Raw genomic sequence first — 115,343 nt, forward strand, 5'->3', positions numbered from 1 at the left:
GTTCGAGATGGAGGTGCCCGAGATCTACGACGGCACCGTGGAGATCAAGTCCGTGGCCCGTGAGGCCGGCTCCCGCACCAAGCTGGCCGTGTGGTCTGCCGACCCCAACGTGGACCCCATCGGCGCCTGCGTGGGCCCCAAGGGCCAGCGGGTGAACACCATTGTGGAGGAGCTCAAGGGCGAGAAGATGGACATCATTCGCTTCTCCGAGGACCCTGCCCAGTACATCGCCGCCGCCCTGTCCCCCGCCGACGTTGTCAGCGTGGAGGAGCTGCCCGACGGCAAGAGCTGCCGGGTGGTGGTCCCCGACGACCAGCTGTCCCTGGCCATCGGCAAGGAGGGCCAGAACGCCCGTCTGGCCGCCAAGCTCACCGGCTATAAGATCGACATCAAGCCCGCCTCCGCCCCCGCTGAGGACCCCGCCGAGGCCGAGGACCTGTTCGCTGAGTCCGCCCCCGCCGAAGAGACCGCCGAGAGCGAGACTGCCAAGACCGAAGAATAACTTGTCATTCCGAGGAGCGCAGCACCCGCAAGGGGCTTCGCCCCTCCTGGCAATGACATTTCAAACAAGGCCCGGGCGGCCACCGGCCGCCCCCACCATATGAAAAGGGGTTGTGACGTTTGCCCAAAAAGATTCCCATGCGCCAGTGTGTCGGCTGCCGGGAGATGAAACCGAAAAAAGAGCTCATCCGGGTGGTGCGCTCCCCCGAGGGGGCCGTGAGCCTGGACTTTAAGGGCAAGCTGCCCGGACGGGGGGCCTATGTGTGCCCCGACCCGGCCTGTCTGGCCCGGGCCCGCAAATCCAAGGCCCTGGAGCGCGCCTTCTCCGCCGCCCTCCCCCCCGAGGTGTGGACGGCTTTAGAAGAGCAGATGAAGGAGGTGCCCGCCGATGGCTAACGACCCCATTCTTCACCTGCTGGGTCTGGCCAAAAAGGCCGGGCGGCTGGAGATCGGCGAGGAGCCCGTAGGGGCCCTGTGCCGCGCCCGCCACGCCCGGCTCATCCTGCTGGCCAGCGATGCCGCCCCCAACACCCGCCGCCGCTGCGCCCACTTCGGCGAGATCGGCAATGTGCTGTGGCTGGAGCTGCCCGCCACCAAGGCGGAGCTGGGCTTCTGCCTGGGCCGCACCTCCTGCGCCATGCTGGCCCTGAGCGACGCGGGCTTTGCCGCATCCATTGTAGAAAAGCTCTCCGCCCAAAACCCGGAGCGCTATGGCCCCGCCGCCCAGCAGCTGCGGACCAAAGCCGACCGGATGCTCCAGCGCCAGCGGGAAAAGCGTCAGCACGAAAAGAATCTGCGCCAGGGCAAGCACAAGCCCTGGGCTCCGCCCCCCCAGCCCAAGCAGGAGCAAACCGCGAAAGATTCCAAGTCTCAGGGCGGCCCGGACCGGAAAAAGTCCCGGCCTGCCCGTCCTACGAAGCCGCACCGCCCCGGGGATACGGCTTCCCACGCCAAGACCGGGTCCGCCCGGCCCAGCCGTTCCAGCAAGCCCGGCCCAGGCGGCCGACGTCTGACCGGCAAATTCCGGCACGATTCCTAAGAAACGAGGTGGCTTCCCCCTATGATGATAAAATATCCCATCCACAAGGTGGCCAAGGACTTTAAGAAAGGCAGCAAAGAGCTCCCCTCCAAAGAGGTCATGGACATCCTGACCCAGTATGGTCATCCCCCCAAGAACCACATGCAGCCCCTGACCGATCAGGAGCTGTCCATCGTGTTCGAGTATCTCACCCAGCACAACCAGATCGACTCCATCGAGTCGGTGTACGCCGATGTCTATCACGATGCCAAGCCCGCCGCCAAGCAGGCCGCCCCTGCCGCCGCTAAGCCCCAGCAGGCCAAGGCCGCTCCTGCCCAGCAGCACAGCCAGAGCGCTCAGAGCAATCACGCCCAGGCCCACAACAAGGGCCAGCAGCAGGCTCCCGCCGCCAAGCAGCCCCAGCAGACCGTCACCCAGCCCACCTCCCGCATCCCCGCCAAAAAGGTGGTGGACACCCGGGGCGGCGGCAGCGTGAATCTGGATAAGTATGACGAGCGGCTGGAGTCCTTCACCAGTGAGAAGACCCAGGACCGGGGCGGCAAGCAGAAGTTCCAGGGCCGCAACGCCCAGCGTCAGCGGGGCGGCAAGCAGGCCGGCAGCTTCGGCAACAAGCGCCGCCAGGAGGAGCAGGACCGTCTGCGCCGCCTCCAGCTGGAGATCGCCAAGAAGGCCCCCGTGAAGGTCATGATCCCCGACGAGATCAGCGTGGGCGAGCTGGCCAGCCGCATGAAGAAGACCGGCGCGGAAGTGGTCAAGTGCCTGATCAAAAACGGCGTGATGGCCTCCCTCAGCGACGTGATCGACTATGACACCGCCGCCATCATCGCCGAGGAGATGGGCTGCAAGGTGGAAAAAGAGGTGGTCGTCACCATCGAGGAGAAGCTGATCGACACCACCGAGGACAAAGAGGAGGACCTGGTCCCCCGCGCCCCCGTGGTGGTGGTCATGGGCCACGTGGACCACGGCAAGACCTCTCTGCTGGACTATATCCGCCACGCCAACGTGGTCTCCGGCGAGGCCGGCGGCATCACCCAGCACATCGGCGCCTATCAGGTGAACGTAAAGGGCAGCCCCGTCACCTTCCTGGACACCCCCGGCCACGAGGCCTTCACCGCCATGCGCGCCCGTGGCGCCATGATCACTGACGTGGCCATTCTGGTGGTGGCCGCCGACGACGGCATCATGCCCCAGACCGTGGAGTCCATCAACCACGCCAAGGCCGCCGAGATCCCCATCATCGTGGCCATCAACAAGATGGATAAACCCACCGCCAACCCCGACCGCATTATGCAGCAGCTCACCGAGTATGAGCTGGTGCCCGAGGAGTGGGGCGGCGACACCATCATCTGCCCCATCTCCGCCAAGACCGGCCAGGGCATCGACAACCTGCTGGACATGGTGGTCCTCACCGCCGAGATGCGGGAGCTGAAGGCCAACCCCAACCGTGCCGCCCACGGCGCTGTCATCGAGGCCCGGCTGGATAAGGGCCGCGGCCCCGTGGCCACCCTGCTGGTCCAGAACGGCACCCTGCATCAGGGCGACGTGATCATCGCCGGCACCGCTGTGGGCCGTGTCCGGGCCATGACCGATGCCCGGGGCAAGAAGCTGGCCGAGGCCGGCCCCTCCGTCCCCGTGGAGATCATCGGCATGGGCGAGGTGCCCGGCGCGGGCGACGAGTTCCACGCCGTGGCCGACGAGCGCATGGCCCGGGAACTGGTGGAGCAGCGCAAGCACGAGCAGAAGGCCGCCGCCGCCAACCCCGTGGGCAAGGTCTCTCTGGAGGATCTGTTCAGCCAGATCCAGGCCGGTGAGATGAAGAACCTGAACATCATCGTCAAGGCCGATGTCCAGGGCTCTGCCGAGGCCGTGAAGGCCAGCCTGGAAAAGCTGTCCAACGAGGAGGTCCGGGTGCGGGTCATCCACTGTGCCGTGGGTGCCATCAGCGAGAGCGACGTGATGCTGGCCTCCACCTCCGGTGCCATCATCGTGGGCTTCAATGTCCGCCCCGATGCCAACGCCAAGGAGTCCGCCGCCCGCATGAACGTGGATATGCGCATGTACCGGGTCATTTACGATGCCATCAACGAGGTGGAGACGGCCATGAAGGGCATGCTCACCCCCAAGTTCAAAGAGGTGGACCTGGGCCGGGCCGAGGTGCGCAGCGTGTTCAAGATCACCGGCGTGGGCATGGTGGCCGGCTGCTATGTGCTGGACGGCAAGATGCAGCGGGGTGCCCAGATGCGCCTGCTGCGGGACAACATCGTCATTTACGACGGTGCCATCGCCTCCCTCCAGCGCTTCAAGGACTCCGTCAAGGAGGTGGCCGCCGGTTACGAGTGCGGCATCACCTTCGAGAAGTTCCAGGACATCAAGGAGGGCGACATCATCGAGGCCTTCCTGATGGAGCAGATCCAGGTCTGAGCAATTTTCTAAACCAACCATTTTGTGGGGGCGGGCGTTTTCGCCCGCCCCCATTCGCATATCTCCCAGAAGCTAAAGGAGGAATTCTGTTATGGCAAGCAATCGGATCGGACGCATCAACGAGGAGATCCAGCGGGAGCTGGCCTCCCTTATCCCCAACGTGAAGGACCCCCGGGTATCCGGGCTCATCTCCGTCACCGCCGTGGACACCACCCCCGACCTGCGGTACGCCAAAATTTATATCAGCGTGCTGGATAAGAGCGACTGCGCCCAGGTGCTCAAGGGCCTGAAATCCGCCTCCGGCTATCTCCGCCGGGAGCTGGGCCACGCTCTGCAGCTGCGCTATACCCCGGAGCTCACCTTCGTCCGGGACGACTCCATCGACCAGGGCGCTCACATCCTAGATATGCTCCGCAACCCCAACGTGGTCAAGCCCGCCAATCCCGCCAACGAGCACATCCATCTGGACGAGGAGTGAATACCATGAGCGCTTCCATCTCCATTCAGGCCGCCGCCGACTTTCTCCGTGACCACGACGGCTATCTCATTCTGACCCACCTGCGCCCCGACGGGGACACGGTTGGCTGTGCCGCCGGGCTGTGCCGGGCCCTGCGCCAGCTGGGCAAAACGGCCTATATTCTGCCCAACCACCAGGCCTCCTCCCTCTTCACCCCCTATTTTCAGGGGCTGCTGGCCGGGGATGACTTTGTGCCGGACACGGTGGTGTCGGTGGACATCGCCGCCCGGGGGCTGTTTCCCGACAACGCCCGGGAATATCTCACCCGGGTGGACCTGGCCATCGACCACCACCCCTCCCAGGAGTTTTTCGCCGCCCGTACCTGTCTGGACGCAGAGCGGGCCGCCTGCGGCGAGCTGATGTACGACATTCTCCGCCTGCTAGGCCCCATCACTGCCGACATCGCCACGCCCCTGTATGTGGCCGTGTCCACCGACTGCGGCTGCTTTGTCTATGGCAACACCACCGCCGCCACCCACCGGGTGGCCGCCCACCTCATCGACTGCGGCATCCCCCTCGCCCAGCTGAACAAGCGGCACTTCCGCACCAAGAGCATCCGCCGTCTGCGGCTGGAGAGCGCCATCATCGCCGGGATGCAGCTCTATGACCAGGGGACCATCGCCGTGGCCGCCCTCACTCTGGACATGATGGCCGCCGTGGGAGCCGACGAGCGGGATGCGGAGGACATCGCCGCACTGGTGGGCCAGCTGGAGGGGGTCAGCACCAGTGTGACCATCCGGGAGCTTGCCCCCGGCAGGTGCAAGATCTCCCTGCGTACCGACCCCGACGACTTAAATGCCAGCACCGTATGCGCCCTGATGGGGGGCGGGGGACACGCCGCCGCCTCCGGGGCCACCCTGGACCTGCCGGTGGAGGAGACCCGGGCCGCCGTGCTGGATGCCATCCACCAGGTAAAGGGCTCCGCCCTTACCTGAGAGAACCAGACAGAAAAGGAGAGGACCTTTCCCATGCCAAGCGGGATCATCGTCATTGACAAGCCCTCTGACTGGACCAGCATGGACGTGTGCGCCAAGCTGCGGGGCCGGTTTCACGAGAAGCGGGTGGGCCATGCGGGGACATTGGACCCCATGGCCACCGGAGTTCTGCCCGTCTTTCTGGGTCGAGCCACCCGGGCCGTCACCTTTGCCAGCGAATCCGAAAAGGAATATCAGTTCGGCTTAAAACTAGGTGTTGTCACCAACACCCAGGATATCACCGGCCAGGTGGTGGAGCAGACCCCCTTCACCGGCTCAGTGGAGGATCTGCTGTCCGTCCTGCCCCGGTTCCGGGGGGACATCCGGCAGGTGCCCCCTATGTACTCCGCCATCAAGATCAACGGACAGAAGCTCTATGACCTGGCCCGGAAGGGCCGGGAGGTGGAGCGTGCCCCCCGCCCGGTGACCATCCACGCTCTGGAGCTGGAGGACCGGCTGGAGCCGGACGAATTTCTGCTGCGGGTGCGCTGCTCCAAGGGGACCTATGTGCGCACCCTGTGCCACGACATCGGCGCCGCCCTGGGCTGCGGCGGCTGCATGAGCAGTCTGCGCCGGACCATGGCCGCCGGGTTCACCCTGGCCCACAGCGTCACCCTGGACACCGTCCTCCAAGCCCAGGACCCTGCCGCCCTTCTGCTGCCGGTGGATACCTATTTTTCCGGCTATCCCGACCTGGTGGCAGACCCGGAGCAGGAGAAGCGCATCCGCAACGGCGCAGCCCTGCCCATGCCGACCTTGGCCGACGGGCGCTATCGGGTCTACAGTCAGGACGGAACTTTTCTGGCGCTGAGTCAGGGGGAGAACGGCATCCTGACCACGGTAAAAAGCTTTTACGAGGTCTGAGCATCGCTACTTCTCGCAATATAAAGGAGAGAAATTACTTTGAGTACACCGAAACGTGTTATTGCTCTGGGTTTTTTTGACGGAGTACACAAGGGTCACGGGGCCCTGCTCCGCACGGTGGCCCAGGCGGCCGACCGGCTGGGGTCCATGCCCTGCGCCTTCACTTTTGACCGCAGCCCCACCGCCGCCATCACCGGCCAGACCATCCCCCTGCTCAGCTCGGTGGAGGACCGGGTGTGGCTGATGCGCCGATATTACGGCATCGAAGAGGTCATCGTGGCCCCCTTTGATGGGATGCAGAAGATGGACTGGCAGGACTTTGTGTCGGAATATCTGCAAAAGGAGCTGGGCTGTGTCCATGTGGTGGCCGGACACGACTTCCACTTTGGCTACATGGGCAAGGGCAACCCCCAGCGCCTGCAGGAGAAGTGCCGGGAGCTGGGCATGGGCTGCGACATCATCCAGAAGGTGGAGCAGGACGGCATCACCATCTCCTCCACCTACATCCGCACCCTCATCGCCCAGGGGGAGATGGAGCGGGCCAACCAGTTTTTGGGTCACCCCCACACCCTGACCAACCGGGTGGCCCACGGGAAGAAGATCGGCACCACCACCCTGGGCTTTCCCACGGTGAACCTGCTTATCCCCCAGGGGGTCATCGTCCCCGCCTATGGGGTATACGCCACCCGGGTGTGGTTCGATGGGCAGTGCCGCTGCGCTGTGACCAACGTGGGGGTGCGCCCCACGGTGGAGGACAACGACGGCCATGTCACCGTGGAGGGCTTTATCCTGGATTTTGACGGCGACCTGTATGGCCACGAGATCCGCATGGAGTTTTACAAATATCTCCGGCCGGAGCAGAAGTTCGCCTCTATGCAGGCCCTGGCCGATGAGATCCGCCATAACGCCCAGCAGACCCGGGACTATTTCCGCCAGCTGACCTGATCCTGCCGCTTTCCGCCCGCCGCCCGCCCCGGTCCCTGGGGCCTGAGTTTCAGGAGGACGAGATACCATGACCACCCACATGCCCCTGCACCAGCACGACCGCTACCGCAGGATGCTCCGCTATTTCTGGCTGTTTGCCGCCCTCCAGCTGCTGGCCGCCTTTCTGCTGGACAGCCCGGGAAACATCCTGCGGGGTCTGCGCACCATCGTGTACACCGAGGACGCCCTGATCACCGACTATATCGCCGTGGCCGGACCGGGGGCCGCCCTGTGCAATGCCGCTCTGGTTACGGCTATTACCCTGTGTCTGCTCTATTTCTCCAACGAGACCTTTAACGGCACCACCCAGCTGGAGGTGGGGCTGATGTCCGGTTTTGCCCTGTTCGGCAAAAACTTTGTGAACATCTGGCCCATTCTGGCCGGGTCCTATCTCTATGCCCGCTTCCGGCGGGAGCCCTTGGGCAGCTATATCCACATCGGTCTGCTGTCCACCGCCCTATCCCCCTTGGTCAGCTACATCGCCCTGGACAACGGCTGGGGCAACCTGTATTCCGCTGTGATCGTGGGCGTACTCATCGGCTTTATCATGCCCCCCCTGTCCAGCTATACCTACCGCATCCAAAACGGCATGAACCTGTATAACGCCGGTTTTGCCTGCGGCCTGGTGGCCATGATCCTGGTGCCCCTGATGAGCTCTATGGGGGCCGACCCCACCGTCCACTATAACTGGGCCACGGGGTATAACCGGCTGTTTGCCGGGATGCTGTCTGTCCTGTGCCTGGTGCTGATCTTCTGCGGGCTGTTCTGCTGCCGCAAGCCGGTGTGGGCCGCCTGGGCGGGCTACCGCCGTCTGCTGCTCACCAGCGGCCGGTCCCCCAGCGACTTTCTGCGTATGTTCGGTCCCGCTCCGGTGCTCATCAACACGGGGGTAAACGGGCTCATCGGCATGGTCTTTGTCCTGGGCGGCGGCGGCGACTTAAACGGACCCACCATCGGCGGCATCCTGACCATTATGGGCTTTTCCGCCTTCGGCAAGCATGCGGCCAATATCATCCCGGTGATGGCCGGGGTGTTTCTGGGGGGACTGGTGATGCACTGGTCCCTCGACGACCCATCGGTGCAGCTGGCCTGCCTGTTCTGCACCACCCTGGCCCCCATCTCCGGCTATTTCGGCTGGCCCTACGGCCTGCTGGCCGGGTTTCTCCACTCCTCCGTGGTGCTGTATACCAGCTCCCCGGTGGCGGGGATGAACCTATATAACAACGGCTTCTCCGGTGGCCTTATCGCCATCGTCCTCTATCCCCTGATCATCGACGTGGCCCAGCACCGCAAGCCCGTGCTCCAGGACCGGGACTATTTTCAGCCCATGGCCCACGACGAGCCCATCGTCCCCCCGGCCCCCCATGCCATCTCCGAGGAGGAGAGCCGCTGAACACGAAAAAACGCCGGATGCAGTTTTTGAACTCTGCATCCGGCGTTTTTGTTGTCTCTTGATTTTCAGCCCCGGGCCATATGATCCCGGACCTCCTCCGGGGTGGGCATGACGCACAGCGCCCCCTTCCGGGTGGTGACCAGAGAGGCGGCGGCGTTGGCGAAGGTGAGCAGCTCCCGCAGCCGCTCCTCGTTCAGGCCGTCCAGGCCGTATTTCAATACGAAGTGCAATGCGCAGCCGCCGAAGGTGTCCCCCGCTCCGGTGGTCTCGATGGTCTTTTCCGTGAGCTTGGGGGGTGCAAACACCGTCTGTCCCCGGTAAAAGGCCTTGCTGCCCCCGGGGCCCATGGTGGCCAGCACCAGGGGGATGGGGCGGCGCCGAAGCAGCTTATTTACCCCTGCGTCGATGTCCGTCTCCCCGGTCGTAAACGCAAGCTCGTTGTCGGATATCTTCAGCACGTCGCACTGGGACAGGCCGAAGTCGATCTCCGCCCGCGCCCGGTCCAGGCTGTCCCACAGGGGCGGGCGCAGGTTTGGGTCAAAGGAGATGAGACAGCCATGGGCCTTGGCATATTTCAGGGCGGCCCGGGTGGCGCTGCGGGCCGGCTCCCCGGTGGAGGACAGGGTGCCGAAGTGAAATATCTTCGAGGCGGCAATTTTATCAAAGTCCACCTCGTCCTCCCGCAGCATCAGGTCGGCCCCGGGCTTGCGATAGAAGGAGAAGTCCCGCTCCCCTCCGGGCTGGGTGTGGACAAAGGCCAGGGTGGTGGGGATCTCCTCATCCACCCGCAGGCCGGACACATCCACCCCCACGCCGGCCACCCGCTGCCGGAGCATATCCCCAAAGGCATCCCGGCCCACCTTACCCAAAAAGGCGGTGGAATGTCCCAGCCGGGTCAGCATGGCCAACAGGTTGCAGGGGGCCCCGCCGGGGTTGGCCTCCAGCAGAGGGTTGCCCTGGGGACTCAGGCCGCTCTCGGTAAAGTCGATGAGCAGCTCCCCCAGGGCGGTCACGTCGATGGTTCGTTCCATATTACTTCTCCTTGTACGTCGGCAGCGTCACCACAGGGCAAGGGGCCGCAGCTCGGTCTGAGTTCTGTGTCGATGGATCATCTAATATCCTATCACACGGGGCTGTTCATTACAATGCTCAGAAAAATACCCGTAATGAAAACGGTGGGCAAACCGGCTTTATCGGTCTGAAATGGGACAGTTCCAACGTTCTGCATCCCACTTTCTATTGTAAAGCAGCGACCATTATGCTATTCTGAGTTTAGAAAGATACCCATTCAAGCCCGTTTTAAATATGCGCAGCAGGAAGGAGGCCGGGGCATATGACATCTTTGACCGTGACAATCGAGCTGGAGTGCTTTCTTCGTATTCTGATGGCCAGCCTGTGCGGCTGCATGATCGGCTATGAGCGCACCCGCCGCCTGAAGGAGGCCGGGGTACGCACCCACTGCGTGGTGGCCTGCGGGGCCGCTTTGATGATGGTCGTCTCCAAATACGGCTTTTCCGACATCATCCAAAACGGGGTCTATCTTTACGGCTCCGACGGGGTGGATGCCTCCCGCATCGCCGCCCAGGTGGTCACGGGGGTGGGCTTTCTGGGTGCCGGGGTCATCTTCCGCACCGGCACCTCCGTCAAGGGGCTGACCACCGCCGCCGGCATCTGGGCCACCTCCGCCGTGGGTCTGGCCTTTGGGGCGGGGCTCTACCTCATCGGCTGGCTGACCACCATCTTCATTGTGGCCATCCAGTTCCTGATGCACCGGCTGAACATCGGGGCAGATGCCTATACCAGCCAGGACATCTCCCTGCAGTTTCATGACTGCCCCCAGGTGCGGGAGCAGCTGTTCGCCATGCTGGAAGAGCGGGGAGCCCTGATCTCCGGCTGCTCCACCAAACGGCTGGACAACGGGGACATGAGCTATCACCTGTGCATCCATATCCGCCGCCCCATCCAGGCTGTGGAGCTCCAGGCCATGATGGACTCCTATCCCCAGATCACCGCGTTTTCTGTTTGATTTTTCAATACCAGCTGTACAACTTTCTTCCTTTCGTACAGCTGGTATTTATTTTTTCTCCGTCCACATACTGCCGCTTGACCTTTGTCCCCATTTATACTATAATGTGTGAACAGTTTCTTCTATCAGTTTCCGGCATCCCCCGCATGTCCCTTTGGTCTGCGGCAGCGGACCGGTCATTGCCCTGCCCAACCTCTTCTTGGGCAGGGTTTTTTCCCGGAAACTCTTTGAACGTAAGAAAGGATGCGCTTATGAAGATCATCATCGCGGGCAGCGGCAAGGTGGGCTTTACCCTGGCCGAGCAGCTGGTGCGGGAATCTCACGACGTAACTATTGTAGATTTAAAGGAGGCCGCCCTGCGCCGGGCCGCCGACATGCTGGACATTATGGCGGTACAGGGCAACGGCGTGTCCGCCAATGTGCTGCGGGAGGCCGGGGCGGACAGTGCCGACCTGGTGGTGGCCACCACCAATTCCGACGAGGTGAACATGGTCTGCTCCCTGGTAGCCAAAAATCTGGGGGCAAAATATACCATCGCCCGCATCCGCAACCCGGAGTATAACAGCACCCTGGCCGAGCTGCGCAAGGACCTGAAGATCGACATGGTGATCAACCCCGAGCGGGCCACCGCCCTGGAGATCTCCCGCCTGCTCCGCTTTCCCTCCGCCGCCAATATCGAGTCCTTCTGCCGCGGCCGGGTGGAGCTGATGGGCTTTCGCCTTCAGGAGGGGGACTTTCTGGTGGGCTCCCCCCTGCACACCCTGTCCAGCGGGGTCAAGCGGCTGTCCCTGCTGTTCTGCGCCGTAGAGCGGGAGGGCCGGGTGCTCATCCCCAACGGCTCCTTTGTGCCCCAGGTGGGGGACAAGCTCTATCTGGTGGGCCAGCCGGACAGTCTGGACAAGTTCTTCCGCCTGCTGGGCCGCTATGCTCCCAAGATCCGCCGGGTGTTCCTGGTGGGGGGCGGCAAGATCTCCAGCTATCTCATGTCCCTGCTGGAGAACACGGGCATTCAGGTGAAGGTGGTGGAGCGTCGGGAGGACCGGTGTCGGGCTCTCCAGCTCCAGCACCCTAAGGCCACCGTCCTCTGCGGCGACGGCACCGACCAGGAGCTGCTGGAATCGGAGAATCTGTCCGCCTGCGATGCCTTTGTGGCCCTTACCGACCAGGACGAGGACAACATCATCATCTCCCTCTATGCCAGGCAGATGGGCCTTTCCAAGATCATCGCCAAGTGCAACCGGCTCAACTATGCGGGCATCGTCCACTCCGTGGGGCTGGAGAGCGTTTTGTCCCCCAAGTTCATCACCGCCTCCCACATGCTGCGGCTGGTGCGGGGGCTGACCAACTCCCAGGGCAGCGTGATGAACGCCCTCTACCGCATCGCCGACGGCGGGGCGGAGGCCATGGAGTTTACCGTCAGCCCCAACACCCGGAACCTGGGCGTGGCCCTGAAGGATCTGCGGCTCAAGCCCAACATCCTCATCGCCGTGCTGGTGCGGGAGCAGGAGATCATCATTCCCGAGGGCTCCACCGCCATGCAGGCCGGGGACCGGGTCATCGTCATCTCTAAGGACAGCGGCATCCGGGATCTAAACGACATCTATCGGGACGAGGGCCCCGTGGGGGGCGCGCAATGAACGTAAAGCTGGTTTTCAAGGTCCTGGGCCATATCCTGCGCATCGAGTCCGTCTTTCTGCTTCTGCCGGCAATGGTGGCCCTGGTCTATGGGGAGAGCCCCCTGCCCTTTCTCGTCACCGCCCTGCTCCTGCTTTGTGTGGGCCAGGGGCTGTGCCGGTTAAAGACCAGCCCCCACTTTTTCACCCGGGAGGGCTTTGTGGCCGTGGGCCTGATCTGGTTTGCCACCTGCCTGTTCGGGGCCCTGCCCTTCTGGCTCAGCGGCAGCTTCCCCTCCTTTGTGGACTGCGTGTTTGAATCGGCCTCCGGCTTCACCACCACCGGGGCCTCCATCCTCACAAATATCGAGGCCATGCCCAGGGGCGTGCTGTTCTGGCGCTCCTTCACCCACTGGCTGGGGGGCATGGGCGTGCTGGTCCTTGCCACCGCCGTGCTGCCCTCCATGGGCATCCGCCCCCACTATCTCACCCAGGCGGAGACCCCCGGCCCCGTCTTTTCCAAGCTGGTGCCCAAGCAGTCCACCACCTCTAAGATCCTCTACAGCATCTACTTCGGCCTTACCGTGGTGGAGACGGTGCTGCTGAAGATCGCCGGCATGCCCTGGTACGATGCGGTCATCCACGCCCTGTCCTCCGCCGGCACCGGCGGCTTCTCCAACCGGAACGCCAGCGTGGGGGCCTATGGCAGCGTGGCCATCGACCTTATTATTACCGTGTTCATTCTGCTCTTCTCGGTGAACTTCGCCGTGTATTTTCTGCTGCTCACCCGCAAGTTCCGGGATATTCTGGCCAGCGACGAGCTGCGCTTTTTCCTGACGGTGGTGGCCGGGTCCACCCTGCTCATTGCCTGGAACATCCGGGGGCTGTACTCCTCCTTTGCCCAAGCTCTGCGCTATGCCGTGTTCCAGGTGGCCTCCATCATCTCCACCACCGGCTTTGCCACGGCGGACTTTACCCTGTGGCCCCAGCTGTCCCATCTCATCCTGATCCTGATCATGTTCTGCGGGGCCTGCGCCGGGTCCACCGGCGGCGGCATGAAGTGCTCCCGTATTCTGATCCTGGGCCGCTCTCTCCGGCGGGAGATCCACCGCATTGTCCACCCCCGCTCGGTGGAGGTGGTCACTCTGGACGGCAAGGTGGTGGAGGAGGAGACCATCCACTCGGCCCTCACCTTTGTAGGGAGCTATTTTCTGGTCATTCTGGCCGGGGCCCTGGTCATCTCCCTGGACAACTTCTCTTTCTCCGTCTCTTTTTCCGCCGCCCTCACCTGTGTGAGCAACGTGGGACCCGGGCTGGAGCTCATCGGCCCGGCGGGGAACTTCTCCATCTTCTCCCCCCTGTCCAAGCTGGTCATGTCCCTGTGCATGATCGTGGGACGGCTGGAGATCCTGCCCGTGCTGGTCTTGTTCAGCCGTAGCACCTGGCGGAAGGACTGAAGTTCTTACTTGTGCGGCCTCCGTTCCACTCAAGAGAACACTTACAAAAATTTTAAAAGTATTAGTGTGCAAGTAGTTTAAAATGTTCACTTGCATTTTGCGTGTTCTATGGTAAAATAACAACATAACATGGCGCTAGGGTCCTAGCGGCTTTTTTTAACCCCGGCCTAGCGCAGGAAAGAAACGAAAGAAGTAAAGAGGAGCGTGCAAGTTTTGGACAACTATTTCTGGATCGGACTTGTCGGTGCGGTGGCAGCTCTGCTGTTCGCCATCCTGCAGCGGCAGAAAGTCCTGGCCTTCTCCGAAGGCAACGACACCATGAAGAAGATCGCCTCCGCCATCCGTCAGGGCGCTAACGCCTATCTGCGTCACCAGTACACCACCGTCGCCAAGGTGTTCGTAGTGGTGTTCGTCATCCTGCTGGCTCTGGCCTATTTCGGGATGCTGGACAACTGGTTCATCCCCTTCGCCTTCCTGACCGGCGGCATCTACTCCGCCCTGGCCGGTTTCGTGGGCATGCGCATCGCCACCGCCGCCAACTCCCGTACCGCGCAGGCCGCCAGCGAGAGCCTGAACAAGGGCCTGAACGTGGCCTTCTCCTCCGGCTCCGTCATGGGCTTCACCGTGGTGGGCCTGGGCCTGCTGGACATCTCCGTGTGGTTCCACATTCTGAAGTACGTTGCCCACTTCGACGCCGCCAAGATCGCCCAGACCATGGTCATGTTCGGCATGGGCGCCTCCTTCATGGCTCTGTTTGCCCGTGTGGGCGGCGGCATCTTCACCAAGGCCGCCGACGTGGGCGCTGACCTGGTGGGTAAGGTCGAGGCCGGCATCCCCGAGGACGACCCCCGCAACCCCGCCACCATCGCCGACAACGTGGGCGATAACGTGGGCGACGTGGCCGGCATGGGCGCTGACCTGTACGAGTCCTATGTGGGCTCCATCCTGGCCACCTTTGCCCTGGGCGTGGCCGCCTATCCCGACAACAGCTGGTCCGCCATGCTGCTGCCCATCTCCCTGGCCGTTGTGGGCATCCTGTGCTCCATCGCCTGCTCCTTCCTGATCCGCACCAAGGAGGGCGCTTCTCAGCGCGAGCTGCTGGGCACCCTGCGCAAGGGTACTTACGGCGCTGCCATCCTGGCCGCCATCCTGGCCGCTCCTCTGACCTACTTCACCGTGGGCAACTGGGGCGTGTACGTCGCTATCCTGTGTGGTCTGATCGGCGGCTGCGCCATCGGCTACTTCACCGAGTATTACACCTCTGACACCTACAAGCCCACCCAGGTCCTGGCTGACGCCACCGAGACCGGCGCCGCCACCACCATCATCGGCGGTCTGTCCCTGGGCATGATGTCCACCATCGCCCCCATCCTGATCGTGGGCGCTGCCGTTATCATCTCCTTCCTGGCTGCCGGCGGCTCTCTGGCCACCGCTTCCGCCAACTACGCCGACCTGTTCTCTAAGGGTCTGTACGGCATCGGCATCGCCGCCGTGGGTATGCTGTCCACTCTGGGCATCACTCTGGCCACCGACGCCTATGGTCCCGTGGCCGACAACGCCGGCGGCATCGCCGAGATGTCCGGCCTGGGCGAGGAGGTCCGTGAGCGCACCGACGCCCTGGACTCCCTGGGCAACACCACCGCTGCCACCGGCAAGGGCTTCGCCATCGGCTCCGCCGCTTTGACCGCCCTGGCTCTGCTGGTCAGCTATGTGGACATCGTCAAGTCCAAGATGGACCACGCCCCCGATCTGTCCCTGACCAACCCCGCCGTTCTGGTGGGTCTGTTCGTGGGCGCTATGCTCACCTTCGTGTTCGCCGCCTTCACCATGAGCGCCGTGCAGCGCGCCGCCCAGTCCATCGTGGTCGAGGTCCGCCGCCAGTTCCGGGAGATCGCCGGCATCATGGAGGGCAAGTCCGATCCCGACTACGCCAGCTGCGTGGGTCTGTGCACCAAGGGTGCCCTGAAGGAGATGGTCAACCCCTCTCTGCTGGCCATCGTGGTCCCCATCGCCACCGGTCTGATCCTGTCCGTTGAGGGCGTTGTGGGCCTGCTGGGCGGCGTGTCCGTCACCGGCTTCGCCATGGCCGTGTTCATGTCCAACGCCGGCGGCGCTTGGGATAACGCCAAGAAGTACATCGAGGCCGGCCACCACGGCGGCAAGGGCAGCGACAACCACAAGGCCGCCGTCATCGGCGACACCGTGGGCGACCCCTTCAAGGACACCTCCGGCCCCTCTCTGAACATCCTGATCAAGCTGGTCTCCACCGTGTCCATCGTGTTCTCCGGCCTGATCGTAAACTTCCACCTGCTGTAAGCAGAACGCTCTGTCATTGCTAACGCGTCCGCCCCGTCTGTGTTACAGACGGGGCGGACGTTTTATTATCCTCTCTGCTTTGCCTTTGATCGCTTACTGGATATGCTCCTCCACGCAGTTGTCCACCACGGGAAAGCCCATGCCGCTGCGCACCCCTGTGGGATAGTCGGCCATGCTCATCCCGTCAAACCGGGCGCACAGCCGCCCCTGGGGACTCAGCCGCAGGTCGTTCAGCCGTCCGGGGCCGGACTTGTTGGGGCGCAATTTGTCTTTGTTTGGCATTTTGTTTCACCTCCCGGTTTTAAGATGCCCCGCCGGAGCGCTTTATACGCAGCACCTCGAAAGGACGGCAGGACAAAAGGCCCCCCGCAGCTTCTCACTGCGGGGGACCTGATATATCGGATTCAGCTTCTCTTATTCGCCCTCATAGGCCTGGCGGTAGATCTCCACGATCTGCTCGGTGGTGGCCGTTCTGGGATTGGTGACGCTGCACACGTCCTTTTGGGCGTTTTCGGCCATCATGATAAAGTCCTCCGGCTTCACGCCCAGCTCCTTCAAGCTCTTGGGGATGCCCAGGCGCTGGCTCATGCACTTCACGGCCTGGATGCCGGCCTCGGCGTCCCGGTCGCTGGATACGCCGGCGCCCTCCACACCCAGCGCATGGGCGATCTGCTTAAAGCGGTTCATATTGCCGATGAGGTTGAATTTCATCACATAGGGCAGCAGCACCGCGTTGCACACGCCGTGGGGCAGGTTGTACACGCCGCCCAGCTGGTGGGCCATGGCATGGACATAACCCAGGGAGGCATTGTTGAAGGCGATACCGGCCAGATACTGGGCATAGGCCATCTTGTCCCGGGCCTTCATGTAGTTTCCGTTGGCCACCGCCTTGGGCAGATAATGGGAGATCATCTGGATCGCCATAATGGCCGCCGCATCCGTCAGGGGGTTGGCATCGGTGGAGACATAGGCCTCGATGGCGTGGGTCAGGGCATCCATGCCGGTGGCCGCCGTGAGGGCCGGGGGCATCCCCTTCATCAGCTCCGGGTCGTTGATGGCGATCTGAGGGGTGACCCGCCAGTCCACGATGGCCATCTTCACCTTCCGCCGGGTGTCGGTGATGATGCAGAAGCGGGTGATCTCAGAGGCGGTGCCCGCCGTGGTGTTCACGGCCATCAGAGGCATCAGGGGTTTGGTGGACCGGTCTACGCCCTCGTAATCGTGGATGCTCCCGCCGCTGGCGGCCACCATGCCGATGCCCTTGGCGCAGTCGTGGGAGGAACCGCCGCCCAGAGACAGGATAGAGTCACAGCCGTGCTCCCGATAGGCGGTCACACCGGCGGCCACGTTCAGGTCGGTGGGGTTGGGCTCAGCCCCGGGGAATATCTCCGCCTGGATGCCCGCCTTGGACAGGATATCCGCCACCCGTCCGGCCATGCCGCACTGGGCCAGGAACTTGTCAGTGACGATCAGGGTCTTGCTGCCTCCCAGGCTCTTCATCAGGTCACCGGCCTCATTTACCGCGCCCATACCAAATACGTTCCGAGTAGGCAGAAAATAATAGGTAGACATAGTCCAGTTCCTCCTTGAATTTCATTCATCTTCCTTTTCAACGTCCCAAAACGAATGATGTGCTCAATTATCTTTCATTTTTGGGTTGGCCGCATTATAGCATAGCACAATTTAGAAATGCAATACCAAATTCAAAATCCTTAATTTTTTATTGCGTATCTCACTTTTCACTTAAATTATATCGGCTTTTTACAGGTGTTTCTCTGTGTATTCCTACTTTGTTTGCAGTTTAACAATGTTTCATCTTGCATTTTTGTCAATTGGACGCTGTGCATGTCCTTTTCTCACTTTTGAATTAAATCAATATCGCAAATTCATTTTATATAAGTTTTTGAACGGTGCACCGTCGTCACCGCTTCGGCAGGACTCCGCCTGTAAAAAATAATTTTCGTTTTTTTCAAAAAAGGCTTGACGAATGAAAAAAAGCTGGTATAATAATCGATGTTGCCGCAAGGCCGACCACAATTAAACACTTTTACAGAGTGTGACACACGGAGTAGTATCGAAGTGGTCATAACGAGCACGATTGGAAATCGTGTAGCCTTCACGGGCTCGAGGGTTCGAATCCCTCCTACTCCGCCAGAAAAAAACACCACCCCCTTGGGTGGTGTTTTTTTGTTGTTCTAGCCCTTCACCACAAACGTGGGGGTTCCCTCTGCCATGGGGGCTATCGTTCCCTGGGGGAAGGCCAGCTCGATCCCCTCTTCGGTGAGACAGGCATCCCGCCAGGGGAGATTTTTTCGTACTTTCTCCCGCCAGTCCTCGTCTGGGACCCAGGCTCCAGCGCTCCGGCGCTGCTCCCCCTGGTCGATAATTTGATCGGCCAGGCGCTTTTTCCGGCCCCGGCGGCGGCCTAACCACTCCTCCGGGGGACAGGGCGCGCCCTCCCGCACCTTCCACACGTCCCCCCACTGCACCCGGTTTACTTTGCCGTCCCCCCGACTCTCCCAGCCGTTCAGACGCAGACTGAGCACCCCGTCTTTCCACAGGACCTTCTCCCCCCGCAGCTCTCCTTTCCAGGGGGTAAAGGGCCGGGCGGCGGCCCGGCACTGAGCCAGCTGGATGCACGCCCTCCAATACACCTCTCGCCGCCACCGCCTGCGCCAGGACTCCGCCAGACGGGCGTAATACCGGCTGATCCACCTTCCGCCCAGCCCCGCTCCTTCCAATTCCGGCCAGACCAGGTGAAAGGTCAGCACCGCCTCCCCCTCCAGGGTCATGGTCTCCTCCGCCTCTCGCCAGACAAGCCGCGGCTCTCCCCGGTTTTTTCTCCATTTTTCTTCCATTTTTCCGCCCTCCCCGGTGTTTTTCTCGTCCCATCCTATGGCGAATTATTTTTTCTGTGAAAAAATCATATTTTCCTGTTTACTTTCATATTTTAATGTATTAAAATAGAGTTATCATTTACCACTACCACCATACCGGCCGTGGATCGAAAGGAGCTTCCTTATGTCTAAATTTCTGGACAAGCCCGCCAGTGATACCCTTTACCGTGCCATCGTTCTTCTGCAGACCGAGGAGGAATGCCGCAATTTTCTCCAGGACCTTTGCACAGTGTCTGAGTTGAAGGCCATGGAGCAGCGCATGGAGGTGGCCATGCTGCTGGACGACGGGCTGATCTATAGCGATATTCTGGAGCGCACCGGCGCCTCCAGCGCCACCATCAGCCGGGTCAACCGCTGTCTTCATTACGGCGCGGAGGGCTACCATACCGTCATCCCCCGTCTAAAGGGGGAGAAGGAAAAAGAGTCGTGAGCAGCTATGAATTTCTGGCCGGCTGCTATGACGAGCTGACCTATGACGTGGCCTATTCCGCCTGGGCCGACTACATCCAGCGGCACTTCCACCGGGGGATCCCGGGCAAGACCATCTTAGACCTGGCCTGCGGCACCGGCTCCCTCACCCGGGAGCTGGCCCTGCGGGGCTATGAGATGATCGGGGTGGACCTGTCCCCGGAGATGCTGGCTGAAGCGGCGGAAAAGAACCGGGACCTGGGGGAGGACATCATCCCCCCCATCTTCCTGTGCCAGCCCATGGAGAAGCTGGACCTGTACGGCACCATCGACGCCTGCGTATGCTGCCTGGACAGCGTGAACTATGTCACCGACCCCAAAAAGCTGAAGCAGGCCTTTGGGCGGGTCCACACCTTCCTCCTGCCCGGGGGGCTGTTTCTCTTCGACGTGAACTCGGTGGAAAAGCTCTCCGCCCTGGATGGCCAGGTTTTCCTGGACGAGACGGAGGACACCTATTGCGTGTGGCGGGCGGAGTATTCCAAGCGCAGCCGCATCTGCTCCTATTTCATGGACCTGTTCCGCCTGGACGAGGAATCCGGCCAGTGGGAGCGGGGCGAGGAGCTGCACCGGGAGCGGGCCTATACTGTGGAGGAGCTGACAGACTTCCTCCGCCAGGCCGGATTCCTGGATATCAAAGTTTATGGCGACAAAAAAATGCGCTCTCCCAAGCCGGGGGAACAGCGCATCTTCTTTGTGGCCAGAAAGGACAAAAGGTCAAAGATCAATGGCAGATGAAATCGTAAGAGCAATGACGGCGGACGGCTATGTAAAGGCCGTGGCCGTCACCGGACGGGACCTGGTAGAGCGGGCCCGGAACATCCACACCCTGCTGCCCATGGCCACCGCCGCCCTGGGCCGGGCCCTGCTGGGGGCCTCGATGCTGGGGGACATGCTGAAGGAGCAGAAGGGCTCCCTCACCCTCCAGATCAAGGGCGGCGGCCCCCTGGGCACGGTGCTGGCCGTGTCCGACTATGAGGGCAACGTGCGGGGCTATGTGCAGAACCCCCATGTGGAGCTGATGGAGAAGCACCAGGGCAAGCTGGACGTGGGGGCCGCCGTGGGCAGCACAGGCACCCTCACCGTCATCAAGGACATCGGCCTGAAAGAGCCCTATGTGGGCTCCATCGGCCTGTTCTCTGGGGAGATCGCCGATGACCTGGCCATGTACTTTGTGGAGAGCGAGCAGATCCCCACCGCCTGCGCCCTGGGAGTGCTGGTGGGCACGGACCAGAGCGTCACCTCCGCCGGGGGCTACCTCATCCAGCTGCTGCCCGGGGCCAGCGACGACATCATCGACAAGATCGAGGCGGGGGTCCACCGGGTGGGCTCCGTCAGCCACGCCCTGGAGGGCGGACTGGACGGCGATGGCCTGCTGCGGGCGGTCCTCAGCGACTTCCAGCTGGAAATTCTGGAGAAGCACCCGGTGGAGTATCGGTGCTATTGCTCCCGGGACCGGGTCACCCGCGCCCTCATCAGTATGGGCCGGGAGGAGCTGTCCTCCCTCATCCGGGACCAGGGCCAGGCCGACCTCACCTGCCAGTTCTGCGATAAGGTCTATCACTACTCCCAGGAGCAGCTGGAGCAGCTGCTGGCAGAGATGTAACAGCGCAAAAACCAGCCGGAGAAACGGACGTTCCGCTCCTCCGGCTGGTCTTCTGTTATAATGCAGGTTTTAGCAGGTCAGTCCCCTGCGCCGGTGGTGGTGGCTTCCAGCACACGGTAGCGCTCCATGTCGAACACCTTGGTCATGGCCAGGGCCTCCTCCATGTCCAGGTCCACCACCTTGCCGTCCTGGGTACAGATGATGCGGTTGCCCCGACCCTCGGCCAGGCTCTGCACCGCCTCATAGCCCATGCGGCTGGCGGTCTCCCGGTCCCGGGCGGAGGGGGAACCGCCCCGCTGGATGTGGCCCAGCACGGTGACCCGGGGGTCGATGCCCAGCTCCTCATGGATGCGCTTGCCGATGTCCACGGCACTGCCCGCGCCCTCGGCCACCACCACCATATAGTGGGTAGTGCCGGACAGGCGGGCCTGGCGGATCTTCTCCACCACGTCCCGGTCAAAGTCCACCGGCCGCTCGGGGATCAGCACCGCCGTGGCGCCCACAGAGATGCCCACATACAGGGCCAGATAGCCGGCGCGGCGGCCCATGACCTCCACCACCGAGCAGCGCTCGTGGGACTGCATGGTGTCCCGCAGCTTATCCACACACTCGATGGCCGTGTTGCAGGCGGTGTCAAAGCCGATGGTATAGTTGGAGCAGCCCACGTCGTTGTCGATGGTGGCGGGGACCCCCACCATCTGGAGCGTCTCCCCCTGCTGGGCCACCTGGCGGGACAGAGCCAGGGCTCCCCGGAAGGTGCCGTCGCCGCCGATGGCCACGATGCCGTCCAATCCCAGCAGCTTGCAGGTGGCGATGGCTTTCTCCCTGCCCTCCGGCGTCATAAACGCCTCGCTGCGGGCGGTATACAGCATAGTGCCGCCCTTGTCGATGATGTGACTAACGCTGTTGCTGTCCATGGGGACAAAGTCGTGGTTGATGAGGCCGTTCCAACCCCGGCGGATACCGATGCACTCAATGCCCCGGTTCACCGCCGTGCGCACCACAGCCCGCACCGCCGCATTCATGCCGGGGGCGTCACCTCCGCTGGTCAATACGCCGATCCGTTTCACCTGGTTGCCCATATTTGCAAGCCCTCCTTCTATATCCTAAAACAGGGATCAAAGCTTTTATTTTCATGTCCGCAAGCGGGAAAACTCCCGCCCAAGGTCAGGCTAATTATGTCACCGGGTAAAAAGATTGTCAAGCGCAAACCGTTGGGGTGCAATGGTTCGCGGGCTTTTCAAAAGTTTTTGAGAAAAATTTTGATTTTCCTGTTGACAAACTGCCGTATATTTAGTATACTAACGAAGCCGTCGCAAGTGCGGGGCACAAAAAAAACGAACGGGAGCATAGCTCAGCTGGTAGAGCACATGCCTTACAAGCATGGGGTCACAGGTTCGAGCCCTGTTGTTCCCACCACTCCTAACTTGTTAGGAACTACCTGGCTCGGTAGTTCAGTTGGTTAGAACGCCGGCCTGTCACGCCGGAGGTCGAGGGTTCAAGTCCCTTCCGAGTCGCCACTTTTTCATTTACTTTTGAGTGCTTCAAAAGTAAATATGCCTCTGTAGCTCAGTTGGTAGAGCAGGGGACTGAAAATCCCCGTGTCGCTGGTTCGATTCCGGCCGGAGGCACCATCTTCCCCAACAGTGACCCTGTTGGGGAAGCCAAATGCGAGTGTAGCTCATCTGGTAGAGCGCCACCTTGCCAAGGTGGAGGTAGCGAGTTCGAGCCTCGTCACTCGCTCCAAATTTTTTGGAGCACTCTGCGGCTCCATATGGTGCCATAGCCAAGTGGTAAGGCAGAGCTCTGCAAAAGCTCCACTCCCCAGTTCAAATCTGGGTGGCACCTCCAGAAAAAGACACGACTTTTGTCGTGTCTTTTTGCTTTTCGCTCCGGTTCTATCATAAAAGTTGGGGGCAGGTGATGAACCTGGCTCCTTCCTCATGCAGAAAAGTTGCTCCCGGAATGCTGTGCCTCGCTGCACCTCAATGAGGTGGAAGAAACAAAATCATAAAAATTTAGAAATCCCATGCAATAAATCGTCCTTTCCGTGCATTACACGGATGACAGGAGATGGAAGTCAATGCTCAGCTTGCTGATGACAACCGAATATGCTCCGGCAGAGGATCGGTACGAGCTGCAGCAGATGCTGATCCACATTGCCGGCGGAGAGCACGAAGCCCTGGCAGAGCTGTACCGGCGCACGCGGACGGCGGTGTACGGCCTTGCACTTTCCTACCTCAAAAATGCGCATGATGCACAGGATCTCACACAGGACGTGTATGTGCAGGTGTGGGACTGCGCAGGGCAGTACCGTCCCACCGGCTCGCCGATGGGCTGGCTGCTGACCGTGTGCCGCAACCTGTGCCTGATGCGTCTGCGGCGTGAGGAACATCATGCTGCGCTCAGCGAGGCGGAATGGGACGCCCTTCCCGCGCAGGAATGCGGTTTGGACGCCGACGAACGCCTTCTTTTGCAGCATGCGCTGGCAAGCCTCGCTGACGGGGAACGGCGCATTGTACTGCTCCACGCCGTTACGGGCCTGAAGCACAGGGAGATCGCGGCGCTGCTGGAGCTTTCACTTCCTACCGTCCTGTCGAAATATCACAGAGCATTGAAAAAGATGCGAGCTTACGTAGAAGGAGATGGCGCCAAATGACCAGCGAAAAGCTAGAGCAGCGTCTGGCCTCGGCGGTCGAAAAGACCGCACCGAACGACGTGAACGGCGTTCTCTCCCGCTGTGAAGAGCGGAAAGGAACGGTGATCCCCATGACGGCAAAGAAAACGACAAAGAGAAAATGGACCACGCTTGTGGCCGCCTGCCTTGCTGTGATGCTGCTTGGCGGCGGAGGGCTGTTCTACCAACAGGCGAATGCGGTCGCGTCCGTGGTATCTCTGGATGTGAATCCGAGCATCGAGCTGAAGGTGAATCGAAGCGAAAAGGTCCTTGTCTGCACGCCGCTCAACGAGGACGCGAAAGCTATCCTTGCGGATATGGGCAACGGCGCGGATCTCAAGGGCGCGAAGCTCGATGTGGCGGTGAATGCTATCGTGGGCAGCCTTGTGCGAAACGGCTACCTCAATAGCATTTCCTCCGCCATCATGATCTCGGTGGAGGACAAGGATACCGCTCGCGCAGAAAAACTCCAGCGCGAGCTGACCAGCACCGTGGATGGTGTTTTGCAGACAAGCGAATCGAGGGCGTCCGTCCTGACGCAGACGCTTACGCAGGACGCGGGACTTGCGCAGCAGGCGCGGGAAAACAGCATCTCCACCGGAAAGGCGGCGCTGGTGAACCGTGTGCTTGCACTCAACGCCACGCTGAAGTTTGACGCGCTGGCAAAGCTCTCGGTGGAAGAGCTCAAGGACCTCGCCGAAGCGGGCGCACCTGCCATGCCCATCGGTATGGATGCAGCCCGCAGTGCTGCGGAGGAGTATGCCGGAACGACGTCGGTGGACTCCGTCACGGCGGAGGTCGATCCCGAGCTCGACGAATCCCCTGCACACTATGAAGTGGAATTGCAAACGGCACGGGGCGAGTTCAAGTATCTGGTGGATGCCTACACAGGGAAGGTGCTCAGCGGGCAGAAAGATTTATTGGCTGCCGTTTCCGCATCGAATGAAACGACGAAGCCCTCTGGTCAAAAGCCCGCTTCCGCATCGAATGAAACGACGAAGCCCTCTGATCAAAAGCCCGCGCCGTCCGGAACGGTGCAGGATATCGGCTACGCCAAGGCAAAGTCCATCGCCCTGAACCATGCGGGCTTGCGTGAAAATCAGGCGTATGACATGGACATTGAGCTGGACGACGAGGACGGAACGCTCGTCTACGAAATCGAGTTCAAATCCGGCAATATGGAATATGACTACGAGATCGACGCGGCCTCCGGCGCGATTCTCAAGCATGAGACAGAGCTGGACGACTGATCTGATCATGCAGTAAGGGGACGGCTCCCATGATCCTGAGATCACGGGAGCCGTCCCCTTACACATTCTTCAAATCGATGACACGTATTCCCCGATGAACGAGATGGCCGCGCCTACGGCGGCGGATTCTACTTTGGCTTTGCACACAGAGACATAGTCGGCGTTTTGGATAAACGGGTCCATGGCGGCCAACTTGGCGCACAGGGTGTCCAGATAGCCGTCCAGGCGCTGGCCGATCTGGCCGCCCAGGACTACCCGACAGTCATAGAGCATATGGATATTGTGGATAAGCTGTGCCAGATAGTTCAGATATTTCTGCCACAGGTCCCGGGCCGCCGGGTCCTTTTCCTCCAGACGGCGGAAAAACTCCGCCAGGTCGCCGCCGGTGAGCTTTACCAGGGGCTTTGCCGAGCAGTAGCAGTCCGCACAGCCAAAGCGCCCACAGTAGCAGGGCTCTCCGTTTTGCACCAGCTGGGTGTGGCCCACCTCGCAGCTGCGGCAGTTGTCACCGTTGTACAGGTCGCCGTTGATGAACACCGCCCCGCCGATGCTGTTGCTGAGCATAAGATAGAAGAAGTCCCCGTGTTCGGGCCAGGCCCAGCTCTCGGCAAAGGCAGAGGTGTCTGTGTCGTGGCAAAGCCGCACAGGAAAGGAGATATACTCTGCGAAATCCCCGGCGAACAGTTCGTCCGTTCCCCCCAGCGCTTTGCAATAATAGCTGTGAGTTCCATCCTTTTCTGTGAGACAGGGTACACTGATGCCCACGCCCAGAACGTGGGCGGCGGCCAGTCCGGCGTTGAGGACCAGGTCGTCCACCAGCCGCCCCAGCTGCCGGTAATAATCCGCCGTGCGGACGAAGGGGACCTTCAGTCGCTTTCGGGCTAAGATGTGTCCGCATAGATCCACCGCCACGGCGGCCACCTCGTGGGGCGTCACATCTAGGCCGATGGCCGTTCTGAAATCGTTCACCGATGTATAGGTTTTGGCCCGGCGGCCCCCGGTCTTGGTCTGCTGCCCCGCCTCACAGATGAGGCCGTCCTCCGACAGCTCGTTCAGATTCTGCACCACTGTGGGAAGGCTGAGATTCAGCTGCATGACGATATCCCGGCGGGAACACGCCCTGCCGTTTCGCAGCAGATTGTAGATCCTGCGCCGGTTCAGCCGCTTTAAGTCCATGGCTACCGTTTTGACGGAATTGCTCTCTTCAGAATTCAAATTGATCCCATCCACTCTGTTGTTTTATAAAACCAATTATATTTTGTTTTATAAACCTGTCAACAAATGAAAGTAAAAGTCCGCTTTTTCTACGGACTGAACAAACAAGGCGTTCAATGTTTGGTAGTTTTAATTATATTGACAGATATAGTTATAAGGGGTATAGTAAATATGTAATGTAAAGTTAAATTATAAAATGATTTTATATCTAAAACGACGGACTGTGACAGCACAGCTTCCGGGCGGTGCGGTAATAACTGGAGTGTTTGTGATATGTATCTGATCGGACTGGATAACGGCGGCACCTCTACCAAGGCCGCGGTGTTCGACGTAAACGGCAACGAGGTGGCCACCGCCGGCCGCCACACCAAGCTCATCACCCCCAAGCCCGGCTATACCGAGCGGGACATGGAGGAGCTTTGGCTGGCCAACTGTGCCTGTGTGCGGGAGGCCCTGGAGAAGGCCGGCATCGACGGCAAAGATGTCTTAGGCATCGCGGTGTGCGGCCACGGCAAGGGGATGTACGCCTGGGGCAAGGACAACAAGCCCGCCTACAACGGCATCATTTCCACCGACAACCGGGCCTGGAAGTACACGAAAAAGTGGTATGAGGACGGCACCTATCAGGCGCTGCACCCCCAGCTGTGCCAGGAGTTCATGGCCTGCCAGCAGACCGCTCTGCTGGCCTGGTTCAAGGACCACCTGCCCCAGGTCTATCACAACATTCAGTACGTCTTCTCCGTAAAGGACTACATCCGCTTCCGTCTTACCGGCGAGGCCTTCTGCGAGGCCACCGATATCTCCGGCTCCGGTCTGATGGATGTGAAAAACGCCCGGTTTGACCGCTCCATTCTGGAGAAGCTGGGCATCGGCGAGGCCTTTGACATGCTGGCCCCCATCCGGTACTCCTATGACCTGTGCGGCAAGATCAACGCCCAGGCCGCCAAGCTCACCGGCCTGCCGGAGGGCACCCCCGTAGCAGGCGGCATGTTCGACATCGACGCCTGCGCCGTGGCCGCCGACATCACCACCCCCGAGGAGCTGGTGACCATCGCCGGCACCTGGAGCATCAACGAGTTTATCTCCGACCACCCCATTATGGATGGCAACATCTCCCGCAATTCCCTGTTCGCCATCCCCGGCTACTATCTGGCCGAGGAGAGCAGCGCCACCTCCTCGGGCAACCTGGAGTGGTTCCTGGATAACTGCATGAAGGACGTGAAGCTGCCCGAGGGCGAGGATCTGTACAGCTATGTGAACCGGCTGGTGGACCAGGTCCCCCCGGAGGACTGCAACGTCTATTATCTCCCCTTCCTGTACGGTTCAAACGCCCATCCCCTGGGCAAGGCGGCTTTTGTTGGCCTGACCAACTTCCACGGTACGGCCCACATGCTGCGCGCCGTCTACGAGGGCGTGGCCTTCTCCCACCGCCGCCACATCGAAAAGCTGCTGGCCTCCCGCCAGCCGCCTGAAGCCATCCGCATGGCGGGCGGTCCCGTGCAGTCCAAGGTCTGGGTGCAGCTGTTCGCCGACGTGCTTGGCTTCCCCATCGAGACGGTGGATGCCAAGGAGCTTGGCGCGCTGGGCTGCGCCATGGCCGCCGCCATCGCCGCCGGTGTCTACAAGGACTATAAAGACGCGGCCAAGCACATGGTCCGCATCAACAGCCGGGTGTATCCCAACCCCGACCGTGTGGAGATCTACAACAAGAAGTTCCAGCGCTACATGGCCGTCAGCAATGCCCTGGACACCGTGTGGGAGAAGTTCGAGGTCTGATATTTCAATGAAGTAACGCTCAAATTTACAGTGATAGATTTAGGAGGAAATGAATTATGGCAGTGAGAGGAAGCATCCCCAAGACTATGAAGGCCCTGGTGGCCTACAGCAAAGACGACTACCGTCTGGAGCTGGAGTATCCCACTCCCGAGTGCGGGCCCGACGACATCATCATCAAGACCGAGGCCTGCGGCGTGTGCGCCGGCGACCTGAAGTGCAAGCACGGCGCGGCCATGTTCTGGGGCGACGACGTGCAGCCCTCCTGGGTCAAGCCCCCCTTCATCCCCGGCCACGAGTTCTTTGGCCGCATCGTCCAGATGGGCGAGAACGTCACCGGCTATGAGCTGGGCGACCGCATCACCGCCGACCAGATCGTCCCCTGCGGCAAGTGCCGTTTCTGCAAGGACGGCCACTACTGGATGTGCCAGCCCCACGATATGCTGGGCTATCAGTACTACAACAACGGCGGCATGGCCGAGTATGTCCGCTATCCCAAGACCTGCGTCATCAGCCGCGTGCCCGATGAGATGAGCCTGGAGCAGGCCGCCCTGATCGAGCCCTATGGCTGCTCCAAGCACGCCGTGGACCGCGCCAACATCTCCAACGAGGATGTGGTGGTCATCTCCGGCGCGGGCACCCTGGGCCTGGGCATGATCACCTATGCCCGCATGAAGAACCCCAAGCTGCTCATCGTGCTGGACATGCAGCAGAACCGCCTGGACAAGGCCAAGGAGTTCGGCGCTGACCTGGTGTTCAACCCCGGCGAGTGCGACATCGACAAGGAGATTAAGGCCCTCACCGACGGCTACGGCTGCGACATCTACATCGAGGCCACCGGCAACCCCGCCAGCGTCATCCAGGGTCTGACCATCATCCGCAAGCTGGGCACCTTCGTGGAGTTCAGCGTCTTCGGCAAGGAGACCACCGCTGACTGGTCCATCATCGGCGACCGCAAGGAGCTGAACATCCTGGGCTCCCACCTGAGCCCCTATGCCTATCCCTTTGTCATTGAGAACATGCTCAAGGGCAACCTGAAGACCGACGGCGTGGTCTCTCACATCTTCAAGATCGAGGAGTGGGAGAAGGCCTTTGATTACGCCACCGGCAAGTACGGCGATTTCAAGGTCGCCTTCCAGTTCGACTAAACCTCGGACGCAAACCCATCAGCACTCCCCCGGCAACTTCCCCGGCACGTCCATTGCGTGAGACAATCGTCTTGCATTCTTACGTTCTCATGCGCGAAAGCGTGGAGATAAACAGAAATCAGATGATCGAAAGGAAGGAAAAAAATGAAAAAACTGCTTGCACTGGCCCTGGCCGCCTCCATGACTGTCTCTCTGGCGTCCTGCGGCAAGACCGGCGGCGACTCCGGCTCTGCCGGTTCCGCCTCCTCCACCCCCGCTGCGACCGGCGAGTTCAACTGGCGTGCCTATGAGGGCACCGAGCTGAACGTGCTGTTCAGCGAGCACACCTATGCTGACGCCGTGAAGGCCAAGCTGAACGACTTCCAGGACCTGACCGGCATCAAGGTCAATCTGACCACCATGCCCGAGTCCAACTACTACGAGAAGCTGAACGTAGAGCTGGCCAGCAAGTCCGGCTCCATCGACGTGTTCATGACCGGTGCCTATCAGGCCTGGGAGTATGCCACCGCCGGCTACATGGAGCCCCTGGAGGGTTACATTGAGAACAGCTCCCTCACCTCCGCTGACTACGACTACGACGACTTCATCGACGGCGTGATCGACGCCCTGAAGTGGGACTGCGTCCCCGGCCACGCTGTGGGCACCGGCTCTCAGTGGGCTCTGCCCATGGGCTGGGAGATCAACATCCTGACCTATAACAAGCAGATCCTGGCTGACCACAACATCACTCCCCCCAAGACCGCTGAGGAGCTGCTGGCCGCCGCCACCGCTCTGAAGGAGTTCGACGGCTCCGGCACCTATGGTCTGGCTCTGCGCGGCACCGCCGACTGGGGCACCATCCACCCCGCTTACATGTCCATGTACACCACCTGGGGCGCCAAGGACTTCGAGATCGAGGACGGCAAGCTGGTGTCCAAGGTCAACTCCCCTGAGGCCATTGCTATGACCGAGTACTGGGTCAACCTGGTCAAGAACGGCTCCGCTCCCCAGTGGGCCACCTATGGCTGGGAGATGGCCGGTGCTGACCTGGGTGCCGGCAAGGCCGCTATGATGTGGGATGCCGACCGCGGCGGCTATACCCAGAACGTGGCCGGTGCTTCCGCTCAGTCCGGAAACCTGGCCTTCGGCACCGTTCCCTATCCCACCGATGCCGGCAAGACCGAGGCCGACATGAAGTCCAACCTGTGGGTGTGGTCCATGGCTATGAACTCCGCCTCTCAGAACAAGGAAGCCGCCTGGTACTTCCTGCAGTACTTCACCAGCAAGGACTTCATGCAGTGGTCCGGCACCGAGGGCGCCTGCACCGATACTCCTCGTGAGTCCGTGCTGAGCAGCGACGAGTACGTCAAGTGCCTGTCCGATGCCGAGGGCTACTACGAGGCCTTCAACACCGTGAAGGACACCGCCAGCATCTACTTCACCGCTCAGCCCTACTTCACCGAGACCACCACCGAGTGGGCCAAGACCCTGCAGGAGCTGGTCACCACCAACAAGTACAGCTCCGTGGAGGAGGCTATGAACCAGCTGGCCGATACCATGACTCAGATGGTGTCTGATCTGGACGTTGGCTAAGACGGCTCATAACATCACCTTAAACCACAAGTTCCATTGACGCAAAGGGCGGGGGGAGAGCTCTCCCCCCGCCCTTTTCAAACAACCAACTCCCTGTGTGTGATTTCTGTTTCTCTGCGCCGGTGCGCTGTCCCTTCTGAAAAACTATTGTGTCCCGAGGTTATGTATTATGAGTAAAACGAACAAAGAAAAGCTCCCGGATCTAAACCGGGTGCCCTTTAAAACGCGGGTCAGACCTTATCTGATCGTGGCCCCCTCCCTCATCATCACCATCGGTATCATGGTCCCCTTCGTCATGGCCATCTGGTACTCCCTGACCAACTTCTCCTTCAAGCTGCCCACCCACAAGTTCATCGGTCTGACCAACTGGGTAAACGTACTCTCCTCCGGCAGCACCTGGAAAGCCATCTGGGTCACGCTGCTCTACGGCATCGCCTCCACCGCGGTGGAGATGGCCCTGGGCATGGGCGTTGCCATGCTGCTCAACAGCCTGAACAACCGCTTCTCCAAGATCATGCGGGTGGTGCTGATCTTCCCCCTGATGGTGGCCCCCGTCACCGCAACTATCGTTTGGCAACTGATGTTGAACAGCTCCGCCGGCATCGTGGAGAAGCTGTTGAACGTTTTCAATGTGTATAACTTCCCCTGGGCTTCCAGCCCCAAGACGGCCATGATGACCGTGGTCCTCATCGACGTGTGGGTGAACACCGCCTTCGTCATTCTGCTGGTGCTGGCCGGTCTGCAGTCCCTGCCCAAGTCCCCCTTCGAGTCCGCCAAGATCGACGGCGGCAGCAACTGGTTCAACTTCCGCAACCTGACCCTGCCCATGCTGCGGCCCAGCCTGTACATCGCCCTGCTGTTCCGTCTGATGGCGGCCCTGCAGGAGTACGCCGTCATCTACGCCCTGACCAAGGGCGGCCCCGGCGACGCACTGATGTCCCTGTCCCTGACCGCCTATCAGCAGGGCTTCAAATTCCAAAAGTTCGGCGCGGCCCTGCCCTATATCCTGATTTTGTGGCTTATCATCAACGTGGTGGCCAAGGAGATCGTAAAACGTCAGCGGGCCGCCCAGAAGCAGGCCGCCGGTCTGGACGAGTAAGGAGGGAATGTCAAAATGAAAACGCAGAAATTCCGTCTTTCGCGGATCGTGATGAACTTCCTGCTGCTGGTCTATGCGGTCTTCGCCATCTTCCCCCTGATCTGGATGCTGCTCATCTCCTTCAAGTCGGACACCGAGGTGTTCACCACCACCTTCCTGTTCCACCCCACCCTGAGCAACTACGCCGCGGTGCTGCTGGAGTCCAACTATGTGCAGTACATGAAGGACAGCCTGATCGTGGCCGGCGGCTCCGTGCTGGTGTCTGTGGTGGTGGGTATCCCCGCCGCCTATGCCCTGGCCCGGTATAACTTTAACCGCAAAGAGGACCTGGCCTTCCAGATCCTGTCCTTCAAGTTCGCCCCCGAGATCCTGGTGGTGCTGCCCCTGTTCATGATCTATCAGAAGATCGGCCTGTATGATACCTATCTGGGTCTTATCTGGGTGTATCAGCTCATCTGTATGCCCCTGCTCATCTGGGTGGTCCGGGGTTATTTCGAGGACATCTCCGTGGAGATCGAGTATGCCGCCCAGGTGGACGGCTATACCTGGTATCAGATCTTCTTCAAGATGCTGATGCCCCTGGTCAAGCCCGGCATCGTGGCCGCTGCCCTGCTGTCCTTCATCTTCGCCTGGAACAGCTTCACCTTCCCCCTGATCCTGGCCAGCTCCAAGGTGCAGCCCATCACCGTGGCCATCACCAAGTATCTGGGCACCGACACCGCCCACTATGGCCAGCTGGCCGTGGCGGCCACCGTGTCCGCAATACCCGCTATCGTGTTCGCGCTCTGCATCCAGAAGCATCTGGTGCGCGGCCTGAGCTTCGGCGCTGTGAAGGGATAAGGTGCGATTATGGCAAGAATTCAACTGGAAAATGTGAAGAAGAAGTTCGGCAAGGTGACCGCCCTGGACGGCGTGACCATCGACGTGAAGGACAACGAGTTCTTCGTGCTGTTCGGGCCCGCCGGTGCAGGCAAGACCACCATGCTCAACTGCATCGCCGGCATCACGCTGCCCGAGGAGGGCCTGATAAAGTTCGACGGGGAGATCATGAACCTGGTGGACCCCGCCCACCGGAACGTGGCCATGACCTTTGAGAACTACGCCCTGTACCCCCAGATGACCGTGTATGACAACATGGCCGCAGCCCTGCGCAGCAATCTCTATAAGACCGACGAGGCCACCATCAAAGAAAAGGTGTACAAGGCCGCCAAGATCATGAAGATGGAGAACCTGCTGGAGCGCCTGCCCAGCCAGCTGTCCAACGGTCAGAAGCAGCGTGTGGCCATGGGCCGCAGCCTGGTGCGCAACCCCAACGTGTTCCTGATGGACGAGCCCCTGGCCCACCTGGATGCCAAGCTGCGCAACTCCATGCGCACCGAGCTGAAGAAGATCCAGGCCGATCTGGGCTCCACCTGTATCTACGTGACCCACGACTTTTTGGAGGCCATGGCCCTGGGCGACCGCATCGCCATTGTCAAGGAGGGCCGCATCGTTCAGGTGGGCTCCGGCGACGAGATCTATTACCTGCCCTGCAACAAGTTCGTGGCCCAGCTGATGGGCGAGCCCCAGATCAACATCATCGCCGGTAAGATGATGGTAAACGGCAGTCAGCGCCAGTTCGTCATCAACGTCCTGGGCCAGGAGGTGGCCCTCCCCATGCCCGAGGATGCCCCCCTGTTCGCCAAGCTGGACCAGCTGGGCGAGGTCTCTCTGGAGATGGGTCTGCGGCCCCAGAACATCGCCTACCGCTTCGAGCCTGCCGAGGGCTATTTCAAGGCCACCGTCTACAGCTATGAGAGCATCGGCAACAAGTCGGTCATCGTGGCCGAGTGCGGCGGCTATCAGGTGCGGATGATCGCGCCCAACGGCCTGCATGTGGACATCGACCAGGCGGTCTATGTCAAGCCCGACGTGGGCCACGCCATGTTCTTTGACGGACAGAGCGAAAACTTTGTCGGGCGCTATGCCGAGGCGGATTACCGCGCCCTGGCCAACGAGGAGGCGTAAGTTATGGCTGGTTTGACGTTAAGCCATCTCTACAAGAGATATGAAAACAGCGGCAAGAAGAAAAAGACGGTGAATGATTTCGCCGTAAAGGACCTGAACCTGGAGTGTGAGCAGGGCGAGTTCGTGGCCTTTCTGGGCCCCTCCGGCTGCGGCAAGACCACTACCCTGCGGATGATCGCCGGTCTGGAGGACATCACCGACGGCGACATCTACATCGGGGACCGCCGGGTGAACGACCTGCACCCCAAGGACCGCCACATCGGCCTGGCCTTTGAGGACTACGCCATGTACCCCCCTCTGACCGTGTATGACAATGTGGCCTTCAACCTGCGGGCCAAGGGGGTGGACAAGGCAGAGATCGACCGCCGGGTGCGGGAGATCGCCCCTCTGATGCAGATCGACGACCTGCTGGACAAGATGCCCGTCAAGCTCTCCGGCGGCCAGAAGCAGCGGGTGAACATCGCCCGGGCCATCATCCGCGAGCCGGAGCTGCTGCTGATGGACGAGCCCCTGTCCCATCTGGACGGCAAGGCCCGCCAGGCCATGCGTACCGAGATCAAGCGCATGATCCACAAGATCAAGTGCACCACCGTCTATGTCACCCACGACCAGCTGGAGGCCATGTCCCTGGCCGACAAGATCGCCGTCATCAACTTCGGCGTGCTCCAGCAGTACGGCACCCCCGCCGAGGTGTATGACGACCCCGTGAACGAGTTTGTGGCCTCCTTCATCGGCGACCCCCCCATGAACATTCTGGAGACCACCACCGTGAAGATCGACAACGACTTCTTCTTCACCTTCCAGGACAGCGACCTGAAGATCGCCGTGCCCAAGCGGTATTACAGCGTGGTCAGCGACGGCTTCCGGTGCAAGATGGGCGTGCGTCCCATGGACGTGCTGGTGGGCGGTGCGGACTCCCAGGGTACGCCTGAGAAGATCACCACCTTCGAGAACCTGGGCGACGAGCGGCGCATCGGTATCAGCGTGGGCGAGTCTCTGCTGATGCTCATCACCGCAGACGAGACCCGCTACCGCGCCGGGGACATCATCAAGCTGGAGGTCCGGGGGGACAAGACCCACCTGTTCGACCTGGAGACCGGTGCCCGCATCAAAGAGAAGTAAGGAGCAAGTGTTATGACGACTTTTGCCACCGTTTTATCCGTAGTCATCCTGCTTGTCCTGGCCTGGCAGATCTGGGGCTCCATTTGGAACATCATTGCGATCTTCCTTGGCCTGTTCAAGGAGTAATACATCTGACAACGATCTGCAAGGGGTCCCGGTCTCCCGGACCTCTTGCAGATTTTGTCCCATTTCGGCCTGTTATGGGCTGAACCAGACCGATCACCCGGTTTAGAAAACAGCAAAGAGGGATTCTTTTGTATCAACATTTTGAATATCGGGCCGTCATTGACCTGATCCACTCCACCCGCCCCCTGGTGATGGACCGGCACAAGGCCGGGGATATCACCCAAAAGGGCCGGTCCGACTTTGCCACCGCCGTGGACTATGAAGTACAGACCTATCTGCAGGAAAAGCTCTGCCAGCTGTATCCCCACATCCAGTTCTTCGCCGAGGAGAACCACATGCAGAACGTGGACCCCGCCCGGCCCTATTGGATCTTAGACCCCATCGACGGCACCACCAACCTGATCCACGACTGCCACCAGAGCTGCGTGGCCCTGGCCCTGTGGGACGGGGAGAAGCTGGTGTTCGGCTGCTGCTATAACCCCTTCCGGGAGGAGACCTTCGTGGCCGAGCTGGGCAAGGGGGCCTATCTCAACGGCCGGCCCATCCACGTCAGCGACATGAGCGAAATGGAAAAGGCCCTGGTCATCGTGGGCACCTCCCCCTATGAGCGGGAGAAGACGGACCGGGTGTTCGACATGGTCAAGCGCATCTTCCAGCGCAGCGCCGACATCCGCCGCCTGGGTAGCGCAGAGCTGGACCTGTGCTGGGTGGCCTGCGGCCGGGCGGACTGCTATGTGGAGTATAATCTCAAGCCCTGGGACTATGCCGCCGGGAGCGTCATCCTGCACGAGGCCGGGGGCAAGCTGTCCGACTGCGCCGGGCAGGACCCAAAGCTGCCCTTCAACAGCGACATCTGCTGCTCCAACGGCCTGCTCCAGGCAGAGTTTCTGGACATCGTCCAGGACCCTGCTTAACATACGGGCTTAAAATCCCCAACAAGGGAGGAAACGACTGTGAAAAAATATTTAGGCGTGGAGCTGGGCTCCACCCGCATCAAGGGCGTGGTCATCGACGAGAGCTTTGCCCCCGTGGAGTCCGGGGACTTTGAGTGGGAGAGCACCTATGACCACGGCATCTGGACCTATGACCTGGCGGACGCCCGGGAGGGCCTGTGCCAGGTACTCAGCCAGCTGAAGGACCGGGAGGGCCTGTCCGCCGCCGGCATCTCCGGCATGATGCACGGCTATCTGGCCTTTGACAAGGACTGGAACCTGCTGGTGCCCTTCCGCACCTGGCAGAACACCATCACCGCCGATGCAGCGGAGCAGCTCACAGAGCTCTTTCAGTTCAACGTGCCCCAGCGGTGGAGCATCGCCCACCTGTATCAGGCTATCCTGAACGGCGAGGCCCATGTCAGCCAGATCGCCCACATCACCACCCTGTCCTCCTACGTCCACTATATGCTCACCGGAGAAAACGTGGTGGGCGTGGGCGAGGCCTCCGGTATGTTCCCCATCGACAGCGCCACCGGCAACTGGAATGAGGAGATGCTGAAAAAGTTCGAGCAGCTCACCCGGGATCAGCCCTGGAACATCCGGGACGTGCTGCCCCGGGTCCTGCTGGCCGGGCAGGACGCGGGACGGCTGACGGCAGAGGGCTCTGCCTGGATAAAGGGCCTGTTGCCTGTGGGCCTGCCCTTCGCCCCCCCGGAGGGCGACGCGGGCACCGGCATGGTGGCCACCAACGCCGTAGCCCCCCGCACCGGCAATGTATCCGCCGGTACCTCTATTTTTGCCATGGTGGTACTGGAAAAACCTTTGAGCAAGGTCTATACTGAGATCGACGTGGTCACCACCCCCTCGGGCAAGGACGTGGCCATGGTCCACTGCAACAACTGCACCTCCGACATCAACGCCTGGATCGGCCTGCTGCGGGAGACTTTGGGCCTGTTCGGCTGCGACGTGTCCGCCGGCGAGGTCTTCACCAAACTCTATCAGAAGAGCCTGGAGGGGGAGGCCGACTGCGGCGGCGTGCTGGTGTATAACTACATGGCCGGCGAGGGCATCACCCACCTGGACGCGGGCCGCCCCCTGGTGGTGCGCAAGCCGGACAGCCATTTCAGCCTGGCCAACTTCATGCGCAGCAGCGTCTATGCGGAGATCGCCACCATGCGCCTTGGCATGGACATCCTGGCCGAGGAGCAGGTGAAGATCGACAGCATGACCGGCCACGGCGGCATTTTCAAGACCCCCGGCGTGGCCCAGCGCTATCTGGCCGCCGCCTGCAACGCCTCCATCACCTGCATGGAGACCGCCGGAGAGGGCGGCCCCTATGGCATCGCCCTGCTGGCCGCCTTTATGGACGAGCATGAGCTGCCCCTGGAGGAGTTCCTGCGCCAGCGGGTCTTTGTCCACGCCAAGATCACCACGGCCCAGCCCGACCCCGCCGAGGTGGAGGGCTTTGCCCGCTATCTGGCCGCCTATGACAAGGGGCTGGACGTGGAGCGGACCGCGGTGGAAAAAATCTGACAGGGAGAGATCACCTTGGGAAACAAGAAATATCACATCGGCCTCTACGAAAAGGCCATGCCCTCCGCTCTGAACTGGGAGGAGAAGCTCCAGTGCGCCCGGGACTGCGGCTATGACTTTGTGGAGATCAGCATCGACGAGTCCGACGCCCGCCTGGCCCGGCTGGAGTGGACCGCCCAGGAGCGCGCCCAGCTGCGGGAGACCATGCAGAAGATCGGCGTGCCCATCCGCAGCATGTGCCTGTCCGGCCACCGGAAATATCCCTTCGGAGCCAGCGACCCCGCCGTGCGCCGGCGCAGCCTGGAGATCATGGAGAAGGCCATTCAGCTCTCCGACGACCTGGGCATCCGGGTCATCCAGCTGGCGGGCTATGACGTGTACTACGAGGAGGGATCTGAGCAGACCCGGAAGGACTTTGCCGACAACCTGAAAAAGGCGGTGGAGATGGCCGCCGTCCACGGGGTGGTCCTGGGCTTTGAGACCATGGAGACCGAGTTTATGAACACCGTGGCCAAGAGCATGAAGTATGTCGACCTCATCGACAACCCCTATCTGGGCGTCTATCCCGACGTGGGCAACCTGACCAACGCCGCCAAGACCTATGGCACCAGCGTACTGGACGACCTGGAGACGGGCCGGGGCCATCTGGTGGCCATCCACCTGAAGGAGACCGTCCCCGGAAAGTTCCGGGAGATCCCCTTCCTCACCGGCCATGTGGACTTCCCCGCCGTCATCCGCAAGGGCTGGCAGCTGGGGGTGCGCCGTTTCGTCACCGAGATGTGGGACACCGGCAAGCCGGAGTGGAAAGCGGACATCTGCTTCGCCCATGACAAGATGAGCGAGATTTTGGATACGATGGAGTGAGCGCTATGCTGGAAGAACTGAAAGAAAACGTATGCCAGGCCAACCTGCTGCTGCCCAAGTATGACCTGGTCACCTTCACCTGGGGCAACGTCTCCGGCATCGACCGGGAGAAGGGTCTGGTGGTCATCAAGCCCTCCGGCGTGGAGTATGACACCATGACCGCCGAGGACATGGTGGTGCTGGACCTGAAGACCGGCGAGCGGGTGGAGGGCCGCTATAAGCCCTCCTCCGACACCCCCACCCACCTGGCCCTGTACCGGGCCTTCCCCGATCTGGGGGGCGTGGTCCACACCCACAGCCGCTGGGCCACCAGCTTCGCCCAGGCGGGCGTGGGCATTGCGGCCATGGGCACCACCCACGGGGACTATTTCTACGGCGAGATCCCCTGCACCCGGAAGATGACCGAGGAGGAGATCCACGGGGAGTATGAGCTGGAGACGGGCAACGTGATCATCGAGACCTTCCAGGGCAAGGACCCCATGGCCATCCCCGGCGTGCTGGTCCACAGCCACGGCGTGTTCTCCTGGGGTACTGACCCGGAGAACGCCGTCCACAATGCGGTGGTCATGGAGGAGGTCGCCTTTATGAACTACCACGCCCTGATGCTCAACCCCGGCCACGGCCCCATGCAGCAGGTCCTGCTGGACAAGCACTATCTGCGCAAGCACGGCAAAAATGCCTATTACGGCCAGGGCTGAACTCTATAAAATTTGAAATGGCAGACACCGTGGCGCTCATGTCATAAAGGCTGACCAGTTCTGTCATTCCGAGGAGCGAAGCGACGTGGGGATACGTTCTCTTCTGGACGAAAGGACGGATTGCCACGTCGGGCGTTGCCCTCCTCGCAATGACAGTGACCTGGACCCAGTGGCATTGGTTGCGGTGTCTGTTTCTACTTTCACACCAAAGGAGCCTGCCCCTCATGTATCAGTTGAAAAAGGTCTATCTGGAGATCACCAACGTGTGCAACCTGCGCTGCGATTTCTGCCCCGGCACACGCCGCCCCCAGGGCTTTCTGTCCCCGGAGGACTTTTCTGTTCTGGCCCAAAAGCTGCGGCCCCACACGGAATATCTCTACCTCCATCTCATGGGGGAACCCCTGCTCCACCCCCAGCTGCCCCGGCTGTTGGACCTGGCCGCCGGGCTGGGCTTTCAGGTGAATCTCACCACCAACGGCACCCTGCTCCCCCAGCGGGCCGGCCTGCTGTGCCAAAGCCCCGCAGTGCGGAAGGTCAGCATCTCCCTCCACTCCTTCGAGGGGAACGAGGGTCAGGGGCAGCTGCTGCCCTATCTGGACAGCTGCATCGCCTTTGCCCGGCGGGCCGCCCAGGCGGGCAAGCGGTGCGCCCTGCGACTGTGGAATCTGGACGGTGAACACACCCAGGGGGCCAACTTCTGCAACGAACAGATCCTCCGCCGACTGGAGGAGGCCTTCCCCCGGCCCTGGAAGGAGGGCTGGCAGGGCACCACCCTGGCCCCCCAGGTCTATCTGGAGTGGGGTGAGCGGTTTGAATGGCCCGATCTGAACGCCGACGACCAGGGGCAGTCCGGCTTCTGTCAGGGGCTGCGGGACCACATCGGCGTGCTGTGGGACGGCACGGTGGTCCCCTGCTGCTTAGACCACGAGGGGGACATCCCCCTGGGCAGCCTGTATGAAAGCAGCCTGGAGGACATCCTGTCCTCTCCCCGGGCCCGGGCCATTTACAACGGCTTTTCCCAGGGCCAGGCCGCCGAGGAGCTGTGCCGCCGGTGCGGCTATCGCCGCCGCTTCTCCAAATGACTGCGGAGCTTTGGAAAAGCAGGATTTTCTACGTTTTTTCTATGGGCTGTCCCCTTGTCAGCCAATAGAAAACGCAGTATAATATATGCGTTGCGTTATGCGCCGGATAAGGCAAATCCGCTCAGGCGGTTGCGAATCCCGGCCTACGGAGGTAACATATGGTAAAAGCGATCGTGGGCGCCAACTGGGGCGACGAGGGCAAGGGCAAGATCACCGATATGCTGGCCGAGCAGTCCGACGTGGTCATCCGCTTTCAGGGCGGAGCCAACGCGGGCCACACCATCATCAATGATTATGGCCGCTTTGCTCTGCACATCCTCCCCTCCGGCGCTTTTTATCCCCACATCACCAACATCATCGGCAACGGCGTGGCCCTGGATGCCGCCAAGCTGGTGGCCGAACTGAAGTCCATCACCGACCAGGGCGTGCCCTCCCCCAACCTGATCGTGTCCGAGCGGGCTCAGCTGCTGATGCCCTATCACGTCCTGCAGGACGGCTATGAGGAGGAGCGCCTGGCCGGCAAGGCCTTCGGCTCCACCAAAAGCGGCATCGCCCCCTTCTATTCCGACAAATATGCCAAGATCGGCATCCAGGTGTGCGACCTGTTCCACGAGGACCGGCTGCGGGAGCGTCTCACCGCCGCCGTCACCCTGAAGAACGTGCTGTTCCAGCACCTGTACCACAAGCCCGCCCTGGATGTGGACCAGCTGATGGACCAGCTGCTGGCTCTGCGGGAGCAGCTGCGCCCCTATGTGGGCGACGTGGTCAGCTTTATCCACGAGGCCCTGGCCCAGAACAAGACCATCCTGCTGGAGGGCCAGCTGGGCTCTATGAAGGACCCCGACCTGGGCATCTTCCCCATGACCACCTCCTCCCACACCCTGGCCGGCTTCGGCTGCGTGGGCGCTCCCGTGCCCCCCACCGCCATGGAGGATGTGATCTGCGTCACCAAGGCCTATTCCTCCTCCGTGGGCTCCCACACCGAGCCCTTCGTCAGCGAGGTCCTGGGGGACGCCGGGGACGAGCTGCGCCGCCGGGGCGGCGACAAGGGCGAGTTCGGTGCCACCACTGGCCGTCCCCGCCGTGTGGGCTGGTTCGACGCTGTGGCCACCAAGTACGGCTGCATGGTCCAGGGCGCCACTCAGGTGGCCCTGACCTGTCTGGACGTGCTGGGCTATCTGGACGAGATCCCCGTGTGCGTGGGCTATGACATCGACGGCCAGATCACCGACAAGTTCCCCACCACCCCCGACCTGATGCGGGCCAAGCCTGTGTTTGAAAAGCTGCCCGGCTGGAACTGTGACATCCGGGGCTGCACCGACTATGATGCTCTGCCCGAGAACGCCAAGGGCTATGTGGACTTTTTGGAGGCCCACATCGGCCACCCCATCACCCTGGTCTCCACCGGCCCCAAGCGCCACGAGATCACCCACCGCACCACCAAGCTGTAATCATGTTTCACACGCCGGGTGCCGTTTCGGCATCCGGCGTGTGTCCATAAGGAGAACGCCATGAAACATAAACTTCTGTCCGCTCTGCTGGCTCTCAGCCTCACCTTCTCCCTGTCCGCCGCTCCCGCCGCCGCCCTCACCCTGGACGAGGCCCGGCAGCTGCTGCGGGACCACTATGTGGACCAGATCCCCGAGAGCGTCCTGTCCCTGGACTCCCTGGATGAGATACTGGCTGCCCTGGGCGACCCCTACACCTATTACATGACCGCCGAGCAGTATGAGCAGTTCACCCAATCTGTCAACGGCGAGACCCTGGTGGGCGTGGGAATCACGGTGCAGACCGCCTATGACGACGGCTTTTTGGTCTTATCGATTCTGCCCAACTCCCCCGCCAAGGAGGCCGGACTCCAGGCCGGAGACCGGATCATCGCCGTGGACGGCGTGGCCATGACTGCCACCACCGACGTGCGCAGCACCGTCACCGGCAAGGAGGGCTCCACCGTCACCCTGACCATCCGCCGCTCCGACGGCCAGGTGAAAGCGTTCACCATGCAGCGCCGGACGGTGGTCGTCCCCATTGTCACCTATGACAAGCAGGGCAGCGCCGGGGTCATCGAGTGCATCAGCTTTGGCGACTCCACCGGGGACACCATCGAAGAGGCCCTCACCAAGCTGGAGCCGGAGGTGTCCGCCTGGATCATGGACCTGCGCAGCAATCCCGGCGGTGACAGCGATGCCGCTGCCGTGTCCGCCGGACTGTTTGTGGGCAGCGACATCATGGTCTATTTCCGGGACGCCAACGGCAACTATCGCTTTGTGGGCACCACCCAGTATTGCCCCGACCTGACGGACAAGCCCCTCATCATCCTCACCAGCGACTACTCCGCCAGCGGGGCCGAACTGTTCTCTGCCGATGCCCGGGACCTGGGCTTTGGCATCGCCATCGGCCAGACCACCTTTGGCAAGGGCATCGCCCAGATGATCTACAACAGCTCCAACACCGAAAAGCTGTTTGACGACGGGGATGCCATGAAGATCACCGTCTATCGCTTCTACTCCCCCGACGGCGCCACCAACCAGTGGATGGGCGTGATCCCCACTCTGGTGATGTCCAAGGAGAATACGAAAACCGCCGCCATGCTCCTCACCCAGCCGGAGCCCAGCCGCAATGCGGGCTATTATAAGCTGGAGCTGGCGGGCTGGACCTTCTATATCAGCCGGGACGAGGCCCTGTCCGGGGACAACCGGGCCGCCTTTACCGAGCTGCTGGAGGCTCTGCCCCCCTCCGCCGCCCTGTACGAGGGGGAGCGCAACAGCGGCTGGAACGCCGTGGCCCCCGCCAAGCTGGCCGACGAGCTGGGCCTCAATTTCCACGCCCGCACCTTTGCCGATGCGGCAGACAGCCCCTTTGCCGCCGAGATCGACACCCTGAGCACCTTCGGCCTGCTGGAGGGCTATGAGGACGGCACCTTCCGCCCCGAAGCGCCCATCACCCGGGCCCAGTTCTGCGCCATGCTGGCCAATGTGCTGGGCCTGCCCCAGGGGCAGAACCTGTCCTTCTCCGACGTGGCCGACGACGCCTGGTATGCCAAGGCCGTGTCCGCCATGGCCGCCCGGGGCTTTGTCTCCGGCATGGGGGACGGGACCTTCCGCCCGGACGACACCATCACCTATGAGCAGATGACCGCCATCCTGTCCTCGGTGGCCGTGTGGGCCAGCATGAAGGCCGAGGAGCTGAACAGCCAGACGGACATCTCTCTGGCCGACGTTCAGGATTTCTCCCCCTGGGCCCAAAAGCCCGCCTGGATCATGGACCAACTGGGCGCTTTCGTTGGCGACCTCCGGCCCCAGGACCTGGCCACCCGGGAGACTGCCGCCGGGATGCTGTACGCCGTGATGAACAGCCTGCACATGCTGTGGCAGTGAGCACTTCTCTTATTTGACCCCTCCGGTCCCCCCTCCGTGGGTGCGGGCCGTGTGATTTCAGAAAGGATATGACAACTATGACCAAGATCGACATTATCTCCGGCTTCTTGGGGGCCGGCAAGACCACCCTCATCAAAAAGCTGCTGGACCAGGCCTTCCGGGGCGAGAAAGTGGTCCTCATTGAGAACGAGTTCGGCGAGATCGGCATCGACGGCGGCTTTTTGAAGGATGCCGGGGTGGAGATCACCGAGATGAACTCCGGCTGCATCTGCTGCTCTCTGGTGGGCGACTTCGGCGCAGCCCTGAAGAAGGTGCTGGACGACTATGCCCCTGACCGCATCATCATCGAGCCCTCCGGCGTGGGCAAGCTGTCCGACGTGATCGCCGCCGTGGAGGGCGTGCAGAAGACCACCCCCGCCCTGCACCTGCACAGCTTTGTCACCGTGGTGGATGCCACCAAGGCCAAGGTGTATATGAAGAACTTCGGCGAGTTCTTCAACAACCAGGTGGAGCACGCCTCCGCCATCCTCCTCTCCCGCACCCAGAACATGGACCAGGCCAAGCTGGACGCCGCCGTCCGCCTGCTGCGGGAAAAGAACCCCAAGGCCGCCATCCTCACCACCCCCTGGGACCAGCTGACCGGCGAGCAGATCGTCTCCGCCATGGAGGGCGGTCACTCCCTGGCTGAGGAGCTGATGGAGGAGATCGCCCATGAGCACCACGACCATGAGCATCACCACCACCATGACCATGACCACGACGAGCACGACCACCACGACCACGACCATGAGTGCCACCACGACCACGACCACGACGAGCATGAACACGAGCATGAACATCACCACGACCACGGGGACTGCTGCACCTGCGACTGCTGCTGCGGCCACGACCACCACCACCACGACCATGATGCCGACGAGGTGTTCACCTCCTGGGGCCGGGAGACCGCCCGTAAGTACAGCCGCGAGGAGCTGCAGGAGGCCCTGTCCGCCCTGGCTATGACGGAGGACTATGGCTATATCCTCCGCGCCAAGGGCATGGTCCCCTGCGACGACGGCCAGACCTGGCTGCACTTCGACCTGGTGCCCGAGGAGTTCCAGATCCGGGAGGGCGCTGCCGACTACACTGGCCGTCTGTGCGTCATTGGCTCTGACCTGAAGGAGGACCAGCTGGAGAAGCTGTTCCTGCTGGCCTGAGGTGACGCGCCATGAATAACGATCCCCGTATCCCCCTATATCTCATCACCGGGTTTTTGGACAGCGGCAAGACCACCCTGCTTATCGACACCCTGGAGATGGACTATTTCAATGACGGTCAGCGCACCGTCCTGCTGATGTGTGAGGACGGCGAGGTGGAGTATAACGCCCAGTATCTGGCCGAGCGCAACTGCCGTCTGATCCCCATCGAGGACCAGAGCCAGCTGAACACTGCCTTTCTGGAGGAGATCGACCGCCGCTATCAGCCCGAGCGGGTGCTGCTGGAGTATAACGGCATGTGGCCCATCCAGCTTCTGCGGGACCTGAAGCTGCCCAAGAACTGGGGGCTTTACCAGGCCATCGATGTCATCGACGGCACCACCTTCGAGATGTACCGCAGCAACATGCAGTCCATGATCATCGACATGGTGACCGAAGCGGACATGGTCCTCTTCAACCGCTGTAAAGAGGACATGCCCCTGTCCGGCTGGAAGCGCTCCATCCGGGCGGTAAACCGCATGTGTCAGATGGCCTTTGAGGACGAGAACGGCGACGAGCTGGAGGTGGAGGACATCCTCCCCTATGACCTGGAGCGTGACCACATCGACCTGGAGGACCCGGACTACGGCATCTGGTATCTGGATATCCAGGAACACCCGGAGCGCTATGTGGGCAAAACGGTCACCTTCACCGCCCAGGCCATGGTGGGCGGCCGGGTGCCCAAGGGCTGCTTTGTCCCCGGGCGCAACGCCATGACCTGCTGCGCCGAGGACATCCGCTTCTTCGGCTTCCTGTGCAAGTATGACAAGGCCAAGAGCCTGAAAAAGGGCGAGTGGGTCAAGGTCACCGCCGAAGTCCGCTGGGAGCAGGCCGCCGTGTACGACGGCGAGGGCGTGGTCCTCTATGCTCAGTCTGTCGAGCCCGGCCAGCGCCCCGAGGACCCCCTGGTATATTTCGTATGATCTTTCCACAAACTTTCGGAATATGTGTAAAAATCCCGCCGGTTCAGCTGAACCGACGGGATTTTTCTCGTCAAACCCATGTTATCCCACAAACTTGTTCCAATAGCCCATCACAAAGATGAACAGGACGATCAAGGGTAGGATATAGCTAACGTACAGGCGGACACCATTGGGGAACTTCAGGCCGCTGCCGGTGTTGGCCTCGCTGAGAAAGTTCTTCCAGCCCCATCCCTTGCTGCTCACGCAGAACAGCAGATAGACCAGGGAGCCCAGGGGCAGCAGATTGTTGGAGATGATAAAGTCCTCCAGGTCAGATATGTTGCTGCCCGGGCCCATGGGCTGGAACGCAGACCACAGGTTAAAGCCCAGCACGCAGGGCATGGACAGCAGGAAGATGGCGACCAGATTCACCGCCACGGCCTTCTTCCGGCTCCAGCCCCACATGTCCATGGCAAAGGAGATGATATTCTCGAACACGGCGATCACCGTAGACAGGGCCGCGAAGGACAGGAACACAAAGAACAGGGCCCCCCACAGCTGGCCCAGGGGCATCTCGTTGAAGATGTTGGGCAGGGTGATGAAGATCAGGGATGCACCCTGGTTGGGGGCCACCCCAAAGGCGGAGCAGGCGGGGAAGATAATCAGGCCCGCCACAAAGGCCACAAAGGTGTCCAGGATGCCGATGCGCAGGGCCTCGCCCGCCAGGGCGTACTGCCGGCCGATATAGCTGCCGAACACGGCGATGGCCCCGATTCCCAGGGACAGGGTGAAGAAGGCCTGCCCCATGGCGGCAAAGATGCTCTCGCCCAGCCGCCACTTACCTTCGGCATCGTACATCAGGTTTTTGAAGTTGGGCTGCAGATAGAACTTCAGGCCCTCAGCGCCCCCCTCCAGGGTGAGGGAGCGCACAGCCAGCACGGCCATAATGACCAGCAGGCAGATCATCATCACCTTGGTGATGCGCTCCACGCCGTTTTGCAGGCCCTGGAGGCACACGCCCATGCCGATGAGCACCACAAGGGCCATAAACAGGGTCATGATCCCCGGCTCGCCCATGAGCTGACCGAACTGTCCGGCCACCCCGTCGGCATCCAGGCCCACAAAGTCACCCCGGGCGGTTTTCAGGCAGTACAGCAGCAGCCAGCCGGCGATGACGGTGTAGAACATCATCAGCAGATAGTTGCCCGCAATGCCAAACCAGCTGTACCAGTGCCACTTGGTCCCCTGGGGCTCCAGCACGTGGAAGGAGCGGGCGATGCTCCGCTGGCTCCCCCGGCCCACGGCCAGCTCCATGACCATCACAGGCAGCCCTAAGATCACCAGGAACAGCAGATAGATGAGCACAAAGGCCCCGCCGCCGTATTGCCCCGTGATATAGGGAAACCGCCACACATTTCCCAGCCCGATGGCACAGCCTGCCGAGATCAGCAGAAAGCCCAGCCGGGAGGAAAAGGTCTCTCTCTTCTCCATAAAAGCAAAAACATCTCCTCTTCTTGTTCCCGCAGCCAGACCGCTTCTTTCAAACGCTATCCGTGCCGCGATGCCGGTATATTTTACATGAGTTTGACCATTTGGTCAATCTTTTTCTGAATTTTTGTTGGTTCTGCCCTCTATTTTGCGCAAAACAGGGCGCTGTCCCCGGGTTCAGGGGGCAGCGCCCTGTCTGTGCTCTCTCAGGTCTGATCCGGCTCGGCGAACAGGTCGCCGCAGGACTTCAGGTCCACCTCGGGCATCAGCTCCTCCCCCACCACCTGGAGCATCCGATCCAGCTGGCGGGCCTCGTCCGGGGTGAAGCGGTTCTGGATCCGCTTCATCACCTGGCGCATATATTGGCTGCTGATGTTGTAATAGTTCATATACTTCTGGGTGGGCCGCAGGTGATACTCCCGCCGGTCCTGGTCTGAACGGATCTTCTCCACATAGCCCTTCTGGATCAGGCTGTTGACTTTATATGCCGCATTGGGCGAGGAGATGTGGACAAAGGCGGCAAACTCGTTGATGGTCGGCTCCTTCAGCGCCTGAATGATCTCCATGCAAAAGGTCTCCACCGCCGTCAGGCTGGCCTCCCGGTTCTGGAAGCGGGAAAATACCTCCTGGTAAAAATGCAGCTTGAATTTCGTGTACACCTCGGAAAAGCTCTCCTCCAACAAATTCCGCACGCTCCCCGTATCTTCTTTATTCCGGCCGGTCCGTCAGGGCAAAGGTCAGCTCCGCCTTACAGGCCAGCTTGCCGTCCACCCGGGCCTCCGCCGTACCAAAGCCCACAGGACCCCGCCGGGCCGTCAGCTGGCAGGACAGCTCCAGCACGTCGCCGGGCCGCACCTGCTGCTTGAACCGGGCATTTTTAATGCCGCCGAATAAAGCAAGTTTACCCTGATTTCCCGCTTCCGTCAAGATGGCCACCGCGCCCACCTGGGCCAGGGCCTCGATGATGAGCACGCCGGGCATCACTTTAAAGCCGGGGAAGTGGCCCTGGAAAAAGGGCTCGTTGGCGGTGACGCACTTGCGGCCCACGGCGCTCTGGCCTGGGACGCATTCCACGATATTGTCCACCAGCAGGAAGGGATAGCGGTGGGGCAGCAGCTTTTCGATCTGGTCGATGTTCAGTTCCATGTTCAGCCCTCCCACTTTTTCAGCACGATGCAGGCATTGTGTCCGCCAAAACCCAGGGAGTTGGACAGGGCGGCCTTGATGTCCGCCTTCCGCCCCTGATTGGGGACGATGTCCAGATCGCAGGCGGGGTCGGGGACCTGATAGCCGATGGTGGCGGGCAAATAGCCCTCCACCAGGGCCATGGCGGTAAAGATGGCCTCCACCGCCCCGGCAGCCCCCAACAGGTGGCCGGTCATGGACTTGGTGGAGCTGACGGCCAGGCGGGCGGCGTGGTCGCCAAACGTCGTGTGGATGGCCGCCGTCTCGCAGGCATCGTTCATATGGGTGGAGGTGCCGTGGGCATTGATATAGCCCACCTCCTCCGGCTTCATCCCGGCATCGGCCAGGGCCTGGGCCATACAGGCCGCACCGCCGGCTCCCCCGGGGGCGGGGGCGGTGATGTGGTGGGCGTCGCAGTTGGCACCGTAGCCCGCCACCTCGGCATAGATCTTGGCTCCCCGGGCCTTTGCGTGCTCATACTCCTCCAGCACCAGCATCCCGGCGCCCTCACCCATGACAAAGCCGCTGCGCTCCGCGTCAAAGGGGATAGAAGCCCGCAGGGGGTCTGCGCTCTCGCTGAGGGCCTTCATGGCGGTGAAGCCGCCCATGGCCAGGGGGGTGATGGCCGCCTCGGTGCCGCCGCACAGCATCACATCGCCATACCCGTCCCGGATGTGGCGGAAGGCATCGCCCACGGCGTTGGTGCCCCCGGCGCAGGCGGTGACCACGCAGGTACACATTCCCTGAAAGCCAAAGCGAATGGCGATCTGCCCGGCGGCCATGTTGGAGATGATCATAGGAATGACAAAGGGGGACACGGAGTCATAGCCCCGGCTCTCTCCCCGGCGGTGGGCCTCGGACACGGTCTCAAAGCCGCCGATGCCGCTGGAGCAGATGACCCCACAGCGGGACAGGTCCTCCCCCTCCCGATCCAGGCCGCTGTCGTCCATGGCCTGCTGGGCGGCGATGAGGGCAAACTGGGTAAAGCGGTCCATCTTCTTGGCCTCCCGCTTGCCCAAAACGCCGTCGATGTCCAGATCCTTCACCTCTCCGGCCAGCTTCACCCGCATGTCAGAGCAGTCATACCGGGTGATGGGGCCGATGCCGCACTTGCCGTCCTTGACCGCCTGCCAGCTCTCCGCCACGCTGTTTCCAATGGGGTTCACCGTGCCCATGCCGGTGATCACGACCCTACGTTTTTCCATAGTTACCTCCTAATACGGTCTCAAGTGGCTCTTCCACTTTCAGACTGTCTAAAAAAGCCTCGCAGCGTTTCGCACCCGAGGGTGCGAAAGAATTGAAATCTGTTTTTTCCGGCGGCGTGTACGCCGGAAAAAACACTTCTCGCGCAGCGCGTGTCGACTTGGCCGCCAAAAGCGGCCAAACGAGGCACGAAGCGGAGCGCAGTCTTTTCAAAAAAGTGATTTCATCACTTTTTTGAGACACGGTCACACGGCCATTCCGCCGTCTACGCACAGCACCTGCCCGGTGATATAGGCGCTCTCCGGCCGGGCAAAGAAGGCCGCAGCCCGGGCCACGTCCTCCGGCTGGCCGGGGGCGGCCATGGGGATGGTGGACAGCATGGCCGTCTTGGCCTTCTCGGGCAGCACGGCGGTCATGTCCGTCTCGATAAAGCCGGGGGCCACGGCGTTCACCGTGATATTCCGGCTGGCCAGTTCCTTGGCGGCGGCCTTGGTCAGACCCAGAATGCCCGCCTTGCTGGCGGCGTAGCCCGTCTGGCCTGGGTTGCCCCGCAGGCCCACCACACTGCTCAGGTTGACGATGCGGCCATAGCGCTGGCGCATCATGAGCTTGGCGGCGGCCTTCATGCAGAAGTAGGCCCCCTTCAGGTTGGTGTCCAGCACCCGGTCAAAATCCTCGGCCTTGGCGGTCATCAGCAGCCCGTCCCGGGTGACACCCGCGTTGTTCACCAGGATGTCCAGGCGGCCAAAGCGCTCCTTCACCCCGTTGATGAGCTCCTCACAGGCGGCAGGATCGGACACGTCGGCCTGAAAGGCCTCCGCCTGAACGCCCAGCGCCCGGCAGGCCTCCACCGTCTCCTGGGCGGCCTGCTCATTTCCGGCATAATTCACGGCCACCGCCGCACCCTGGCGGGCCAGCTCCAGGCAGATGGCCCGGCCAATGCCCCGGCTGCCGCCGGTGACAAGGGCCACAGATTCGTTCATGGTCATTGGGCTGCTCCTTTCAGCTGCTCCGCCACGGCCTCGAAGTCGTCGGCGGTGTCGATGTGATAGGTCTGGATGCCGGGGGCAGTCTTTTTCACAAAGGAGGTGAGGGTCTTGCCCGGCCCGATCTCCAGAATGGTGTCGATGCCGTCGGCCTCCATGCGCCGGACGGTGTCCTCCCAATAGACGGAGGACTGCACCTGCTTCTCCAGCAGGGCGGGGATCGCATCTCCCGCCTCCATGGGGCCGCCCTTGCAGTTGAAATAGACGGGCAGGGCCATGGGGTGGAAGAGAATGGTCTTGAAATAGTCGGCCAGGGCATCTCCCGCCGGCTTCATCAGCCGGGTGTGGAAGGGGCCGCTGACCCGCAGGGGCATACAGCGCTTGGCCCCCAGCTCCTTGGCCAGCTCTCCGGCCCGGTCCACGGCGGCCTTTTCCCCGCTGATGACCAGCTGGCCGGGGCAGTTATAGTTGCAGATCTGCACCACGCCCAGCTCACTTGCCTGGTCACAGGCCATCTGCAGCTTGTCCCGGTCCAGGGAGAGGACGGCGGTCATGCCGCACTCCAGGCCCTGGGCGGCCTGCTCCATGGCCCGGCCCCGGAAGGCCAGGGTCTTCAGCACCGTCTTCCGGTCCAGCACGCCGGCGGCATACAGGGCGGAGTACTCCCCCAGGGACAGGCCCGCCGCTGCGCAGGGACGGATGCCCCTGGCATACAGCAGGTCGGTGACCCCCACGGCGAAGGCCGCCATGCAGGGCTGGGTATAGCGGGTCTGGGACAGCTCCTCAATAGGGCCCTCAAAGCTGAGGGCCTTCAGGTCAAAGTCCAGCCCGGCGTTGTCCAGCACCGCCCGGTATTCGGGGTACCGGTCATAGAAGTCCCGGCCCATGCCCACCTTCTGGCTGCCCTGACCGGCGTATACAAAGGCTAATTTCATGTTCAAACCTCCTGGGCCAGCTGGGCCACGGTGGCCTTATAGTCGGCGTACATCTCCTCCAGGATGGCCCGCAGGGGGCGGATCTCGTGGAGCATCCCGGCCACCTGACCGGCCATGAGAGAGCCCGTCTTGGTGTCCCCGTCGAACACCGCCCGGCGGAGGGAGCCCAGTGTGTATTTCTCCAGCTCCATCTTGTCCGCCCCGGCCCGCTCCCGGGCCAGATACTCCCGGGCCATCTGGTTTTTCAGAATGCGCACCGGTGCGCCCACGCTGCGGCCGGTGACGGTGGTGTCGCTGTCCTTGGCCTTCAGCAGGGCCTGCTTATAATTCTCGTGGATGGGGCACTCCCGGCTCACCAGCAGGCAGGTGCCGATCTGAGCGCCGCAGGCCCCCAGGGCAAAGGCGGCGGCCAGCTGCCGTCCTCCGGCGATGCCGCCGGCGGCGATCACGGGCAGGTCGGTCATCTCCCGCACCTGGGGCACCAGGGCCATGGTGGTCAGCTCGCCCACATGGCCGCCGCTCTCCGTACCCTCGGCGATGAAGCCGTCCACCCCCAGGGGGGCCAGGCGGCGGACCAGGGTGGTGGCGGGGACCACGGGGAATACCTTGATACCCGCCTCCTTCCAGGCGGGGACATACTGGCTGGGCACGCCGGCACCGGTGGTGACCACCTGAACGCCCTCCTCCACCACCACCTTGGCCATCTCGGCGGCGGCGGGGTTCATCAGCATGATGTTCACGCCGAAGGGCTTGTCGGTCAGGGCCTTGCACCGGCGGATGTTCTCCCGCAGGGTGTCGGCGTTCATGCCCCCCGCGCCGATGAGGCCCAGGGCCCCGGCGTTGGACACGGCGGCGGCGAATTCGCCGGTGGCGATGTTGGCCATGCCGCCCTGGATCAGGGGAAATTCGGTTCCCAGCAGTTCATTTAGTTTTATCATTTGCGTCTCCTCGCCTTCTGCGCCCTCCAGGCGCACCGATCTCAGTTGTTACCAAGTAAACAGCGCTCCGGCCCAGGTCAGGCCGCCGCCGAAACCCACGGTGAGCACCCGCATCCCGGGCTTTAACATCCCCTGCTCCACCAGCTCGTCCAGGGCCATGGGGATGCTGGCTGCAGAGGTGTTGCCATAGCGCTCCATGTTCTTATAGAACAGGCCCTCCCAGGCCTTCAGCCGCTTGGCTACAAAGTCGATGATCCGGGCGTTGGCCTGGTGGCAGACCACCAGGTCCAGGTCGTTGACGTCGCAGCCCTCCGCCGACACCAGCTGGCGGATAGAGCCCTCCACCACCTCGGTGGCAAAGCGGAACACCGCCTTGCCCTCCATGTGGACGGCGGCCTTCTCCGGCCCGGGGCCCTGGACCCAGATGCTCTGTTCGTCCCCCCGGGAGCCAAAGACCGTGTGCCACCGGGCACTGTCGTCCCGGGCGAGCACCGCTGCCCCGGCTCCGTCGCCGAAGAGGACGCAGGTGTTCCGGTCGGTGTGGTCCAGCACCCGGCTGATGACCTCCGCCCCCACCACAATGGCATAGGGCCGGGGGGCATCGGCCAGCAGGGCGTGGGCCGTCTTGGTCCCATACAAAAACCCGGCGCAGGCGGCGTTCAGATCAAAGCAGATGGTGTCCTCTTTCAGTCCCAGCTGCTTTTGCAGCATACAGGCCATGGAGGGGCTGGCAAAGTCGGGAGTAAAGGTGGCCACCAGGCACACGCCGATGTCCTCCGCCTTCAGGCCGGAGCGCTCCAGCGCCTGTCGGGCCGCCCCCCGGGCCAGGTCCATGCCGCTCTCCCTTTCGCAGAAGTGCCGGGCATGAATGCCTGTGCGGCTGAACACCCACTCGTCGTTGGTGTCCACCGTGCGGCTCAGGTCGTCATTGGTCACGATTTTGGCGGGCAGACAGCGGCCGGTGGATAAAAATTTCGGTGCGCTCATACTTCCTCCTCCCGGGCCGGGGGCAGTCCCCGCCCCATGGCCCGAAACATTTCATACCGCTGCCGGGCCAGCGCCGGGCCCTTCAGCTTATCCAGGGCGGCCAGCTCCTTGCGCAGGGCGGCATCCATGGTGCGGAAGGTGGCCTCCCAGTCGGTGTGGGCCCCCCCCTCCGGCTCCCGGAGGACCCCCTGGACGATACCCCCCCGGCGCAGGTCCTGGGCAGTGAGCTTCATCACGGCACAGGCCTCGCCGCTGCGGGAGGCATCCTTCCACAAGATGGAGGCAAAGCCCTCCGGGGACAGGACGGAATACACCGCATGCTCCAGCATGAGCACCCGGTTGGCCACGGCCAGGGCCAGCGCCCCGCCGCTGCCCCCCTCCCCGGTGATGATGGAGATGACGGGCACGGTGAGGGAACTCATCAGGGCCAGACACTGGGCGATGGCCTCGCCCTGGCCCCGCTCCTCGGCCTCCTTGCCGGGATAGGCCCCCGGGGTGTCCACAAAGGTGATGATGGGGCGGCCAAACTTCTCCGCCTGACGCATCAGCCGCTGGGCCTTGCGATAGCCCTCCGGCCCGGGCATCCCGAAGTTGCACTTTAAGTTCTCCTCCAGGTTCTTGCCCTTCCGGTGGCCGATCACTGTCACGGGGCGGCCGTGAAAGCGGGCGATGCCGCCCAGAATGCTGCCGTCCTCCCGGCACTGGCGGTCTCCCCGCTGCTCAAAAAAGTCGGTGAACAGGGCGGAGATAAAGTCCGCCGTGCCCGGACGGCCCGGGTCCCGGGCGATCTTCACTTTTTCTTCCGGTGTATAGTGGCTCATGCCCGTCCACCTCCCTCGTGCAGGGCCAGCAGCTGGCCCAAAACGGCCCGCCACTGGTCCCGGGGGACGATGCGGTCCAAAAAGCCGTGGTCCAGCAGATACTCCGCCCGCTGGAAGCCCTGGGGCAGCTTCTCCCCGATGGTCTGTTCAATGACCCGGGGGCCGGCAAAGCCGATCAGGGCCCCGGGCTCGGCCAGCATAATGTCCCCCAACGAGGCAAAGCTGGCCGTCACCCCGCCGGTGGTGGGGTGGGTCAGGCAGGAGATATACAGCCCGCCTTTCTCCTGATGCCGCTGGATGGCGGCGGCGGTCTTGGCCATCTGCATCAGGGAGAAAATGCCCTCCTGCATCCGGGCTCCGCCGCTGGCGGCAAAGATGATCAGGGGCAGGCGCCGCCGGGTGGCATACTCCGCCGCCCGGGTGACCTTTTCCCCCACGGCGGTGCCCATGCTGCCCATGAAGAAGCGGCTGTCCAGCACCACGCACACGGCCTTGCGGCCCATGATCTTGCCCACGGCGGCCACCGCCGCATCCCGCAGGCCGGTCTCCTCCTCCCGGACGGCCAGCTTGGCCGGATAGCCGGGGAAGTTCAGGGGGTCGGCGGGCTCCAGCTTCTCCTCCAGCTCCTGAAAGGTGCCAGGGTCCAGGATGATGGACAGGCGGTAATAGGCCCCGATGGGCTTGTGAAAGCCGCACCGGGGGCATACCTGGCGGTTGCGGCTCCAGTCCAGGGCGGAGCTGTCCTCTCCGCACTGGGGGCAGGGGACCTTGCGGGCGGTGGGGATCTTCCCCTCCCGCATGGCCTGATAGGTCAGCAGCCGGTCCCGGCGCTGGCGAAAGAAATAATTCACAGCTTCTCCTTTCCCGCCGTATCCAGAAAAAGAGCCGAATGTCCTTCGGCTCTTCTTTCCAGGCCGTTATTCGGCGGTCAGCGTATCACAGGTGCGGGCCAGCTCCAGCAGCCGGGGCAGGTTCTTGTCCAAAAAGCTGGTGTCATACTGGCCCCGGACAAACTCCCCATCGTGCATGATGAGGTGAGCCAGGGCGGAATTGGTGGGATAGCCCTCAATGACCAGCTCCTCCAGACTGCGGCGCATCCGGCGGATGGCCTCCAGCCGGGTGGGGGCGTGGACCAGCACCTTGGCCACCAAAGAGTCATAGAAGGGGGACACCTCATAGCCCGGGTACAGGGCGGTGTCCACCCGCACCCCGGGTCCGCCGGGGAGATGGAGGAACTCCGTCTTGCCCGGACAGGGCCGAAAGTCGTGCTCCGGGTCCTCGGCGTTGATGCGGCACTCGATGGCGTGGCCGCTCACATGGATGTCCTCCTGGGTGAAGGACAGGGGCAGCCCGGCGGCCACCCGCAGCTGCTCCTTCACCAGGTCCACCCCGGTGACCAGCTCGGTGACCGGGTGCTCCACCTGGATGCGGGTGTTCATCTCGATGAAATAGAACTGCCCCTGGGGGGACAGGACAAATTCCACCGTCCCCGCCCCCACATAGCCCGCAGCTTTCGCAGCGGCCACGGCGGCCCGGCCCATCTCCTCTCGCAGCTGGGGGGTCAGGGCCCGGGAGGGGGACTCCTCGATCAGCTTCTGGCGGCGGCGCTGGATGGAGCAGTCCCGCTCCCCCAGATGGACCACATGGCCCTGGCTGTCCGCCATGATCTGAAATTCAATGTGCCGGGGGGAGAGGACCAGCTTCTCCAGGTACATCTCCCCGTCGCCAAAGCAGGCGATGGCCTCGGCCTGGGCGGCGTGGAAGGCGCTCTCCAGCCCCTCCGGGCCGTCCACCTGGCGCATCCCCCGCCCGCCGCCGCCGGCGGAGGCCTTCAGCAGCACGGGATAGCCCACCTGGGCGGCCAGCTCCTTGGCCTGCTCCACGTCCCGGAGGGGGCCGTCGGAGCCGGGGACCACCGGCACCCCCGCCTGCTGGGCCAGGGTGCGGGCGGCGGCCTTGCTGCCCATCTTGCGGATCACGTCGCCGCTGGGGCCGATGTACTTCAGCCCCGCCTCCACGCACCGGTCGGCAAAATCCGGGTTCTCCGACAGAAAGCCATAGCCGGGGTGGATGGCATCGCAGCCGGTGGCCAGGGCCGCCGACAGGATGGCATCCTGGTTCAGATAGCTGTCCGCCGCCCGGGCCGGGCCCACGCACAAAGACCGGGTTGCGATCTGGGCGTGGAGGGCGCTCTCGTCGGCGGTGGAATAGATGGCCACCGTCTCGATATCCAGCTCCCGGCAGGCCCGGATCACCCGCAGGGCGATCTCTCCCCGGTTGGCGATCAACACACGCTTGAGCATAGCTTTAAACCCTCCGAATGCGCAGCAGCGGCTCCCCAAAGCCCACGGCCTCGCCGTCCCGGGCCAAGACCTCCTCCACCACGCAGTCGGCGGGGGCGGGGATCTCGCTCATCATCTTCATGGCCTCGATCAGGCACAGGGTCTCCCCCTTCTTCACCTGCTTTCCGGGGGCGGCAAAGGCCTCCTCCCCCGGGGCGGGGGCGGCATAGAAGGTGCCCACCAGGGGGGCGTTCACCGTCTCCCCCTGCTCCTGAGCAGCAGGGGCGGCGGGGGCGGCAGCTTCAGCCTGGGCCGGGGCCGCCTGGGCGGCAGGGGCAGCGGCGGGGGCGCTTACCACCACGGGGGCGGGGGCACAGCGCAGAGCGATCTTCTCCCCCTCCCGCTCCCACTCCAGATCGGTGAGCCCGGAGCGGGCAAAGCGCTCCATCAGCGCATACAGCTCCTCTAATTCCATAGGTAGTCTCCTTACAAGCGGAGCTTGACGCTCCAACGAAAAATTACTGCTTCTTGCCGGACAGATAGTTCACGATATCGGCCACGGTCTTCACCTGGGTCATGTCCTCGTCGGCAATGCCCACGCCAAAGGCCTCCTCCAGGGCCATGGACAGCTCCACGGCCTCCAGAGAGTCGGCCTCCAGGTCCTCATACAGGTTGGTCTCGGGGGTGATCTGGTCGGCCTCGCAGCTCAGGGTGTTCACAATGATGTCACGCACGTTCTCGAAATTGATCTCCATAGTTTTAATTTCCTCCAAATGGTTATAAATTTTTAGTTAAAATTTTTTAGGTAAAATGCTTGAGCATTATTATAAGAAAAAATCCGCTTTTGTCAAGCGGATTTCTTGGTCGAAGATATGACTTTGTCTGTTTTCACGAACTCGGTTTCCCTGTGCACAGGCTGACTGTAAAAATGGCCCTCTTCTCCAACGATGAGACGGGGGAGCCATGCCATGTTTTCACGCTTCTCCCAGCCCTGGCCCATCACGCTGCGCTTTGTCCCGGCGCATGAGCCAGACAAAGCAGATCACACATACCACGTCAGACAGCAGTGATCCCCCTGCGCTGGCCAGGCCCATGGGGAACAGGGTGTCCGGGAAGAGGGTGGAGGCCAGATAGGCCCCGGGCACCCGCACCAGGATGATGGACAGGCAGTTGTGCAGAAAGGACAGGCCCGACTTTCCCCGGGCGCAGAAATAGCCGCTGAAGCTAAAATGGACCCCGGCAAAAAACACGTCCCATACATAGCTGCGCAGATACTGCCCGCCCATTTCTATTACCTGCGCCCCGTCGGCCCGGGCACTGTCGGTGAACAGGGCCACCAGGGGTTCCGCCGTCAGCTGCACTGCCGCCGCAGCGGCTGCTCCAAAGGCTCCGGCCAGAGCGGCGGCATAGCCCAGGGCGGCCATGGCCCGTTTGGGCTTGCCCGCACCGATGTTCTGGGCCCCCAGGGCGGACACGGTGGACAGCATGGAGGAGGGGATCAGGAACAGGAAGCTGATGATCTTCTCCACAATGCCCACCGCCGCCGCATCGGTCAGGCCCCGGCGGTTGGCGATGACGGTGATGAGGATGAAGGAGACCTGGATAAAGCCGTCCTGCAGGGTCACGGGGATGCCGATCCCCAATATTTTGCCCATCACCAGCCGGTCCGGCCGCAGGTCGCTCTTATGGATGCGGATGCCCGTGTCCCGGCGGAGGATGACGAAGAGGGACACCGCCACGCTCACCGTCTGGGCCAGAGTAGTGCCCAGGGCCGCCCCGGCGGGGCCTAAGTCCAGCGCCCCCATAAACAGATAGTCCAGGGCGATGTTGGCCACGCAGGCCACGGCGATAAAGTACATGGGACTTTTGCTGTCCCCCAGCCCCCGGAATATGGAGCTGATGATGTTATAGGCCGTGATGAAGGGGATGCCCAAAAAACAGATGGTGAGATAGGCCGCCGTACCCTCCACCGCCTCCGCCGGGGTGGACATGAGGGCCACGATGGGCCGGGTGAGACACAGCAGCACCCCGGTGAGGACCACGGACAACCCCATAAACAGGGTCACCGTGTTGCCGATACACCGGCCGGCCCGCTTCCGGTCGCCGCCGCCCACCGCCTGACCGATGCTCACCGTGGACCCCATGGCAAGGCCCACCAGCATCACGGTGAGCATGTGCATCACCTGAGAGCCCACCGACACCGCCGTGGTGCTGTCCACCCCCCGGAACCGGCCGATGATGAACAGGTCGGCCATGCCGTACAGGGTCTGCAAAAAATAGGACAGCAGATAGGGCAGGGAAAACAGAATGACGTTTTTCAGCACGCTCCCCCGGGTCAGGTCTCTTCTCATGGTCTTGCAGCACTCCTATCTCATAAAACTCAGCGTCAAGCCAAAATTCACGGGCCGCCGCGCAGAGGAAATTTCTGTACGGCGGCCCGCATGGCTCTTAATACAGCGAACTTACCGCAGCACGGCGTCGCAGTCAGCTTTCAGGGTCTCCAGGATGCTCTTCACATCCTCGTCCGCCTCCTCGCTGGTGAGGGAGCGGTCGTCGGCCCGCAGGACCAGGTTGAAGGCCACGGACTTTTTGCCGTCCTCCACGCCCTTGCCGCGGTAGACATCGAACAGGCTGACCTCCTTCAGCAGGCCCCGGGCTCCCTTGCGGATGGCCTCCTCCAGCTCGCCCACGGTGACGGCCTCGGCACAGACCACGGCGATGTCACGGGTGACGGAGGGGAACTTGGGCAGGGGCTGATAGACGGGCGCACCGCCCCGGATCTGGGACAGGGCCTCCACGCTCAGCTCGGCGCAGTAGAACTCCGCATCCACGCCGTAGTTCCGGGCTGCCAGGGGATGGACCTGTCCGAACACACCCACACAGGTCTCGCCGGCATACACCGCAGCGCAGCGGCCGGGGTGATAGGAGGGGTTGTCGCTCACTGCCCGGAAGGAGATGTTCTCGGCCCGGAGCTGCTTCAAAACCACCTCGACCACGCCCTTTACGGTGTAGAAATCCACACCCTCGCCATAGGTGCCCAGGGTGAGGAGCTTCTCCTCCGTGGCCAGACCGTCCTCTCCGCCGGGGAGATAGACCCGGCCCAGCTCGTACAGGCGGGCGGCCTTGTTGCGATAGTTATAGTTCCGGGTGAGGATCTCCAGCATGGAGGGCAGGGTGGTGGTGCGCATGATGGAGGTGTCCTCCCCCAGGGGGTTCAGGATCTTGAAGGACTGGCGGCGGGGGTCGTCCTGCGCCCAGCGGATCTTATCGTAGTAGGTGGGGGAGATGAAGGAATAGGTGATGATCTCGTCATAGCCGCAGGCACGGCATACGCTCCCCAGCTGCTGCTCCAGCTTCTGCTCGTCGGAATAGCCGCCCTGGGTGGTCTCGCCCCGCTGGAGGGTGCAGGGGATATTGTTATAGCCGTGGAACCGGGCCACCTCCTCGGCCAGGTCGTTCATCCGCAGCACGTCGCCCCGCCAGGAGGGCACGGTGACCTGGTCGCCGTCGATGGCAAAGTCCAGCTTCTCCAGGATGCGGACCATCTCCTCCCGCTCCACGTCGGTGCCCAGCAGGGCGTTGATCTTCTCCGGCTCCAGAGGCAGGACGGTGGGGTGGGGCACATAGTTCAGGATGTCGATGACGCCGTCCACCACCTCGCCAGCGCCCAGCAGCTCCACCAGCTCGCAGGCCCGGTCCACGGCGGGCAGGGTATTCATGGGGTCCAGGCCCTTCTCGAACTTGGCGCTGGCCTCGGTGCGCATACCCAGGGCCAGAGCGCCCTTGCGGATACAGGTGCCGTCGAAATTGGCGGACTCGAACACCACGTCGGCAGTGTCGGCGACGATCTCGCTGTTCTCGCCGCCCATGATGCCCGCCAGGCCCACGGCCCGGGTGTCGTCGGCGATGACCAGGTGGCTGGCGGTGAGGGTGTGCTCCTTGCCGTCCAGGGTGGTGAGCTTCTCCCCCTCCTCTGCCCGGCGGACGATGATCTTGCCGCCCTTTACATAGCGATAGTCAAAGGCGTGCATGGGCTGGCCATACTCCAGCATCACATAGTTGGTGATGTCCACGATGTTGTTGATGGGGCGCACGCCCATGCTGCGCAGCCGCTCCCGCATCCACTTGGGGGAGGGGGCGATCTTCACGTTGCGCACCATGCGGGCGGTGTAGCGGGGGCACAGGTCGGCGGCGGGGGTCTCCACGTCCAGCAGCTCCACCAGGCTGCCCGCAGCTCCGCCCTTCACCTCAGGGGTGTGCAGGCGCAGCTCCTGATTGAAGGTGGCGGCGGCCTCCCGGGCCAGGCCGATGACGGACAGGCAGTCGGGGCGGTTGGGGGTGATTTCAAACTCCACCACATGGTCGTCCAGACCGGTCACCGCCTTGATGTCGTCCCCGGGCTTGCAGTCCTCACGCAGGACGAAAATGCCGTCTGGGATGCAGTGGGGGAACTCCCGCTGCTCGGCGTGGAGGTCGGCCAGGGTGCAGATAGAATCGCTCTTGGTGTGATAGGCCACCAGGTCGCCCACGTGCAGATTCATACACCGGGTGTCGGGGCTGGCGGTGGAGCCGCCCAGCTCCAGGGTGGTGTGGAAGCTTCCATCGGGCTGGGTCTCGCACTCCAGCACCTCGGCGCATACCACGGGGCCAAAGACCTTGTCCCCGGGCTTGATGTCGGCGGGGATGGAGGGCTTGGCCGGGTCGATGGCCTTATAGTCGCCGAGCAGAGCGGCGGCGGTGATGGCGGCGTAGGGGAAGTCCCGCTCATCCAGGCCCAGCTCGCTCAGGCCGCACAGCATGCCGTTGGACACCACACCCCGCAGCTTGCCCTTTTCGATCTTCTTTCCACCGGGCAGGGTGGACTTGTGCAGGGCCACGGGGACCAGGTCGCCCACGTGGACGTTCCAGGCCCCGGTGACGATCTGCACAGGCTCCTCCTTGCCCACGTCCAGCTGGCACACCCACATATGGTCGGAGTCGGGGTGGCGCTCCATGGACAGGATGCGGCCCACCACCACGCTGCATATCTCGGCACCCAGGTCCTCGGTGACCTCTACCTTAGAGCCGGACAGGGTCATGGCCTCGGCAAATTCCTTATCATCGGCATCAACAGTGACGAACTCGTTGAGCCATTTACGGCTTAAATTCATAGTTAAAACTCCCTTGTCATCAAATCACAGGGACGCAGATACACGTCCCGCAGCCTTCCCCACTCAGGGGGGAAGGCCAGCGTGTCAATAAACCCATTTCTGTCATTCCGAGGAGCGCAGCGACGTGGGAATCCGTAACCCAAAAGTCGGAAATGTGCTGATACTCGTGAGTTTTAGAAACGGATTGCCACGTCGGCCCGTTGGGCCTCCTCGCAATGACAGGCTTTTTTGACAGTCTCGGCTTTTATCGCTTTCTCTGAATCAGAGTATTATCAAAACTGTTCCAGGAACCGGACATCGTTTTCAAAGATCAGCCGCAGGTCGGCGATCTTGAACTGGCGCATGGCCAGGCGCTCCAGGCCCATGCCGAAGGCCCAGCCGGAATAGACCTCCGGGTCGATGCCGCTCATCTCCAGCACCCGGGGATGGATCATGCCGGCACCCAGCACCTCGATCCAGCCCTCGCCCTTGCAGGTGGGGCAGCCCTTGCCGCCGCACTTGTGGCACTGCACGTCCATCTCGCAGCTGGGCTCGGTGAAGGGGAAGTGGTGGGGGCGGAAGCGGGTGACGGTGCCCTTGCCGAACAGCTGCTCCATCACGGCGTTCAGGGTGCCCTTCAGGTCGGCCATGGTCACGTTCTTGTCGATGACCATACCCTCGATCTGGTGGAACATGGGGGAGTGGGTGGCATCCACCTCGTCCTTGCGGTACACCCGGCCGGGGGCCACGATGCGGATGGGCAGCTTCATGGTCTCCATGGCGTGGACCTGCATGGGGCTGGTCTGGCTGCGCAGCATCACCCGGCTGTCCTCGTCAAAATAGAAGGTGTCCGACCAGTCCCGGGAGGGGTGGCCCTCCTCGGCGTTCAGGCGGTCGAAGTTGTAGTAGGCCAGCTCGATCTCCGGGCCGTCCAGAATGGTAAAGCCCATGCCCACAAAGATGTCCTTGATCTCGTCCAGGGCCAGGTACATGGGGTGCTTGTGGCCGATGGTCACGTTTTGACCGGGGATGGTCACATCCACCGTCTCGGCCTTCAGCCGGGCCTCCAGGGCGGCGGCCTCCAGCTTCTTGCCGGCGGACTCGATGGCACTCTCCAGGGCGGCGCGGACCTCGTTGGCCAGCTGGCCCATGGCGGGGCGCTCCTGGGCAGACAGCTTGCCCATCTGCTTGAGCACGGCGGTCAGCTCGCCCTTCTTGCCCAGATACTGCACCCGCAGGGCGTCCAGGGCGGCGGAATCCCGGGCCTGCTCAAAGGCCTCCAGAGCCTGGGTGCGAATGTTCGCTAACTGTTCTTTCATGGTAAAAACTCCTTTTGGAATGATCTTTTCCGGTTTTGGGCAGCAAAAAAGCCTTTCCCCCCAGCACTCTGGGACGAAAGGCAACCCTTCCGCGGTACCACCCGCATTCACGCCGCCAGGTCATGCCCGCAGCGCACACTTTTTCCTTTGGTAACGGGGGGAAGGACCCCGTCCCGCTCTCACGGGCCGCTCCCGGGCGAACCAAGCGGCAGGTGACAGGGCGGCTTGCAGCCGATGACCGCCCCTCTCTTAGACACGAAGTCCCGCTATTTTCCCGTTCGACGCATTTCAAACTAATGGTACTTATATCACAAAATCCGCCCCTTTGCAAGGGGAAAATCCCAAATTAGGAAATAGAGCGAAAAAAAGCGTGTTTTTACTTCAATTCCCGCCAACATGTCCCTCCGCCTTGCTGGACAAGGGCTTTTTCCGGTGGTAAAATAGGATATTCCCGGCGCAGCCTGTTTGCCTGCGGCTGCCCCGGGACACAATACCACAGACACGCCGCCTAGGGCGGCTTTATGGAGGAAGCTATGTTAGAATTACAGCACATCAGCTTTGGTGTGGAGCAGGACGGCGAGAGCAAGGATATCCTGCGGGACATCAACCTGACCATCAACGAGCGCTTTGTGGCCATCACCGGCCCCAACGGCGGCGGCAAGTCCACCCTGGCCAAGGTCATCGCCGGCATTCTCACCCCCACCCAGGGCCGCATCCTGCTGGACGGGGAGGACATCACCGGTCTTAGCATCACCCAGCGGGCCCGCAAGGGCATCAGCTTTGCCTTTCAGCAGCCTGTGCGCTTTAAGGGCCTTACGGTGAAGGATCTCATCACCCTGGCCAGCGGCAAGAGCATCGGCGTGCCCGAGGCCTGCGACTATCTGTCCGAGGTGGGCCTGTGCGCCAAGGACTATATCGACCGGGAGGTGGACGCCTCCCTGTCCGGCGGCGAGCTCAAGCGCATCGAGATCGCCATGATCATGGCCCGGGGCACCAAGCTGTCCGTCTTTGACGAGCCGGAGGCGGGCATCGACCTGTGGTCCTTCTCCAACCTGATCCAGGTGTTCGAGCATCTCCATGAGAAGATCAACGGCTCCATTCTTATCATCTCTCACCAGGAGCGCATTCTGAACATCGCCGACCGCATCGTGGTCCTGGCCGACGGCCGGGTGCAGCAGGATGGAGCCCGAAAGGACATCCTGCCCGGCCTGCTGGACAGCTCGTCCAGCGTGTGCAGCGCCCTGTCCGATAAGGTCCGCTGAGCATCTGACAAGGAGGAGAAAACGCTATGATCGATCCCATTCAGCAGCACCTCTTAGAGGAGGTGGCCCAGCTGCATGAAGTGCCCGAAGGGGCCTATAACATCCGGGCCAACGGCAAAAAGGCCGGCCGGAACACCACCGCCAACATCGACATCGTATCCAAGACCGACAAGGACGGCATTGACATCATCATCAAGCCGGGCACCAAGAACGAGTCCGTCCACATCCCCGTGGTCCTCAGCGAGAGCGGCCTGACCGACCTGGTGTACAACGACTTCTTCATCGGGGACAACTGCGACGTGACCATCGTGGCCGGCTGCGGCATCCACAACTGCGGCGTGCAGAACAGTCAGCACGACGGCATCCACACCTTCCACGTGGGCAAAAATGCCAGGGTGCGCTATGTCGAGCGGCACTACGGCGAAGGGGACGGAAGCGGCGAGAACATTATGAACCCCACCACCGTGGTGGAGCTGGACGAGGGCAGCTATATGGAGATGGAGACCACCCAGATCAAGGGCGTGGACTCCACCGTCCGGGTCACCCGGGCCACCCTGGGTCCTGATGCCACCCTCATCATCCATGAGAAGGTGATGACCCACGGCAAGCAGCACGCCAAGTCCGACTTCACCGTGGACCTGAACGGGGCGGGCTGCCACACCAACGTCATCTCCCGCAGCGTGGCCCGGGATCAGTCCAAGCAGGTGTTCCTGGCCCGCATCAACGGCAACGCCCCCTGCTATGGCCACTCCGAGTGCGATGCCATCATCATGGACCAGGGCGTGGTCTCCGCCATCCCCGAGGTGACGGCCAACTGTCTGGATGCCCAGCTGGTCCACGAGGCCGCCATCGGCAAGATCGCCGGGGAACAGCTGACCAAGCTGATGACCCTGGGCCTCACCGAGAAGGAGGCCGAGGAGCAGATCGTCAACGGCTTCCTGAAGTAATTTTCTGTTTTTGTTTGATGGAGGTGATCGTATGCAGCCCCTGCTCACCCCCCAGCAGTGCCGCCAGCTGGACCACATCGCCATAGAAGAGCGGGGCATCCCCTCCCTGGACCTGATGGAGCGGGCCGCCCGGGCTGTGGCCGAAGCGGCGGAGGAGCTTCTGGCTGACCGCCGCCGGGAGAACGAGTTTGCCCCTGTGGCCTTTTGCTCCGGCGGGTCTGCCGAACCGCCCGAGACGGTCCGGGCCCTTTTAAAGCGCCGGGAACAGGACTGCGCCCCCTGGGCCGCCGTGTTCTGCGGACCGGGGAACAACGGGGGCGACGGGCTGGCCGCCGCAAGGTTGCTGATGGAGCGGGGCATCTGCGTCCGTACCATTTTGGTGGGCGACTGGGCCAAAATGACCTCCGATGCCCGGGAGATGGCCCGCCGTCTCCGTGACCTGGGCGGGAAAATCGAGGAATTCGACCCCGACGACCTGGAGCAGTCCGCCTGGCTGAGTCTGTGCGACTGCGCCATCGACGCTCTGCTGGGCGTGGGCCTCAAGCGCCCGGTGCAGCGGGCTTTTCTGGCGGCGGTGCGGCGGCTGAACAGCCTGCATTGTCCCGTCGTCGCCTGCGACCTGCCCACCGGACTGGACGGGGATACGGGCCGCATTTTAGGCCAGGCCGTGCGGGCGGACATGACCGTCACCTTCACCGCCGCCAAGCCCGGGCTGTATCTGGACCAGGGCCGGGTGTACTCCGGGCAGGTGCGGGTCGTTGACATCGGTCTGCCCGACGACCTCACCGCCCCCCTGCTCACGGAAGGGGATCTGTGGGCGGTGAAAGGGCCGGACACCCTCCCCCGCCGTCCCCGGACGGCCCACAAGGGGGACTTCGGCAAGCTGTTTCTCCTGTGCGGCGGCGTGGGCTTCACCGGGGCCCCGGTGTTCGCCGCCCGGGCCGCCGTCCGCTCCGGGGCCGGGCTGGTGTTTTTGGCTGTGCCGAACGAGATCTATCCCATCGTGGCCGTCAAGTGTAGCGAGGCCATGCCCTTCCCCATCCCCGACCGCTATGAGGAACTTCTCTCCCGGGCCAAGGGCTGCGATGCGGCCGTCATCGGCCCCGGCCTGGGCGCTGACCCCGCCGCCCGTGAGCTGGCCCGCAGACTGCTCCGGGACCTCCCCTGTCCCGTGGTGCTGGATGCCGACGGCATAAACGCCCTGGCCGGGCATATAGATATTCTGGATACCCGCTCCGCCCCCACCCTGCTCACCCCCCACGACGGGGAGTTCCAGCGGCTCACCGGCTGCGCCCTCCCCCTGGAGGACCGGCTCTCAGCCGCCCGGGACTTCGCCGCCGCCCACCGGTGCGGTCTGGTGCTGAAGGGCCACGCCACGGTCACCGCCGCCACGGACGGCCGGGCCTGGGTGAACGTGAGCGGCAATCCGGGCATGGCCAAGGGCGGCTCCGGCGACGTGCTCTCCGGCATCGCAGCTGGTCTGTGGGGTCAGCGGCATCTGCGCTCCGGCCCTGATGACCTGTGGCCCCTGGCGGCCCAGGCCGTGGCCATCCACGCCGCCTGCGGCGACCTGTGTGCCCGGGAATTTGGCGAGTACGCCATGACCCCCGGGGACATGATCGAAGCCCTGCCCAAAGTCTTTAAGTCCCTGGAGCCGTGCTCCGGGACATAACGTAAAAGGGAGGCTTTCTGCTGTGCGCAAGGTGCTGCTTTGCGTACCAATGATACTGCTGCTGTCCGCCTGCGGCCGCCCTCCCGGCGGGGTAGGGGAGGCAGAGGAGCTGGCTCTGGCCATCCGGGGGGAATACGCCGTACTGAATACCTGGACCGCCCAGGCGGAGATCACCGCCGACTATGGCCAGCGGGTGTATGACTACACCGTGGCGGCGGAGTTTGACGGGAAACAGACCCGGCTGACCCTCACCGCCCCGGACACGGTGACCGGGCTCACCGCCGTTTTGACGGAGGACTCCGGGGCGTTGGAGTTCGACGGCCTGTGGGTGGAGACGGGGCCTCTGGACCCGGAAGGGCTCACCCCCGCCGCCGCCCTGCCCGCCCTGGTAGAGACGGCCCGCACCGGCTATATCACCGCCTGCCGGCTGGAGGAGGACGGCCTGCTGCGGGTGGACTGCGCCGACCCGGAGTCGGACCCCGGCACCGGCTTGGAGACCACCCTGTGGTTCCAGCCGGACAGCCACCAGCTCATAAGAGGAGAGCTCAGCCGGGATGGCTTTCGGGCCATCCGGTGCGACTTTTCCGTCTTTGCCAAAACATGATCTTGCCGGGAGCATCATCCCGGCCCCACACAAGAGATAAGAGGGATCGCTATGGAGGATTTCACAAAGATGAGGACCTGGGCCCAGGTGGACCTGAACGCCCTGGCCCACAACTATCACGCCCTGCGCGCCCTGACCCCGGCGGGCTGCAAATTCCTGGGGCTGGTCAAGGCCAACGCCTATGGCCACGGGGCCGTGCCCGTGGCCAAAAAGCTGGAAACGCTGGGCTGTGATATGTTGGCCGTGGCCTGTCTGGCCGAGGCGGCCCAGCTGCGGAACGCAGGGATCACCCTGCCCATCCTCTGCCTTGGGTATACCCCTGCAGAACAGATGGACCTGCTGCTGAAATACCGGGTCACCCAGACGGTGGGCGACTTGGAGACGGGCCGTGCTCTGTCCCAGGCCGCCCAGCGAGCCGGGGGCGTGCTGGACATCCATGTAAAGCTGGACACGGGCATGGGCCGCATCGGCTTTTTATGGCAGCTGGACGGGGACAACACCGCCGTGGCCGACCATATTTCCGCCCTGTGCGCCCTGCCCGGTCTGCGTGCGGGGGGCATGTTCACTCACTTCTCCGATGCCGACGGCAGCGAGGCCTATACCGAGGAGCAGCTCCACCGCTTTCAGGATGCCCGCACTACCCTGGCCCAGCGCGGCGTGACCTTCCCCCTGTACCACTGCGGGGCCAGCGCCGCCACCCTGCGCTATGCCTGCACCCACATGGACATGGTCCGCCCGGGCATCGCCCTGTACGGCTACTCCCCCGCCCCGGACATGCCCCTGCCCCACGGGCTGGAGCTGCGCCCGGTGATGACGGTGAAGAGCCGGGTGTACGTGGTGCGGGAGCTGCCCGCCGGGTCCTGCGTCAGCTATGGCCGCACCGCCACTCTGGCCCGGGATTCCCGCCTGGCGGTGGTGCCCATCGGCTATGGAGACGGCTTTCCCCGGCTGCTGTCCAACCACATGGAGCTGATCGTCCACGGCGTCCCCTGCCCCATCGTGGGCCGCATCTGCATGGACATGTGCATGATCGATGTCACCGATGTGCCCGATGTAAAAACCGGGGACGAGGTGCTGGTCTATGGTCCCGGCCAGACAGAGCGGGCAGCCCAGGCCATCGGCACCATCGTGTACGAGCTGCTGTGCGACCTGACCGACCGGGTCCCCCGGGTCTATGTGGACGGGCCTGAGACTTAACCGAAAGTATCCATCCCCACCCCTGTGCATAGGATGACGTGAAGAGACTGCTGCGGAGCGTGTTCCGTAGGGGTCGATGTCCTCATCGACCCGGCGGGCCGCTGGGGACAGCGGCCCCTACGTTCCGGGCATGATGCTCTCTTCGGAAAAGGGGACGCGGGCAGGTATAATCCCCGCCGCCCCGTGGGAGACTTATAGTGCTGCGTTACATAGGCCCTTCGCCCGGGTAACGCGCACTATCCTTCCAGCGGAGTGTGAACGCACGTGGACAACAGTGTGAAACGAGGCGACATCTTCTACGCCGATCTCAGCCCGGTGGTGGGCAGCGAGCAGGGGGGCGTGCGCCCGGTGCTCATCGTGCAGAACGACACCGGCAACCGCCACAGCCCCACCGTCATCGCCGCAGCCATCACCTCCCAGACCGGGAAGGCCCGGCTGCCCACCCATATTTCCGTCTCCCCCCTCAGCTGCGGACTGCCCAAGCAGTCCATCATCCTGCTGGAGCAGGTGCGCACCCTGGATAAGCGCCGCCTGCGGGAGAAGATGGGGCGGCTGGATGACGGCGTGATGCGCCAGGTGGATGCGGCCATTGCCGTCAGCCTGGGGCTGCACCCGGAGACCATGGTCTGAACGCCACCCAGCGGGGAGCCCCTTTGGGCGGCTCCCCTACATAAGAAAACCGGGCCGTGGGCCCGCCCTTGCAAAGGAGTACAGACATGAAAAAATACAGACGGTTCCTCCCCGCCGCCCTGGCCCTCACCCTGCTGTGCAGCGGGGCCGCCCTGGCCGCCACCGGGGACAAGAACGACCCCCTGGTCACCCTGAGCTATCTGGAGCAGACCGCCCTGCCCGGCGTGGTCAGCCAGGTGGAGACCAAGGCCGCCCAGCGGCAGACGGAGCTGGCCAAAACCCTCTCCGACCAGATCGCCGCCTATCAGCAGCAGTCCGGCACTGCCGGGGGGAATTCCGGCTCCGCCGCCGGTTACACCCTTATCACTCTAACCAGCGGCCAGACCCTTTCCCTGGACGTGGGGTGCGAGGTGCTGCTGCGGGTGGGCACCGCTACCGTGCGCACCAACGACAGCAGCGCCGCCCTGGTGGACGTGTCCGCCGGGGGTACGGTGAACAACGGCGCCGCCCTGACTAAGAACCACCTGTATATGTCCACCATCGCCGGACGCACCCTGACCCCCACCTCCGGCACGGTGAAGCTCCTCATCCGGGGCGGACATAGGATCGGGTAAGCGGCCCTCTCCGCCCAGTGTGCACACTGGGCACCTCCCCCAAAGTGGGAGGCAAGAGGAAGAACCTTGAAGGTACGGTCTTGGCTCCCCCTTTGGGGGAGCTGGCACGGCGAAGCCGTGACTGAGAGGGCAACAAACAAAAATGCTGCACTGTAACCAAACAGTGCAGCATTTTTGTTTGCTTATTGCTTATTTTCTCATGGCAAAGCCCAGAATGGCTCCGCACAGGCCGCCCACGATGTGGGTCAGGTGGGACACATTGTCCTGGACGGTGACGGCATCCAGCCATTCGCCGCCCAGATAGAACACCGCCACCAGGATCAGCGTCAGCGGGATGGCTCCCCCCCGCATCCCGGACAGGGAGGACAGGAGGATGCACATAAACACGATGCCGCTGGCCCCCAGCAGGGCCGTACCCGGAAACAGAAAAAACTGCACCAGGCCCGAGGTGAGGGCGGTGATGAACATACAGCCCAGCAGGCGGCCGGAGCCATAGCGTTCCTCCAGAGGCGGGCCCACCACCAGCAGCAGCATCATGTTTCCCATATAGTGGCTGTAGTTGGCATGGCCCAGCACATGGCCCACCAGCCGGAAATAGGTCAGCGGGTCTGTGAAAGAGGCACGATAGACACTGAAAAATCTGGTGGTGGTCCAGCCGCCGGTGAGGTTCCCGGCAACCAGAGCCGCCAGGGCCAAAAAAGCGAAGGTGAGCACCACCGGGGCGTTATACTGCACCCGCAGCCGCATCAGTGATTCAGCACCCGGACGCGGATGACGCCCTCGATGGCCCGCAGCTCGTCGGCCACCTGGTCGTTGATGCGGGTGTTCACGTCCACCATGGTATAGGCGTAGTCCTTCTTGGACTTGTTGGTCATATTCTCCACGTTGATGTTGTCGTCAGACAGGGTGGTCATGATCTTGGTGAGCATGGCGGGCACGTTCTTGTGGATGATGCACACCCGGGCGATGCCGCTCCACTCCTGGGACACGCTGGGCATATTCACGGAGTTTGTGATGTTGCCGTTGACCAGATAGTCCCGCAGCTCCTGGGCGGCCATGGCGGCGCAGTTCTCTTCGCTCTCGGGGGTGGAGGCGCCCAGGTGGGGCAGGGCGATCACGTTCTTGGCGGTGGTGATCTTGTTGTCGGGGAAGTCGGTGACATACTTGGCCACGCGGCCGGAGTTCAGGGCCTCGATCATGTCGTCGTCGTTGACCAGGCCGCCCCGGGCCAGATTCAGGACCCGCACCTGGCCCTTCATCTTGGAGATGGCCTCGGCGTTGATAAAGTCCTTGGTATCGTTGTTGAAGGGCACGTGGATGGTCACATAATCGGCGACTTTATAGAGCTCGTTCACGTCCTTCACCACATGGACGTGGCGGTCCAGCCGCAGAGCGGCGTCCACAGACAGGAAGGGGTCATAGCCATACACGTCCATGCCCAGCTCCAGGGCCGCATTGCACACCAGCGCGCCGATGGCACCCAGGCCGATGACACCCAGAGTCTTTTTATACAGCTCCGGGCCCACAAAGGCGGACTTTCCCTTCTCCACCGCGGCGGCCACGTCCACGCCCTCGGTGTTGGCCTGCTCCTGCACCCACTTGGCGCCGCCCATGATATCCCGGGAGGCGATGAGCATGGCGGCAACGACCAGCTCCTTCACCGCGTTGGCGTTGGCGCCGGGGGTGTTGAAGACCACGATGCCGTTCTCCGAGCAGCGGTCGATGGGGATGTTATTGGTGCCGGCACCGGCGCGGGCGATGGCCCGCAGAGCCTGGGGGAACTCGTAGTCGTGCATGGCGGCGGAACGGACCAGGATGCCGTCCTCGTTCTCTACATCGTTGCCCACCTGAAAGCGGGTCTGGTCCAGCCGGGCCAGACCGGCGCTGGAGATCTTGTTCAAAGTCTTAATGCGATACATATTGAAAACCTCTTTTAGTCTTGGTAAAATTTGAGTTTTTATAATTCCCGCCCCTGTTTCAGGGGCGGGAATGCGGATCGGTCTCTGTTCAGTTCTCTTTGTCAAACTTCTTGATGAAGTCGCACAGCTTCTCCACGCCCTCGATGGGCATGGCGTTATAGATGGAGGCGCGCATGCCGCCCACCTTCCGGTGGCCCTTCAGGTTGACGAACCCGGCCTGGGTGGCCTCGGCCACGAACTTGGCATCCAGCTCGGCATCGCCGGTGCGGAAGGTCACGTTCATGCCGGAACGGGAGCCCTTCTGGGCGTGGCACCGGAACAGCTTGGAGCTGTCCAGGGTGTCGTACAGCATGTTGGCCCGCTGCCACTTGCGCTGCTCCATGGCCTGGGCCCCGCCCTGGGCCTCCACCCAGTCCAGATTCAGGCCCAGCATATAGATGCACCAGCAGGGCGGGGTGTTATACATGGAGTCCTTGTCGATCATGGTCTGATAGTTCATCATCAGCGGGGTATAGGGCAGCTCGTGGCCGGCCAGGTCCTCCCGGATGATGACCACGGTGAGGCCGGCGGGGGCCAGGTTCTTCTGGGCGCCGGCGAAGATGATGCCGTACTTGGACACATCCACAGGCATGGACAGAATGTCAGAGGACATGTCGCACACCAGGGGCACATCGCCGGTCTCGGGGACATAGCCCCACTCGGTGCCATAGATGGTGTTGTTGGCGCAGTAATAGAAGTAGCTGGCATCCTTGTCCAGCGTCAGCTGATCCTGGGTGGGAATATAGCTGTGATCCTTGTCCTCAGAGGAGGCGGCCAGGTTGATCTGGCCGTACTTTTTGGCCTCCTTATAAGCCAGATTGGAGAAGTTGCCGGTGACGGCGTAATCCGCCTTCCCGGTCTTTCCGATCAGGTTCAGAGGAACCATGGAGAACTGGCCGGAGGCACCCGTCTGCAAAAACAGGATCTTATAGCCCTCCGGCACATCCATCAGTCGGCGCAGCTTAGCCTGGGTCTCCTCAAAAATCTGGACAAATGCCTTAGAGCGGTGACTCATCTCCATCACTGACATACCGGTACCCCGGTAGTTGGTGATCTCAGACCCGGCGCGCTCCAGTGCGGACACAGGAAGCATGGACGGGCCGGCGGAGAAGTTGTAAACACGCTGGTCGCTCATTTGGGAGAACCCCTTTCAACAATAAAAATTGCCCCGTGACCCGCAGGTCCGGGACAATTTTTTATTATAGGGAAGAAAAATGGGGGTGTCAATACCTCTTTGTGCATAGTTTGTCCAAAAATCGTCGCTTTTATGGCCAATCGTGACATCTTCGCAAAAATGCCCGCCGCCGCCTCTCGCCGTTATAGCTTCAGCAGACATACGGCGATACGGAAATAGACTACCAAAGACACCGCGTCGGCGATGGTGGTGATCAGAGGGCTGGCCATCACCGCCGGGTCCAGCCTCATCCGGCTGGCCAGAATGGGCAGACAGCAGCCCAACAGCTTGGCGCAGGTCACGGTGACGATGAGGGTCAGGCTCACCGCCAGGGCCACGGGGAAGTCCGTGCTGCCCAGCAGGCACAGCCGGGCCATGTTCACCGCCGCCAGCGTCCCGCCGCACAGCAGGCCCACCTGCAGTTCCTTCCACATCACCCGCAGCCAGTCGCCGCTTTTGATCTCCCCCAGGGACAGGCCCCGGATCACGGTGACGGAGGACTGGCTGCCGCAGTTTCCGCCGGTGTCCATGAGCATGGGGATAAAGGCCGTCAGCACTACTTGCGCGGCCAAGGCGTTTTCAAAGTGGGTGATGATGGCCCCGGTAAAGGCCGCCGACAGCATCAGCAGCAGCAGCCAGAAAATGCGGCTGCGGTAAAGGTCCCACACCCGGGTGCGGAGATAGGGCCGCTCAGAGGGGGCCATGGCCGCCATGCGCTCCATGTCCTCGGTGGCCTCGGCCTGCATCACGTCCATGGCGTCGTCCGCCGTCACCGTGCCGACCAGGCGGTCCTGCTCGTCCACCACGGGCAGCTCCACCTGGTCCAGGCGGTCCATCTCCTCCACGGCCCGCTCCTGGTCGTCCTCCGGGTGCAGCCGGGCGGCGGGCTGGGCCATGAACTGGTCCAGGCGCTTTCCCGTGGGGGCCATGATCAGGTCCCGCACCGTCACCAGGCCCAGCAGGCAGAAGCGCTCGTCCACCACATAGCAGTTGGCCATGAAGTCCCGGGGCACCCCCACCTGGCGCAGCCGGGCCAGTGCCTCCCCCGCCCGCATCATGGGGGACAGGGCCAGGGGCTCACGGGACATGATCTCCTCCACCCGCTGGGTGCGGATGGCATTGGTATTCATGCGATTCATCATCATATTCAGTTCCTCCTTGTCATTTGTCGGCAAACGCCGTCTGTTGACAGGAGGTTCCGGCTTTTTCTCAGCCGTCGGTCTGCGCCATTCCACGGGAACGGCGCAGGTATCCTATAGAATCGAATGGACGGTCTGGTCTGCCGGGACCTCTACTGCCGCTGTCCATGGATGGTTCACCTCTCTTTTTTGTCTCGGCTCAAGCGCCGGTCTGATTCCGACCCGGTGTCAAATCGGGCATAAAAAAGTACGCATACCCCTCACGGCGGCATGCGTACTGAAATCAGCTTTGGAAAACACGCTTCTCTGCCACCGTTCGAGCTTTAGCATCACAGGGCGGTGAAGTCGCATTAGATTCTGCCTTGTTTTCGACAGGACCTGTTCAAACCAGCGTGGAATGTCTCCATTCCTTTGCGGCAGCGACCCATATCCCTGTGGTAGCCTTACCTACCGGATCATCGTGTTTATTTTACCCGAAGCCCTGGGCTGTGTCAAGCCTTTTCTTCCGGCGTTTCCTCGGTCTTGGGCTCCTCGGGCTTCGTCTCCTCAGTTTTGGGAGCTTCGGCCTCGGCGTTCTCCTCGCCACCGGCCTCTGCGGGGGCCTGGCCGTTCTGCTGGGCCTGGACAGCTTCCCGCTCCCGGCACAGCTCTTCGTACAGCTGCATAGTGTTCCACTGCAGGTTGTTCATGGTCAGCACGGCCTTCATGGGGATGGGGGGCAGCTTGGCCAGACGGATGACCTCCAGCACCTGGGCCAGCAGCACCTGGTTCAGGCCGCAGAACACCAGCATCCGCTCGGGCACGGGCTTCACGTCGGAGGCATCCTCCAGGGGATCGCCCTTGCCGTCGGCCAGCTCGGCCAGGGTCAGGTGATACTTGTCCGGGGTGACGGGACGCATCCGCAGGCGGAGCATGGCGAAGATCTGCCGCAGCTTGGAGTACTCCGGGCCGGAGCACTCATACATCAAAATGGTTCCAGACTTAAATTTCATATTTTTCATGTTTGATTCCCTTTCTTGGGGGCACCGGCCCCGTTTGCTTTGTTTCTCAGACCTGGGCCAGAGCCTGGTCGATATCGGCGATGAGATCGGCGGCATCCTCAATGCCGCAGGACATGCGCACCAGGTCGGGGGTGATGCCGGCGGCGGCCAACTCCGCGTCGTTCATCTGCCGGTGGGTGGCAGAGGCGGGGTGCAGGCAACAGGTGCGGGCGTCGGCCACGTGGGTCTCGATGGCGGCCAGGCGCAGGTGCTTCATAAACTCCTCCGCCGCCTTGCGTCCGCCCTTTACGCCGAAGGAGACCACGCCGCAGGTGCCATTGGGCATATACTTCTTGGCGATGTCGTAATACTTGTCCCCCTCCAGGCCGGGATAGGTGACCCAGGCCACCTTGGGGCTGCCCTTCAGATATTTGGCCACCGCCAGGGCGTTTTCACAGTGGCGGGCCATGCGCACATGCAGGCTCTCCAGCCCCAGATTCAGCAGGAAGGCATTCTGGGGGGCCTGGATGGACCCGAAGTCCCGCATCAGCTGGGCCGTGGCCTTGGTGATGAAGGCCCCGCCCTGGCCGAACTTCTCGGCATAGGTGATGCCGTGATAGCTCTCGTCGGGGGTACACAGGCCGGGGAACTTGTCCGCGTGGGCCATCCAGTCGAACTTTCCGCTGTCCACGATGCAGCCGCCCACGGCGGCGCCGTGGCCGTCCATATACTTGGTGGTGGAGTGGGTGACGATGTCGCAGCCCCACTCAAACGGGCGGCAGTTCACGGGGGTGGCGAAGGTGTTGTCCATGATCAGGGGCACGCCGTGGGCGTGGGCCGCCTTGGCAAAGCGCTCAATATCCAGCACGGTGAGGGCGGGGTTGGCGATGGTCTCGCCGAACACGGCCTTGGTGTTGGGCCGGAAGGCGGCCTGCAGCTCCTCGTCGGAGCAGTCGGGCTCCACGAAGGTAAACTCAATGCCCATCTTCTTCATGGTCACGGCGAACAGGTTATAGGTGCCGCCGTAGATGGTGGAGGAGGCCACCACATGGTCACCGCAGTTGGCGATGTTGAACACAGCATAGAAGTTGGCCGCCTGGCCGGAGGAGGTGAGCATGGCGGCGGTTCCACCCTCCATGTCGCAGATCTTGGCCGCCACCATGTCGTTGGTGGGGTTTTGCAGGCGGGTATAGAAATATCCGCTGGCCTCCAGGTCGAACAGCTTGCCCATGTCCTCGCTGGTGTCATATTTAAATGTGGTGGACTGGATAATGGGGATCTGGCGGGGCTCGCCGTTGCCCGGCGTATAGCCGCCCTGGACGCACTTGGTATTGATGGCGTAATCGCTCATGTCGTTTCCTTCTTTCTTATATGGATGCGGCCCGTGTGCCGCAGGTAAAGACACAATCATCCATAAGAGTACCGTCTCCCGGGGACTTTGTCAAGAAAAGAGCTGTCATTTTCCTCTTCATCGGCTCTCTTTTTGCTCCGATCATGGCTGGGGCATCACTTCCTCCGCCGTCAGGCGCTGGTGGCTGCGGTAGTCATCGGTGTGGCCGCTGCAGAAGAGCTCCACCGACTCCACCCCCGGCAGCTGGCTGAGGGTGAGCACCACACAGTAATCGGCCAGGGTGAGGGACAGGCCGGTCAACGTGCTGTAGGGTTCGGTAAACCACACCCACAGACAGCCAGAGTCCTCCGTATCCCAGGCCCAGCCCTCTAACTCGGTGCTCTTCGGGAAGGGGGAGACCAGGCCCTCCCGGTCCGGCCCGGCCAGCAGGGCCCGCAGCAGCTCCTCCGGCCCCGGCTGGTCCGGTCCGGCATAGGGCTGGCTCTCCAGCACCTGGCCGTGCTCCCGGGTCTGGGTGACAAAATAGAGCTGCAAACCCTCCGGCTCCTCCGCCCTGCCGCAGGCGGCGCAGGGCAGCAGCAGGGCCAAGGCCAGCACCAGGGCGAGCAGTTTTCTCATGGCTGGACTCCCTTCTCCGCTTCCCCTTCCGGCGCTTCCAGCTCCCCCCGGTCCAGGGGGAAGCCCACGGTGAACAGGCTGCCCCCGCCGGGTCGGGCCCGGGCGGTGACCCAGCCCCCGTGGCGGCGCACCGTGTCCCGCACGATGGACAGGCCCAATCCCGTGCCCCCGGCGGCCCGGGAGCGGGCCTTGTCCACCCGGTAGAACCGGTTGAACACCTTGGGCAGGTCCTCCTCCGGGATGCCGATGCCCGTGTCAGACACCTCGATGAGCACCTGTTCCCCGTCTCGGGTGACGCTGGCGGAGACAGATCCCTGGGGATAATTATACTTTACGGCATTTTCCACTAAATTATAACAGATTTGATACAGGTCGTCCTGGGTGCAGCGGATATTGCACTCGGGCTTGACGCTGGTGCGGATGGTCACTCCCGCCGCATCGGCCACAGGCAGCAGCATATTCACCGCCCGCTCCAGCACCGCCCCGGTGTCCACCCGGTCCGTCTTGCCCGCAGGCAGGCTGTCCAGGCGGGTGAGGGCCAGCAGATGCTCTGTGATGCGGGTGAGCCGCTCGGCCTCGTCCCCGATGTCCTTCACAAAGTCGCGGAGGGTCTCCTGGTCCATCTGCTGGTTCTGCAAAATGGAGTCGGTCAGCAGGCGGATGGATGCCAAGGGAGTTTTTAATTCGTGGCTGGCATCAGAGACAAAGCGGCGGCGGACCTCCTCCGTGGTCTGGAGTCGGTCGGTCAGGCGGTTGAACTCCTGGGCCAGCTGGGCCATCTCGTCCCGCCCGGCGGGCTGGAGCCGGTGGCCATACTCCCCCTCCCCCACCACACGAAAGGCGTGGAGCAGGGCGGCGATGCGGGCGGTGAGCATTTTTGAGAAAAACAGGCTGACCACCAGGGCGGAGGCCACAATGACTGCCGAGATGTTAGCCAGGTTCTGCTGGAGACTTTGCAGCAGATTCCCCTGTTCCCGGTCCGTCTCCAGCACATACACCGCCCCGGTGGTCATGCCCCGGCTGACGATGGGCACGGCGGCGGTGGAGGTGAACACCCCATCGGCATAGTGGGAATAGAACACGTCCTTTCCCTCCAGGGCCGCCGCCACCTCCTGATACAGGGCATAGCGGTACTGCGGCTCCTCCGGCTCCTCCTTCCCGCTGCTGTTCCATTTATCGGTGGCGCTGTCATACAGCACAAGGCCCGCCGGGTCGGTGACCAGAATGCGGCTCAATCCCATGTCGTCCAGCAGGTTCATCACCCGGACTACCTGGTCAGAGGTCAGCGTCTCCAGCTCCATCAGGGCCGAGGCGATCACCGCGCTCTGGCTTTTCAATGAGTCCCGTTTGGAGGTGAACAGCAGGTCCTGAGAGGCCAGCACCGGATAGGTGTTCAGCAGGGCCAGCACCAGGGTGATGACCACCAGATAGCTCAGGGCGTATTTTACCTGGAGAGAGGCAAAAAAGGGCACCCCCTCCCGGTTTTTTTTCTTCTTTTCGCTGTCTATGGGTGGTCCCTTCTTTCTGCGCATTTTCTGTCGGCGGATGCCGCCCTCTCAGTCACGGCTAACGCCGTGCCAGCTCCCCCAGAGGGGGAGCCAAGTTTCCAGCCCTGTCATTGCGAGGCCAATTCCCCTTGTCAAGGGGAAATGTCCCGAAGGGACAAAAGGGATAGGGAGGCCCAGCGGGCCGACGTGGCAATCCGCCCCCTTGCCTCCCCCTTTGGGGGAGGTGCCCAGTGCGCACACTGGGCGGAGAGGGCTTTCAGCTGCTCTTCTGGCTGCTCAGATAATAGCCCACGCCCCATTTGGTGCGGATGTACTCGGGGTTGGCGGGGTCCAGCTCCAGCTTTTCCCGCAGGCGGCGGATGTGCACGTCCACTGTGCGGTAGTCCCCCACATACTCATAGCCCCACACCACGTTCAGCAGGTTCTCCCGGCTGTACACCCGGCCCGGGTTGCGCATGAGCAGCTCCATCAGGTCGAACTCCTTGGCCGTCAGCTCCACTGGGGCCCCGTCCTTCCAGGCCGAGCGCTCCGCCGGGTCCAGATGGATGTGGCCCACGGTCAGCTCCCCCGTCTCCTGCTGCTTGACAGCGGCGGCGGCGGTACGGCGGAGCAGGGCCCGCACCCGGGCCTTCAGCTCCAGAATGTTGAAGGGCTTGGTCACATAGTCGTCCGCTCCGCAGGCAAAGCCCATCAGCTTGTCCGAATCCTCCCCCTTGGCGGTGAGCATGATGATGGGCACGTCAGAAAACTCCCGGATGCGCATACAGGCCTGCAGCCCATCGATCTTGGGCATCATCAGGTCCAGGATAACGAGGTCAAAGCTGCCCTCCCGGGCCAGCTCCACCGCCTGCTCCCCGTCGGAGCCCGTCTCCACCTGATAGCCCTCCTGCTGCAGGTTAAAGCGGATGCCCTTCACCAGCACCGCCTCGTCATCCACCACTAATATTTTGGCCATGTTATCCTCCTCTTGTTTCAACGGTGCGGGACTTTAGCTCACCGGCTCTGCTGCGGCATAGTCCCGCAGGCCGGCCAGCAGCTTTTCCCCGATGCCGGAGACCTGAACAAGCTCGTCCACCGACCGGAAGGGGCCGTGCTCCTCCCGCCAGGCCACGATGGCCTGAGCCCGCTTCTCCCCGATGCCGGGCAGGCGCTCCAGGTCCTCCGCCGGGGCGGAGTTGATGTCGATGACCTCCCCCTCCAGCAGACTGTCCGGCCGTTCCTCTTCGCTGCCGGAAGCCGCGGGAGCCGGGCTTTCCTCCGGCGCGGACTGGCTCACCGTGACGGTATAGGGCTGGGCGGCGCTCTGCCTGGCATAGAACCAGCCCCCGGTGAACAGCAGAAAGGCCGCAGTCAGTCCCAGGGCCGCCTTTTCATACCTGGATATCCCAGCCATTTTTCTTCCCCCCGCTCTTGCAGACTGTGCCGTTCTTTGGTATAATGGGGACATATCATCGACAATTTTCCCGTGTTTCCCCAGGCCCTTTTGTATTTCTCCGGCGGAGCTCTGCCGAAGGGGCGGTTTGGGGACCATTCACGTGTCCACTTTAGTATAACATAACTACGGAGATTTTCCTATGAAAAAATATCGCATTCCCGCCCTGCTTCTCTCTTTGGTCCTGATGCTGAATCTGCTGGCCCTGCCCGCCGCCGCCTTGGAGGAGCCGGAGCTGCAGTGTACCAACGCCATCCTGGTGGACGCCAACTATGGCGAGGTGCTCTATGCCAAAAAGGCGGACGAAAAGGCCTATCCCGCCTCCATCACCAAGGTGATGACCGCCCTGCTGGTACTGGAGGCCATGGACAGCGGCAAACTGAAGAAGGACCAGCAGATCACCGCCGGGCCCACCACCCTCCAGGACATGTCTGGCAACTATTCCACCGCCAAGCTGGAACCGGGGGATGTCCTCACAGTGGAGCAGCTGCTGTACTGCCTGCTCCTCCCCTCCGCCAACGAGGCGGGCAACATCCTGGCCGTGGCGGTGGACGGCTCCATCGAGGCCTTTGTGGAGCACATGAACACCCGGGCAGCAGAGCTGGGCTGCAAGGGCACCCACTTTGTCAACCCCCACGGCCTCCACGACCCGGACCACTACACCACCGCCTATGACATCTCCCTGTACATGACCGAGGCCCTCAAGCACGAGCTGTTCCGCACCATCATCCACACCGCCACCTATGTCCTGCCCGCCACCGCCCACCAGGGGGAGCAGACCTTCTATAACACCAACGCCCTGATCTCCAACTTCCACTACTCCGGCTATGTCTATAACAAGTGCATCGGCGGCAAGACGGGCACCACCGACGAGGCCGGAAAATGTCTGGTGGCAGCGGCGGAATCGGGGGACACCCTGCTCATCTCCGTCATCCTGGGCTCCGGCGTGGTGGACCCCAACGGGGCCAAGCGCCAGGGCCAGTTCACCGAGAGCACCAAGCTGCTGAAATGGGGCTTTGACAACTTCCGCCGGGTCACCATCAGCCAGGGCAGCGACCCGGTGGACAAGGTGGCCGTCACCCTGTCCCGCCAGGCGGACGAGGTGATGGTAAAGCCCGATGGCGAGGTGGTGCGCACCCTGCCCAAGGACCTGGACCCCAGCCTGATCGAGACCACCATCCACCTGAATTCGGACACGGTGGAGGCTCCGGTGGAGGAGGGCCAGGTGCTGGGCACCATGACCCTGTCCTATGAGGGGACGGACTACGGCTCGCTGGACCTGGTGGCCGTTACGTCGGTGGAGCGGTCTGAGCTGCTGTATAAAAAAGCCCAGGTGGCCGCCTTCTTCCAGAACTTCGGTGTCCGTGTGATCGCCGTCATCGTCCTGATCCTTGTCATCGCCGTGCTGCTGAAGGTGCTGGTCTTCCGCAAGGAGCGCCGCTATGGAGCCCGGGTCATGTCCCGTGGCCGCCGCAACTACCGGGGCGGACGGCGCTGAAACTAAAATTAAAAAGGGGGCCTTTCGGCCCCTTTTTTATCCCCTTTTTTGTCCGTCAGGACAGCTCCTCTGTCTGCGCAGCAGAGACATTCACGGCCAAACCGTTCACCTCCACCCCCTTGCCCACGGGGATCATGATGTACTTCTTCCCATCGATCATGCAGGTCTCCACCAGATAGCTGAACTCCGGGTCCACCGATACGGTGATCTGCTCGGTTTTCACCTGAAACTTGCCGGGGTCGATGAGGTTCTCCGGGTTGAGCACGGCGTTCTCCCCAAACTCCTCCCCACACCTCTCCTGAAAGGCGGCGATACGCTCCCGCTCCACCCCCTGGTCGGCCAGGATCATGCCCACATCGGCAGGGGTCAGGGTGGGGGGCTCGGGGTCCTTGCGCTCCTTGTGCTCCTGCAGCTGGTCGTGGATGCGCTCGTGGATGGCCTGGAGCACCTCCATACTGCACTGGTCCTCCAGCCCCTGGCACAGGGCGGTCTCAAAGGCCGCCTTCTGTTCCCCGGCGGACATGGGGGGCTCGGTGTGGAACACCCCGTCGATGAATTCCTGGTGCAGCTCATCCGGGCGGCGGCTGTAGTACAGGGCGTTATAGATGTTGGCCGCCCGGTCATCAAAGGCGGGGAACAGGAAGCCCAGCTCCGGGGGACAGACGATCTGCCCCGCCGCCAGGTTGTGGAATTCGTTCTCCTGGGGGAAGTAGCCCAGCTCCGTCTTGCCCTCCTTCACCGGGTACACGCCGCAGACAAAGTAGGAGAAGGTCCGGTCCGAGGCATCGGCCTGAAGCTCGTCGTCGCCGCCCCGGTGGGGCACGTCATACCGCTCGTGGCTCATCAGCAGCAGATAGCTGCAGCCCTCCATGTCCAGCTGGTCGATGACCTTCTGATAGAATGCGGTGCGGGTCTCCCGGTCCTTCAGCTCCGAATCCCGCAGGGCAGTGAGCAGCTTGTGCTCCTCCCCCTCCATCACCTGCTGGGTGGAAAAGACGATGTCGATGAGGTTTTTCCCCAGCCGCCCGGACAGCACCTTTTTCAGCAGCCCCAGATAGCGCTCCGCCTCCGCCTCGGGCATATAGCCGAAGGACTCGTCCAGGTCAGAGACGATCTCTTTATTTCCGTTGACAAAGCAGCCATATACCCGGTTGAACCCCGTCCGGTCCAGCCGGAACCGCCGCCGCAGCTCGTTTAACTCTTTTTGATTCATATGTATTGCCTCGCAGACTCAAAGTTTTTCCCGGCGATCCGGGCGTTTCCCTTTTATTTTAGCGGAACTCAGGTGAAAATGCAATCGTTCCAGCGCCCCTGCTTGTTCAGGGGAGGGCCGCGTCAAATACTGAGCCAAAGCGTTCAGACCCGGTCCTCCCCTGAGGAAACAGCGCGTTTCCCCAGCATCCCGGCAAAAAGAGAAGAGAAGAAGAAAGAAAGGATCAATGAAAAATGGAACTACTAAGAAAATGGACCCGCATCAGTCTGATCAAACGCATTCTGGCGGGCATGCTCCTGGGTATCATCCTGGGTGTGGCCCTGCCGAAATTCACCGTCATCGGCATCTTAGGCACCCTGTTCGTGGGCGCTTTGAAAGCCCTGGCCCCCCTGCTGGTGTTCTTCATCGTGATCCACGCCCTGGCTCAGCGTCAGAAGGGCGGCAGCACCAACATGGGCTCCGTCATCGTACTTTATCTGGTGGGCACCTTCCTGGCCGCCCTGAGCTCTGTTGTCGCCAGCTTCCTGTTCCCCTCCACCCTGCTGCTGCCTGAGGCCAACGGTGCCACCGCTGCCCCCGGCGGTATCGGCGAGGTGCTGGCCTCCCTGCTGAACAACGCCGTAAGCAACCCCATTGCCTCCCTGTCCAATGCCAACTTCATCGGCATCCTGCTGTGGGCCGTCATCTTCGGCCTGGCCATGAGCCACGCCAGCGAGCCCACCAAAAAGGTCCTGTCTGACCTGGCCGAATGCCTGTCCACCTCCATTCGCTGGGTCATCAACTGCGCCCCCTTCGGCATTATGGGCCTGGTGTACACCACCGTGTCCGCCACCGGCTTCAAGGCCTTCGCCTCCTACGCCCATCTGATCCTGGTACTGGTGGGCTGCATGTTCTTCATCGCCCTCATCGTCAACCCTATCATCGTCTTCCTGTGCGTGCGGAGAAATCCCTATCCCCTGGTGCTGCACTGTCTGCGTGAGAGCGGCGTGATGGCCTTCTTCACCCGCAGCTCCGCCGCCAACATCCCTGTGAACATGGCCCTGTGCGAGAAGCTGCACCTGGATGAGAGCAAATACTCCGTCTCCATCCCCCTGGGCGCCACCATCAACATGGCCGGCGCCGCCATCACCATCTCCGTGCTCACCCTGGCCGCCACCAACACCCTGGGCATCCCTGTGGACTTCCCCACCGCCTTCCTGCTCAGCCTGGTGTCCTCCCTGTCCGCCTGCGGCGCTTCCGGCGTGGCCGGCGGCTCCCTGCTGCTGATCCCCCTGGCCTGCAGCCTGTTCGGCATCCCCAATGACATCGCCATGCAGGTGGTGGGCGTGGGCTTCATCATCGGCGTGATCCAGGACTCCTGCGAGACCGCCCTGAACTCCTCCTCCGACGTGCTGTTCACCGCCGCCGCTGAGTATCGCGCCCGCCGCAAGGCCGGGGTGGACATGCAGTATGACCTGAAGGGCTAAGCGTTAAAACCCGCCCTCTGGTGTTAAGAAAGCGTCAATCAAACTCTTTGATTTTCCACCGGTTTTATTGGTTTTGTGGAACTTCTCCCCGGTATTTTGCGGGAAGAGGCTGTTTGTGCGGTCTCTTCCCGCTTTTTTGTCCACTTTTCCACCTGAGATCTCTTAACACTCCCCAAACTTTCGCTTTGACCGGCGGCTTTTTCTCCCGTATAATAGATGACAAGAATCGAACTATTTAAGGGGAGGTCCGCTTTGCATTTCAATCATCAGCTTATGGAAAAGATCCAGGAGTCTATGGCCTCGGTGCTGCCCATCACCGCCATTGTCCTGCTGCTGTCTATCACCGTGGCTCCGCTGGACAGCGCCGTTTTGGTGCTGTTTCTCTTCGGCGCAGTGCTGCTGGTCGGCGGGATGGGGCTGTTCACCATGGGGGTGGACATGTCCATGATCCCCATGGGCGAGGTCGTGGGCGTGACCATGAGCCGCAGCAAATTCTTTCTGCTGCCCGTGGTGGGCTATTTCCTCCTGGGCGTGCTTTCCACCGTGGCCGAGCCTGACCTCCAGGTGCTGGCCGAGCAGGTGCCCGCCATCGACAATCTGGTGCTCATCCTCACCGTGGCGGTGGGCGTTGGCTTCTTCCTGGTGGTGGCCGCCCTGCGCATCCGCCTGGCCATCCCCCTGCGGCGGCTGCTGCTGATGTTCTACTGCGTAGTCTTTTTGCTGGCCGCCCTGGCTCCGGGGGACTTTATCCCCGTGTCCTTCGATTCCGGCGGCGTGACCACCGGGCCCATCACCGTGCCCTTTATCATGGCCCTGGGCCTGGGCATCGCCTCCACCCGAAGCGATGCCAACTCCGCCAGCGACAGCTTCGGCCTCATCTCCCTGTGCTCCATCGGCCCCATTCTGGCGGTGCTGCTGCTGGGCATCTGCTATCGCCCTGAGTCGGCGGGCTACTCCATGACCCAGCTGCCCGAGCTTGCCACCACGGCGGATGCCGCCCGGTGCTTCCGGGATGCCTTCCCCGGCTATTTCAAAGAGGTGGCCGCCGCCCTGGCCCCCATCGCCGGGGTGTTCGTCCTGTTCCAGGCCGTCACCCGGCACTTTCACTCCAACCAGCTGCTGCGTATCGGCGCGGGCCTGCTGTATACTTATCTCGGTCTGGTGCTGTTCCTGTGCGGCGTGAACGTGGGCTTTATGCCAGCCGGTTCCCTGCTGGGGGCCACAGTCGCCCAGGAGAGCACCTCCTGGCTGCTGATCCCCATCGGCATGCTCATCGGCTTTTACATCGTCAAGGCCGAGCCAGCCGTGGCCGTGCTCACCAAGCAGGTGGAGGAGGTCTCCAACGGCTCCATCTCCCAAAAGGCCATGGGCCGGGCCCTGTCCATCGGCGTGTGCCTGTCTGTGGGCCTTGCCATGGTGCGGGTGCTCACCGGGCTGAACATCCTGTGGCTGCTGGTACCCGGCTATGCCGTCTCCCTGGGGCTTTCTTTCTTCGTGCCCGCCATCTTCACCGGCATCGCCTTCGACTCCGGCGGCGTGGCCAGCGGCCCCATGACAGCCACCTTCCTGCTGCCCTTCGCCATGGGGGCCTGTTCCGCCCTGGGGGGCAACATGATGACCGACGCCTTTGGCATCGTGGCCATGGTGGCCATGACGCCCCTGGTGACCATCCAGACCATGGGCCTGTACAGTCAGATCCAGCACGCCCTGGCCCGCCGCCGTCTGCGCTATCGTGTGGACCGGGTGGAGGATGCCGTGGTCTACTTCGATTAAAGGGGGAGGACAGATATGGACCAGATGAAGCTCCTCGTCTCCATCGTAGAGCGGGGCCACGGGGTGGCCATGCAGCGGCTCTATGGCAAATATCAGCTTTTTCTCCACCTGCAGTGTGCCGGGCGCGGCACCGCCACCTCAGAGATCATGGACATTCTGGGTCTGGGCTCCACAGAAAAGGACGTGGTGCTCTCTTTCGCCTCTCAGGCCCCCGCCGCCGCCCTGCTCCACGATCTGGACAACGACCTGCGGGGCGGGGTGGACACCTCGGGCATCGTATTCTCCCTGCCTCTGAGCGCCCTGAACGGAATGTCCGCCGCCCTCATCGACTTTAAGGCGGAGGAATGGAAACACGGAAACGGAGGAACCACTATGGAACCCACCACGGAAAACACCCTGATCCTGGCGGTCTGCCGCCGGGGACACACCGATGCCGTGATGGCCACTGCCAAGGCCCACGGGGCCCGGGGCGGCACGGTCATCAAGGGCCGCCTGTCCGGGTCAGAGGACTTAGAACAGGCCTATGGTCTGAATCTGACCCCCGAGCGTGAGGTGGTGGCCATTGTGGTCCCCCGGGACAAGCGCGGCCCCATTATGGACGCGGTGAACACCGCCCACGGCCTGCGGCAGGAGGCCCAGACCATTCTCTGTGCCCTGCCCATCGACCACATTGTCAGACTGGGGTAACCCCCCCAGTGTCCTTTCTTCCCTCTTCCACCCGCGGTCCGTGCCGTCCCAACCAGGCGGCGCGGGCCGCGGGCTCTTTTTCGGTTTTCTTCCGCCCCCCGGCCCTACGTCAGGCTCACCTCCACGGTGCCCTCCCGGGCGACGACGTGGAGGGTGTCCCCCTTCTTCATCCGGCCGGACAACAGCAGGTCGGCGGCGGGGTCCTCCACCAGGCGGGCCACCGCCCGGCGGAGGGGGCGGGCCCCATACTCCCGGCTGCTGCCCTCCCGGGCCAGGAGGGACAGGGCTTCCTCGGCCACATCCAGCTTTACCCCGTGGGCGGCCAGGCGTGCTCCCGTCTCGTCCAGCAGGCGGCGGGCGATACGGCAAAGCTCGCCCTGCTCCAGGGGCGGAAAGACCAAGGCGGCATCCAGGCGATTGAAAAATTCCGGGGCAAAGGTCCGCCGGGCATCGGCGATGACCTCCCGCTCCAGCTGCTCCCGCTTCGCCAACGGGCCGCTGGCAAAGCCCAGCCGCTGGCCCTGCTCAAACCGCCGGGCCCCCAGGTTGCTGGTCATCACCAAAACGGTGTTGCGAAAGTCGGTGCGGCGGCCCATTCCATCGGTGAGCACCCCCTCCTCCATCACTTGGAGGAGGACGGACCACACGTCGTGGTGGGCCTTCTCCAGCTCGTCCAGCAGCACCACCGACCAGGGGTTTCGGCGCACCCGTTCGGTGAGCTGCCCCCCCTCCTCGTGGCCCACATAGCCCGGGGGCGAACCCACCAGGCGGGAGACGGTGTGGGCCTCCCGATATTCAGACATGTCAAAGCGCAGCAGGGCCTCCTCCCGGCCAAACAGGGCCGATGCCAGACTGCGGCACAGCTGGGTCTTGCCCACACCGCTGGGCCCCAGCAGCAGAAAACACCCCACCGGACGGCGGGGGTCCCCCAGCCCCAGGCGGCTGCGGCGGATGGCCCGGGCCACCGTCTCCACCGCCCGATCCTGGCCGATCAAGGTACGGCGCAGGCTGTCCTCCAGCCCGGCCAGGGCCTTTTTATCCGCCTGGTCCGGGGCGGACACGGGCACCCCCGTCCACTGCTCCAGCACCGCCCGGATGTCCCCCTCCCCCACTTTCCTGGCCTGCTGGCCCGCCAGAAAGCGGCGGCGGCCCTCCTCCAGCGCTCGGCGAAAATCCCCCTCCGCGTCCCGCAGCATGGCCGCCTTTTCAAAGTTCTGCTCCCGAATGGCCAGGGCCATCTGCCGTCCCGCCTGGGCCGCCCGCTCCTCCAGGTTCTTTAGCTCCGGGGGCAGGGTCCGCCCCGAAAGCCGCGCCCGGGCGCAGCCCTCGTCCAGCAGGTCAATGGCCTTGTCCGGCAAAAAGCGCCCCGGCAGATAGCGGATAGACAGGTCCACCGCCGCCGACAGCGCCCCGTCGGTGACGGTGAGATGGTGATAGCTCTCATACCGGCTGCGCAGCCCGCGCAAGATGGCCAGGGCTCCGTCCCGGTCCGGCTCGGCCACGGTGACGGGCTGAAAGCGCCGCTCCAGGGCCGCGTCCTTTTCCACGTGCCGCCGGTACTCGTCCAGGGTGGTGGCCCCGATGACCCGCAGCTCCCCCCGGGCCAGGGCGGGCTTTAGGATGTTGGCCGCGTCGATGGCCCCCTCGGCGCTGCCCGCCCCCACGATGGTGTGCAGCTCGTCGATGAACAGGATGATGTTCCCCGCCCGGCGCACCTCCGCCAACACATGGCGGAGCTTTTCCTCAAACTCCCCCCGGTATTTGGTCCCCGCCACCATGGCCGCCAGGTCCAATGCGCACACCCGCCGCCCCAGCAGATGGGCGGGCACCGTCCCGTCGGCGATGGCCAGGGCCAGCCCCTCCGCCACGGCGGTCTTACCCACCCCCGGCTCTCCCAGCAGCACCGGGTTGTTCTTGCTCCGCCGGGACAATATCTGAATGACCCGCTCCAGCTCCGCCTCCCGGCCGATCACCGGGTCCAGCTGTCCCTGGGCGGCCATAGCCGTCAGGTCCCGGGAGCACTGGTCCAGCTGCCGGGTATCACCCCCCGGGCGGGTCTCCGGCTCCCGGGGGCGGAATCTTGGGGCGGTCTCCTCGCCTCCTAAAGCCGCCGTCACCCGGCGGTATAGGGCGGGGATATCCACGCCGCAGCTGTCCAGCACCCGAAAGGCCCCGCTGTCCGTCTCCCCCAACAGACCCAACAGCAGATGTTCGGCGCTCACCGCCCGCTGGCCCAGGCGGCGGCTCTCCTCCGCCGCCCCCCGGATGGCCTGACAGCAGTGGGGCGTCAGCCCCTGGCGGGGACACCGGGCTGGCACGCCCACCCCCACCCGCCGGACCACTCCCGCCCGCAGGGTCTTTCTGTCCGCCCCCGCCCGGCGCAGGGCCTGGGCCGCCGGGCTGTATTCCAGACTGGCCAGCCCCAGCAGCAGATGCTCGCTGCCCACATAGCTGTGGCCCAACCTGGCCGCGTTCTCCTGGGCCGAACGGATGGCCCCCAGGGCCGTGGACGTAAAACGACTGTCCGTCATACAACATCACCTCGTCGTAACCTCTGATTTCATCATGCCCTCTTTTCAAAAATTTAATATTTTTGCCATTGCAATTTCTTTGAGATATGGTAGAATACATTTAGATTCTTAGGGAGGTGTATTTCCAATGGCTTATGTTATCAGCGATGCCTGCATCAGCTGCGGTTCCTGCGCGGATGCCTGCCCCGTGGGTGCCATTTCTCAGGGTGACGATCACTATGTGATCAACGCCGACGCTTGTCTGGACTGCGGTTCCTGCGCGGATACCTGCCCCATGAGCGCCATTTCTCAGGGCTAATTACTTAAAAAACAGCGCCCGGTATGCAGGGCGCTGTTTTTTATATCTGTTAATATAATATTAAATATTAGATTTCATTGTTTTTAATATTGATTTTTCTCAGAGAAACGGTTATACTATGGTCACAATAAAAGCTGACATCATATCCGGCATGTTGAAAGGAGCGTTTTTTATGCGCAGCAACGCCGTTTCTCTCCCCTCTTCCTCCATTCAGAACCTCCCAGACTTCACCCTCCCCTCCCGACCCCGCCGCAAAAAGGAGGTCCGGGACCCCTATGACGGGCTGCGGCCCTGGTCGGCCATCACCCACGGCATTGGAGCCGTCCTCTCCGCTGTGGGCACTGTGGCCCTGCTGCTGCGCTCCGCCGCTTTGGGCAGCGCCCTGGACTTCTGGGTCTTTCTCATCTATGGCCTGTCCATGACGGGGCTGTACACCGCCAGCATGCTCTATCACTGCGTGAACACCTCGGTGGCCGGGCGCATCGCCCTGCGAAAGTATGACCACTGCTCCATCTATCTGCTCATCGCCGGCAGCTATACCCCCGTGTGTCTGCTGGGCCTGAGAGACAGCGGCGGAGCCATCCTGCTGGCGGTTGTGTGGGCAGTGGGTCTGCTGGGCATGATTTTGACCATCGCCAAGCTGTCCATTCCCCGGTGGCTCACCAGCGCCATCTATCTGTTCATGGGCTGGCTGGCCATCTTCGCCATCGTCCCCCTGCACCGCTCACTGCCCGCCGCCGGTTTTGCCTGGCTGCTGGCCGGGGGACTTCTGTACACCGCGGGCGGCGTGCTCTATGCCGCCAAGTGGCCTGGCCGGAACAACCCCCGCTTCGGCTGCCACGAAATTTTCCACCTGTTCATCCTGCTGGGCAGCATCGCCCATTTTGTGATGATGTACACGGTGATTGCCTTTCTGTAATGCTATAACGGCATAAAAACAGCGCTCTGATCTGCTCAGAGCGCTATTTTTTGTATTCAAAGCGCCGTCAGCTTCTTCAGCGGCTCCACCTCCCGGCGGAACACCCGACGGAGGAACAGGGCGCTGAGGGTAACAGCGAACAGCTCCGCGATGGGAAAGGCCCACCACACCGCGTCCAGCCCCCGGACTCTGGAGAGGACAAAGGCCACAGGCAGCAGCACCACCAGCTGACGGATGACGGATACCGCCAGACTGAGCACCCCGTGGCCCAGGGCCTGGAACACAGAGGAGCAGACCACGCTGAACCCGGCCAGCAGGAAGCTGATGGAGATGATACGCAGGGCGGGGACACCGATGGTCAGCATGTCGCTGCCTGAATCTTCCGCCATGAACATCTTCAGAAATACATCGGGGATCAGCTGGAAGGCCAGCAGCCCCAGCAGCATGATGCCCACGGCATACATCACACTGAGCTTGATGGTCTTCACGATGCGCTCCGGCTTCCGGGCCCCATAGTTATAGGCGATGATGGGCACCATGCCATTGTTCAGTCCGAACACGGGCATGAAGATGAAGGACTGCAGCTTAAAATATACACCGAACACCGCCGTTGCTGTGGCGGTGAAGGCGATGAGGATCTGATTCATGCCGAACACCATCACCGAGCCGATGGACTGCATGGCGATGGATGGCACGCCCACGCTGTAGATACCGCCGATGATGGGGGCGCTGGGCCGCAGGTTTTTCAGCTGGAAGTGGACATCGGTGTTTTTCCGCAGGTTAAACATCAGGGCCAGCAGCGCGCCGCAGATCTGGCCGATGACAGTGGCCAGGGCTGCACCCGCCACCTCCATCCGGGGGAAGCCGAACAGGCCAAAGATCAGGATGGGGTCCAGGATGATGTTGATGATGGCACCGGTGGCCTGGGTGATCATGGTGTAAAAAGTCCGCCCGGTGGCCTGGAGGATACGCTCCAGGGTGATCTGGGCAAACACGCCAAAGCACATGCCGCAGCAGATGGTGAGATAGTCCCCGCCATAGCTTATGATCGTCTGGATGTCCGTCTGGATGGCATAGAACCGCCGCCCGCAGGTCAGTCCGAAGAGCATAAACACCAGACAGCTGATGGCGGCCAGCAGAAGGCCGTTCATGGCCGTCCGGTCCACCTTGTCCTGCTCCTTCTGGCCCAGACTGCGGGAGAGCAGGGCGTTGATGCCCACGCCGGTGCCCACGCCCACCGAGATCATCAGATTCTGCACCGGAAATGCCAGGGACACGGCGTTCAGGGCATCCTCGCTGAGCTTGGCCACGAACACGCTGTCCACCACGTTATAAAGGGCCTGGACCAGCATCGATACGATCATGGGCACAGCCATGTTCAGCAGCAGCCGATTCACCGGCATGATACCCATTTTATTTTCTCTCACGTTTTGCTCCAAATTTTCTTCCTCCTTTTCCCTTGAACCGCCCCCGGTCTTGGCCGGACAGGCCGCAAAAGGAAGGCAACCTGTACCGGATCGACTTCGCGATCGGCAAGATTGCCTTCCAACGCATTCAGCTTTCCAATTTACCGGCCATTACATCATCTTCACAGTGTAATAGACCACCAGGGCAAACAGCCAGGCCACCATGGCGAACATCAGGTAATAGGCCACGTTGCTGCCCAGGGCGGCGGCGGCAACCACCACCAGAACACCCAGCACGCAGCTGGCCAGCACCAGGGCGTAGGAGATGCCCTGAGGCGCCCACTGGACCTTTTCGCCCCCGGCGCGCATCAGCGCCCCATCGCTCTTCTTCAGCCCCAGGGTGACCAGGGCCACCAGCACCGCGCCCACCAGGCACAGGGCCACGTCCACTGTCATGCCGCCAAACCGGACAAACCACAGCCCAACGGCCCCAAAGCCTCCGGCGGTAACGGCCAGGAAGCACTCGGGCTGATAGAGATAGTACACAAGGGCCAGGGCCGCCCAGGCGGGCACCAGCATAAACAGCATCCGCACGCCGTTCTTCTCATAGCTTAGGGTGACGTGGGAACACACGGCCAGGGCCAGCAGCACCAGACCTGCCACTGCGGGCCAACCGGCTTTGCTCCCCCTGTGGAAGCACAGGGCCGCCCACACCAGGGCCAGGATGCCCACAACGCCGCCGCCCAGGCGCAGAACGCGCATCACGTTCAAAATGGCCTCGGCCACGCCGATCTCCGCCGGGTAAAAGTTGATATACCAGCGGTTGACCACCATCAGCAGGCACTCTAACAGAACCGCTCCCACGACCCACAGCAGGCCGCGGTTGAGGTCTGCGTCCTCCTGACGCAGGCGGACCTCTCTTTGATTTTTATCCATTCGCGTTCAATCTCCTCAAATCGGGGCGACGGGTTCGCTCCGGCTAAATTCGTCTTGTTTTCTTTCCGGTATCATTGCCCATATGTCCTTATATTTTATCAGATAGTCCCTATTTTTGCAAGACCTAAAAATTTTATCCCATACAAGTCAAAAGAAAGGGCCCCGTCCGGTTGGACGGGGCCAGACGGGGCAAAACATTTACTTTTTCTTTCTCAGATAGCAGAACCACATCAGCCAGGACAGGATCACGCCGCCCAGGATGTTGCCGATGGTCACGGGGATCAGGTTCTTCACCACGAAATTAGAGACAGTCAGGGCGGACAGGTCCAGCCCCCGTTCCGTTGCCAGCTGGGCATAGGCGGGGACCGCCTTGGCCATCAGACCGGCGGGGATATAGTACATGTTGGCCACGCAGTGCTCAAAGCCGCACAGCACGAAGTAGCACACCGGGAGGAAGGCCGAGATAATACGCCCGGCGCTGTCCTTGGCGGACATGGCCATCAGCACGCCCAGGCATACCAGGAAATTACACAGGATGCCCAGCACCACCGCGTTCTGGAAGGGCAGATTGCACTTGCCCAGGGCCACCTTCATGGTGTAGAGCGCCAGGGCCCCGCCGGAGTAGTTCATCTGGCCAAACCAGGCGCAGCCGGCGGCCACCAGCAGGGAGCCCACCAAATTGGCCAGATAGACGATGACCCAGCTGCGCAGCATCTGGCCCACAGTACAGCGGCGGTCCAGCACGGAGATGGTGATCAGACAGTTGCCTGTGAACAGCTCTGCGCCCATGATGACCACCATGCCCAGCCCGAAGGGGAAGAGCAGGCCGCAGATGGTGCGGGCGGTCCAGATTTCTTCGATTCCATAGACAGCGGTGTTGGTGGCGGCGCTGCCCAGAGCGATGAGTGCTCCGGCCAGAATGCCCAGGACCACCAAAAGCGAGGTGGCACGCTTGGCCTTTCCTTCACCGGCTGCAGCGTATTTGGCTGCGATCTCCGCAGGGGTCAAACTTTCCATATTGTGGGTCATCCTTTCCTATTTATCCTCTTTTTCTTTTGGCCTATTACAGGCAGACCATTTTTTGTATTATATCCGATGGGGAAGCAAAGTCAATTCTCTTCCCTATTTTCCGACAAAAACCATGGTAAAAAAGAAGTTGGGCGGCGGTTTTTTAAGCCGTCCGCCCAACTGTTCCCATATACTCTTTTTCCCAAAACGGGAGAACTTACATCACTTTGCCGGCCTTGATCACGGTCTTGGCCAGGTTGCTGCCCACACGGTAGCAGATGTAATCCAGGTCGGGGGCATCCCAGATGACCAGGTCGCCCTTCTTGCCGGCCTCCACAGAGCCCACCTGGTCGGCCATGTCGATGGCGGCGGCACCGTTCAGGGTGACGGCGGTGAGGACCTCCTCGGGGGTCAGCTTATACTTCAGGCAGCCCAAGTTGATGACAAACTGCAGATTCAGGCAGGGGCAGGAACCGGGGTTGAAGTCGGTGGCCATGGCCACGGCCACACCGGCATTCACCATGTCCCGGGCGGGGGCGAAGGTGGAGCCCAGGTTGAAGCTGGTGGCAGGCAGCAGGCAGGCGATGGTGCCGCCCTTGGCCATGCTGGCGATGCCCTCAGGGGGACAGACGATCAGGTGCTCGGCGGAGATGGCGCCGATCTCACCGGCCAGGACGGAGCCGCCGATGGCCTCGATCTCGTCGGCGTGGATCTTGGGCCGCAGGCCGTACTTCAGGCCGGCCTCCAGCACCTGGCGGGACTCCTCTACAGAGAAGGTGTCGGCCTCGCAGAACACGTCGCAGAACTTGGCGATGCCCTGTTCCTTCACCTTGGGCATCATCTCCTCGCACACCAGGCGGATGTACTCGGCACGGTTGCTCTTATACTCGGCGGGGACCAGATGGGCGCCCATAAAGGTGGCGACCACGTCCATGGGGTGGTGGTCGTTCAGGTCCTTGATGACCTGCAGGGCCTTCAGCTCGTGGTCGGTGGCCAGACCGTAGCCGCTCTTGGCCTCCACGGTGGTCACACCAAAGCCCATCATCTCGTTCAGGGCCTTGGTGGCCTTCTCGGCCAGCTCCTGCTCGGTGGCCTTGCGGGTGGCGTTGGTGGTGGACTGGATGCCGCCGCCGGCGTTCTGGATCTCCAGATAGGTCTTGCCATGGAGCTTCATGCCCAGCTCGTTCTGACGCCAGCCGCCGAAGATCAGGTGGGTGTGGGCATCCACCAGACCGGGGGTGACCAGGTTGCCCTGGGCGTCGATGACCTCAGCGCCGGGGGCGGCGGGGGCCGCACCGGTGCCCACAGAGTCGATGACCCCGTCCTTCACCAGGACCCAGGCATCCTTCAGGATCTGGATCTGGCCCTGCTCCGCGCCCTTCTTGGCGGCCTTGCCCTGGGGGGTGGCCAGCATACCGATGTTTTTAACCAGAATGTTTCCCATAATGAAACCTCCTTGCGCTTCAGCAAGCGCAGCCTGGGCGGCCAAACGCCGCCCGGATATTTGTTTTGATAAGAAAAAGGGGCCCGAAAACGGGCCCCTTTTTGGAGTTTTGCCGTATGACAGCGACAATTACATGTTCAGGGCCTTCATAGCCTCGGCGATGTACTCGTCGTCCTTCTCATTGATGTAAGGCAGGGTGATGTGATCCTTGCCCTCGTACATCTTGTTGTACTCGGCAACGACAGGCATAGCGTTCTCGTTGCGAGCCCAGGCGCGGCGGGAAACACCGACCATAACGTCCCAAGGCATGGACATCTTCAGGATCTGGTCCACGCGCTCGGAGCCGTCCAGCACCATGCCGAAGCCGCCGTTGATGGACTTGCTGACACCAACGCCGCCGCCGTTGTGCAGGGCGATCAGGCTCATGCCGCGGGCAGCGTTGCCGGCGTAGCACTGGGTAGCCATATCAGCCATGACATTGGAGCCGTCCTTGATGTTGGAGGTCTCACGGAAGGGGGAGTCGGTTCCGCCGGTATCGTGGTGGTCACGGCCCAGCATGACGGGGCCGATCTCGCCGTTGCGGACCATCTCATTGAACTTCAGAGCGATGTTCATGCGGCCCATAGCATCGGCATACAGGATGCGGCACTGGGTACCGACGACCATCTTGTTCTTCTTAGCATCACGCAGCCAGACATAGTTGTCGTGATCCTGATAGCGGCGGTTGTGAGCCTTGATGTAATCGGCAGCGGCCGCGTCGGTCTTGTCCAGGTCCTCGGGCTTCCGGGACAGGCAGCACCAACGGAAGGGACCATAGCCGAAGTCGAACAGGAAGGGCCCGAGGATGTCTTCCACGTAGGAGGGGAAGACGAAGCCGTCCAGGTCGTTCTCGCCGTTCTTGCAGATGCTCTGCACGCCGGCATCGTACACGGACTTCAGGAAGGCGTTGCCGTAATCGAAGAAGTAGGTGCCCTTCTCGTGGAACTTGCAGATCATCTCATAGTGGTGACGCAGAGTGGCGTCAACGCGGTTAGCAAACTCCTCGGGGTCCTTGTCCAGCATCTCGGTGCGCTCCTCGAAGGTCAGACCCTGGGGGCAGTAGCCGCCGTCGTGAGCCATGTGGCAGGAGGTCTGGTCGGACATCAGATCCACATGGATGTCCTTCTCATACAGGTACTCCAGCAGGTCCACCACGTTGCCGTGATAGGCGATGGCGCAGGGAGTCTTGTCGGCCAGGTGCTTCTTGGTCATCTCCAGCACCTCGTCCAGGTTGTCGGACTTCTCGCTGACCCAGCCCTGGTTGTAACGGGTCATGATGCGGGACAGGTCGACCTCGGCGATGATGGAGACAGCGCCGGCGATCTCAGCGGCCTTGCCCTGAGCACCAGACATGCCGCCCAGACCGGCGGAGACGAACAGCTTGCCAGCCAGGTTGCCATCCTCGGGGATGCCCAGCTTCTGACGGCCAGCACCCAGCAGGGTGTTGAAGGTGCCGTGGACGATGCCCTGGGGCCCGATGTACATCCAGCCGCCGGCGGTCATCTGGCCGTAGTTGGCAACGCCGATAGCGGCGGCACGGTTGAAGTTCTTCTGATCATCATACATACCGATCATCAGACCGTTGGAGATGATGCAGCGGGGGGCCAGCTTGTGGCTGTGGAACAGGCCCAGGGGGTGACCGGACATCACGACCAGAGTCTGCTCGTCAGTCATGACCTCCAGGTACTTCTTGATCAGACGATACTGCATCCAGTTCTGGCAGACCTGACCGGCCTCGCCGTAGGTGACCAGCTCGTAGGGATACAGAGCGACCTCGAAGTCCAGGTTGTTGTCGATCATGACCTGGAAGGCCTTAGCCTCGGTGCAGTTGCCCTTGTACTCCTCGATGGGCTTGCCGTACAGCTTGCCCTCGGGACGGAAGCGGTAGCCATAGATACGGCCGTGCTCCTCCAGCTCCTGAGCGAACTCCTTGGCCATCTGCTCGTGATGGTCGGGATGGATGTAACGCAGAGCGTTCTTGATGGCCAGAGCCTTGTCGGACTCGGACAGGTGGGACTCACGGCGGGGAGCACGACGATACTGAGGATCCATCTTGGGATACTCAGGCAGGTCGTAGTCCAGCTTAATGGTCATGGCTTCGTTGGCTGTCATTATAGTTCCTTCTTTCTATGAAATTTGTGAAAATCGTCGTTACACATCTTGGTGACTTCTTTTTCCTATGGGCACATTTTAACAGAAAACACCCCCAAAGAAAAGAACTTGTATTGTATATTTGCTATATCGAAATAGTATGGCAAATTTGTGTTGCGAAACTTTACTCATTTTGCCGATTTTTGAGCTTAAAAAAGGAAGGGTGTCCCACGGGAACACCCTTCCTTTCACAAATTTAAAGGCTTTCTTTCGTCGTTTTATTCAGCCTTGGGACCGGCGGCCACCACGTCCGCAGGCATGTGGGTATACTTCTTGAAGTTCTCCACGAAGGAGTGGGCCAACTCCTTGGCCTTCTTCTCATAGCCGGCCTGATCGTCGCCCCACTGCTTGGCGGGGATCATCTGCTCGTCGGGCACGCCGGGGCAGGAGGTGGGCACCTGAACACCGAAATAGGGGTCGGTGACGAACTGGGCCTTCTCCAGCTCACCGTTCAGGGCGGCGGTGACCATGGCACGGGTATACTTCAGGTTCATGCGCTTGCCGCTGTTGCCGCACCAGCCGGTATTGACCAGATAGACGTTGGCGCCGGACTGCTGCACCTTCTTCTCCAGCATCTCCGCATAGACGGAGGGGTCCAGGGGCATGAAGGGCGCGCCGAAGCAGGTGGAGAAGGTGGGCACGGGGGAGGTGATGCCACGCTCGGTGCCGGCCAGCTTAGAGGTAAAGCCGGACACGAAGTAATACTGGGCCTGCTTGGCGTTCAGCTTGGAGATGGGGGGCATGACACCGTAGGCATCGGCGGTGAGGAAGATCACCGTCTTGGGCGTGCCGCCGATGCCGGGGATGGCGGCGTTGGGGATATAGTCCACGGGATAGCCCACGCGGGTGTTCTCGGTGAGGGAGCCGTCGGCATAGTCGGCCTGGCGGGTCTCCTCGTCGATGATGACGTTCTCCACCAGAGAGCCGAACTTGATGGCCCGGTAGATCTCAGGCTCCCGCTCCTCGGTCAGGTCGATGCACTTGGCATAGCAGCCGCCCTCGAAGTTGAACACAGAGTCGTCGGCCCAGCCGTGCTCGTCATCGCCGATGAGCTTGCGGTTGGGGTCTGCGGACAGGGTGGTCTTGCCGGTGCCGGACAGACCGAAGAAGATGGCGGAGTCGCCCGCCTCGCCGATGTTGGCAGAGCAGTGCATGGGGAACACGCCCTGCTTGGGCATGAGATAGTTCATCACGGAGAAGACGGACTTCTTGATCTCACCGGAGTACTGGCTGCCGGCGATGAGGACCAGCTTCTTCTCATAGTCGATCATGATGGCGGCCTCGGAGTGGGTGTGGTCCCGCTCGGGCACGCACTTAAAGCCGGGGGCGGCGATGATGGTGAAGTCGGGGACATAGCTCTTCAGCTGCTCCTCGGTGGGCCGCAGCAGCAGCTGGTGGATAAACAGGTTCTGAGAGGCCAGCTCGTTGACGATGCGGAAGGCCTTGGTATACTTGGGGTCGGCACCGGCATAACCGTCGAAGATGAAGATCTCCCGGTTCTGCAGATAGGCCACCATCTTCTCATACAGGGCATCAAAGACCTCCTGGGTGGTGGGCACATTCACCTTGCCCCAGGCGATGTCGTTGTGCACGCCCTTGGAGTCAACAATAAACTTGTCGTCGGGGGAGCGGCCGGTATACTTTCCGGTGGTCACGCACAGCGCGCCGGTGGCGCTCAGCTTGCCCTCGCCGCGGCACAGGGCCTTCTCCACCAGCTTGGCGGGGGTGAGGTTGCGGTAAACAGCGCTGGGATTGACGATCCCGAGAGATTCCAAACCATAAGTTTCCATAACAGTTCCTCCTTGATTTGTTGTGCAAAAGACGGGCCGCACCTTTTGCGGTCAGAGCCGCCCGATGAAGTTTTTCAGCCATTCAGTCTGCAAATTCACTTCATACTATGGTTCATTTTACCCTATCCGGGGGAGAAAGGCAAGATTCAGCCCTGTGGAAAAGCGCCGAAAATCACCCCTGGGTCTGACGGATTTTTCTCGATATTCCTGCAAATTCGGGAATACCCAGCCGCTCCCCCCGCACATCGGCGGGCAGACCGCAGCCGGTGAGGATATTTGCCAGCTGCTCCTTGGTCAGCTGCTGTCCGAACGCAGCATACAATCCATTGACCAGGGTCTTTCTCCGCTGGGCAAAGGCGGCCCGCACCACCCGGAAGAAGTGCTCCGGGTCGTCCACCTCCTCCGGCGGCTTGCGCGGGACCATGCGCAGCACGGAGGAGGTCACCTTCGGGGCAGGAATGAAGCAGTCGGGGGGCACGTCGAACAAAAGCTCCGGGTCGGTGTGATACTGGCAGAACACCGAGAAAGCCCCATAGTCCCCCGTACCCGGTCTGGCGCAGATGCGCCGGGCCACCTCCCGCTGGATCATCACCGTGATGGAGGCAAAGCAACCCGCCTCGATGAGGGCGGTGATGGCGGGGGTGGTGATATTATAGGGCAGGTTGGCACAGGCCACCGCCGTCAATCCGGCAAATTTCTCTCCCACCAGGGCTGGGATGTCCGTCTTTAAAATGTCACCGGGGACGATCTCCGCGTTGGGGCAGTCGGCCAGGGTCTCCTTCAGGATGGGCAGCAGGGCCCGGTCCAGCTCCACCGACACCACCTTGTCCGCCCGCCGGGCCAGCTGCCGGGTGAGAGGGCCGATGCCCGGTCCCACCTCCAGTACGCCCGTACCCGGCCCTGCGCCGGAGGCGGCGGCGATGTCCTCGGGTACCCAGGCCTGGATGAGAAAGTTCTGACCCATGGACTTGGAGAAGCGAAAGCCGTTCCGGGCCAACAGCGCCTTGATCTCATTGATGTTGCAAAGATCCATAATAGGCTCCTTTACCATACATAAGAATAGAATTGCTTCTCCATGATAAAGGAAAGGCCGCCGTCCGTCAAGAGATGACGAACGGCGGCGGCGATCATTGCTTTTGTTCCTTGGGAAAGCGGATGCGGATAGTCGTGCCTTTGCCCAGTGCGCTGTCCAGGTCGATGCGGGCATCGTGGAGGGCGGCGGCGTGCTTCACAATGGAAAGCCCCAGGCCGGTGCCGCCGATCTGGCGGGAGTGGCTTTTGTCCACCCGGTAGAACCGCTCGAATACCCGGTCCCGGTCCTGGTCCGGGATGCCGATGCCCGTGTCCGCCACAGTGAGGACGGTCTCGTGTTCCCCCGGCTCCACCGAAACGGTGACGGAGCCCCCTCTTTGATTATACTTCACGGCGTTGTCGCACAGGTTGAAGACCATCTCGTCCAGCACGGCGGGGACCCCACAGACCTTAGCCGGACTGCCCTTCACCTGGATGGACACCTCCGCCCGCCGGGCCACCGGCTCCAGGCGGCCGGCTGTCTGACGGGCCAGCTCCAGCAGGTCTACCGGCTCCATCTTCAGCCCGTCGCCCCCCTCGTCCAGGCGGGACAGGTGGATGATGTCCTCCACCAGGGCGATGAGCCGCTGGCTCTCCCGGTAGATGTCACTGGCAAAGCCGTTGATATCCTCGGGCTTGACAATACCGTCTTTGATGATCTCCGCCATGCCGGAGATGGCGGTGAGAGGGGTTTTCAGTTCGTGGGAGACATTGGCGGTAAACTCCCGCCGCAGCCGCTCCCCCTGCTCCTGGGCGGTGATGTCCACCAGCACCAGCACTGCGCCCTCCACTTGGGTCTCGTGGAACACCGGGTCGGCCAGCAGCTGGACACACCGCTCTCCCCGCTCCAGCCGGCCCTGGGCCCGCTGACCGGCCAGGGCCCGCTCCACCACCGTGCGGAAGGCATCGCTGCGGTCCAGGGTGAGGACGCTGGCCTGCTCGGCGGGGCTGACCGCCCCCAGCAGGCGCAGGGCCCCGGAGTTATAGGACAGGATGCGCCCCTTGGTATTCAGCAGCACCACCCCCTCGGACATGTTCTCCGCCAGGGTGGCAAACTCCCGCTGCTGCTGGCGCATGGCATCCATCTGACAGCGGATGGTGTCGTTCTGCCGGCGGATCTTGGTGATGAGGGGGGCCAGCTCGTCATAGCCCCGGCACTGCTCCGGCTCCTCCAGGTCCAGGTCCAGAATGGGGCGGATGATGCCCTTGGCCAGCCGGGAGGCCAGCACCGCCGCCAAAATCATGGACAGCACCAGAATAATGAGCAGCGGCTGGATCATAGAGGCCAGCAATACCACCACCGTAGACTGAGCGCTGGCCAGGCGGATCACCGTGCCGTCGCTCAACCGGCGGGCGGCATAGTAGGTCCGGCGGGACAGGGTGGACGACTCCCGCTGGGCCGTGCCCTGGCTGGCCAGCATGGCCTGGCGGATCTCCGCCCGGTCAGCGTGGTTCTCCATCTGGGCGGGGTCTGCCCGGTTGTCATACAGCACGGTGCCGTCCTTGTCCACCCAGGTCACCCGGCTGGATACATTCAGCGTGTCTAAGTAGTCCCGGCCCGTGGTCTCCACGCCCTGGGCCACCATGGCCGCCTCGGTGGCCAGTTCCCGGGTGAGCTGGTCGCCGAAATACTGGTACAGCATCCCCATGAACAGGGCCACCGACAGCAGAAACACGGCAAGGCCCACCGTCATGGCGTTTTTAAAAATCTTCGCGGCCATTTTCTCGCTCCATTCTGCCCAGGGCCGCTTTTACGCTCAGCCCTCGGCGATCTTATAGCCCACGCCCCGCACCGTTTCGATGCAGCCGCCGGACTCCCCCAGCTTCTGGCGCAGGGTGCGGATATGGACATCCACGGTGCGGCTTGCCCCGTCGAACTCATAGCCCCAGATGGTGTTCAGCAGCTGGTCCCGGGTGAACACGGTCCCCCGATGCTCCAGCAGCAGGCACAGAAGCTGGAACTCCTTCAGGGTCAGGGCCACGTCCCGCTCCCCGTCCCGGACGATGTGGCGGCCCGGGTCTACATACAGCTGTCCCAGGCGATAGACGTTCTCCGGCTCCTCCCGGCCCCCGGCGTGGCGCAGGGCGGTGCGGATGCGTGCCATCAGCTCCATCATCCCAAAGGGCTTGGCGATGTAGTCGTCCGCCCCCTGGTCCAGGCCCAGCACCTTGTCATATTCGGTGCTCTTGGCGGTGAGCATCAGCACCGGGGTCCGGCGGGTGGCCGGGTCGGCCCGCAGCTTTTTCAGCACCTGCAGGCCGTCCTCCTCGGGCAGCATAATATCCAGCAGCACCAGCTCCGGCTTTTCCAGGGCCAGGGCGCTCCAGAACTGGGACGGGCGGTCAAAGCCCCGGGCCTCCATGCCCTGGCTGTTCAGCGTGTAAACCACCAGCTTTTGAATGCTGGCATCATCCTCCAGAACGTAGATCATATCCGTTCAAAACTCCTGTCAAAAAGCGCCTTCAGTCGTCCTCATACTGGCCGGTGAGGGCATACTCCACCCACTGGGCAATGTTGCAGGCATGGTCCCCGATGCGCTCGAAATACTTGGCGATCATCAGCATATCCAGGCAGGCGGAGGCATCCTCTCCCCGGCCGATCATATTGGCCAGCTGTTTCCGCATATTCAAAAACAGCTGGTCCACCCGGTCGTCCCGGGCAATGACCTGGTGGGCCAGGTCCAGGTCCTCCCGGACAAAGGCATCCACGCTGTCCGTCACCATGCTGATGGCGGTGCGGGCCATGTCTCCCATGGGGGTCTCGTCGGCCAGCTTGCCCGCCTGCACGTCCCGGGCGATCTCCGCGATGTCTGCGGCCTGGTCGCCGATGCGCTCCATGTCCGAGATCATGCGCATGGATGCCGAGATGGTCCGCAGGTCCCGGGCCACCGGCTGCTGGCGCAGCAGCAGCTGCATACAAAGGCTTTCAATGTCCCGCTGCTGCTGGTCGATCTGCTGTTCCAGCTGTCCGGCCCGCTCCCCCAGCCGCCGGTCCCCGGTGAAATAGGACTTGGCCGCATCGGAGATGGCCTCCTCGCACAGGGCCCCCATGGTGATCAGCGCCTCGCTGAGCTGCTGCAGCTGTTCGTGAAAACGGTCTCTCATGGTTATCCGAACCTCCCCGTGATGTAATCCTCGGTGCGCTTGTCCCGGGGCATGGAGAATACCTGGTCCGTCTTGCCGAACTCCACCAGCTCGCCCAGCAGGAAAAACGCCGTGTTGTCAGAGATGCGGGCCGCCTGCTGCATGTTGTGGGTCACCATGACGATAGTATAATCTTTTTTCAGCTCGGCGGCAAGGTCCTCGATTTTAGATGTGGAGATGGGGTCCAGGGCAGAGGTGGACTCGTCCATCAGCAGCACGTCGGGCTTAACAGCCAGAGCCCGGGCGATGCACAGCCGCTGCTGCTGGCCGCCGGACAGGCCCAGGGCGGACTTTTTCAGCCGGTCCTTCACCTCGTCCCAGATGGCCGCCCCCCGCAGGGACTCCTCCACGATCTCGTCCAGCTTTACCTTGCTGCGGATGCCATGGGTCCGGGGGCCATAGGCCACGTTGTCATAGATGGACATGGGGAAGGGATTGGCCTTTTGGAACACCATGCCGATGTGCTTGCGCAGGTCGGTCACGTCCTGGTCCGGGGCATAGACCTCCTGGCCCCGATAGGTCAGCGAGCCGGTGATCTTCACGATGGGGATCAGGTCGTTCATCCGGTTCAGGGTGCGCAGAAAAGTGGACTTTCCGCAGCCGGAGGGGCCGATGAGGGCGGTGATCTCGTTGGCGGGAATGTCGATGTTGATGTTCTTCAGCGCATGATTTTCCCCGTAGTACAGGTTCAGATCACGGGCGGAAAGAATGGTGTTTTCCATACACATAAAACTCCTTATGTCCGCAAATTCTTGCGGCGCTTATTGCTTCTGTCTCAGCTTTTTACCCGCCGCCTTGGCCGCCAGATTGATAGCCAGGGTGAGCACCAGCAGCACCACCGCCACGGCGAAGGCCGGGTCCATCATGGCCCGCTCCTTAGCAAAGACATACAGCTGCACCGTCAGGGTGGCGCCGGAGCTGTGGAGGAACTTGTCCGGGCTGGCGAAGAAGTCGTTCATGGCGTTGCCCATGCCGCCCACATACAGCAGCACGGCGGACTCGCCCACGATGCGGCCCACGGCCAGGATGCAGCCGGTGACGATGCCGTCGATGGAGCTGGGCAGCACCACCGTGCGGATCATGTGCCACTTGCCGCTGCCCAGGCCCAGAGCCCCCTCCCGATAGGACTGGGGCACTGTCTTCAAGGACTCCTGGGTGGTGCGGATGATGGTGGGCAGGTTCATCATGGCCAGGGCCAGGCTGGCCGCCAGCAGGGAGTAGCCCAGGCCCAGCGTCTTGCAGAAGGCCAGATAGCCCACCAGGGCGTACAGGATGGAGGGGATGCCGGACAGGGTCTCGGCGGCAAATTCGATGGCGGAGACCAGCTTGTGGTTGGTGGCGTACTCGGTGAGGTACACTGCCGCCCCCACGCCCAGGGGAAGGGCGATGCACAGGGTGACGCACACCACATACAGGGTGTTGCAGACGGCGGGCAGGATGCCCAGAGTGCCCTTGAGCACCGACTCGGACGAGGTGAGGAACTGCCAGCTCAGCTGGGGGATGCCCCGCCGCAGGATATAGCCCATCAGAAACACCAGCAGGGCACAGGTGATCCCGGCGCTCAGCCACAGCAGGCTCCGCATTCCCCGGTCATATACCCGTCGGTTCAGGCTCATGGCACAGCCAGTCCGCTCCCGCTCTAACACGGCGGTCTTGTCCGCCGTTACACAGTTGACGCTCTCCATACTCCTCACTCCTTCTCCCGCTTTAACACCAGATTCAGAAATACGTTGATCATCATAATGAACAGGAACAGCACCAGTCCGATAGAGAACAGGGCCATCTTCTGCAATGACCCGTCGGCGGCATAGGACATTTCGCTGGCCACGGCGGTGGTCAGGAATTTGACGCTTTTGAACAGACCGGGCATGTTGGCCGCGTTGCCCGCCACCATCATGATGGCCATGGCCTCGCCGATGGCCCGGCCCACGCCCAGCACCACCGCTGCGGCGATGCCGCTTTTGGCTGCCGGGGCGCTCACCCGGAAATAGGTCTCCATCTCTGTGGCCCCCAGGGCCAGACTGGCCTCCTCATACTCCCGGGGCACCGCCCGCAGGGCGGTCTCACTCACCGAGATGATGGAGGGCAGGATCATCACCGCCAGCACCAGAATGGCGGCCAGCAGGGTGTCGCCGGCCTTCAGGTGAAACAGGCCCCGGATGCCGGGCAGCAGTACCGCCATGCCCACCATACCATAGACCACCGAGGGGATGCCCGCCAGCAGGTCCACCGCAGGACGGACCACCGCCGCCAGCCTGGCCGGCGCGGCCTTGGCCAGGAACATGGCCGTCAAAAAGCCCACGGGCACGCCGATGAGGATGGCCCCGGCGGTGCCATAGATGGAGGTGAGGATAAAGGGCAGGATGCCATATTGGGGATCGGTCTTGCTTGCCGAGGCCCAGGTCGTTCCCAACAGGAAGTTGCCCAGCCCCACCTTTTGGATGGCGGGCAGCCCGGAGACCACCAGGTACACGGTGATGACCAGCACAAATGCCACTGCCACCGCCCCGCACAGGAAGAACAGCAGCTGCATGGCGTTTTCCAGGGGGTCCAATTTTCTGGTTCGTATCACGGTGATATCCACCTTTCTATCGTCAGACACAGGGGGAACACGCAAGCCGGGGCCTGCGTGTTCCCCCAGATCGTTTGCTTGTTACTTTGCGGCGGGAGGTACAGCCCCGGCCTGGGCGATCAGGCTGGCGGCATCGGCGCTCATGGCGAAGTCCAGGAAAGCCTGGGCCGCATCGCTCAGCTGGGTGCCGTCCTTGGTGATCATCACGAAGGGGCGCTGGATCTCATAAGTACCGTCCTGCACGGTGGCCTCGGTGCAGTCCACGCCGTTCACCTTCACGGCCTTCACATTGTCGCGCACAGCGGACAGGGAGGCATAGCCGATGGCGCTGGGGTTAGAAGCCACGTTGCCGATGACATCGCCGGTGGAGGAGTACTCGTTCAGGTACTTGCAGGCATCCTCCACGCCCACCAGCTCCTCAAAGGCGCCCCGGGTGCCGGAACCGGCCTCACGGCCATATACGGCGATCTCTTCATCGGTGCCGCCCAGGTCCTTCCAGTTGGTGATCTCGCCCTTGAAGATCTGGGCGATCTGATCCACGGTCAGGTCCTCCACGGTGTTCTCGGGGTTGACCACAATGGCCACGCCGTCCAGGGCTACAATATGGGCCTGAGCGCCCTTGCCCTCCTCCTCGCTCTTCAGGGCGCGGGAGGCAAGGCCCAGATCGGCGGTGCCGTCGATGGCGGAGGTCACGCCGGCGCCGGAGCCGGAACCGGTGTAGTTCACGGTGACGTTGGGCTGCTGCTCCTGAAATGCCTCGATGAGCACCTGCATCACCTTCTCCATGGAGGTGGAGCCGTTGGTGTTCACCACGCCGCTGAGCTGCTCGGTCTGGCCGGCCTGGCTGCCCTGGGCATCGGAGCCGTTGGTATCGTTCGCATTGCCGCTGTTTCCGCCGCAGCCGGTGAGCATGGACAGAGCCATGGCGGCGGCCAGGGCAAGACTGAATAACTTTTTCATAGTAATTCTCCTTACTGTGGGGCGGCTGTCTGCCGCCCGTGTTTTCTTTGGCTTTCACCTTACAGCCCACAGTATACCGGCCCATTGTAAAATGCAAAACCAGCGCAACGTTAAACCTTTGTAAAATGTAAAATGGCAGCAAAAATGCCGCCCCAACATGGGACGGCATGAAAAAGCGTCTGGTTTTATGCTCCAAAACGGAATATTCACTTCCGGTAATACCTTTTGTATTGGACCGGCGCTGTGCGCAGCAGTTTTTCTTGCCAGATTTTTCATAATATGCTATAATATATCTGGCGCGTGGATATGCGCTGGCGCTGCCCGTAGTTCGGTAGGCGGGGCCCCTCCTTTTTGGGAGGAGGCCGCTTCTTCTTGTTCCTCCTCCACTACTTAGGAGGGGGGTGATGTCATGGTCACTTATTCCGACCTGTTTGAGTTCGGCATTCTGATCGTCAGCATCATTTCTCTGGTCGTCCAGATAAACAAAAAGAAGTAATCGCCTTAGCTTGCCCCGCTAACGATTACTTCCTTTTGTAATCCATAGAGGGGCTCCCGTCTACCGGCAGCGCCTCCCTTTGTCTTTAGTATAACATGATTTGGAAGTTTGTCAATCCCCAGCGGCCAGTAAACCGCTGGGGGATCGAGACTGTCAAAAAAGAGTTTATCGGCGCACTGCCGTATTGTCCCAGTGTTATGGAGACCATGGATCAGAGGACGGCTGCTGTGATATCACGAATCACAGCAGCCGTCCTTTCGCTTTGCAATCGCCCGGTTCAATACCGGTGTACCCACCCGGACAAGAACCACACGGGGGCCAGCCAGGTGATAAGGAAGATGAGCAGGTTCAGAGGGGACAGGGAGCCATAGGCCTGGGCGGATACCAGATAGGCGGCCAGCAGCAGGCCCAGGGTGGAGCCCACGCAGCACAGCACCGCCCCCACCACGGTGGCCCACCGCAGGCGGCGGGCGCCGGTGACGGACTCGGCCAGGGGGTAGATCCCCTCCCGGCACAGCAGGGCCACCAGCTGGTCGCTGTGGCTCTGGTCGGGATCGGACAGCTCCCGCCGCCGCTCCACGGGGGGAAAGTCCATTTTATCCGCCGCCAGCTTAAAGCGCTGCTTGAGCATGGCGGGGATCAGGTTGAAATCCCGGGTGGCCAGCACAGGGCCGACTTTTTCCCGCATCAGCTCCTCGATGGAGGGGAAGACTGTGTCGGGCAGGGTGTAGCTCAGGGCGAAGATACCCGCCAGCTCCCCGTCGATGGCGCAGAATACGGCGTTTTTCACATTCAGCCCCACGGGGAGGGAGACCTCCATCAGGTTCATAAAGGCCGCCGAGCCCACCAACACCTGGTCGCCCCGGATGTTGGCGGACAGGCCGCCGCCCTCATAGCACTGCAGGTGGTCGGCGTTGCGCATCAGTCCACCCAGGGCTCTTAAATGGTCGTGGAACAGCTTGGTCAGGCCGCTGCCCGAGTCCCGGATGAGGGTGGCCGTGTAGGCCACCACCCGCTCCATGGGGAAGTCCCCCAGGACCTTATAGCCGTTGAGCTCCACATACCCCGGCGGGAACAGGTCCCCGTCGGTGAGGAGCACCCGGTCGCCCTGCCGGGCACAGGCCGCCCCGGGCCAGCCGGCCAGGGCTCCGCCGCTCTGGATGAGCCGCCGGGCGATTTTGTGGAAGGAGCGGCCATAGACCAATGCCCCGCCAAAGGCGGCGGTGGCGCAGAACAGGGCGGACATGCCCCATAAAAGGTCTAAGCTCCGGCCCCGGCCCACCGTGGCCAATACGGCCAGCAGGATATCCCCCAGCAGCAGCAGGGGGCAATAGCGCCGAAAGACGAGCTGGGCCCCGTCATCCATCTGGATGCGGCTGCCAAAGTCCCGGCAGTCCCCGGACCACTTGGCATAGGTGTCCCGGCCGTTCCACTTTCCCTCGTCCAGGGTGACCCGGTAGGGGTGGGAGGAGGCCGCCGCCGTGCGGCAGGACAGGCGCAGGGCGCATTTTTTGTGGTAGCTGCCGTGGAGCTGACACCACAGGCCAGCCAGAGCCACCGCCGTGTAGGGCAGCCGGGCGGTCTGGTCCCCGGAGAGGGCCAGGACCACGCCGTCCCCCAGGGTGGTGAGGCAGGCCAGGGCGGCCAGGCTGTCCATACCCACCTTTCCGCGGAAGGCCCGGCCCAGTCCGGCGAATAGCACGTCCAGCCCCAGCAGGGTCCCCAATGCCATCAGGCCCGCCGCCCCCCAGCACTGGACGGCGGCGCTGTCCAGTGGGGGCAGCCACACCAGGCCTGCGGCGGGCACGATGAGCTGGGCCAGGGCGGCGAAAAACAGTATGGCCACCACCAGCACCCGCAGGCGCAGGGCTTTCAGCCCCCGGCTATAGGTCTTGGCCAGGTCGTGGGGGTCGGTGTCCGGGGGCGGCGGCTCCGGCGGGCGGGCCTTGCGCAGACGGCCCAGGTCAAATTCCCGGTGCTCCTCCCGATCCGTTCCGGGGATGAGCTTTTCCAGGCGGTGGACCTCGTCCAGGTCGGTATTTTCGTCCTCGGCATACATCTGGTCGGCGTAGTCGTCGGCCTTGCGGCCCAGGCGCTTGAGAAAGGCGGACAGAATGCTCTCCGGCTGGGGGAATTCCACGATGCGGTCATCGCCGCCGTTGGGACCAGGCTCCTCCTCGTCGGCTCCTTCGTCCTCAGGGTCGTCTTGGGCAGATTCGTCCGTCTCGTCCTCCGGCTGCTCCTCGTCCTCCGGGGCATCGTCAGACGCTTCGTCAGCATCCCCCTCCGGCCATTTGCCGGTGTCCTCCTCCCCCGGTGTCTCCGGCTGTTCTTCCGCTTCGTCCGGCTCTTCTTCCGGCTCCGGCTGTTTGGCTGCGCCGGGGAAGGCGACTACCTTGTCCCGGCCGTCCCGGCTATCCCGTTTTGGCCGGACGGGGATGCCCCCGGGCCGGGCGGAGGGGTTTCCTCCGAACTCGGCCAGGATATCGTCCAGGGAAAAGCCGCCGCTGTCCGCGTCGCCGATCAGCGATTTGATCTCCCGCAGGTCGCCGTTATTCAGTTTTTCGTCCTTGCGGTCACTCATGGATGTTCCTCGCTGGCCCCGTGGGGCGGTTTAGTTGCCGGTACGCTGGCGCACCGCCTCATACAGCAGCACGGCGGCGGCGGCAGAGGCGTTCAGGGAGTTGATCTTGCCGAACATGGGGATGGACACGGTGAAGTCGCAGTTCTCCGCCACCAGACGGCTCATGCCGTCCCCCTCGCTGCCGATGACAATGGCGGCAGGGCCCTTTAGATCGGCCTTATACAGGCTGGTGTTCCCCTGGGCGGCGGTGCCGAACACCCACACGCCCTCGTCCTTGAGCTGCTTGAGCAGGGCGGTGATGTTGGGCACCCGGGCCACGGGCACATGGGCCACGGCTCCGGCGGAGGTTTTGGCCACCACGGCGGTGAGTCCGGCGGAGCGGCGCTTGGGGATGATGACCCCGTGGGCCCCCGCCGCGTCGGCGGTACGGATGACCGCGCCCAAATTGTGGGGGTCGCTGAGCTCGTCGCACACCACGATCAGGGGGGCCTCCCCCTTCTCCCGGGCGATGTTCAGGATGTCGTCCACGCTGGCGTACTCCCGTGCGGCGGCCACGGCGATCACGCCCTGGTGGGAGTGGGTGCGGCTCATGCCGTCCAGCTTCCGCCGGTCTGCGTCCACCACCACCACGCCCTTCTCCCGGGCGGTGGAGGCAATGTGGCCCAGGGTGGCATCGGTCTCACCTTTTAAAATATAGATCTTGTCGATGGTCACGCCGGCCCGCAGGGCCTCGACCACGGCGTTGCGGCCCTCGATGATGCCGTCGTTTTCCGTCTCCACCGGAGCGGAGCGGCGCAGAGGCTTTCTGGTATCCATAGGGGGTTCCTCCCAATTCTCATCAGTTTTGCATACATGGGAGAGTATAGCACATTTGCCCGCCGGGGAAAAGAAAAATTTTCAAAAACAAAGGGGAAACCGCACCAGCCGGCGGTCTCCCCTGTTGTTTTATTTTTTACGTCTCTGCTATGATCCGGTCCAGATGGGCCTCCAGCTCCTCCAGCGTGCAGCCGGACCGCCCGGCCAGGCGGTCCTGTTCCACGACCAGCAGCTCCTCTTGCAGTTTCAGCAGCTTTTCCCGGCGTTCAAGGGCATTCTGATCCATGCTTATCCGCTCCCCTCATGCGATTTCGGATAAATCCATCATATTTCTTTTGTACTATCCTGTCAATCTGGTTTTCTTTTACTTTCACAGAAAGTTTACACCGCCGTTTCTTGTTTTTACCGGCGGGGTGTGGTATGATATAGGATAAATTGCGCAGTCTCTGCATGATTTAATTTTCAGTGTCGGGAGGTATACTCCTTTGAAGCCAGACAAAGGGAACAACAAAAGAAATACGTTCGGTCTCATCACGCTGATCCTGTGGGCGCTGGTGCTGACCTTCCTGTTCCGCAGCTGCTCCTCGTCCTATGCCAGCGCCAACGAGGTGCAGGTGGACTACTCCACCTTTAAGGAGTGGGTGCAGCAGGACAAGGTGGACCGGGTGCTGATGCAGTCGGGCAAATACACCATCACCCTGAAAGAGGGCGTGACGGTGGAGGTGCCCGAGCAGACCAGCTCCACCAGCTCCATCTTCTACAGCTGGATGGGTAATCAGGACCGGGAGACCGTCTATGTCACCACCCCCACCCCGGTGGCCGACCTGGAGCTCTATTCCCTGATGGGGACCCACGGCGTGGACTACTATGACAAGCCGGTGGACAGCTCCACCCAGATCATGTATCTGCTGCTGTCCTATCTGCTGCCCGTGGTCATCATGGTGGGCGCCATGATGTTCCTGTTCCGGGGCGTGGGCGGAAAGGGCGGCATGGGCGGCCTCGGCGGCGTGGGCAAGGCCAACGCCAAGGTCTATGTGGAGAAAAAGACGGGGGTCACCTTCCGGGACGTGGCCGGTCAGGACGAGGCCAAGGAGTCCCTGCAGGAGATCATCGACATCCTCCACAACCCCCAGAAATACACCGACATCGGTGCCAAGCTGCCCAAGGGCGTGCTGCTGGTGGGCCCTCCGGGCACGGGCAAAACTTTGCTCGCCAAGGCCGTGGCCGGCGAGGCCGGGGTGCCCTTCTTCTCCATCAGCGGCTCTGACTTTGTGGAGATGTTCGTGGGCGTGGGCGCGTCCCGTGTCCGCGACCTGTTCAAAGAGGCCAGCAAAATGGCCCCCTGCATCATCTTCATCGACGAGATCGACACCATCGGCAAATCCCGTGACAACCGCATGGGCGGCAACGACGAGCGGGAGCAGACCCTGAACCAGCTGCTGGCCGAGCTGGACGGCTTTGACCCCGGCAAGGGTGTCATCGTCCTGGGCGCCACCAACCGGCCCGAGGTGCTGGACAAGGCCCTGCTGCGGCCCGGCCGCTTTGACCGGCGCATCACCATTGACCGGCCCAACCTGGCCGGGCGCATGGCCACCCTTCAGGTCCACACCCGGAAGATCAAGCTGGCCGAGGACGTGAATCTGAAGAAGATCGCCCTGGCCACCGCCGGCTGCGTGGGCGCAGACCTGGCCAACCTGGTGAACGAGGCCGCCCTGCGGGCGGTGCGCAACGGCCGCCGCCTGGTCACCCAGGAGGACCTGCTGGCCTCCTTCGAGTTTGTCATCGCCGGCAGCGAGAAGAAGAACTCCGTCCTCACCGAGTTTGAAAAGAAGCTGGTGGCCTATCACGAGGTGGGCCACGCCATGGTGGCCTACAAGCAGAAAAATGCCGAGCCGGTGCAGAAGATCACCATCGTCCCCCACACCGAGGGCAGCCTGGGCTATACCCTGCTGATGCCCGAGGAGGACAAGACCAACCTGCGCACCCGGGAGGAGCTCATGGCCAAGATCACCGTTTCCATGGGTGGCCGGGCCGCCGAGGAAGTGGTGCTGCACACCATGACCAACGGGGCCTCTCAGGACATTCAGGAGGCCACCAACATCGCCCGAAACATGGTGGCCATGTACGGCATGAGCGACGAGTTCGGCATGATGGCCCTGGGCTCTGTCCGCAGCCAGTATCTGGACGGGGGCTATGGCCTGGACTGCGCCCAGGATACCGCCGCCGTGATGGATAAGCAGGTGAAGCTCATTTTGGAGCAGTGCTATAAAGACGCGGTGGAGCTGCTGAAAGAGAACATGGACGACATGCACAAGGTGGTGGCCTATCTGCTGGAGAAGGAGACCATCACCGGTGGCGAGATGGTGGCCATCATCCAGGGCCGGGACCCCGCCCTGGTAGAGGATGCCTACGCCTCCACCCACAGCCGCCAGCGGCCCCTGCCCGGAGACATCGAGCCCCCCGCCCGGAACATCCACATGGTCAGCGAGAGCATCCCCGCCCCCGCTCCTCAGGAGGAGGACCAGGGCGAGCAGGACAGTCAGAAAGACGAGACCCCGGCGGACCAGCCCCAGACCCAGCCTGAGACTCCCGCCCAGCCCCAGAGCGCCCCGGAGGAGAAACCCGAGGACAACGGCCGGCAGAACGGCTGACCGCCGCATAGAACAGCAGCGCCCCCGGACAACGGTGTGAGAGCCGTTGCCCGGGGGCATTTTTGATTCCCCGCTTTCCAACTCTGCCGCAATATGGTATGATATTGCCAGAAAACACGAATTCAGGAGGGCTTACACCATGACGGACGTGCAGCAGCGGGCGGCGGCAAGACAATTTGCGGCGGACTGGGAGGACCGCGGGGACGAGAAGCAGGAGACCCAGGCGTTCTGGCTGGCGCTGCTGCAAAAGGTCTTTGGGGTGGAGGAGCCGGAGAAGTACATCAGCTTCGAGCGCCGTGTGGAGGTGGATGACCCCCGCACGGGGAAGCGCACCACCAAATTCATCGACGGCTACATCCCCCAGACCCGGGTGCTGGTGGAGCAGAAGGGCAGGGACATCGTGCTGACCCGGGGCTATAAGCAGTCCGACGGCTCCCTCCTGTCCCCCTATCAGCAGGCCCGGCGGTATGGGGCCTATCTGCCCCAGTCGGAGCAGCCCCGGTGGATCGTGGTGTGCAACTTCCAGACCTTTGAGGTCCACGACATGAACTTCCCCAACGGGGAGCCGGAGGTGCTGACCCTGGCCGACCTGGCCGCAGACTGCTCCAAGCTGAATTTCCTGGTGAACACCGGCAGCGATGCCATCAAGCATGAAGAAAAGGTCTCTCTCCAGGCCGGCGAGCTGGTGGGCGTGCTGTACGATGCCCTCTTGCAGCAGTACAAAGACCCCACCGACCCAAAGACGCTGAAAAGCCTGAACGCCCTGTGCGTCCGGCTGGTGTTCTGCCTGTATGCCGAGGATGCGGGCATTTTCAACCACCGCCGGGATATGTTCCACGACTATCTGAGGGACATCCCCGCCCACGGCATCCGAAAGGCCCTGGTGGAGCTGTTCCGCACCCTGGACCAAAAGCCCCAGGACCGGGACAAATACCTCTTTGACGACAACCCCACCCTGGCCGCCTTCCCCTATGTCAACGGCGGCCTGTTCGCCGACGAGGATATCGAGATCCCGCCCTTTACCGAAGAGCTGAAAAGCCTGCTGCTCTCCAAGGCCAGCCAGGACTTTGACTGGTCCGCCATCAGCCCCACCATCTTCGGCGCCGTGTTCGAGAGTACCCTGAACCCGGACACCCGCCGCTCCGGCGGGATGCACTACACCAGCATCGAGAACATCCACAAGGTCATCGACCCCCTGTTTTTAAACGGCCTGAAAGCCGAGCTGGAGGAGATCAAACGCATTCCGGTGGAGCGGACCCGGGAGACACGGCTGGCCGCCTATCAGGACAAGCTGGCAAGCCTGACCTTCTTAGACCCCGCCTGCGGCTCCGGCAACTTCCTCACCGAGAGCTATATCTCCCTGCGGCGGCTGGAAAACCAGGTCATTGAAGAGCGGATCATTCTGGACAAAGGCCGGCACGGATACCAGGTCGCCGGTCAGGTGGCCTGGGGCGAAGGGGCCCTGAACCCGGTCCAGGTCTCCATCCACCAGTTCTACGGCATCGAGATCAACGACTTCGCCGCCACCGTGGCCAAAACCGCCCTGTGGATCGCGGAGAGCCAGATGCTGAAAGAGACCGAGGACATCGTCGCCCATCAGATCGACTTCCTCCCCCTGAAATCCTACGCCAACATCACCGAGGGCAACGCCCTGCGCCTGAACTGGGAGGATGTTGTACCCAAGGAAAAATTGAACTACATCATGGGAAACCCGCCGTTTGTGGGCTACTCTTTGCAGAGCAAAGAACAAAAAGAGGATATTCTGTCCATTTATGTGGATGAAAAAGGAAAGCCCTATAAGACCGCCGGAAAAATCGACTACGTCTCCGGCTGGTATTTCAAA

Annotated in this window: 101 protein-coding genes, 6 tRNA genes and 1 riboswitch (2 of these 108 running past the window's edge); of the genes, 56 read left to right on the forward strand and 51 right to left on the reverse strand. The window is 62.3% G+C overall.

Annotation, left to right across the window (positions count from 1 at the left end; translation table 11 throughout):
* The 9 genes from nusA to H8S55_RS00825 all read left to right on the forward strand — a co-directional run.
* Positions 1-502 carry the final stretch of a transcription termination factor NusA gene (gene nusA, locus H8S55_RS00785; protein ID WP_186877405.1) on the forward strand. Its footprint begins 683 nt before the window's first position, so 502 of the gene's 1,185 nt are visible here — the last part of the coding sequence; its start codon lies beyond the left edge, outside the window; the stop codon is at positions 500-502.
* Between the two features lie 119 nt (positions 503-621).
* Positions 622-897, forward strand: a complete 276-nt coding sequence (gene rnpM / locus H8S55_RS00790; RefSeq protein WP_279287385.1) for an RNase P modulator RnpM — start codon at positions 622-624, stop codon at positions 895-897.
* Complete coding sequence (locus tag H8S55_RS00795) at positions 890-1,540, forward strand: L7Ae/L30e/S12e/Gadd45 family ribosomal protein (protein ID WP_147561466.1); 651 nt, start codon at positions 890-892, stop codon at positions 1,538-1,540. The genes rnpM and H8S55_RS00795 overlap by 8 nt, the downstream gene beginning before the upstream one ends.
* Positions 1,541-1,561: 21 nt before the next feature.
* Positions 1,562-3,961 carry a translation initiation factor IF-2 gene (gene infB, locus H8S55_RS00800; RefSeq protein WP_186877406.1) on the forward strand — a complete coding sequence of 800 codons (2,400 nt, stop codon included), beginning with the start codon at positions 1,562-1,564 and terminating at the stop codon, positions 3,959-3,961.
* 91 nt (positions 3,962-4,052) lie between these two features.
* Complete coding sequence (gene rbfA, locus H8S55_RS00805; RefSeq protein WP_186877407.1) at positions 4,053-4,439, forward strand: 30S ribosome-binding factor RbfA; 387 nt, start codon at positions 4,053-4,055, stop codon at positions 4,437-4,439.
* Positions 4,440-4,444: 5 nt separating this feature from the next.
* Positions 4,445-5,413, forward strand: coding sequence for a DHH family phosphoesterase (locus H8S55_RS00810; protein WP_207721656.1), 969 nt, complete (start codon positions 4,445-4,447; stop codon positions 5,411-5,413).
* Positions 5,414-5,446: 33 nt separating this feature from the next.
* Positions 5,447-6,316, forward strand: coding sequence for a tRNA pseudouridine(55) synthase TruB (truB, locus tag H8S55_RS00815; protein WP_186877408.1), 870 nt, complete (start codon positions 5,447-5,449; stop codon positions 6,314-6,316).
* Between the two features lie 39 nt (positions 6,317-6,355).
* Positions 6,356-7,261: a riboflavin biosynthesis protein RibF gene (gene ribF, locus H8S55_RS00820; RefSeq protein ID WP_186877409.1), complete on the forward strand. Its 906-nt coding sequence runs from the start codon at positions 6,356-6,358 to the stop codon at positions 7,259-7,261.
* 67 nt (positions 7,262-7,328) lie between these two features.
* A complete protein-coding gene (locus H8S55_RS00825) occupies positions 7,329-8,693 on the forward strand; it encodes a DUF1576 domain-containing protein (protein WP_243200413.1) in 1,365 nt (454 codons plus the stop codon).
* Positions 8,694-8,758: 65 nt separating this feature from the next.
* Here the strand turns inward: H8S55_RS00825 and H8S55_RS00830 are convergent, their stop codons facing one another.
* Entirely contained in the window at positions 8,759-9,724 is a 966-nt protein-coding gene (locus H8S55_RS00830) for a carbohydrate kinase family protein (protein ID WP_186877410.1), read from the reverse strand.
* Positions 9,725-10,026: 302 nt separating this feature from the next.
* On the opposite strand from H8S55_RS00830, the gene H8S55_RS00835 reads away from it, so the two are divergent.
* From H8S55_RS00835 to H8S55_RS00850, 4 genes are all read left to right on the forward strand, one after another.
* Positions 10,027-10,719, forward strand: coding sequence for an MgtC/SapB family protein (locus tag H8S55_RS00835; RefSeq protein ID WP_186877411.1), 693 nt, complete (start codon positions 10,027-10,029; stop codon positions 10,717-10,719).
* A gap of 251 nt (positions 10,720-10,970) precedes the next feature.
* Entirely contained in the window at positions 10,971-12,356 is a 1,386-nt protein-coding gene (gene trkA / locus H8S55_RS00840; protein ID WP_186877412.1) for a Trk system potassium transporter TrkA, read from the forward strand.
* Positions 12,353-13,789: a TrkH family potassium uptake protein gene (locus H8S55_RS00845; RefSeq protein ID WP_186877413.1), complete on the forward strand. Its 1,437-nt coding sequence runs from the start codon at positions 12,353-12,355 to the stop codon at positions 13,787-13,789. The genes trkA and H8S55_RS00845 overlap by 4 nt, the downstream gene beginning before the upstream one ends.
* A 213-nt stretch (positions 13,790-14,002) precedes the next feature.
* Entirely contained in the window at positions 14,003-16,105 is a 2,103-nt protein-coding gene (locus H8S55_RS00850; RefSeq protein WP_186877414.1) for a sodium-translocating pyrophosphatase, read from the forward strand.
* A gap of 93 nt (positions 16,106-16,198) precedes the next feature.
* Here the strand turns inward: H8S55_RS00850 and H8S55_RS00855 are convergent, their stop codons facing one another.
* Together H8S55_RS00855 and H8S55_RS00860 are read right to left on the reverse strand one after the other, a co-directional pair.
* Positions 16,199-16,387 carry a hypothetical protein gene (locus tag H8S55_RS00855; protein ID WP_186877415.1) on the reverse strand — a complete coding sequence of 63 codons (189 nt, stop codon included), beginning with the start codon at positions 16,385-16,387 and terminating at the stop codon, positions 16,199-16,201.
* 132 nt (positions 16,388-16,519) lie between these two features.
* A complete protein-coding gene (locus H8S55_RS00860; RefSeq protein ID WP_186877416.1) occupies positions 16,520-17,677 on the reverse strand; it encodes an iron-containing alcohol dehydrogenase in 1,158 nt (385 codons plus the stop codon).
* 493 nt (positions 17,678-18,170) lie between these two features.
* On the opposite strand from H8S55_RS00860, the gene H8S55_RS00865 reads away from it, so the two are divergent.
* Positions 18,171-18,259, forward strand: a tRNA-Ser gene (locus H8S55_RS00865).
* A 41-nt stretch (positions 18,260-18,300) separates the two neighbouring features.
* On the opposite strand, the gene H8S55_RS00870 is transcribed toward H8S55_RS00865, so the two are convergent.
* Entirely contained in the window at positions 18,301-18,963 is a 663-nt protein-coding gene (locus tag H8S55_RS00870) for an RsiV family protein (RefSeq protein ID WP_186877417.1), read from the reverse strand.
* A gap of 163 nt (positions 18,964-19,126) precedes the next feature.
* Here H8S55_RS00870 and H8S55_RS00875 point away from each other — a divergent pair, with 163 nt between their 5' ends.
* From H8S55_RS00875 to hslO, 3 genes are read left to right on the forward strand one after another with little or no spacing between them, the layout of a single operon-like run.
* Complete coding sequence (locus tag H8S55_RS00875) at positions 19,127-19,432, forward strand: YerC/YecD family TrpR-related protein (RefSeq protein WP_147560472.1); 306 nt, start codon at positions 19,127-19,129, stop codon at positions 19,430-19,432.
* Positions 19,429-20,205 (forward strand): class I SAM-dependent DNA methyltransferase, encoded by a 777-nt coding sequence (locus tag H8S55_RS00880; RefSeq protein WP_186877418.1) that lies wholly within the window; start codon positions 19,429-19,431, stop codon positions 20,203-20,205. The genes H8S55_RS00875 and H8S55_RS00880 overlap by 4 nt, the downstream gene beginning before the upstream one ends.
* Positions 20,195-21,073 carry an Hsp33 family molecular chaperone HslO gene (hslO, locus tag H8S55_RS00885; protein WP_186877419.1) on the forward strand — a complete coding sequence of 293 codons (879 nt, stop codon included), beginning with the start codon at positions 20,195-20,197 and terminating at the stop codon, positions 21,071-21,073. The genes H8S55_RS00880 and hslO overlap by 11 nt, the downstream gene beginning before the upstream one ends.
* A gap of 77 nt (positions 21,074-21,150) precedes the next feature.
* Here the strand turns inward: hslO and pfkA are convergent, their stop codons facing one another.
* A complete protein-coding gene (pfkA, locus tag H8S55_RS00890) occupies positions 21,151-22,155 on the reverse strand; it encodes a 6-phosphofructokinase (RefSeq protein ID WP_186877420.1) in 1,005 nt (334 codons plus the stop codon).
* 261 nt (positions 22,156-22,416) lie between these two features.
* Here pfkA and H8S55_RS00895 point away from each other — a divergent pair.
* From H8S55_RS00895 to H8S55_RS00925, 7 genes are all read left to right on the forward strand, one after another.
* Positions 22,417-22,492: transfer RNA gene (locus tag H8S55_RS00895), tRNA-Val, on the forward strand.
* A gap of 24 nt (positions 22,493-22,516) precedes the next feature.
* Positions 22,517-22,593 (forward strand) — tRNA-Asp (locus H8S55_RS00900).
* 38 nt (positions 22,594-22,631) lie between these two features.
* Positions 22,632-22,707, forward strand: a tRNA-Phe gene (locus H8S55_RS00905).
* A 36-nt stretch (positions 22,708-22,743) separates the two neighbouring features.
* Positions 22,744-22,819, forward strand: a tRNA-Gly gene (locus H8S55_RS00910).
* 30 nt (positions 22,820-22,849) lie between these two features.
* Positions 22,850-22,924, forward strand: a tRNA-Cys gene (locus tag H8S55_RS00915).
* Positions 22,925-23,156: 232 nt separating this feature from the next.
* Positions 23,157-23,732 (forward strand): RNA polymerase sigma factor, encoded by a 576-nt coding sequence (locus H8S55_RS00920; protein ID WP_186877421.1) that lies wholly within the window; start codon positions 23,157-23,159, stop codon positions 23,730-23,732.
* A complete protein-coding gene (locus H8S55_RS00925) occupies positions 23,729-25,000 on the forward strand; it encodes an anti-sigma-I factor RsgI family protein (RefSeq protein ID WP_186877422.1) in 1,272 nt (423 codons plus the stop codon). Before H8S55_RS00920 ends, H8S55_RS00925 begins: the two co-directional genes overlap by 4 nt.
* Positions 25,001-25,069: 69 nt before the next feature.
* Here the strand turns inward: H8S55_RS00925 and H8S55_RS00930 are convergent, their stop codons facing one another.
* Positions 25,070-26,215, reverse strand: coding sequence for an ROK family transcriptional regulator (locus tag H8S55_RS00930; RefSeq protein ID WP_186877423.1), 1,146 nt, complete (start codon positions 26,213-26,215; stop codon positions 25,070-25,072).
* Between the two features lie 273 nt (positions 26,216-26,488).
* Between H8S55_RS00930 and H8S55_RS00935 the strand changes: the two genes are divergently transcribed.
* The 16 genes from H8S55_RS00935 (at position 26,489) to H8S55_RS01010 (ending at position 45,709) form a co-directional block, all read left to right on the forward strand.
* Positions 26,489-27,991 carry an FGGY-family carbohydrate kinase gene (locus tag H8S55_RS00935; RefSeq protein WP_186877424.1) on the forward strand — a complete coding sequence of 501 codons (1,503 nt, stop codon included), beginning with the start codon at positions 26,489-26,491 and terminating at the stop codon, positions 27,989-27,991.
* A 56-nt stretch (positions 27,992-28,047) separates the two neighbouring features.
* Positions 28,048-29,136 carry an alcohol dehydrogenase catalytic domain-containing protein gene (locus H8S55_RS00940; RefSeq protein WP_186877425.1) on the forward strand — a complete coding sequence of 363 codons (1,089 nt, stop codon included), beginning with the start codon at positions 28,048-28,050 and terminating at the stop codon, positions 29,134-29,136.
* Between the two features lie 144 nt (positions 29,137-29,280).
* Complete coding sequence (locus tag H8S55_RS00945; protein WP_186877426.1) at positions 29,281-30,708, forward strand: extracellular solute-binding protein; 1,428 nt, start codon at positions 29,281-29,283, stop codon at positions 30,706-30,708.
* 169 nt (positions 30,709-30,877) lie between these two features.
* Positions 30,878-31,807 (forward strand): carbohydrate ABC transporter permease, encoded by a 930-nt coding sequence (locus tag H8S55_RS00950; RefSeq protein WP_186877427.1) that lies wholly within the window; start codon positions 30,878-30,880, stop codon positions 31,805-31,807.
* 15 nt (positions 31,808-31,822) lie between these two features.
* Positions 31,823-32,647, forward strand: a complete 825-nt coding sequence (locus H8S55_RS00955) for a carbohydrate ABC transporter permease (protein ID WP_147560496.1) — start codon at positions 31,823-31,825, stop codon at positions 32,645-32,647.
* A gap of 9 nt (positions 32,648-32,656) precedes the next feature.
* Positions 32,657-33,814, forward strand: a complete 1,158-nt coding sequence (locus tag H8S55_RS00960; RefSeq protein ID WP_147560498.1) for an ABC transporter ATP-binding protein — start codon at positions 32,657-32,659, stop codon at positions 33,812-33,814.
* A gap of 3 nt (positions 33,815-33,817) precedes the next feature.
* Positions 33,818-34,936, forward strand: a complete 1,119-nt coding sequence (locus tag H8S55_RS00965; RefSeq protein WP_147560500.1) for an ABC transporter ATP-binding protein — start codon at positions 33,818-33,820, stop codon at positions 34,934-34,936.
* A gap of 254 nt (positions 34,937-35,190) precedes the next feature.
* Positions 35,191-35,976, forward strand: coding sequence for an inositol monophosphatase family protein (locus tag H8S55_RS00970; protein ID WP_186877428.1), 786 nt, complete (start codon positions 35,191-35,193; stop codon positions 35,974-35,976).
* A 39-nt stretch (positions 35,977-36,015) separates the two neighbouring features.
* The gene (locus H8S55_RS00975) at positions 36,016-37,530 is read left to right on the forward strand and encodes a xylulokinase (protein WP_186877429.1); all 1,515 of its coding nucleotides are present in this window, start codon (positions 36,016-36,018) and stop codon (positions 37,528-37,530) included.
* A 15-nt stretch (positions 37,531-37,545) separates the two neighbouring features.
* Entirely contained in the window at positions 37,546-38,394 is an 849-nt protein-coding gene (locus H8S55_RS00980) for an L-ribulose-5-phosphate 3-epimerase (protein WP_279287386.1), read from the forward strand.
* Between the two features lie 5 nt (positions 38,395-38,399).
* Positions 38,400-39,092, forward strand: a complete 693-nt coding sequence (gene araD, locus H8S55_RS00985) for an L-ribulose-5-phosphate 4-epimerase (RefSeq protein ID WP_147560508.1) — start codon at positions 38,400-38,402, stop codon at positions 39,090-39,092.
* Between the two features lie 224 nt (positions 39,093-39,316).
* Positions 39,317-40,174, forward strand: a complete 858-nt coding sequence (locus H8S55_RS00990) for a radical SAM/SPASM domain-containing protein (protein ID WP_186877430.1) — start codon at positions 39,317-39,319, stop codon at positions 40,172-40,174.
* A gap of 158 nt (positions 40,175-40,332) precedes the next feature.
* Positions 40,333-41,625, forward strand: a complete 1,293-nt coding sequence (locus H8S55_RS00995; protein ID WP_186877431.1) for an adenylosuccinate synthase — start codon at positions 40,333-40,335, stop codon at positions 41,623-41,625.
* 60 nt (positions 41,626-41,685) lie between these two features.
* Complete coding sequence (locus H8S55_RS01000; RefSeq protein WP_186877432.1) at positions 41,686-43,551, forward strand: S41 family peptidase; 1,866 nt, start codon at positions 41,686-41,688, stop codon at positions 43,549-43,551.
* A gap of 77 nt (positions 43,552-43,628) precedes the next feature.
* Positions 43,629-44,747, forward strand: a complete 1,119-nt coding sequence (locus H8S55_RS01005; protein WP_186877433.1) for a CobW family GTP-binding protein — start codon at positions 43,629-43,631, stop codon at positions 44,745-44,747.
* A gap of 11 nt (positions 44,748-44,758) precedes the next feature.
* The gene (locus H8S55_RS01010; protein WP_147560516.1) at positions 44,759-45,709 is read left to right on the forward strand and encodes a TIGR03943 family putative permease subunit; all 951 of its coding nucleotides are present in this window, start codon (positions 44,759-44,761) and stop codon (positions 45,707-45,709) included.
* 81 nt (positions 45,710-45,790) lie between these two features.
* On the opposite strand, the gene H8S55_RS01015 is transcribed toward H8S55_RS01010, so the two are convergent.
* The 16 genes from H8S55_RS01015 to pheS form a co-directional block, all read right to left on the reverse strand.
* Positions 45,791-47,179, reverse strand: coding sequence for a sodium-dependent transporter (locus tag H8S55_RS01015; protein WP_186877434.1), 1,389 nt, complete (start codon positions 47,177-47,179; stop codon positions 45,791-45,793).
* Between the two features lie 203 nt (positions 47,180-47,382).
* A complete protein-coding gene (locus H8S55_RS01020) occupies positions 47,383-47,859 on the reverse strand; it encodes a MarR family winged helix-turn-helix transcriptional regulator (protein WP_147560848.1) in 477 nt (158 codons plus the stop codon).
* A gap of 25 nt (positions 47,860-47,884) precedes the next feature.
* Positions 47,885-48,322, reverse strand: a complete 438-nt coding sequence (gene fabZ, locus H8S55_RS01025) for a 3-hydroxyacyl-ACP dehydratase FabZ (RefSeq protein WP_186877435.1) — start codon at positions 48,320-48,322, stop codon at positions 47,885-47,887.
* Between the two features lie 2 nt (positions 48,323-48,324).
* Entirely contained in the window at positions 48,325-49,566 is a 1,242-nt protein-coding gene (gene fabF / locus H8S55_RS01030) for a beta-ketoacyl-ACP synthase II (RefSeq protein WP_186877436.1), read from the reverse strand.
* Between the two features lie 243 nt (positions 49,567-49,809).
* A complete protein-coding gene (fabG, locus tag H8S55_RS01035; protein ID WP_186877437.1) occupies positions 49,810-50,553 on the reverse strand; it encodes a 3-oxoacyl-[acyl-carrier-protein] reductase in 744 nt (247 codons plus the stop codon).
* Positions 50,550-51,485 carry an ACP S-malonyltransferase gene (fabD, locus tag H8S55_RS01040; protein ID WP_186877438.1) on the reverse strand — a complete coding sequence of 312 codons (936 nt, stop codon included), beginning with the start codon at positions 51,483-51,485 and terminating at the stop codon, positions 50,550-50,552. Before fabD ends, fabG begins: the two co-directional genes overlap by 4 nt.
* Positions 51,486-51,487: 2 nt before the next feature.
* Positions 51,488-52,423: a nitronate monooxygenase gene (locus tag H8S55_RS01045; RefSeq protein ID WP_186877439.1), complete on the reverse strand. Its 936-nt coding sequence runs from the start codon at positions 52,421-52,423 to the stop codon at positions 51,488-51,490.
* A 48-nt stretch (positions 52,424-52,471) separates the two neighbouring features.
* A complete protein-coding gene (locus H8S55_RS01050; RefSeq protein ID WP_186877440.1) occupies positions 52,472-53,410 on the reverse strand; it encodes a beta-ketoacyl-ACP synthase III in 939 nt (312 codons plus the stop codon).
* Positions 53,407-54,231, reverse strand: coding sequence for an acetyl-CoA carboxylase carboxyltransferase subunit alpha (locus H8S55_RS01055; RefSeq protein ID WP_186877441.1), 825 nt, complete (start codon positions 54,229-54,231; stop codon positions 53,407-53,409). Before H8S55_RS01055 ends, H8S55_RS01050 begins: the two co-directional genes overlap by 4 nt.
* A complete protein-coding gene (gene accD / locus H8S55_RS01060; RefSeq protein WP_366467099.1) occupies positions 54,228-55,082 on the reverse strand; it encodes an acetyl-CoA carboxylase, carboxyltransferase subunit beta in 855 nt (284 codons plus the stop codon). Before accD ends, H8S55_RS01055 begins: the two co-directional genes overlap by 4 nt.
* Positions 55,083-55,148: 66 nt before the next feature.
* Complete coding sequence (accC, locus tag H8S55_RS01065) at positions 55,149-56,534, reverse strand: acetyl-CoA carboxylase biotin carboxylase subunit (protein WP_186877442.1); 1,386 nt, start codon at positions 56,532-56,534, stop codon at positions 55,149-55,151.
* A gap of 4 nt (positions 56,535-56,538) precedes the next feature.
* Entirely contained in the window at positions 56,539-56,988 is a 450-nt protein-coding gene (accB, locus tag H8S55_RS01070) for an acetyl-CoA carboxylase biotin carboxyl carrier protein (RefSeq protein ID WP_186877443.1), read from the reverse strand.
* A 43-nt stretch (positions 56,989-57,031) separates the two neighbouring features.
* Positions 57,032-57,262: an acyl carrier protein gene (gene acpP, locus H8S55_RS01075; protein WP_147560853.1), complete on the reverse strand. Its 231-nt coding sequence runs from the start codon at positions 57,260-57,262 to the stop codon at positions 57,032-57,034.
* 225 nt (positions 57,263-57,487) lie between these two features.
* Positions 57,488-58,864: an MATE family efflux transporter gene (locus H8S55_RS01080; protein ID WP_186877444.1), complete on the reverse strand. Its 1,377-nt coding sequence runs from the start codon at positions 58,862-58,864 to the stop codon at positions 57,488-57,490.
* Positions 58,865-58,975: 111 nt separating this feature from the next.
* A complete protein-coding gene (gene pheT / locus H8S55_RS01085; RefSeq protein WP_186877445.1) occupies positions 58,976-61,663 on the reverse strand; it encodes a phenylalanine--tRNA ligase subunit beta in 2,688 nt (895 codons plus the stop codon).
* 272 nt (positions 61,664-61,935) lie between these two features.
* Entirely contained in the window at positions 61,936-62,961 is a 1,026-nt protein-coding gene (gene pheS / locus H8S55_RS01090; RefSeq protein WP_186877446.1) for a phenylalanine--tRNA ligase subunit alpha, read from the reverse strand.
* A gap of 533 nt (positions 62,962-63,494) precedes the next feature.
* On the opposite strand from pheS, the gene H8S55_RS01095 reads away from it, so the two are divergent.
* The 7 genes from H8S55_RS01095 to H8S55_RS01125 all read left to right on the forward strand — a co-directional run bounded on the left by H8S55_RS01095 (position 63,495) and on the right by H8S55_RS01125 (position 69,887).
* Positions 63,495-64,223, forward strand: a complete 729-nt coding sequence (locus H8S55_RS01095; RefSeq protein ID WP_147560543.1) for an ABC transporter ATP-binding protein — start codon at positions 63,495-63,497, stop codon at positions 64,221-64,223.
* 26 nt (positions 64,224-64,249) lie between these two features.
* Positions 64,250-65,170: a SufB/SufD family protein gene (locus tag H8S55_RS01100; RefSeq protein ID WP_147560545.1), complete on the forward strand. Its 921-nt coding sequence runs from the start codon at positions 64,250-64,252 to the stop codon at positions 65,168-65,170.
* A 31-nt stretch (positions 65,171-65,201) separates the two neighbouring features.
* Entirely contained in the window at positions 65,202-66,842 is a 1,641-nt protein-coding gene (locus H8S55_RS01105) for an NAD(P)H-hydrate dehydratase (protein ID WP_186877447.1), read from the forward strand.
* 22 nt (positions 66,843-66,864) lie between these two features.
* Positions 66,865-67,446 (forward strand): hypothetical protein, encoded by a 582-nt coding sequence (locus H8S55_RS01110; protein WP_366467105.1) that lies wholly within the window; start codon positions 66,865-66,867, stop codon positions 67,444-67,446.
* Between the two features lie 51 nt (positions 67,447-67,497).
* Positions 67,498-68,643, forward strand: a complete 1,146-nt coding sequence (gene alr, locus H8S55_RS01115) for an alanine racemase (RefSeq protein ID WP_186877448.1) — start codon at positions 67,498-67,500, stop codon at positions 68,641-68,643.
* 264 nt (positions 68,644-68,907) lie between these two features.
* Complete coding sequence (locus H8S55_RS01120) at positions 68,908-69,273, forward strand: type II toxin-antitoxin system PemK/MazF family toxin (RefSeq protein WP_186877449.1); 366 nt, start codon at positions 68,908-68,910, stop codon at positions 69,271-69,273.
* An 86-nt stretch (positions 69,274-69,359) separates the two neighbouring features.
* Positions 69,360-69,887 (forward strand): porin family protein, encoded by a 528-nt coding sequence (locus H8S55_RS01125; RefSeq protein WP_186877450.1) that lies wholly within the window; start codon positions 69,360-69,362, stop codon positions 69,885-69,887.
* Positions 69,888-70,076: 189 nt separating this feature from the next.
* Here the strand turns inward: H8S55_RS01125 and H8S55_RS01130 are convergent, their stop codons facing one another.
* The 10 genes from H8S55_RS01130 to H8S55_RS01175 all read right to left on the reverse strand — a co-directional run bounded on the left by H8S55_RS01130 (position 70,077) and on the right by H8S55_RS01175 (position 80,008).
* On the reverse strand, positions 70,077-70,634 hold the full coding sequence (locus H8S55_RS01130) for a rhomboid family intramembrane serine protease (RefSeq protein WP_147560555.1): 558 nt from the start codon (positions 70,632-70,634) through the stop codon (positions 70,077-70,079).
* Entirely contained in the window at positions 70,634-71,806 is a 1,173-nt protein-coding gene (locus H8S55_RS01135) for a phosphoglycerate dehydrogenase (RefSeq protein WP_147560557.1), read from the reverse strand. The genes H8S55_RS01130 and H8S55_RS01135 overlap by 1 nt, the downstream gene beginning before the upstream one ends.
* 88 nt (positions 71,807-71,894) lie before the next feature.
* Positions 71,895-72,980, reverse strand: a complete 1,086-nt coding sequence (gene serC, locus H8S55_RS01140; protein WP_186877451.1) for a 3-phosphoserine/phosphohydroxythreonine transaminase — start codon at positions 72,978-72,980, stop codon at positions 71,895-71,897.
* Between the two features lie 182 nt (positions 72,981-73,162).
* Positions 73,163-74,164 carry a magnesium transporter gene (mgtE, locus tag H8S55_RS01145; RefSeq protein WP_186877452.1) on the reverse strand — a complete coding sequence of 334 codons (1,002 nt, stop codon included), beginning with the start codon at positions 74,162-74,164 and terminating at the stop codon, positions 73,163-73,165.
* 295 nt (positions 74,165-74,459) lie between these two features.
* Positions 74,460-74,620, reverse strand: a riboswitch (M-box (ykoK) riboswitch).
* 29 nt (positions 74,621-74,649) lie between these two features.
* On the reverse strand, positions 74,650-75,159 hold the full coding sequence (locus tag H8S55_RS01150) for a DUF3783 domain-containing protein (protein ID WP_207721659.1): 510 nt from the start codon (positions 75,157-75,159) through the stop codon (positions 74,650-74,652).
* 46 nt (positions 75,160-75,205) lie between these two features.
* Positions 75,206-76,489 (reverse strand): O-acetylhomoserine aminocarboxypropyltransferase/cysteine synthase family protein, encoded by a 1,284-nt coding sequence (locus H8S55_RS01155; RefSeq protein ID WP_186877454.1) that lies wholly within the window; start codon positions 76,487-76,489, stop codon positions 75,206-75,208.
* A 141-nt stretch (positions 76,490-76,630) separates the two neighbouring features.
* The gene (locus tag H8S55_RS01160; RefSeq protein WP_186877455.1) at positions 76,631-77,107 is read right to left on the reverse strand and encodes a GerMN domain-containing protein; all 477 of its coding nucleotides are present in this window, start codon (positions 77,105-77,107) and stop codon (positions 76,631-76,633) included.
* Positions 77,104-78,579 (reverse strand): sensor histidine kinase, encoded by a 1,476-nt coding sequence (locus tag H8S55_RS01165; protein WP_366467111.1) that lies wholly within the window; start codon positions 78,577-78,579, stop codon positions 77,104-77,106. The genes H8S55_RS01160 and H8S55_RS01165 overlap by 4 nt, the downstream gene beginning before the upstream one ends.
* A gap of 292 nt (positions 78,580-78,871) precedes the next feature.
* Positions 78,872-79,570: a response regulator transcription factor gene (locus tag H8S55_RS01170; protein WP_186877457.1), complete on the reverse strand. Its 699-nt coding sequence runs from the start codon at positions 79,568-79,570 to the stop codon at positions 78,872-78,874.
* 33 nt (positions 79,571-79,603) lie between these two features.
* A complete protein-coding gene (locus H8S55_RS01175; protein WP_238043266.1) occupies positions 79,604-80,008 on the reverse strand; it encodes a ComEA family DNA-binding protein in 405 nt (134 codons plus the stop codon).
* A gap of 181 nt (positions 80,009-80,189) precedes the next feature.
* Here H8S55_RS01175 and H8S55_RS01180 point away from each other — a divergent pair, with 181 nt between their 5' ends.
* Positions 80,190-81,545 carry a D-alanyl-D-alanine carboxypeptidase family protein gene (locus H8S55_RS01180; RefSeq protein ID WP_186877459.1) on the forward strand — a complete coding sequence of 452 codons (1,356 nt, stop codon included), beginning with the start codon at positions 80,190-80,192 and terminating at the stop codon, positions 81,543-81,545.
* Positions 81,546-81,600: 55 nt separating this feature from the next.
* Here the strand turns inward: H8S55_RS01180 and H8S55_RS01185 are convergent, their stop codons facing one another.
* The gene (locus H8S55_RS01185) at positions 81,601-82,758 is read right to left on the reverse strand and encodes a DUF4317 domain-containing protein (RefSeq protein ID WP_186877460.1); all 1,158 of its coding nucleotides are present in this window, start codon (positions 82,756-82,758) and stop codon (positions 81,601-81,603) included.
* Positions 82,759-82,991: 233 nt separating this feature from the next.
* Here H8S55_RS01185 and sstT point away from each other — a divergent pair, with 233 nt between their 5' ends.
* From sstT to H8S55_RS01200, 3 genes are all read left to right on the forward strand, one after another.
* A complete protein-coding gene (sstT, locus tag H8S55_RS01190) occupies positions 82,992-84,224 on the forward strand; it encodes a serine/threonine transporter SstT (protein WP_186877461.1) in 1,233 nt (410 codons plus the stop codon).
* Between the two features lie 252 nt (positions 84,225-84,476).
* Positions 84,477-85,997, forward strand: coding sequence for a DUF1538 domain-containing protein (locus H8S55_RS01195; RefSeq protein WP_243200414.1), 1,521 nt, complete (start codon positions 84,477-84,479; stop codon positions 85,995-85,997).
* Between the two features lie 15 nt (positions 85,998-86,012).
* Positions 86,013-86,684: a hypothetical protein gene (locus tag H8S55_RS01200; protein ID WP_186877463.1), complete on the forward strand. Its 672-nt coding sequence runs from the start codon at positions 86,013-86,015 to the stop codon at positions 86,682-86,684.
* Positions 86,685-86,788: 104 nt separating this feature from the next.
* Here H8S55_RS01200 and H8S55_RS01205 read toward each other — a convergent pair whose 3' ends face one another.
* Positions 86,789-89,215, reverse strand: coding sequence for an ATP-dependent Clp protease ATP-binding subunit (locus tag H8S55_RS01205; protein WP_186877464.1), 2,427 nt, complete (start codon positions 89,213-89,215; stop codon positions 86,789-86,791).
* 127 nt (positions 89,216-89,342) lie between these two features.
* Here H8S55_RS01205 and fdxA point away from each other — a divergent pair, with 127 nt between their 5' ends.
* Complete coding sequence (gene fdxA, locus H8S55_RS01210; RefSeq protein WP_147560587.1) at positions 89,343-89,513, forward strand: 4Fe-4S ferredoxin; 171 nt, start codon at positions 89,343-89,345, stop codon at positions 89,511-89,513.
* A 172-nt stretch (positions 89,514-89,685) separates the two neighbouring features.
* A complete protein-coding gene (gene trhA / locus H8S55_RS01215; protein WP_186877465.1) occupies positions 89,686-90,432 on the forward strand; it encodes a PAQR family membrane homeostasis protein TrhA in 747 nt (248 codons plus the stop codon).
* 56 nt (positions 90,433-90,488) lie between these two features.
* On the opposite strand, the gene H8S55_RS01220 is transcribed toward trhA, so the two are convergent.
* From H8S55_RS01220 to H8S55_RS01285, 14 genes are all read right to left on the reverse strand, one after another.
* Positions 90,489-91,871 (reverse strand): MATE family efflux transporter, encoded by a 1,383-nt coding sequence (locus H8S55_RS01220; protein ID WP_436233132.1) that lies wholly within the window; start codon positions 91,869-91,871, stop codon positions 90,489-90,491.
* 138 nt (positions 91,872-92,009) lie between these two features.
* The gene (locus H8S55_RS01225) at positions 92,010-92,774 is read right to left on the reverse strand and encodes a hypothetical protein (protein WP_186877466.1); all 765 of its coding nucleotides are present in this window, start codon (positions 92,772-92,774) and stop codon (positions 92,010-92,012) included.
* A 198-nt stretch (positions 92,775-92,972) separates the two neighbouring features.
* Positions 92,973-93,791, reverse strand: coding sequence for a formate/nitrite transporter family protein (locus H8S55_RS01230; protein ID WP_186877467.1), 819 nt, complete (start codon positions 93,789-93,791; stop codon positions 92,973-92,975).
* A 208-nt stretch (positions 93,792-93,999) separates the two neighbouring features.
* Positions 94,000-95,226: an imidazolonepropionase gene (gene hutI, locus H8S55_RS01235; protein WP_186877468.1), complete on the reverse strand. Its 1,227-nt coding sequence runs from the start codon at positions 95,224-95,226 to the stop codon at positions 94,000-94,002.
* Between the two features lie 129 nt (positions 95,227-95,355).
* Positions 95,356-97,377: a urocanate hydratase gene (gene hutU / locus H8S55_RS01240; protein WP_186877469.1), complete on the reverse strand. Its 2,022-nt coding sequence runs from the start codon at positions 97,375-97,377 to the stop codon at positions 95,356-95,358.
* Positions 97,378-97,634: 257 nt separating this feature from the next.
* The gene (gene pckA, locus H8S55_RS01245) at positions 97,635-99,206 is read right to left on the reverse strand and encodes a phosphoenolpyruvate carboxykinase (ATP) (protein WP_186877470.1); all 1,572 of its coding nucleotides are present in this window, start codon (positions 99,204-99,206) and stop codon (positions 97,635-97,637) included.
* A 172-nt stretch (positions 99,207-99,378) separates the two neighbouring features.
* Complete coding sequence (rsmA, locus tag H8S55_RS01250; RefSeq protein WP_186877471.1) at positions 99,379-100,239, reverse strand: 16S rRNA (adenine(1518)-N(6)/adenine(1519)-N(6))-dimethyltransferase RsmA; 861 nt, start codon at positions 100,237-100,239, stop codon at positions 99,379-99,381.
* 94 nt (positions 100,240-100,333) lie between these two features.
* Positions 100,334-101,998: a sensor histidine kinase gene (locus H8S55_RS01255; protein WP_186877472.1), complete on the reverse strand. Its 1,665-nt coding sequence runs from the start codon at positions 101,996-101,998 to the stop codon at positions 100,334-100,336.
* A gap of 36 nt (positions 101,999-102,034) precedes the next feature.
* Entirely contained in the window at positions 102,035-102,709 is a 675-nt protein-coding gene (locus tag H8S55_RS01260; protein ID WP_186877473.1) for a response regulator transcription factor, read from the reverse strand.
* 31 nt (positions 102,710-102,740) lie between these two features.
* Positions 102,741-103,382, reverse strand: a complete 642-nt coding sequence (gene phoU / locus H8S55_RS01265) for a phosphate signaling complex protein PhoU (RefSeq protein ID WP_186877474.1) — start codon at positions 103,380-103,382, stop codon at positions 102,741-102,743.
* Positions 103,383-103,384: 2 nt separating this feature from the next.
* On the reverse strand, positions 103,385-104,143 hold the full coding sequence (gene pstB / locus H8S55_RS01270) for a phosphate ABC transporter ATP-binding protein PstB (RefSeq protein WP_147560613.1): 759 nt from the start codon (positions 104,141-104,143) through the stop codon (positions 103,385-103,387).
* A 39-nt stretch (positions 104,144-104,182) separates the two neighbouring features.
* Positions 104,183-105,037: a phosphate ABC transporter permease PstA gene (gene pstA, locus H8S55_RS01275; protein ID WP_243200433.1), complete on the reverse strand. Its 855-nt coding sequence runs from the start codon at positions 105,035-105,037 to the stop codon at positions 104,183-104,185.
* Positions 105,038-105,111: 74 nt separating this feature from the next.
* Positions 105,112-105,954, reverse strand: coding sequence for a phosphate ABC transporter permease subunit PstC (gene pstC, locus H8S55_RS01280; RefSeq protein WP_147560859.1), 843 nt, complete (start codon positions 105,952-105,954; stop codon positions 105,112-105,114).
* A 120-nt stretch (positions 105,955-106,074) separates the two neighbouring features.
* On the reverse strand, positions 106,075-106,953 hold the full coding sequence (locus H8S55_RS01285) for a phosphate ABC transporter substrate-binding protein (RefSeq protein ID WP_186877475.1): 879 nt from the start codon (positions 106,951-106,953) through the stop codon (positions 106,075-106,077).
* Positions 106,954-107,362: 409 nt separating this feature from the next.
* Between H8S55_RS01285 and H8S55_RS13990 the strand changes: the two genes are divergently transcribed.
* The gene (locus H8S55_RS13990; RefSeq protein ID WP_227144644.1) at positions 107,363-107,449 is read left to right on the forward strand and encodes a putative holin-like toxin; all 87 of its coding nucleotides are present in this window, start codon (positions 107,363-107,365) and stop codon (positions 107,447-107,449) included.
* A gap of 277 nt (positions 107,450-107,726) precedes the next feature.
* Here H8S55_RS13990 and H8S55_RS01290 read toward each other — a convergent pair whose 3' ends face one another.
* From H8S55_RS01290 to H8S55_RS01300, 3 genes are all read right to left on the reverse strand, one after another.
* The gene (locus H8S55_RS01290) at positions 107,727-110,033 is read right to left on the reverse strand and encodes an HAD family hydrolase (RefSeq protein ID WP_186877476.1); all 2,307 of its coding nucleotides are present in this window, start codon (positions 110,031-110,033) and stop codon (positions 107,727-107,729) included.
* 30 nt (positions 110,034-110,063) lie between these two features.
* Entirely contained in the window at positions 110,064-110,849 is a 786-nt protein-coding gene (rlmB, locus tag H8S55_RS01295; protein WP_147560619.1) for a 23S rRNA (guanosine(2251)-2'-O)-methyltransferase RlmB, read from the reverse strand.
* A 136-nt stretch (positions 110,850-110,985) separates the two neighbouring features.
* The gene (locus H8S55_RS01300; protein ID WP_243200415.1) at positions 110,986-111,135 is read right to left on the reverse strand and encodes a hypothetical protein; all 150 of its coding nucleotides are present in this window, start codon (positions 111,133-111,135) and stop codon (positions 110,986-110,988) included.
* A 199-nt stretch (positions 111,136-111,334) separates the two neighbouring features.
* Here H8S55_RS01300 and ftsH point away from each other — a divergent pair, with 199 nt between their 5' ends.
* Both ftsH and H8S55_RS01310 read left to right on the forward strand, forming a co-directional pair.
* Positions 111,335-113,500, forward strand: a complete 2,166-nt coding sequence (gene ftsH, locus H8S55_RS01305) for an ATP-dependent zinc metalloprotease FtsH (protein ID WP_186877477.1) — start codon at positions 111,335-111,337, stop codon at positions 113,498-113,500.
* A 139-nt stretch (positions 113,501-113,639) separates the two neighbouring features.
* Positions 113,640-115,343 carry the 5' portion of a class I SAM-dependent DNA methyltransferase gene (locus H8S55_RS01310; RefSeq protein ID WP_186877478.1) on the forward strand. Its footprint extends 1,143 nt past the window's final position, so 1,704 of the gene's 2,847 nt are visible here — the first part of the coding sequence; the start codon lies at positions 113,640-113,642; the stop codon falls past the right edge of the window.

It is taken from the genome of Flintibacter faecis, from assembly GCF_014287875.1.
GTDB classification, from domain to species: Bacteria; Bacillota; Clostridia; order Oscillospirales; family Oscillospiraceae; genus Lawsonibacter; species Lawsonibacter faecis_A.

Bases quoted from the DNA above. Each gene is read 5' to 3' on its own strand.
- H8S55_RS01200 (WP_186877463.1), top strand. From the start codon at position 86,013: ATGGACCAGATGAAGCTCCTCGTCTCCATCGTAGAGCGGGGCCACGGG.
- H8S55_RS00945 (WP_186877426.1), top strand. From the start codon at position 29,281: ATGAAAAAACTGCTTGCACTGGCCCTGGCCGCCTCCATGACTGTCTCT.
- H8S55_RS00955 (WP_147560496.1), top strand. From the start codon at position 31,823: ATGAAAACGCAGAAATTCCGTCTTTCGCGGATCGTGATGAACTTCCTG.
- H8S55_RS01260 (WP_186877473.1), bottom strand. From the start codon at position 102,709: ATGATCTACGTTCTGGAGGATGATGCCAGCATTCAAAAGCTGGTGGTT.
- H8S55_RS01175 (WP_238043266.1), bottom strand. From the start codon at position 80,008: ATGGCTGGGATATCCAGGTATGAAAAGGCGGCCCTGGGACTGACTGCG.
- H8S55_RS00860 (WP_186877416.1), bottom strand. From the start codon at position 17,677: ATGTCTACCTATTATTTTCTGCCTACTCGGAACGTATTTGGTATGGGC.
- mgtE (WP_186877452.1), bottom strand. From the start codon at position 74,164: ATGATGATGAATCGCATGAATACCAATGCCATCCGCACCCAGCGGGTG.
- H8S55_RS00875 (WP_147560472.1), top strand. From the start codon at position 19,127: ATGTCTAAATTTCTGGACAAGCCCGCCAGTGATACCCTTTACCGTGCC.
- H8S55_RS01010 (WP_147560516.1), top strand. From the start codon at position 44,759: ATGAATAACGATCCCCGTATCCCCCTATATCTCATCACCGGGTTTTTG.
- H8S55_RS00830 (WP_186877410.1), bottom strand. From the start codon at position 9,724: ATGGAACGAACCATCGACGTGACCGCCCTGGGGGAGCTGCTCATCGAC.
- hutU (WP_186877469.1), bottom strand. From the start codon at position 97,377: ATGACAGCCAACGAAGCCATGACCATTAAGCTGGACTACGACCTGCCT.
- H8S55_RS01005 (WP_186877433.1), top strand. From the start codon at position 43,629: ATGACCAAGATCGACATTATCTCCGGCTTCTTGGGGGCCGGCAAGACC.
- infB (WP_186877406.1), top strand. From the start codon at position 1,562: ATGATGATAAAATATCCCATCCACAAGGTGGCCAAGGACTTTAAGAAA.
- H8S55_RS00935 (WP_186877424.1), top strand. From the start codon at position 26,489: ATGTATCTGATCGGACTGGATAACGGCGGCACCTCTACCAAGGCCGCG.
- H8S55_RS01135 (WP_147560557.1), bottom strand. From the start codon at position 71,806: ATGTATCGCATTAAGACTTTGAACAAGATCTCCAGCGCCGGTCTGGCC.
- H8S55_RS00870 (WP_186877417.1), bottom strand. From the start codon at position 18,963: ATGGAAGAAAAATGGAGAAAAAACCGGGGAGAGCCGCGGCTTGTCTGG.
- H8S55_RS01095 (WP_147560543.1), top strand. From the start codon at position 63,495: ATGTTAGAATTACAGCACATCAGCTTTGGTGTGGAGCAGGACGGCGAG.
- accB (WP_186877443.1), bottom strand. From the start codon at position 56,988: ATGGAATTAGAGGAGCTGTATGCGCTGATGGAGCGCTTTGCCCGCTCC.
- H8S55_RS00925 (WP_186877422.1), top strand. From the start codon at position 23,729: ATGACCAGCGAAAAGCTAGAGCAGCGTCTGGCCTCGGCGGTCGAAAAG.
- H8S55_RS01045 (WP_186877439.1), bottom strand. From the start codon at position 52,423: ATGATAAAACTAAATGAACTGCTGGGAACCGAATTTCCCCTGATCCAG.
- H8S55_RS00835 (WP_186877411.1), top strand. From the start codon at position 10,027: ATGACATCTTTGACCGTGACAATCGAGCTGGAGTGCTTTCTTCGTATT.
- H8S55_RS01180 (WP_186877459.1), top strand. From the start codon at position 80,190: ATGAAAAAATATCGCATTCCCGCCCTGCTTCTCTCTTTGGTCCTGATG.
- H8S55_RS01160 (WP_186877455.1), bottom strand. From the start codon at position 77,107: ATGAGAAAACTGCTCGCCCTGGTGCTGGCCTTGGCCCTGCTGCTGCCC.
- H8S55_RS00795 (WP_147561466.1), top strand. From the start codon at position 890: ATGGCTAACGACCCCATTCTTCACCTGCTGGGTCTGGCCAAAAAGGCC.
- accC (WP_186877442.1), bottom strand. From the start codon at position 56,534: ATGCTCAAGCGTGTGTTGATCGCCAACCGGGGAGAGATCGCCCTGCGG.
- pheT (WP_186877445.1), bottom strand. From the start codon at position 61,663: ATGAATTTAAGCCGTAAATGGCTCAACGAGTTCGTCACTGTTGATGCC.
- H8S55_RS01055 (WP_186877441.1), bottom strand. From the start codon at position 54,231: ATGAGCCACTATACACCGGAAGAAAAAGTGAAGATCGCCCGGGACCCG.
- pfkA (WP_186877420.1), bottom strand. From the start codon at position 22,155: ATGGGCAACCAGGTGAAACGGATCGGCGTATTGACCAGCGGAGGTGAC.
- H8S55_RS01290 (WP_186877476.1), bottom strand. From the start codon at position 110,033: ATGAGTGACCGCAAGGACGAAAAACTGAATAACGGCGACCTGCGGGAG.
- H8S55_RS00845 (WP_186877413.1), top strand. From the start codon at position 12,353: ATGAACGTAAAGCTGGTTTTCAAGGTCCTGGGCCATATCCTGCGCATC.
- pstB (WP_147560613.1), bottom strand. From the start codon at position 104,143: ATGGAAAACACCATTCTTTCCGCCCGTGATCTGAACCTGTACTACGGG.
- H8S55_RS13990 (WP_227144644.1), top strand. From the start codon at position 107,363: ATGGTCACTTATTCCGACCTGTTTGAGTTCGGCATTCTGATCGTCAGC.
- truB (WP_186877408.1), top strand. From the start codon at position 5,447: ATGCCAAGCGGGATCATCGTCATTGACAAGCCCTCTGACTGGACCAGC.
- H8S55_RS00990 (WP_186877430.1), top strand. From the start codon at position 39,317: ATGTATCAGTTGAAAAAGGTCTATCTGGAGATCACCAACGTGTGCAAC.
- H8S55_RS01255 (WP_186877472.1), bottom strand. From the start codon at position 101,998: ATGGCCGCGAAGATTTTTAAAAACGCCATGACGGTGGGCCTTGCCGTG.
- H8S55_RS01130 (WP_147560555.1), bottom strand. From the start codon at position 70,634: ATGCGGCTGCGGGTGCAGTATAACGCCCCGGTGGTGCTCACCTTCGCT.
- rsmA (WP_186877471.1), bottom strand. From the start codon at position 100,239: ATGGATCTTTGCAACATCAATGAGATCAAGGCGCTGTTGGCCCGGAAC.
- H8S55_RS01205 (WP_186877464.1), bottom strand. From the start codon at position 89,215: ATGACGGACAGTCGTTTTACGTCCACGGCCCTGGGGGCCATCCGTTCG.
- H8S55_RS01170 (WP_186877457.1), bottom strand. From the start codon at position 79,570: ATGGCCAAAATATTAGTGGTGGATGACGAGGCGGTGCTGGTGAAGGGC.
- alr (WP_186877448.1), top strand. From the start codon at position 67,498: ATGGAGGATTTCACAAAGATGAGGACCTGGGCCCAGGTGGACCTGAAC.
- rlmB (WP_147560619.1), bottom strand. From the start codon at position 110,849: ATGGATACCAGAAAGCCTCTGCGCCGCTCCGCTCCGGTGGAGACGGAA.
- rbfA (WP_186877407.1), top strand. From the start codon at position 4,053: ATGGCAAGCAATCGGATCGGACGCATCAACGAGGAGATCCAGCGGGAG.
- H8S55_RS01000 (WP_186877432.1), top strand. From the start codon at position 41,686: ATGAAACATAAACTTCTGTCCGCTCTGCTGGCTCTCAGCCTCACCTTC.
- pckA (WP_186877470.1), bottom strand. From the start codon at position 99,206: ATGGAAACTTATGGTTTGGAATCTCTCGGGATCGTCAATCCCAGCGCT.
- fabG (WP_186877437.1), bottom strand. From the start codon at position 50,553: ATGACCATGAACGAATCTGTGGCCCTTGTCACCGGCGGCAGCCGGGGC.
- pstA (WP_243200433.1), bottom strand. From the start codon at position 105,037: ATGAGCCTGAACCGACGGGTATATGACCGGGGAATGCGGAGCCTGCTG.
- H8S55_RS01155 (WP_186877454.1), bottom strand. From the start codon at position 76,489: ATGAGCGATTACGCCATCAATACCAAGTGCGTCCAGGGCGGCTATACG.
- sstT (WP_186877461.1), top strand. From the start codon at position 82,992: ATGGAACTACTAAGAAAATGGACCCGCATCAGTCTGATCAAACGCATT.
- H8S55_RS01230 (WP_186877467.1), bottom strand. From the start codon at position 93,791: ATGGAAAGTTTGACCCCTGCGGAGATCGCAGCCAAATACGCTGCAGCC.
- H8S55_RS01100 (WP_147560545.1), top strand. From the start codon at position 64,250: ATGATCGATCCCATTCAGCAGCACCTCTTAGAGGAGGTGGCCCAGCTG.
- H8S55_RS00995 (WP_186877431.1), top strand. From the start codon at position 40,333: ATGGTAAAAGCGATCGTGGGCGCCAACTGGGGCGACGAGGGCAAGGGC.
- H8S55_RS01125 (WP_186877450.1), top strand. From the start codon at position 69,360: ATGAAAAAATACAGACGGTTCCTCCCCGCCGCCCTGGCCCTCACCCTG.
- H8S55_RS00960 (WP_147560498.1), top strand. From the start codon at position 32,657: ATGGCAAGAATTCAACTGGAAAATGTGAAGAAGAAGTTCGGCAAGGTG.
- fdxA (WP_147560587.1), top strand. From the start codon at position 89,343: ATGGCTTATGTTATCAGCGATGCCTGCATCAGCTGCGGTTCCTGCGCG.
- trhA (WP_186877465.1), top strand. From the start codon at position 89,686: ATGCGCAGCAACGCCGTTTCTCTCCCCTCTTCCTCCATTCAGAACCTC.
- H8S55_RS00950 (WP_186877427.1), top strand. From the start codon at position 30,878: ATGAGTAAAACGAACAAAGAAAAGCTCCCGGATCTAAACCGGGTGCCC.
- H8S55_RS01285 (WP_186877475.1), bottom strand. From the start codon at position 106,953: ATGAAAAAGTTATTCAGTCTTGCCCTGGCCGCCGCCATGGCTCTGTCC.
- H8S55_RS01150 (WP_207721659.1), bottom strand. From the start codon at position 75,159: ATGAAAAATATGAAATTTAAGTCTGGAACCATTTTGATGTATGAGTGC.
- H8S55_RS00810 (WP_207721656.1), top strand. From the start codon at position 4,445: ATGAGCGCTTCCATCTCCATTCAGGCCGCCGCCGACTTTCTCCGTGAC.
- fabZ (WP_186877435.1), bottom strand. From the start codon at position 48,322: ATGGAACTGAACATCGACCAGATCGAAAAGCTGCTGCCCCACCGCTAT.
- fabF (WP_186877436.1), bottom strand. From the start codon at position 49,566: ATGGAAAAACGTAGGGTCGTGATCACCGGCATGGGCACGGTGAACCCC.
- hutI (WP_186877468.1), bottom strand. From the start codon at position 95,226: ATGGGAAACATTCTGGTTAAAAACATCGGTATGCTGGCCACCCCCCAG.
- H8S55_RS00940 (WP_186877425.1), top strand. From the start codon at position 28,048: ATGGCAGTGAGAGGAAGCATCCCCAAGACTATGAAGGCCCTGGTGGCC.
- H8S55_RS00855 (WP_186877415.1), bottom strand. From the start codon at position 16,387: ATGCCAAACAAAGACAAATTGCGCCCCAACAAGTCCGGCCCCGGACGG.
- H8S55_RS00825 (WP_243200413.1), top strand. From the start codon at position 7,329: ATGACCACCCACATGCCCCTGCACCAGCACGACCGCTACCGCAGGATG.
- H8S55_RS00920 (WP_186877421.1), top strand. From the start codon at position 23,157: ATGCTCAGCTTGCTGATGACAACCGAATATGCTCCGGCAGAGGATCGG.
- pstC (WP_147560859.1), bottom strand. From the start codon at position 105,954: ATGCAGCTGCTGTTCTTCCTGTGCGGGGCGGTGGCAGTGGCATTTGTG.
- araD (WP_147560508.1), top strand. From the start codon at position 38,400: ATGCTGGAAGAACTGAAAGAAAACGTATGCCAGGCCAACCTGCTGCTG.
- trkA (WP_186877412.1), top strand. From the start codon at position 10,971: ATGAAGATCATCATCGCGGGCAGCGGCAAGGTGGGCTTTACCCTGGCC.
- serC (WP_186877451.1), bottom strand. From the start codon at position 72,980: ATGAGCGACCAGCGTGTTTACAACTTCTCCGCCGGCCCGTCCATGCTT.
- H8S55_RS01015 (WP_186877434.1), bottom strand. From the start codon at position 47,179: ATGGAGAAGAGAGAGACCTTTTCCTCCCGGCTGGGCTTTCTGCTGATC.
- fabD (WP_186877438.1), bottom strand. From the start codon at position 51,485: ATGAAATTAGCCTTTGTATACGCCGGTCAGGGCAGCCAGAAGGTGGGC.
- hslO (WP_186877419.1), top strand. From the start codon at position 20,195: ATGGCAGATGAAATCGTAAGAGCAATGACGGCGGACGGCTATGTAAAG.
- H8S55_RS01050 (WP_186877440.1), bottom strand. From the start codon at position 53,410: ATGAGCGCACCGAAATTTTTATCCACCGGCCGCTGTCTGCCCGCCAAA.
- phoU (WP_186877474.1), bottom strand. From the start codon at position 103,382: ATGAGAGACCGTTTTCACGAACAGCTGCAGCAGCTCAGCGAGGCGCTG.
- H8S55_RS01185 (WP_186877460.1), bottom strand. From the start codon at position 82,758: ATGAATCAAAAAGAGTTAAACGAGCTGCGGCGGCGGTTCCGGCTGGAC.
- H8S55_RS01105 (WP_186877447.1), top strand. From the start codon at position 65,202: ATGCAGCCCCTGCTCACCCCCCAGCAGTGCCGCCAGCTGGACCACATC.
- H8S55_RS01080 (WP_186877444.1), bottom strand. From the start codon at position 58,864: ATGAGAAGAGACCTGACCCGGGGGAGCGTGCTGAAAAACGTCATTCTG.
- H8S55_RS01300 (WP_243200415.1), bottom strand. From the start codon at position 111,135: ATGGATCAGAATGCCCTTGAACGCCGGGAAAAGCTGCTGAAACTGCAA.
- H8S55_RS00965 (WP_147560500.1), top strand. From the start codon at position 33,818: ATGGCTGGTTTGACGTTAAGCCATCTCTACAAGAGATATGAAAACAGC.
- H8S55_RS01225 (WP_186877466.1), bottom strand. From the start codon at position 92,774: ATGGATAAAAATCAAAGAGAGGTCCGCCTGCGTCAGGAGGACGCAGAC.
- pheS (WP_186877446.1), bottom strand. From the start codon at position 62,961: ATGAAAGAACAGTTAGCGAACATTCGCACCCAGGCTCTGGAGGCCTTT.